This window comes from Pedobacter superstes, assembly GCF_037622515.1.
GTDB lineage: Bacteria > Bacteroidota > Bacteroidia > Sphingobacteriales > Sphingobacteriaceae > Paradesertivirga > Paradesertivirga superstes.
Map to the genome: position 1 here is coordinate 634387 of NZ_JBBJCN010000003.1, position 115343 is coordinate 749729.

The following is a 115343-nucleotide window of genomic DNA, read 5'->3' on the forward strand; positions in this document are numbered from 1 at the left end:
TGAAGAATGGGGAAAAGAGGTTCATGACGATAAAGTGTTATTCGAATTCCTGATTCTTGAATCAGCGCAAGCCGGATTAAGCTGGATAACCATATTGAAGAGAAGGGAAGGATATCGTAAAGCTTTCGCTGATTTTGATGTCGAAAAGGTTGCAAAATTTGATGAAAAAGATGTTGAACGATTGATGCAGGATTCCGGCATTATTCGCAACAAACTAAAGGTGCTTGCTGCCATAAGCAATGCAAAGCATTTCATTGAAATTCAGAAAGAATTCGGATCCTTCGACAAATACATGTATTCGTTTCTTCCAGAGGGGAAATCAATAAAAAACAACCTTGCCAGTATTAAAAACATTCTGCCAAAAACTGAAATTTCGGACGCGATTTCAAAAGATATGAAAAAACGCGGATTTAAATTTTTTGGCACAACAATTTGCTACGCGCACATGCAGGCGACCGGCATGGTGAATGACCATGTAATGGATTGTTCTTTTCGTTAGGGAAACAATATCTTACTACCTTTGAAACTGAGGATTCCATAGGGATATCACATTAATCAGTGCAATCACAACAATTAAAATGCAAAAAAAACTCTTCCTTCTTGATGGAATGGCTCTGATGTACCGGGCACATTTCGCATTAAGTAAAAATCCCCGGTTTACATCAAATGGTATAAACACCTCTGCAGTGATGGGTTTTACCAATACATTACTGGAAGTTTTAAAAAAAGAGAAGCCCACCCATATGGCGGTGGTTTTTGATACAGACGCTCCTACAGAACGACATACAGATTTTGCAGAATATAAAGCGCACAGACAAGCGATGCCCGAAGATTTATCAGCGGCTATGCCTTACGTTGTGAAACTGATTGAAGGATTTAACATCCCGGTGATTACTTCTGACGGTTACGAAGCAGATGATATTATAGGCACTCTCGCAAAAAAAGCAGAACAGGCCGGCTTTACAGTTTATTGCATGACCCCGGATAAGGATTTTGCACAGCTTGTATCGGAAAACATTTTCATATACAAGCCCTCCCGAATGGGGAATGACATGGAAATCCTTGGCGTACCAGAAGTACTGGCTAAATGGGAAATTGAAAGGGTAGAACAGGTAATTGATATTTTAGGTTTATGGGGTGATGCGGTAGATAATATCCCGGGAATTCCGGGAATAGGAGAAAAAACATCCAAACTTCTTATTAAGCAATATGGCTCGATTGAAAACATCATAGCTAATAGCCATGAGCTGAAAGGCAAGATGAAAGAAAATGTGGAGGCTTTTGCTGAGCAGGGTTTAATCTCAAAGAAACTAGCTACCATAATGCTAAATGCGCCTGTTGAGCTGGATGTGGAATCATTGCAAATAAATTCGCCGAGTCGTGAAAAGCTTGAACCACTATTTGTAGAGCTCGAATTTCGTACTATTGGAAAAAGAGTTTTTGGAGAAGAGTTTACAGTAACAGAATTTCGCCAGGTTAGCCAGGGTCAACAATTTGATTTGTTTGGAGCATCCCAGCCAGAAAAAATTGTTATAAAAACTGAAACAGTAATAGAGCCCGCACCTGCATCTAAAAATATTCATAACACACCCCACGAATATCATTTGGCCGACACTGTTGAAAAACGTGCGGAACTTATTTCTCTATTACAAGGGCAGAAATCCTTTTGTTTTGATACAGAAACTACATGTCTCGACGCTAACAATTGCGAATTGGTTGGATTATCGTTTTCTGTTAAACCCGGTTCAGGCTGGTATGTCCCAATTTGTGAGGATCAGTCAGAGGCCTGCGGAATTGTGTCAGAGTTCAAGGAATTGTTTGAAAATCCTTCGATTAAAAAGGTAGGACAAAATCTGAAGTACGATATCCTGGTTCTGAATTGGTATAATATAAATGTGCAGGGCGAATTATTTGATACGATGCTTGCTCATTATTTAATTGATCCGGATACACGCCACAATATGGATATCCTGTCAGAAAATTACCTGGGATATGTGCCCGTTTCCATTACCTCCTTAATTGGAACTAAAGGTAAAAATCAAGGGACCATGCGGGATGTGGACATTGAAAAGGTCAAAGAATACGCTGCAGAAGATGCTGACATCACGCTTCAGTTGGCAGAGGTTTTTGAACCGCTTTTAGAAAAAGTTAGCGCCGAAAAACTAGCTGGAGATATTGAAAACCCACTGGTGTATGTACTGGCAGCAATGGAACGCGAAGGGGTGAAAATTGATCAGCAGGCTTTAGGCGAATATTCTGTGCAGATTGAAGCCGATGTTAAAGTTCTGGAAAAAACCATTTATGAAAAAGCCGGTGTTCGGTTTAACATCGCCTCCCCTAAACAACTGGGCGAGGTTCTGTTTGAAAAATTACAGCTTGACCCTAAAGCGAAAAAAACAAAGACAGGTCAGTATCAGACCGGTGAAGACATTCTTACAGCTCTCGCCAATAAAAGCGACATAGTAAAAGACATCCTTGATTTTCGTCAGTTGCAAAAACTTAAATCGACTTATGTTGATGCATTACCCTTACTGATTAATCCCAAGACACAACGCGTCCATACATCCTACAATCAGGCTGTAGCTGCAACCGGCCGCTTAAGCTCAAACAATCCTAATCTTCAGAATATCCCCATCAAAACCGAACGTGGACGCGAGGTTAGAAGGGCGTTTATTCCGAGGAATGATGAGTTTTTAATAATGTCTGCAGATTATTCGCAGATAGAACTTCGTTTAATCGCCGAAATAAGCAAAGATGAAAACATGATGGATGCATTTATGAATGGCCTGGATATTCATACAGCAACCGCTTCAAAAGTTTATGGTGTTGCCCTGGAAGATGTTGACTCTACCCAGCGGAGGAACGCGAAGGCTGTTAATTTTGGCATTATTTACGGGCAATCCGCTTTTGGTCTCTCCCAAAGTTTGGGAATTCCAAGAAAGGAAGCCGCTGATATTATTGAGGAATATTTCCGTCAATATTCGGGTATTAAACAATACATGAGCGACACGATGAATTTCGCCCGGGAAAATGGCTATGTTCAAACACTAATGGGCCGAAGACGTTATATGCGCGATATCAATTCTGCCAATGCAACTGTTAGAGGTTTCGCAGAAAGAAACGCCATAAATGCCCCTATTCAGGGATCTGCGGCAGACATGATAAAAATTGCGATGATTAATATTTACCGCGATATGCAAGAACAAAAAATGATTTCAAGAATGACAATGCAGGTACATGATGAACTTGTTTTTGATGTTCATAATTCCGAAGTAGAAAAAATAAGAGCTATTATTCAGGACAGGATGAAAAATGCTTTTAGAACTACAGTACCAATTTTGGTTGAAATTGGACAAGGAAGCAACTGGCTCGAGGCACATTAATTAAAAAAACAAAAAACCCGTCAAAATTTGACGGGTTTTTTGTTTTACAGAAAAAAAATTCCTTAAATTTCAAAATCCTTTAACCAACTACTAATATGAACGTAATCCACCTAAGTGCAGAATGCTACCCGGTCGCTAAAGTTGGCGGCTTAGGAGACGTGGTAGGAGCTCTGCCGAAATATCAGCAAGCCGCTGGGGTAACCGCTATGGTAGTTATGCCATATTATGACCGAAAATTTGCACAAGAGAATAATTTCGATATAATTTTTGAATCCCGGATTACTATGGGAACCTTTACAGGCCCATTTCAGGTTTTAAGAGAATCTACGGATAAGCTTGGTTTCCCCTTGCATCTTATTAGAATTCCGGAGCTTTTAGACAGACCTGAAATTTATAGCTATCCGGATGAAACCGAACAATTTGTTGCATTTCAGCTGGCATTTTTAGAATGGTTACTAAATTTTGGTGATTTACCGGATGTCATTCATTCGCATGACCATCATGCAGGGCTGATCCCATTTCTATTATATCATTCTCCGCGATACAAAACCCTTGCAAAAATACGCACGGTATTAACTATTCACAACGCACAATACCAGGGATGGATAGGTTGGGAAAAATTAAATCTGTTGCCTGACTTCGAAATCTGGGAAAGCAACTTATTGGAATGGGGAGATTGTATCAATCCGTTAGCTTCTGCTGTAAAATGTTGTTGGAAATATACAACCGTTTCACCCAGTTATTTAGAAGAATTAAGTGTCAATTCGAATGGATTGGAGACTCTTTTTATAGCGGAAAGGTCTAAAGGAGTTGGAATAATTAATGGCATTGACAGCGATGTCTGGAATCCGGAAACGGACCCAATGATATCAGCGAACTACTCTGCAAAAAATGCATCTGCCGGTAAACTGGAGAATAAAAAACTTGTATGCAAGGAGTTTTTCCTGAATGAAAACAAACCTCTTGTTGCTTTTATAGGAAGATTAGTAGGTGAAAAGGGGGCAGATCTTCTTCCTGAAGCCATTACAAAAATTTTAATTAAACATAAAGGCGAAGTAAGCATACTGGTGCTAGGATCGGGAGAACCCGAAATAGAGGAGGCCCTTGCCAGTTTAACTTCAACATTTAAAGAAGATTATAACGTTTTTATAGGTTACCACGAAGGCCTCTCGCACAGAATTTATGCCGGGGCAGACTTTTTAATTATGCCATCTCGTGTTGAACCATGCGGATTAAATCAATTATATTCCTTACGTTACGGAACAATTCCTGTTGTTAGAAGCACGGGCGGTTTAAAAGACACTGTCATAGATGTTTCGGAGGAAAACGGATATGGAATTCGGTTTGAAGATGCAGATGCAGATAGTATTGCCGATGCTGTCGACAGATGTATAGAAATCTATAAAAACACCTCGCAAATGGAATTGTTACATATTAGAATGATGTCACTGAACTATTCGTGGCATCAATCTGCTACACACTATATAAACCTTTACAAAAGCTTAACTCTTTAATATTATGATGTCAAAAGTCCTTGCAATTATACTTGGGGGAGGTTCCGGAACCCGTTTACAACCTCTAACCGCTACCCGCTCTAAACCAGCAGTTCCGATTGCCGGTAAATATCGATTGGTTGATATCCCAATCTCTAACTGTCTGAATTCTGGAATAGACCGTATTTTTGTTCTCACCCAGTTTAACTCTGCTTCGCTAAATAAGCACATTAAAAACACCTATCACTTTAATGTATTTAGTACAGCTTTTGTTGATATACTGGCTGCAGAGCAAACCCCAAGCAATTCAGGATGGTTTCAGGGAACTGCGGATGCGGTGCGACAGTCTTTACATCATATGTCACCCTTTGAATTTGATTATGTTCTTATCTTATCAGGGGATCAGTTATACCAAATTGATTTTAACGATATGATTAAAAGTCATATTGAACGCAATGCGGAAGTTTCTGTGGCAACCATACCCGTTACTGCCAAAGATGTTCCCGGTTTCGGAATTATGAAAATTGATAAAGAAGGAATTATAACTTCTTTCATTGAAAAACCACAAACAGACTTTGATGAGTGGAAATCGGAAGTGGGTCCTGAAATGGAGGCTCAAGGAAGGGTTTATCAGGCCTCAATGGGTATTTACATCTTTAACAGGGATGTTCTTTACGATACTCTAACAAATGATCCGCATACAGATTTTGGTAAGGAAATTATTCCGGAAGCTTTAAGCCGGCACAAAGTTGTGAGTTATCAATACGACGGCTACTGGACCGACATAGGAACTATTCCGTCATTTTTTGAAGCCAACATCGGTTTAACAGATGATATTCCTGAATTCAATTTATTCGACAAAAAGACCATTTTTTCTCGTCCAAGAATGCTTCCACCTTCAAAAGTGCAGGGAACGACTCTCGAAAGATCAGTTATTGCCGACGGATGTATCATTCAGGCCAGTCGTATTGAACGTTCAGTTATTGGCATCCGTACCCGCATAGGGCGGGGAACTACAATTGAATATTGTTATATAATGGGTAGCGATTACTATCAAAGCCTGGATCAATTAGAAGAATCAAAAAAATCACAGACACCAATAATTGGTGTGGGAGAACGGTGCTATATTAAGAATGCCATTCTTGACAAAAATTGCCGCGTTGGTAATGATGTGAGGATAAACGGCGGGCCTCATTTAAAAGATGGAGATTACGGGAAATACACTGTTACTGAAGGGATTGTGGTGGTAAAAAAAGGTGCCTGCATTGAAAATGGCACTGTAATTTAGTATCTAATCTTATTACTTTTAGAAAAAGTTCACCTCCACAGGGTGAACTTTTTTTTAAGCTGTTTTTTTTATTTCAAATTCTCCAACACACTCATTTCTTACATCCAAAATAAAAAGCACGTTCTCGTAGAGCGCTATGTATCCAGGTAATGCGAAGGCCATTAAAGAAAAAAATTAATAAATCGGAGTTCATTATCCCAAAACGCTGAATTGAAACGTTAAAACAAGTGTATTTCATAAAGCAGATATAAAAATGAAACCATCATGAGCATACCAACACCAACAGCAATGAATATACCCGCCTGTTTTCCGGGCAGGCTCATGATCGCTTCATAGCCATTAAAAAGATAATATTCTCTAATGAAAAATATTTTTTTTAACACTCCGGTTAAAGGAAAGGTTATAATAGCTTTTATCATTGCTATAATTGCAATTTTTCTTGCCTGGAATATAAGCAAACTCACTTTCAGAGAATTGATCAATACAGTAGAAAGTATTTCTGCGCCTAATGATAAATTAACACTTGTGAATCATCTCTCAAGAAAAATTATTCACCTGGATCAGCTTCAGAGAACCATGGCGCTGGACAAAAAAACCTACAATGAAATATTCATTAAAGAGTTCGGAGAGTTACGTTTGACCCTCGATACGCTGGAATTTCTATATGAAGATAATGAACAGCAGGTCAAACACATAAACATAATGAAGCGGCTTTTGCTGGAACGCAACAGATTATTTATTGACTATTTAAACAGCAGAGAAAAAATGATCGACAACAAGGTTTTATCTGATCAGATAAGATCACTTGATGGGATGATCAGTAGCCGGTCGGAAAAGGCCGATAGCTCTCAGGTTCTTAAAACAGAAGAAAGGGTTTCTACAACCACAATATTTCCTATAGAAAAAGATTCCAAAGGGTTTTTGGGTAGACTCTTTGGCAGAAAAAAAGAACTCCAGGGTACTGAACAAAAAAAAGTAGTTAACGAAGAATTAAATATTACAATCGATACAATTCGTCTAACTCCAAAGGACAAAACTTTAATGGACGTTAAGCAAGCTATGCTTAACATGAAAAAAAAGCAGCTTCAGCAAAGTAAGAGTTTCATAAGCCATGAAGCCGGGCTTACGCTTACAGCCAATAACTTAACACGCCAAATGCTTGCACTACTCCAATTGGTAGAAGAAGACGTGATGCAACAATCGGCAGCCAATAACCAGAAGGCGAGAAACACCGTTAATGATAGTGTGTACTATATTAATATAATCCTCATATCCTTCCTCTTCTTTACAGCGATTCTTCTCTACTTTATTTTAATCGATATTTCCAGGAGCAACGCCTACCGCAATCAGCTTGAGCTTGCCAAATCTGAAGCTGAGTATCATGGTGCAGCAAAACAACGTTTTTTAGCTAATATGAGTCATGAGATCCGTACACCCCTTCAGGCTATTATTGGCTATAGCGACCTTATGAAAAATGGTCAAACCGAGCCCTATACGGTCGATGCCATCTATCATTCTTCAAGGCATTTATTACAAATTGTAAATGAAGTTCTTGATTATAGCAGAATTACCTCAGGAAAATTTACGCTGAATGTTTCTACGTTTAATTTAACCGAATTGCTTAAGGAAGTGGTTTCGGTAATGGGCCTGTCCATTAAGGAAAAATCACTTGAGTTTGTAACGAACCTGGACTTATCTGATGAAGAATATGTAAGCGGAGATTCTTTCCGACTTAAGCAAATCCTTTATAATCTGCTGGGTAATGCTATAAAATTTACAGATCAGGGCACTATTACGCTAAATGCATCGTGTAAACATTATAATGGCAATGTACATATCATGTTAAGCATACAAGATACTGGTGCAGGCATTGCGGAACTGGATTTAAAACGTGTATTCAACGAGTTTGAGCAGGGAAGTACGACTAAGAATGATAAAATCCCCTCCGGATCCGGGCTGGGATTGAGCATTGTTAAGGAAATTGTTGAGGCGCAGGGCGGGAGGATTCATGTTAAAAGCGAAGTTGGAAAAGGGACCTGTTTTACATTAAACATGAGATTCGCAGTCGCTAAGCAACCTGATATTACAAATCTAGACAGGGAAGAAAAACCATCTGACTTTAGAGGAAAGGTATGGGTGGTTGATGACGATGCTTTTATTTTGCAGCTCTGTTCGACGATTTTAGAAAATCACTCCATAAAGCATGTTTGTTTCAATAACCCTCAAAATGCATTAAACACACCCTTGGACACAGATGTTACCTGCATTTTACTTGACATTTGCATGCCTGGAATGAAGGGAACCGAACTTTGTAAATTGCTAAGAAAGACAATCCCTGCAGATGTTAAAATCTTTGCCCTAACGGCCCAGGCGCTTCCCGAGGAAAGGAGCACCCTGTTGAGCCAGGGGTTTGATGGTTTATTAATGAAGCCATTTGATCAGGAAGAGATAATTAGGTTAATACGCCAGGAAAATTCTCAACCAGAAATATTGAGAGACCTTCCCGATTTTAATTTATTAAGAAAAATGACATTTGGTGATGAGGGGCAACTTCAAAAAATAATGGAGCGCTTTGTTGAAGATTCCGAAAGCGATATTAACCTGCTTGAGGCAGCATTAAAGAGGAATAACAGGGATGAAATAACCTTGTTACTTCATCGAATTGCCGGGAGAACAGCGCAAATCGGAACAAAAAACCTCGCTTTAAATTTCAGACGATTAGAATTGAATTGGGGGTCGACCAATGATATACTCAAGGACCAAATGAAAGAAGACATAAAAAACCTTCAGCTAATGCTTGTCAATATTATGGAAGAGTATCAGCTACCCCAGTCAATCTACTAGACCAGAATTATTATTCGATATTATACTTTTCGATTTTGCTGTAAAGTGTCTTCCGATCAATATTAAGCAGCTTGGCAGCCATAGATTTATTATACTTCACCTTTTTTAGTGTATCGGAAATGAGCGCCTTTTCATTGGCTTCGTTTATCGCTTTTAGATCTGCTCCATGAGCCTTTGGCATCTCACTAATGGAAAATATCATCTCATCAGGCAAAGTTTCTATGCCTGCTTCACCAGTTTTACTTAACAGAACCATTCGCTTAATAACATTCTTAAGCTCTCTCAGATTGCCGGGCCAGTCATAACGCTTAAAAATGGTATAAACTTCTGCTGACAAATTATTTACATTGCGGCCAAGATCACGATTGGCCATAGTGATAAAATGCTGAACAAATATGTCAAAATCGTTTCCACGTTCTCTCAAAGGAGGAAGCTGTATTTTAAACTCATTCAGCCGATGATAAAGATCTTCCCGGAATTTGCCCTGACTAACACTTTTTAATAAATCGTCATTCGTTGCCGCAATAATACGTACATCTACAGTGACTAACTTATTGCTTCCCAAAGGCTGTATGACCCTTTCCTGCAAGGCCCTAAGGAGATTTACCTGAACTTCATAATCCAGATTCCCAATTTCATCAAGAAAAATAGTTCCGCCATCAGCGGCCTCAAACTTGCCTTTTTTATCTGCTAAAGCACCTGTGTATGCACCTTTAAGATGACCAAACAACTCACTTACTGCAAGTTCTTTGGATAATACACCACAATCGAGGGCTATAAAAGGATTGTTACTTCTTTTACTTTTAAGATGGATTGCCCGGGCAAAATATTCTTTACCTGTACCGCTTTCTCCCTGTATGATTACAGACATATCTGTAGGTGCCACAAGGTCAATATATTCACCAAGCTTTTCAGCACTTTCGCTACTGCCACTTATAAAATTCAAAGAATCCGCCTGTTCGTTAGCACCTATATCCTTTGTATTAAGAGCCTGACCTATAGCCATTAATAATTCGTCGGGATTAACAGGTTTTGTAATATAGTCGAAGGCTCCGCAACGAATCGCGTTGACTGCGGTTCGAACATCGTTAAAACTGGTCATGATAATGACCGGAATCTCGCTGTCTTTTTGCCTGCTGTAGGCCATCACATCCAAACCATTCCCATCAGGTAAGCGGTAATCCAGCAACAAAAGATCGTATTGAGATTGATTGAGGGCTTTTATCCCGCTTTTCACATCGGACCGAACATCTACAGAAAAGCCGCTCTTTATCAGAAAACCTTCTAACAGCTGCGAAAAAGTAAGGTCGTCTTCAATAACCAGGATTTTTGCCATAATTAATAGGTTTCCCTGGGGGCAAAAATACAAAAGCCGGAACAAATCCGGCTTTTATAAGGGTCATTTTAATTGTAATGAAGGGTGCTACTGTATTATCTTTCCATCCTTGCCTATTCTGAGGAAGGCTTTTTCCTCTCCTTTTTTAACATTTATTTGGTAATATTCTGCCCCCGCAGCGCTTTTAACCAAATAAGCGTCTGATGGTATCCATTCTTTAACCTGTTCTGATTTTAAAGTAATTTTTACCGAATCGGGTAATTCTTCCAATTTTATAGGGGTTTTAGTAAGGCTGTCCTGGGATGCAATGGTAAGAGTTAAGGGTTCGCTTAATGTAATTGCTTTTACCGAAGTTGTTGCAGCAAGAGCGATTATTGCTACTGCTGATAAAAATAATTTTTTCATACTACTTAGATCTTTGTTTTTAACTATACTGGAATATAGTAAACAATGGTGCCAGAAATGAGAACAGGCATATACGCCTCAAAATCAACCATTAAAAGCAAAAATCAAAATTTCATCTGTGGAACTTCTCTACAACATGTAGGATTACCGGTCAATCCCATCCTGGAAATCTATGGCTTCACCTTGTGCCTGAAAAACCAACCACGAATAAATCCATAACCAAAGCCTCCGATATGAGCCCAGTACCCAACTCCCGAGCTTTCGGCTTTCTGGAGCTCCAGGGAATCGTATCCTGCCATTATCTGTTGAGCAATATAAAATATCAGGAATACAAAAGCGGATACCCTGAACGAGAAAAAAATGAACAGAACTGTTATTCTTGATGAAGGGAACATCACCAGATATGCTCCTAAAGTCGCTGAAATGGCCCCCGAAGCTCCTATACATGGAATAGCGCTTCCCTGCAACACAAAACAATGAACAAGTGCTGCAATAACTCCTCCGGCAAGGTAAAATAAAAGGAACCGGAAACTCCCAACTGTAACTTCAATATTGTCCCCAAATATCCATAAGAAGACCATATTGCCGATTAAGTGCATCCAGCCACCATGAAGAAACATACTCGATATTAAGGTATGAAGGTTAATTCCTTTCCAGATAAGTGAGGGAACAGCTCCATAGGCATAAAAGAAATTCTCCATCTGCCCGGGGCTTAACTGAAGCTGCTGCCAGAAAATATAGCAGTTGAAAATAATAAGAAGATATGTAATAACAGGCTTTGAACGACCTCTTACATTATCATCACCAATAGGAAAAAACATAATTATAAAACTTGAAATAATGCCGCCATGAATTTATCAAAAATTTGGATATGCGGGATATGACCCACTCCATCAAATTCAATAAGCCTTCCAACCGGAATTTTCTTTACAATATCTTTTCCTAACAATTTGTATTGTCCATGTTTACCTTGCTGCTCCGCTGAGAGCAAGCCTTTACCCACAATAGTCTTATCTTCTGTACCAATCAATAAAACCGTTGGAACCCTAAGATTAACAAATTCGTGAACTACCGGCTGCTCATAAACCATTGTAAAAGTCATGGCCGAGACCTTTGCATAGCGGGGAAAGTCGGAGCTTTTCGTGGGACCGGCAGCGATTCGCACTAAATAATCGTATTCGGATTTCCATTGGGGAAAGTAAGAAGACTGATAATATTTTTTTATGCTTTCGGCTGATGCTTTTAATTCTGTTTTATATTGTTCTTCTGTTGATACATAGGGAACAAATGAGCGGTAATCTTCGAGCCCGATAGGGTTTTCTAAAAGTAATTTTTCCATCCTTTCGGGATACATTAAGGCAAATCGGGTGGCAAGCATTCCACCCATAGAATGTCCAAGCACCGAAAGTTTTTGTACGCCGAGACTGTCTAATAGCTGCTTGTTAAATCGTGACAGAAGATGGAAACTATAATGAATAAAGGGTTTAGAAGATTTTCCAAAACCTATCTGGTCAGGCGCAATAACCCGGTAACCCGCTGCTGATAATCTTTTAATAACATCAGTCCAGTAATATCCTGCAAAGTTTTTTCCGTGAAAAAGCATAATCACTTTACCATTGGGCTTAGAGGGTTTTACATCCATAAAGGCCATTCTTAAATCCTGACCTTCGGCAGAAAGGTTAATAAACTTAATTGGGTGAGGATAGGTCACATTTTCGAGAGTTATGGAAAGTGTATCAACTTGAGCTAACACCGCATTCATTTGAAGTATAAAGCAAAGGAGAGCAACAGGCATATTTATTCTCATAATAACTATACAGACTATGAGAACAAAAGTTTATACGATAATAGCATACAGTACTAAAGCCCAAACGTTCCGACAAACGATAATCGGTAGAAATTCCTCTTTATATATTTATAATACAACAACAACCTTATTAATTTATCTACGTATAAAACCCTGATCATTATTCATCAGCCAATGATCACACTTTTGCTACTTTAACAAAGCGTTACCATTTCACCAGAAAAAAGTTAGGTTTCATCCCGCTGAAAAAACTTCGCTAATTTCAACTTAAAACATTTCTTATCAGGCGAATAGCCTCTTAATTTAACTGTATGACAAAACCTTTTTGCCCTTCTGGTGACTGTGCTTTTTACTCTCTGCAAACTCAATTCAGTTGGTGATACCTTTTAATTTATTTAACAGCCCATTATGAACATATCAAAAACTGAACAATCATTGATCAACATAGCAGGAAGAATTTTCCTGCTGATTATCATATGCTGCGGCACACTAGCAAAAGCCCAACTAAATCCGCTTTCCGGGATATATTTTCAAAATCAATATCTGGCTAATCCAGCTATGGCTGGTTTTGAAAAGGGGCTGAACCTTAATTTGGGTTATCGTCAACAATGGTCAACCATGCCCGGCGCTCCAAAAACACAATCCTTTACTGCTGATTATGGAACCGGTAAAAAAGTGGGCCTGGGATTCACCGTACACAAAGATGAAGCCGGCCTAATAAAACGTACCCGGGTAATGGGAACTTATTCCTATCATCTTCCTTTTGCTGACGAATCTCAAAAATTACGCTTTGGTATTTCCCTGGGTTTTCTAAACGAACGGGGTATGAGTGAAAATATCATTGGGGAGCAGAATGATGTATCAGTAGGAAAATTCAATCAAAAAGAGACTTATATTGATGGCGATTTCGGCGCGGCGTACACCAGCAAAAGACTAACCATTCAAGCAGCAATTCCTAATCTGAAAGGGTTCCTGCAAAAGGAGGATTTGAATGCTGTAGCAAACCGTTCCAGTTTTTATTCAGCAGTACGCTATAAATTCTTCTTCCCGAATGCGCTCGATGGCTTCGGTGCAGAACCGATACTTGCCATAAGAGGGATTGATGGCTTTAAAAACATCATTGATGCGGGAGCAAATTTTACAGTTGCTAACGGCATTGCAAGTGTTATGTCTGTTTATCACAGCTCTCAAAGCGCCACCATTGGCATTGGAGCAATCATTAAATCTTTGGGATCAATTAATGCAAATTATACTACTTCTACTTCTGCGTTAAGAGAGTATTCAAGCGGTAATTTTGAACTGGGTCTTCGGCTAACTTTCGCGAAAAAAAACATAGAGTATATTGATTAACTGCTCAGCTATGTTCTAATGATCTCAATTTATATTACGTACAGCGAATAAAAGCAAAGTTTTGCCCCTATTAAACTTACTTTTTTTAAGTCAAAACTGTATGATTCTATTTTCTTCAACACGAAATACAAAAGAACAAATAGCTTTGATTTTTACCTGTTCCAAGATGCAGCCAGGTATGAGTTACAACGCTGACAGGGATTTAGAATCCTGTCAGCGTTTTTTATTATTTTAAATCCATCTCCCGTTTTCTAAACATCCCCGCCTTAAACTACAATACCCACACTGCCACCTGAAAATTATCTATACTTTTCTACTAACACTCCCCTTTCTTTTCCAAAGGTGGCTTCCGATTCACTTCCCGAAGATTTTCAGATAATCTGTTATGGTTTATTTTAAATGGTGCTAATATAAAGGGGCCAAACGCTCCTTTTTAGACACACAGGCAGTTGCGCTTTTTTTACTCTCTTCAGTAAGTTCATATGGTCTGGCTGAGTCCACCTATACCACACGTTAAGTCCACCTCTTCTCCCTATCATTTGGGACTCAGTTTCTACTGTAACATTTCAAATCTTAAGTCGTCTCATCAACAAATTTTTAAGAATAATAAAATGAATCAGTTTAATAAGCTTATACTATTTGTCCTGATATTCTTTTCCTATACAGAATATGGACTTGCCCAAGGTAATTTAACTATTACAGGTGTTGCCAAGGATGCCCAATCAGGCGAGACTTTAATTGGTGCTACCATAAAACTTTCAGGAGAAACTGAACATGGTACCACTACCAATGCTTACGGATTTTACTCTCTTAGCCTGCCAAATGGCGAATATAAACTTACCGCGAGTTATGTCGGGTTTCAAACACTAAGTCAAACGGTTAGTCTTAATAAAAATCTTCGTATCGACCTTTTATTAAATGCCGAGAATGCACTTGGGGAAGTAGTGATTACTTCCGAAAAGCGTGACAATAATGTGGTTAATGCGCAAATGGGATTAGCAAAAGTTAATATCAGCCAGGTAAAGAATGTACCGGTTTTGTTCGGTGAGCGCGATATCATTAAAACCCTTCAACTCCTTCCGGGCATAAAATCTGCCGGCGAGGGTAACAGCGGCTTTTACGTACGGGGTGGTTCAATTGATCATAATCTTATCCTTTTAGATGAAGCACCGGTTTATAATGCTTCCCATCTTTTGGGTTTCTTTTCAACCTTCAATTCTGATGCAATAAAAGATGTAACCGTATATAAAGGCGGTATGCCATCGCAATATGGCGGGAGGCTGGCATCAGTACTGGATATCAGGATGAATGATGGAAATCAAAAAGACTTTAGTGTAGAGGGTGGCCTGGGTTTAATTTCATCCAGATTAAAGGTAGAAGGACCGCTGGTAAAAGATAAAAGTTCATTTATCATTAGTGGAAGAAGAACTTATGCTGATGCATTTTTAAAGCTGGCTTCCGATACTTCCATTCGAAATAATGTACTTTATTTCTATGATTTAAATGCCAAAGCAAATTACCGGTTCAACCAGAATAATACACTTTACCTTTCGGGATATTTTGGTAGAGATGAACTGGGCCTGAATGAGACATTTGGCTTCGATTGGGGAAATTCAACAGCTACATTACGTTGGAACCATCTATTTAATAATCGCTTATTCTCTAATACCTCTCTTATTTATAGCAATTACAATTATGTAATTCAAAGCTTTGAAGAACAAAATGATTTTAAAGTAAAATCAACTATCAGAGACTGGGATCTGAAACAAGATTTCCAGTATTCTTTAAACAATCACAATTTACGCTTTGGAGTTGACGTAATTCATCATACTATTGAACCTGGCGAAATTTCTGCAAGTGTAGGATCTTCTGTGAACGACGATCAGATAGAAAACCGGACTGGCCTCGAACTGGCAATTTATATATCTGATGAATGGAAGGTAAATGACAGGCTGAATGTTACATACGGTCTGCGTGGAAGTTCTTACTCAGCTTTTGGTCCGGGCAATTTTAAAGCGTATGATGCTGATGGAAATACTATTGGTACAACAAACTATAAAAAGGGTGAACTGGTTAAAAACTATATTAATCCCGAACCTCGTATTTCCGCAAGCTATAAGTTAAGAAATGCGGGTTCTGTAAAGGCATCCTATACCAGGAACACACAAAACCTGCATTTAATGTCTAACTCAACAGCCACTTCTCCAACCGACTTGTACGTAATGAACAGTAACAATATAAAACCTGAAATAGCAGATCAGGTTGCAATTGGTTATTTCAGAAATTTCAAGGAAGATAAATATGAGTTTTCTGCCGAGATCTATTATAAAAGCATGAATAACCAGATAGAATACAGAAGCGGAACAGACCTTCGGGGCAATAGCAATGTGGAAGCCGATTTGCTTTATGGTGATGGAAGAGCATATGGTTTAGAACTTTTCCTTAAAAAGCGCTTTGGCAAATTTAATGGGTGGCTAGGTTATACTTTATCACGCACCGAACGTCAGTTTAGCGATATTAATGGTGGAATTTGGTTCCCATCCAAGCAGGACCGCATTCATGATATATCCATAGTAGGAATTTATAAAGCCAGTACGAGGTGGACATTCTCCTCAACATTTGTATATAATACGGGTAATGCAGTTACTTTTCCTAACGGGAAATATGAGATGAATGGCAAAACGGTATTCTACTACTCTGAAAGAAATGCCGACCGCCTTCCCGATTATCATCGCCTTGACCTTGCCGCCACACTCGAAGCGAAGCCCGGCAAAAAGCTTCAGTCGAGCTGGTCGTTTGGAATCTATAACGTGTATAACAGGCAAAATACTTTTTCGATGGACTTCCAGGACAATCCGGATGATCCATCAAAAACCCAGGCTGTAAGAAAAACCTTGTTTGGAATTATCCCGTCAGTAACCTGGAACTTTAAGTTTTAAATTATGCATGCACTATTTTCAATTTCGAAATCATTTATAGCAATGAAACACACTACTCAAATACTCCTTTTGGTATTTCTTACCGTTATATTCTTTTCAAGCTGCGAAAAGGTAGTAGATGTCGATCTTAAGGACGCTGAACCAAAGTTGGTGATAGAGGCTTACCTAAGCGATCAAAACATCAATCATATTGTAAGGATCTCTAAAACTATTTCATTTAACAACTCGAATCAATTTAATGGCCTTTCGGGTGCTCAGGTAGTTCTTAGAATTCCCGGAGGTCAACAAATAACCTTTACCGAAACGCAGGCAGGCATTTATCATAGTCCTAAGTTTGCAGGGATACCCGGCAGTAAGTATGACATAGATGTAACGGTAGAAGGGAAAGTTTATACTGCAACTTCAGTTATGCCCCTTCCCGTAATACTCGATTCACTGTCGTTTAAAAAGATTTCGTTCTTTGGAGAAGAAGAAATTTTTCCCGTGGCACATTACAAAGATCCAAAAGATGTTCAAAATCAATACCTGTTTATGGTTAAAGCCCGTAATGAAGAACCAGAAGACATTTTAATAGAAGACAGGTTTACCAATGGCAATGATGTTACCGAATCACTATTTACTGGTATAGAAGATTTGGCAGAAGGTAATTCGATTCAAGTTGAAATGCGGGTTCTCGATCGAAATGTTTACAAATATTTCTTTGCTATTGCTCAAATATCAGGAGAAGGTGGTCCGCCTGTATCCCCGGCAAACCCCTTATCTAATTTTAATAATGGTGCAATAGGCGTTTTCAGTGCCTATACAACAACAACGTTAACAAAAGTTGTTAAGCTGAATTAAAACTTATGATAGCTTCATCTCCGTTAAAAAACAATTATATTCTAATGAAAAAAGCATCAAAAAAAACCTAGATCACAACGATGTTCAGCCACCCTTCTGTTAGGGCTACCGCTCGCGCTTTGGTTGCTGTCTACTTTTAATTTTTAAGGATTTTCTCTTTGGGGAAATGTAGTATCCGGTCCAGCCCAGGAAGGATAGCCATAGGACTAAGCGCCCAGCAGCCCTGCAATTTAGCAGTAACCTAACCTACGGAGCCTGTGCCTTCCCGCAGTGACAGACAAATTTTGATGACAGCAAGCCCTGAGGGAAGTGCATTGGCTGGCTTGCTGAGCGTCCGACGGTGAAATGGGGAGAAGCAGGCATAGAACTGAGCGCTGACATCAAAATGCGCAGAGGGCATGTGCAAAAGGCCCCCCGGGAAGGCACAACAGTTTTGGTCCTTTTGCGATTCAAAAGGGCGGGATTTCGGCCGCCAATGAGGCCGGATACAGCCTCCCACCATACTAGACTAACCTATAGCGCCTATGTGCCAGTAAGAAAGCACTTCATCTTTTGGAAGCTAATTATCGTGGTTAGACATTTGCCCGCAAAGTATTCTAAGCAAACATGTATCCTTTTTCATTTGCGCACTTGTGATTTTAATTTATTTGCCAGAAATCAAAAGGTTTAAGATGAAATAAGAAAAAAGCGCGAACTATTAAGTTTTTGCTTCGTAAAAGCTATCGTAGGCATCAGCTCATTTAATAATTAAACTTTCATCTATTTTCCAATTCAAAACTGTATGATTCTATTTTCTTCCACACGAAATACAAAAGAACAAATAGCTCTGATTTTTACCTGTTCCAAAGTGCAGCCAGGTATGTGGAGTGTACGATATACTTTTATTAATTAATAAACAGAGCCTGTTTAAATCAGGCTCTGTTTATTTTATTTTACAAGATTAAGCGGCACAAGTAAACCGAAAGCAATATTCCTCCCCTGATTTAATATCCCTTCGTATTTTAACCTGTTAAGGTGATTTACATAATTTTTATCCAATATATTATTTGCAGAAACATACAATTTAAAACTTTGGCTGTTCAAATTCAGAGTTGTTCCTACAGATGCATTGATAAGTGAATATGCTCCAGTTGGGGTTTCAAACTCTTCATCTATGTAATCTTGTTTAAAAACATTCTCCAACTCTATAGAGAAGTAAGAATTTTTCACATTCGAGGATTTAATATTGGGTTCAATCCTAAGCTCATTTCTCAAAGATGGGGCAGGCATAAAGGGAAGGTTTTTCTTTGTAGCGGTGTTCTTTCCCCGTGTCAGTGAAAAATTATTTTCAAAATGAATTAACGATATAGGATGAAGGGTTAAGCCTGCTTCAAAACCGTATAAGTTCGCGTCATCCTGCACATAATTAAAGAGCGGGTAATCTTTCCCCTCTATACCAATAGTTTGATTATTCAACTGTCTTGAATAAATATAGTTATTGATAAAATTATTATAGATATTCAGGTGAAAATCAACCTTTGTATTGTGAAACTCCAGAGCTGCATCAGAATATAAGCTCCGTTCCGGCTTTAAAGCTGTATTACCAATTTCATAGCGAAATGTCCCTTCATGTACACCGTTTGAACTTAATTCAGAAATATTAGGAGCTCTGAAAGCACTACCTAAGTTCGCTTTAAGGTTCCAGGATTCACTAAGATCATGAGTAAAGCCAAGGGCACCGCTCAGGTTGGAAAACTTATTGGAAAAGTCAGAAAATTTAACAGATCCATCTTCCTGCATTTCAACACCGCTAATTTTGCGGTTGTCAAACCTCAGGCCTGCGTTTAAAGTAGTTCTATTCCACTCTTTTTTAACATACCCGAAAGCACCAAAATCCCTGTTATCATAATCAGGGACCAATAACTCTTCAGCTTTATTTTTGCTTTTCTGAAAAGCTCCCGCCATTCCTATTACCCGTTGCCAACCGTTATTCTCTTCAAAGTAATATTTAAAATCGTAACTGTAGGTTTTAAGATCGAAGAACAGTGATGGATCTGAAACGCTTTCCTCCAGTTCCCGGCGCTGGTTATTCTGGAAGCCCACTGTCGATCGTAATCGCCCTTTGTTAAATAGTATGTGGTTGTTTAATGCAATTTTATAGTGTCGCACATCCTGGAAAGGAAGAAGCAAATCTCTGCTTTTAATTTGATCCGGACCCAGAATTACTCCATTTCCGTCCTCATAATTTCCTTCGGGATTCTTCTCAAAATCGGGCAAACCCAGTTTTTGTTGATAGCTTGAAAGATTTAAATGAGTATACCCTTTTGAGTTATTAAACCCGAGCATGGCACCAAAATCAGTTTCCTTAAATCCTGTATTTGGAATACGCCCATCAGGAGTATTATATCCAAAAGCATTTTTATAAGTTCCCCGTCCCTGCCAAACGAAGCCGTTACCGTTTCCCTGAAGCATGGCAGAAGTACTGGTTAGTCCATTATTTGTAGAATAATTGGATAGAACTTCACCTCTTATCTGGCCATCGGAGGGTGGCAATGCGTCTATAATATTAATAACTCCTCCTAAGGCATCAGAACCATATAAAAGACTGGCTGCACCTCTTAACACTTCAACCCTGTCGGCACTGTATTGATCAACCTCAATCCCATGCTCATCGCCCCACTGCTGTCCCTCCTGCTTTACACCATTTGACAAGGTCACAACTCGATTTGCACTTAGACCACGTATAACAGGTTTAGAAATAGCAGCGCCGGTACTGATTTGTGAAACTCCTGGAACATGCGCGATGGCATCAATAATATTATTTGAGGCCCTGCCGGTTAATTCATTCTTACCAATTGTCGATACAGATGTGCTATTAGTCCGGTTATTGGAACTTGAAGCAGTACCTGTAATTACTACTTCATGCACTTCGATTACACTGGGTTCTAAAGAAAAGTTAAACTCTCCTGACGAACCAAAATCGATAAATTGAGTAATTGTTTTGTAACCGATGTAACGTATTTCTATAATAAAACGGCCTTTGAGGGGAATTCTTGTCAATGTGTATTCGCCGTTTTGATTTGTACTTATTGAGATCCGGAGCTCGGGAATGGATATCATTGCTCCTGCTAGGGGCTCATTGGTAGTAGCATCAGTAACTTTCCCGCTGATTGCAGCCGCCGTGTTAGCGTGCGATACCTGGAATGCATATAGTAAGAAAAGCAATAAAATCGTGGAGACTTTCATCTTTAAATTTTTAAATAGATAATAACATTCATGTCCCTAAGAGGACATGAACAAGAATTAAGAGATATTAAAAATTATAGAGATGGGGGACCCCTTAAAAAGGATATTAGTGACTCTGTGGTAAATTCGGTAACACAATAAGTAGTTATTAAGCAGATGAAAGATTGCCCGGCAAAAAATTGTGTTGATTGATTTAATGTTACATTCTTATCAAAGTGAATTGTGCAGACAAAACAATAAGAAGCTTTTTTAGAAATGTGAAATTTATGCTGACAGGTGGTCTGTTTCGGGTTGCAGCTTTTACGTTCTTCCGAGTGATTATGTAAGAAATCAAGAGGTATAGCTGCCGCTGAAAAACACAGCAGCAGAAATGCAGAAAGTGCAACTCTTATAGATTTTTTAATTACCATTGTACAGGCTACAATAGTAGATAATAAAAGTTTCGTTTAACGAGTTGAGACGGAATTTTTACGAAACAAGGACTAATTGACAATCAGTTTGTACCCTTTGCCATGAACATTCACAATTTCAACTTTCGAATCGTCCCTTAAGTATTTTCTAAGTTTACTTAAGAAAACATCCATACTGCGACCGTTAAAGTAGTTATCATCGTGCCAAATACTGAGTAATGCTTCTTCACGGGTAAGCACATTATTTTTCTTCAGGCACAATAACCTTAACAGCTCGGCTTCTTTTGTTGAAACCTTTTGCTGAAGGTCATCTTTCTTTATTATCTGCGCATTATAGTCGAACAGATAATCTCCGATTTCAAATTTATCCGTTTGATCAGGAAGCGCGTTTTTCTCCTGATTAGAGGCCCGCTTTAAAAGTGCATTGATCCTTAAAAGAAGTTCCTCTATCCGGAAGGGTTTTGTTATATAATCGTCTCCGCCCAAAGTAAAAGCCTCCGACTTGTCCTCTATCATTGTTTTTGCAGTAGCAAAAATGATAGGAACATCGGTGTTAATTTTTCGGATTTCCCTTGCAAGAGTAAAACCATCTTTTTTGGGCATCATTACATCGAGTATGCAAATATCGAATCGGTCATTGCTGAAAAGTTTAAATCCTTCGTCTCCATCTTTAGCCAATACTACATCATATTTTCCTTTAAGCTGAAGGTAGTCCTGTAAAAGCATACCGAGATTCGGGTCATCTTCGACCAAAAGTACTTTCTGTTTTCTATTGTTAACTGGAGCAATTCCGTTGTCAGCCATGGCTAAAATGATTCTGTTTGCTATAATGGAAAAACAATCTCAAATTCAGATCCCTTATCCCGTTCACTTTTAACTCTTATACTTCCGTGATGGCGCTTTACAATATTGTTAACATAACTCAACCCTAGTCCAAAACCTTTTACATCATGTAAATTGCCGGTCGGAATTCTGTAAAACTGGCCAAATATTTTTGATAATTGGTCCTTGCTCATTCCAATACCTTTATCAGCAACCCTTATTACCAGATTTTTTCCGCTCATGAGGGTTGATATTGTAATGTCAGGTTTTTCCGGGCTATACTTCAAGGCGTTATCTATCAGGTTATAAATCACATTGCTTAAATGCAACTCGTCACCCTGAACCGTTGATTTACTGGCCTTTAAAAAAAGATTTACTGATGCTTCTTTTTTCTGGAACTGTAGCTCCATACTATCAGCAACTGCCGAAATGAGATCGTTCATATCAACAGGTTTAAACTCTAATCTTAAATCGCCTTTATCGATCTTTGCGATGTTCAAAACCCGCTCTATATGATCCCCAAGCCGAATATTTTCATCGTAAATAATTCCTGCCAGGCGAGATATCCGTTGTTGGTCTGAAGTAATCTCAGGGTCCTTTAAGGCTTCACTTGCAATCATAATTGTAGCCACAGGAGTTTTGAATTCATGAGTCATATTATTAATGAAGTCTGTCTTCATTTCAGAAATCTTCTTTTGCCTGATAATAGAATGAATCGTGTATCCAAAACAAAAAAGCAGAATTAAAAGCAAGGCACCTGAAGAACCCATCATTGCACCCATATTAGATAAAATAACAGAGTTCTTTTCCGGGAAGGTTACCATAAGCATGCCTGCATCACGAATCATATCGTTAGGAAACAGCACCGTTTTATACGTGTTATCAGGCAGAAAACTTGTTTCGATGGAGGCTTTTCTAAAAATCAACAAATCATCATTTCTTGCCGAGGCCACCTGGTAAGCATAATCAATATTAATCCCTGTATTTTGAAACTCAGCCCTAAGCATAGAATCCAGGTAAATTGGATTGATACGTTTACGAAGAGGAACATTGAGCTCTGTAAGTTCAATTTCCAGGTCACTTTGAACAGAGTCCAGAAACTTTATTGTTTTTTTCTGCTGAAGCCGTCTTTTCTCTTTATTTAATTCCGCTAGCGAAGAATAGCTAAGCTCTTTAATATTTGGCTTAGAAAGAACTTTAACCTGCGGGCCCCTGGCAGGATCAACATAAATATACCTTTTAATGGAGTCTGTTCGCTCGCCGTTAAAAGCTCTGATCCTGGGGCTCACACTGGTGACAGCCTGTTGATGTACACCACCGTAACCATCCTGAAATTCGGAAACATCAATTTTAACATCGAATACTTCTGGCTCCTGGTTGTAGGCCGACATTTCATTTACGGCTACAACTTCATGTCTCGATTTGAAAACACTGTCACGGAGATTAAAAATACTGTCGGCCTGACGTTGATCCCTTTTTAATAATAAATCTCTCTTTTTGTTTAGCTGAGCCCTGATTTCAAGAGCACTCATCTTATCCGGGGAAGATGTCTTTTGAGTTATGAAGCCGGGGGCCGCTGATTTTTGTTGTTCCTCAAGCTGGTCTCTTAACCTTCTTCGCTTTAATATGTCATACGCTTCATATTTAGCGACCTTAGAGGAGACCTTTGTTAATGCTTCGTTTACAGAATGATCGAACAATTGCGATTTTAAAGCAAACGATTGTTTGAGAAAGTATAATTGCATTGCCATCACTCCCAGGAGGGCCGCACTCATCAATCCAATAATAAGGCTGATACTTCTCTTTTTCATTTGAGAATAATTGTTTTTTATCGGCTATGAAGCTTGCATGAGCCTGCCCGAAAAACAGGCGGGCTTTCTTATTGTATTTTTTTGAGTCGTAAGCTCATGCAGGTTTCATTTACACAAAAATACGTAAGGTCTTGCAAGCCAGCCGGCTTTTAACATTATTTAACACTGCCGTACAAATTACCCTGCAACTTATAACCTCAACGATTTTCCGGATTGCAGATTGTAGTTATAAAGAGTTTAAGAATTTCCGTAGTATGAAAAAAGCCCTTCAAACTGAAGAGCTTTTGTTGGGTTTCTATTTACACGAATCCGTGTAAACAATAAATCTGGGTAATCCTTTTCAATTAGAAAGGTAAATCATCATCTTCAGCCGCCGAACTGATATCCACCGGAGCAGCATATTCTGGAGCAGAGCCTTCTGCAGAAGCACCTAATACATTTACTCTCCAAACTACTAATGTATTGAAATAAGCAGTTTTACCACTTTTATCAGTCCATGGACGACCGCGAAGATTAAAGAAAACTTCTACCTGATCGCCAACTTTCAACGGATCGAACAAATTTACCTTATCTTGTAATGCTTCAAACTTTATGAACTCAGGGTATTGAGGATTTTCAGCAAATTCTATGATCAATTCACGCTTTTTAAAAGTTTCGGTTACATTAGTAACCGGTAACACTTCATGTACTTTTCCCTTAATATCCATTTTTGTATTGTTGTTATTTTAATTTCTTATTTATTTGTTATACCCTATAATAGGGGGGCTTTAGGTGTCAAATTAATCAGATTCAAATCTGCCAAAATTTATTGATTAACTTCGCACAAAATTATGCAAGTTTTCAACACTAACAGCCGCATTATAGTAACGTGCAATAATCGTTTATCGCCTTACCTGGTAACAGAGATAGAACAATTAGGATTCACAATCGTACGCAGTTTTAACACGGGCGTAGAATTAGAGGGTACGGTGAACGATTGTATCGCCTTAAATCTTAATTTGAGATGCGCTAGCCAGGTTTTATACTCTCTGGCAAGCTTCGAAGCGCCAACGCCTACTCATCTGTATAATGAACTGGTTCAGATTGCCTGGGAAGATTATATAGATATTACAGGTTATTTCTCTGTAACCTCTGTGGTTAATAACGAACATATCACCACTCCGCTTTTCGCGAATGTTAAGGTAAAGGATGCCATTGTCGACAGAATAAAGGAAAAAAAAGGCCTACGTCCTAATTCAGGACCGGAGCATAACAAAACTGTAGTTAATCTCTACTGGCAGGAGGACAAGGCCGAAATTTTTCTGGATACTTCAGGAGAAACATTATCTAAACATGGTTACCGGAAAATTCCGGGTAAGGCCCCAATGTTAGAGGCTCTTGCGACCTCAACAATTATGGCAACGAAATGGGACAGAAAAAGTCCTTTTGTAAACCCCATGTGCGGTTCCGGAACACTTGCAATTGAAGCTGCTTTACTTGCTACCGATAAACACCCCGGACTTTTCCGAATGAATTATGGCTTTATGCACATAACCGGTTATGATGAGCAGGTGTTTTTTGTTGAACGCAGAAAACTGAAAGATAAAGCTAAAAAAGAACTGACATTCAAAATTATAGCATCCGATTTATCTGCCGATGCCGTTGATGTTTCACAGCGTAACGCCAAAACAGCCGGCGTAGATCATTTGATAGAATTTCACGTGTGCGACTTTGCGGAAACCCCTGTTCCTGAAGGGGAAGCTGGAGTGGTATTTTTCAATCCGGAGTATGGCGAACGCCTGGGAATACATACTAAACTGGAAGCCACTTACAAACTTATTGGCGATTTCATGAAGCAGAAATGCAAAGGATACTCAGGTTATATCTTTACTGGAAACCCTGATCTTGCTAAAAAAATAGGATTAAAAGCTTCACGCAAATTAGAATTTTATAATGGTAAGCTTGATTGCAGACTGCTGGAATATGAATTGTATGATGGAAGTAAAAGAGAAGATTTACGCGAAAAAGAGTAGACTCCGGGGGGCTTAAAAGCAATTTCTTCAAATCACTATTTAAACTCAACAGTCACTCGGGCTTCATGGTGCTTACTGCTTTTCCACCCGGGCCCGTCCTTTATTAAACGAATGGCTTCCTGGTTATTTTTATCATCCAGGCCCCGTTTAATCTGGAAATTACTTAACTTATTATCATCACCAACGGTAAAACTAACTACCACTAAGCCAGAGGAAAATTCTCCCTTAAGTGCCGCAACGCTTTTTTGGATGTAGTCATTGTACTTATTCCATCCGATAAGGGGTTCAGGAGATTCATTCAATTTTTTTGCAGTTCCATAGCCCCTGACAACCACCTCATTCATAGCCTGACTATTTTCTTCAAGTGCAACTGTTAATGGGATGCCAGGCGTTGCTTTAACTTCTTTTGAATTAAAGCCGATAAAAGCAATTTTTAAGTCCCCACCTACAGAATCTCTTAAACTAAATTCACCATTTACATTGGTCGCAGTTCCTATCCCCGTGTTTCTAAGCTGGACAGAAACTCCCGGCAACGGCGCACCATTGTTCGAAATAATTTTTCCGGAAATAATTTTTTCAGAGGAAATTCCAGCGATCCTGCCTTGGAGAGACACATTTGAGGTGTTTTCGGCAAGCAATTGTTTTTCCTGTGCACTGTTTCCATCAATTGCACTTTCACTAATGGCATCAGAAGTATTTCCAAGTTTTATATCTCCTTGCTGTAATCGTTTTTGTTTTAACGCAGCAATTTGCACCTTTTCTATCCCTTCTTGTTTACTCTTTCCAGCCAACGACTGAACGACAGGTGGTGCAAGCTCTGCTTGTTCTTTAATTAAACCTGCAGTATCTAAACTATCAATCGGGCTTAATATCACCTCTACCTGTTTAGGATTAGAGGCAAGCTGCTCCTCGCTGTTTTGTCCCTTTATCCAGAACAGAATGCTTGCGGTTACAAATAACAATCCCGCTGCAGCGGCAACACTTAAACGTTGCCAGCTAAAATTAAATACATTTTTATTTTCCTGTTGCCTGGCAATCCGCTCCTCAAGCTGAGTTTGTAATAAGCTTAGTTGTTTCGCAGCAGGTTTATTAATATGGGCATAGCCATCCAGCGCATCAGCCAAAAAAGGATCATCCAATGCCTGCTTTTCAAGCTCATGCATAGCTTCTTTATCCAGCAGACCGTCAAGATACTGCTGAATGGTGATATAATTTATTCTATTCGTTTCCACCGTTCTTCTCCATACAAATTTTCAAATTCCGCTTACCGTTTTGAATATAGCTTTTTACCTTATTTAAATCAAAACCTGTAGCATCAGAAACTTCTTTATAACACTTCTGCTGCAAGTAAAATAAATCTATAGTTAACCGTTGCTCATCCGGAAGCTTTTGCAAACAGTTCTCCATGCTACTGAGCTCATTTTCTTTTATTTGCTCAGTATCCTGATGCAAAAATGCCAAGCTTTCCACACCATAATCATCAATATTTACAAATTCATGTTTATTGGAAGACCGCAAATTCATTAAGCAATGATTGCGAGCCAGCGTGTATAGCCAGCTTTTAAAGTTAGATACCTCATGAATTTTCAGCTTGGTAATTAGCTCTTCAAAAATTTGCATTACAGCATCTTTACTCAGCTCTTCATCTTTCAGATATTTTAAACATAGACCAAAGATCAGAGGCATATACCTTTCATATAATCTCCCTAAAGTTTCCAAATTGCCGTTACGACGGTACTCGGCAAGCAGTTCAGCCTCCCCTGAAGAGTGATCGGTAGATTTATTTTTTATGAATTTCAAGTCCTAAAAAGATAGCATTAAACCTTTGGCTTAAGCAATATATTTATTGATGCAGTTTTGACCAAAATAGCACAAATAATTTTTAATCGATGCCTGTTATGGAAAATGAGACGGATGAGCATCCAAATTAAAACTCCATATCATGAAAAGAATCCTATTTTCAATCATCTTGCTATTCGTTGTTTTTACCCTTCAGGCTCAAAAAATTACAGGTATTGTTACAGATGCGAAAGATAAACAACCCTTAATCGGCGCAACTGTGAATGTTAAAAATTCCACCATATCAACTGCAACAAATTCAAATGGGAAATATTCCATCAAGCTCACAGTAGACAACGCGGTGCTGGTTTTCAGCTACATCGGATATAAAAGCAAAGAAGTTAAGATAGGAAAAGATACGATCATTAACGTTTCTCTTAATCCGTCTAATTCAACTCTGGAAGAAGCTGTTGTTATTGGATATGGCACAGAAAAAAAAGATTTAACCGGCAGCGTAGCCGGGGTTATGAATCAAAGCAGCGCCAAATTATATATCAGGGGAGGTGCGGCCGATTTTAATACAGAATCTTATAATGGCATAAACGAAAACCGTTTTTTCCAGGCCAGACAAACTCCTTTGTCAACATTTGGTATAGACGTCGATGCGGCATCGTACAGCAATGTTCGTCGGTATATTAATAACGGCAACCTCCCACCTGTAGACGCTGTAAGAATTGAGGAAATGATCAATTACTTTAGTTATGAATATCCACAGCCACAAAACAACGACCCATTTTCGGTAAATACAGAAATTTCATCGGCACCATGGAACCACCAACACCGTCTGGTTCGAATTGGATTACAAGGCAAAAAAATACCCCTTACTAATCTTCCCGCCTCAAACCTTGTTTTTTTAATTGATGTGTCTGGCTCAATGAATCAGGCAAATAAGCTTCCGCTGGTTAAATCATCTATTAAATTATTGGTGGATCAGCTTAGAGAAAAAGATAAAGTATCTATAGTTGTGTATGCAGGTGCCGCCGGACTTGTATTACCTGCTACTTCCGGAGAAAGAAAGCAAACTATCAAAAACGCTCTCGATGCATTACAGGCAGGAGGGTCTACAGCAGGAGGGGCAGGCATTAAACTGGCTTATAAAATTGCGATGGAAAATATTGTTAAGGGAGGCAATAACAGGGTGATCCTTGCAAGCGACGGAGATTTTAACATAGGTGTGTCCAGCGATGGAGAAATGCAACGGTTAATTGAAGACAAAAAGAAAAGCGGGATATTTTTAACAGTATTGGGTTACGGAATGGGCAATTATAAAGACAGCAAAATGGAAACCCTTGCTGATAAAGGGAACGGCAATTACGCTTACATTGATAATATTACAGAAGCCCGAAAAGTATTGGTGAATGAATTTGGAGGCACGCTCTTTACCATAGCAAAGGATGTAAAACTACAGATAGAATTCAACCCTAAAAAAGTTCAGTATTATCGCTTGATAGGATATGAAAACCGTTTGCTGAACAAAGAAGATTTTAACAATGATAAAAAGGATGCCGGAGATCTGGGCTCAGGACATTCAGTTACGGCTCTTTATGAAATTATCCCGGTTGGCGTAAAAAGCAAATTCAAGGAAAGTGTGGATGATTTAAAGTATCAGAATAATTCAACCGATATCAAAACCCCTTACGGAAACGAGTTATTTACGGTTAAACTTCGTTACAAAACCCCGACTGGTAATACCAGTAAATTAATCGAAAAGTCAGTGCTTGACAAGAACATCGACTGGGATAAAACTTCTAAAGATTTTAAATTTTCGGCCGCTGTTGCCGGCTATGGCATGCTTTTACGGGATTCAGAATTTCTTCAGGAAACCAATTATCCGAAAGTTATTTCCTGGGCAAAATCAGGCCTCGGAGATGACGAAGAAGGCTACAGAAATGAATTTGTGCAATTAGTAAAATCTTCAGCCCTGTTGCCAAAAGAAAAATCCTCATCTGCAATGAAACCTTTAGACAGCAATTAAACCTTAACGTTCTATTTAATTCTACACTTTAAAGCAAATTGGTTAATTTACCGTTATAGAGAAAAGAATTAAATATGAAAAGAATTAGTATAATAGTCGCATTGGTTGCCTGTATATCACTCAGCAGTTGCGATACACTTAATCAAACTGCGCAAATATTGGGGCAAAATTTAGGCAACCCTACCTCTGCAGAAATAGCGCTCGGTTTAAAACAGGCGTTGGAGTTTGGAACAACATATAGTTCTGAACGTTTATCAGAACAAAACGGATTCTTTGGTAATGCTGCAATTAAATTACTGTTTCCACCGGAAGCGCAAAAAGCGGAACGTACATTAAGAAGCCTTGGCTTAAACAGACTTGCTGATAATGTTATTCTAAGCATCAACCGTGCTGCTGAAGATGCAGCCAGAGAGGCGAAACCAATATTTATTAATGCAATAAAGCAAATGACTATTGCAGATGCTACAAATATTCTCTTAACCCGTCAGAATGATGCAGCAACGCAATATTTTCAGCGGGTTACAACAGATCAGCTAATGATGTCGTTTAAGCCGGTAATTCAAAGCAGCCTGGGAAAGGTGGGCGCAACCAAATATTGGAGCGACGCTATTACTGCTTATAATCAAATCCCATTAACCGCTGATATTAATCCTGATCTCTCATCTTATGTAGCTCAAAAAGCAATAGAAGGATTATTTTATGAAATTGCCCAGGAGGAATTAAAGATCAGACAAAACATTTCAGCCAGAAACACTACACTGCTTCAGAAAGTATTTGGATATGCCGACAGAAACAAGGGTTAAGATCTATAATTGAATTTCTTGTAAATGATTTAGAAAGCAGGTTCCTTAATGGGAAACCTGCTTTTTCGTTAAGAATTCATGCAACTCACTTACCTTTTTTCGAGGCAGCCCAATCATTCATTTTCCTTTCAGCAACATTCAATGGCATTACGCCATCTTTCAAAAGCTCATCATGAAAATCAGCTAAGTTAAAATTTCTCATTTCCTTCTGGTATTTATTGCGAAGCTCCCAGATTTTTAAGGCCCCTATCTTATAAGAAAGAGCCTGACCGGGAATGGCCATGTACCGCTCAATTTCTGCAGTCGCCGCGTCTTTGCCTATAGCTTGGTTATCCATCATATATTTAATGGCCTCTTCGCGGGTCATACCTTTTGTGTGAATAGCAACATCTACCACTAAACGGATGGCCCGGTGCATCTCATCACCCAAAGCTCCCATATATTGGTAGGGATCGGTGTACAAACCGAGTTCTTTACCCAAAGATTCTGTATACAATCCCCAACCTTCTCCAAAAGCTCCGTACCAGGCAAATCTGCGAAACTTAGGCAAATCCTTGTTTTCCTGTTGCAAAGAAATCTGATAATGATGCCCTGGAATAGCTTCATGCAAGAACAATGATTCCATACCCGAAGTAATATTAAACTTTGTGGCATCCAGGATTGGCACATAAAATATTCCGGGCCTTGAGCCATCCGGAGATCCCTGATTGTATTCTGCACTTGCGGAAGCTGCCCTGAAAGCCTCTGTTTGCCTTATTTCAAATGGAGTCTTTGGCACCTTGCCAAACATCGATCGAAGCTGTGGCTCCATTTTCTTGTGGATCCCGTTAAACGCATTTAAAACATCCTGAGGGGTTTTGAAAGGCATAAACCGGGGGGAAGTTTTCATGAATTCGAAGAACTCTTTTAAATCGCCATAAAATCCAACCTGCTGTTTAATCGTATCCATTTCCGCTCTGATCCGTGTCACCTCTGATAAACCTGTCTGGTATATTTCTTCAGGCGTTTTATTGGTTGTGGTCCAGTATTTAACCAAATAAGGATATAGTTTTTTACCCCCCGGAACAGCACTTATTCCCGACGATGTCCTCGTTTTCGGCAGGTATTCATTTTTTAGAAAAATAGCCAGTTTCTTATACGATGGACTGACTTTTTCCCGAATGGCCACTTTGAATGAATCTATAATTGCGGGTTTATCTCCCTCAGAAAACTTGTCCGGGAATCGTACTACCGGAGTGTAGAACAGGCTTTTGGTAGGCTCGTCAACAATCATCGCTTCCATTTGCGGAATCATTTTCTGAACCAAAGGCCTCGGGAGAACGACCCCCGCTTTCATCCCTTTTCGGAAATTAACAATGGCAGAATCGACCCAAACCGAAAATCCATCAATACGCGCCAGCCAGTTTTTGTAATCCTCAGGCGTTTTAAAAGGTTGGTAACTTTCTCCAGAACCTAATTGGCCCATTGTTAAAGGTAATCCCCAAAATTGTTGAAATGGGATCATCCACTGGTTAGTTTTTAAACCCTCCAGCTGGATGTTCATTTCATATTGAAAAATATCATAACTGATTTTATCATTATCGTTTAACTCTTCACGATTAACTTCTGATAACTCCTTCAGGTAAGTTTGATAAAAAACAGCTAATGAATCCCGGAATCCCTTAGTCTGGTCATTTCTCAGAACAGCATTATACCGGTTATCTCCCTGTTGGGTAGCTTCTAACGGAAAAAATTGCGAACGTTCTTCCCAATACTTTTCAAATAGCTTAGTGATTTCTTTCATTTCAGCCTTCTCTTCTTCTTTAACCTGCTGTTTACAACCAAAAGAAGCAAGCAAGAAGCTGAGAATGATTACTTTTAACTTCATTTGTAATTTATAAAAAGTAGATTTAATAGATTAAACTTGCTTGTCTCCGCCTTCATCTTGTTTTTGTTTTGGCAAAACCTTAACATCCTTTTCCTGCTCGGTTTGAACAACGAGAACTGCATAAGATGCAGGTTCTATTTTTCGCCCATGTTTTTCTGTATATACCTGGGTAAATTCAGCACCAAAATATAAAATTGCTGCAGCGTAATAAACCCAGACCAATATTACAATCAAGGAGCCTGCAGCTCCGTAAGTTGAACCCGGGCCAACTTTATCAATGTATAAGCCTATCGCATAACGCCCCAGCATAAACAAAATCGCTGTAAAAATGGCCCCCGCCCGTACGTCCTTCCATTTGATTTTCACATCAGGTAAAAATTTAAATATGATAGCTAACAGCACGGTGATAATAAGAAAAGTTAAAGTCAAATTAAATATCTCTACCAGCAGGACCGTAATATCTTCAAAATACACCTTTAATCTGTCACTAAGCGCGGTAACCAATCCATTGATAACAAGCGATACAATTAAAAGGAAACCTATTGTAGCGATCATAGAAAAGGAAAGAAGCCTGTTGGTGATCATTTTTAACCAGCCCTTTTCTGGTTTGGCTTTTACTCTCCAGATTAGGTTTATTGAATCCTGAATTTCAAGAAAAACTCCTGTGGCTCCAATAAAAAGAGTTATTATGCCGACTATAATTGCCCAGGTAGATTTTCCTGAGATTGCAGTATTTTTAATAATATCCTGAACCTGCAAAGCGGCTTCAGCACCGATGAAGCCTTTAATTCCTCTGAAAACTTCCCCTTGAAAAGCATCATGTTTAAAAACATCAACTGCTATAAAGATTAGCATCAACAATAGTGGAGCAAGAGAAAATAGTGTATAATATGACAATGCGGCACTGAGTTTTAAGCACCGATCGTTAAAAAAACCATTAAAACTCCCCACTAATATTTTCCAGAGATCCTTAAAAAAATCTTTATTAAGTTTCATTCAATCAATTGTTTTTCACTAAAAAGAAAGAATTGATTAAAAGTGTTTTAATTAAGTTTTAAAGCTATCGGTTTGAGACGATTAGTAATTCTAAATCCTTTGGGGGAATATTAAACCGTTCTGCAAGATCTTTATTGGTAAGATGTCCCTGATATAAATAAATAGCATTACGTACTCCCGATTTTTCCCAGATCACATTCATAATCCCACCCATTTCGCCAATATCCATTAAAATCGGAGAAAATATATTTGTTAAGGCATAAGTGGCTGTTCTGGCAACTCGTGAAGCTATATTTGGTACGCAATAATGAATCACATCGTATTTTCTGAAAACCGGATGTGTGTGGTTGGTTATTCTTGAAGTTTCAAAACAACCGCCCTGATCGATACTCACATCAATTACCACAGAATTTGGTTTCATATGACTTACCGTTTCTTCACTTACAACACAAGGACTCAAACCCTTATGCGCACGTATCGCTCCGATAACTACATCGCACGTGGTAATTGCCTTATTTAGCACAATAGGCTGAATTACAGACGTAAATACCCGTGCACCGATATTATTTTGTAATCGTCTGAGCCTATAAATAGAGCTGTCAAAAACTTTAACTTCCGCTCCAAGAGCGATAGCCGTTCTTGCTGCATATTCACCCACAGTACCAGCGCCAAGTATAACCATCTCGGTGGGTGGCACCCCGGTTATCCCACCAAGCATCAGCCCCTTGCCATCAAAAACATTGCTTAAATATTCCGCCGCAATAAGTACGGACGTCGCGCCAACAATTTCACTCATGGAGCGAATCACGCTTAGGGATCCACCTTCATCCCGGAGATATTCATATGAAAGTGCTGTGATTTTTTTCTTCATCATGGCTTCAAGCGATTCCGCTTTAAGCGAACCCATCTGAAGGGTTGAAAATAAAACCTGAAAAGGTTTCATCATTCCGATCTCTTCCTGGGTAGGCGGACCAATTTTTATGATAATATCTGCTTTAAAAACTTCCTTCTTGTCATATTGAATTTTAGCGCCATGTTCACTGTAATCATTATCCGAGAAGTTTGCCCCCATTCCTGCACCCGATTCTATTACCACTTCATGCCCATTATTAACAAGCAAAGCCACAGAGAGAGGGGTTAATGCGATCCTGTTTTCCTGGAAAGATGTTTCTTTAGGAATGCCGATGTACAGACTGTTCTTCTTTTTCTTGGTCTCGAGCATTGCCTCCTGGGGCTGCATCATAGCTTGCTTTGCAATGTCAGACAGTTCACTCATCATACCATGTTTTTAAAAAAGTGTGCTGAAAATACGAAATCCGATTTACTTAGAGGTAATATAATGTCAATTAAACATTTGCATCTTAATTACACGTTCATTCTCTGAAGTTTCCAGCAATTTTAACTCCATAAATTTATCGGGAAGAAGATTAGAAATTTTTTCAGGCCATTCTATAAAACAGTAATTACCCGAAAACAAATAGTCCTCATATCCCAAATCAAAAGCTTCATTCTCATTTTTTATTCTGTAGAAATCAAAATGATAAATAATTTCATTGTTCCCCGAATATTCATTTACAATGGAAAACGTCGGGCTCGATACCGCGTCATCAACGTTCAAGGCATCACAGAGAGCTTTAATCAAGGTGGTTTTACCCGCACCCATTTCGCCATAAAAAAGAAATATGCGGTTATCTCCCGCAATCTCTAAAATCTTTTCCGCAGCTATGGGCAGCTCATTAAGGTTTGAAACTTTTAATTCCATTGTACAAAGATAAAAAAGTACTTTCTATCTGGGGCTGTATGTAGCATACGGAACGATCATCTCTTCCAGAGAGATCCCGCCATGCTGAAACGTTTCATTATAATAATTTACAAAATGATTGTAATTGTTCGGGTAAACAAAATAAGTATCCTCCTTAGTAAAAATAAAACTTGAACTTACATGAAGTTTTGGCAAATGTGCTTCATGGGGGTTCTTTACGAGAAAGACATCCTTTCCCACAAAATTTAGATTTTTACCTTGTTTATACCGCAAATTAGTGTTCGTATTCCTGTCGCCAATAACCTTGCTGGGATGTTTCACACGAATTGTTCCATGATCTGTGGTTATTACCAGCCGAACATTTTTGGTTGCCAGCTTTCGGATAGTTTCCAGTAATGGTGAATGCTCAAACCAGGACAGGGTTAAAGAACGATAGGCAGCCTCATCATTGGCCAACTCACGTATCATCGCCATATCGGTACGTGCATGCGAAAGCATATCCACAAAATTGTATACAATTACATTTAATTCGTTTGTTAACAAATTATTAATATTCTCTACCACAGCCTTTCCCTGTTCAAAAGTTAAGACTTTAGTATACGAATGCTTTAAATCTCGACGAATATTCCTGTTTATATTGTCTGCCAGAAATTGCTCCTCAAATAAATTTTTCCCCCCTTCGTCTTCATCATTTTGCCACATAGAGGGATATCGTTTTTCCATTTCAAGTGGCATTAGCCCCGAGAAAATTGCGTTTCGTGCGTATTGGGTAGCCGTTGGCAGAATACTGTAATAACTGTCTTCTTCTTCAAGTCTGAAATGCTCTGTAATCAAAGAATTGATCATCTTCCACTGATCATACCTTAAATTATCTATCAGAATGAAGAAAGTAGTTTTAGTATCCAATAACGGAAATAGCTTCTTTTTCAATAATTGATCTGATGTCACCGGACCAGACTCCTGGTCTTTACACCAGGAGAGGTAGTTCTTTTCAATGAACTTACAGAACTGCATATTTGCTTCCGATTTTTGCATCGTCAGGATCTCGTGCATGCCAGAATCCTCCAGTTGTTCAAGAGATAGTTCCCAATACACAAGTTTCTTATATACATCCACCCACTCTGTAAAACTCAGATTATCGTTCAATGTCATTCCCAGCGTTCGAAAATCCTGCTGATATGCCATTGAAGTTTTCTGGTTTACCAGCTTTTTGTTCTCTGTCAACTTTTTTATTGTTAACAGAACCTGGCGCGGATTTACCGGCTTAATTAAATAGTCATCTATTTTAGACCCTATCGCATCCTCCATTAAATATTCCTCTTCATTTTTTGTTATTAAAACAATCGGAACATCAGGATTTATATTTTTTATCTCGGCAAGTGTTTCCAGACCAGTAAGGCCCGGCATATTTTCATCAAGAAATACCAAATCATAAAAACCCGCTTTAAACGCATCTAAAGCATCGTTGCCGTTAGTAACAGTTTTTACATTATAGCCCTTCTCATTCAAAAGCATGATATGAGGCTTAAGTAAATCTATTTCGTCATCGGCCCAAAGAATTGTAGTTTCTTGCATATTTTCTGCTAAATTATTTATATCTCAGCCAAGGTATAACACTAAAACTAATTTTTTGTATCAGATAAATTAACAATTTTTGCAAACAACACTTTATTTTGAATAAGAAAAAAATTATTAACGACCCGGTTTACGGTTTCATTACTGTTCCTTCCGAACTGATATTCGACTTAATTGCTCATCCTTATTTCCAACGACTTCGAAACATTAAGCAGCTGGGTATGACCCATCTTGTTTATCCGGGAGCTATACATACAAGATTCCATCATGCATTAGGGGCTATGCACCTTATGGGGATGGCAATTGAAACGCTAAAAACTAAGGGACACGACATAACACCCGCAGAAGAAGAAGCTGTCACAATTGCTATCTTATTGCATGATATCGGACATGGACCTTATTCGCACGCCCTGGAACATACTATTGTTGAAGGAATATCGCATGAGCACATTTCATCTTTATTGATGGACAATTTAAACCGGCAGTTCGACAATAAATTAGAGCTGGCCCTGGAAATCTTCAATAATAAATACCATAAAACATTCCTCCATCAATTGGTTTCGGGCCAGATGGATATCGACAGACTTGATTATCTTAATCGGGACAGTTTTTTTACCGGAGTATCAGAAGGGATAATTGGATTTGACCGAATAATAAAAATGCTTGATATAGCCAACGGTCAGTTAGCCATAGAAGTAAAAGGAATTTATTCGGTTGAAAAATTTCTTATAGCCCGCCGGTTAATGTACTGGCAGGTATATCTGCATAAAACGGTAGTGTCTGCCGAACAAATGCTTGTAAAAATACTGGATAGGGCAAAGCACCTTGCGGGAAAAGGTAAAAACCTTTTTGCCACTCCTAATTTCTCCTATTTTCTCAATAATTCCATCAGCAAAATCGATTTTAAAAACGACCCTCAAAATTTGGAATGCTTCACACTTTTAGATGATTATGATATATTTACATCTATTAAGGTTTGGGCTGCAGATAATGACTTTATTCTTTCTACTTTATGTAAGAACTTGTTAAGCAGAAATTTATATCAGGTCGAAATAACTAATGACGCCCCCGATAAAGAAATTATTGATATATTGGGAAATAACGCTTTAGGTAAATATCCTATCGATGAAGACGATGTTTCTTATTTTGTTTTCACTGATACAATAAAAAATAACGCTTACCGGGCCGGAGCTGAAAATATAAATATCCTGATGAAAGATGGTTCTGTTAAAGATATCACTCAGGCATCGGATAACTCAAGCCTTGAAGCACTTTCAAAAACCGTGGAAAAACACATTCTTTGCTATATTAAGGACTTAAAACTCACAGAACAGTAAAAGTCTGCGTCTTTTTTGAAGTAATTCCTTCAAAATTTGTTCATATACTAATAACACCTAAATTTGCGGCGATGCAATTTACTGCCCAACAGATCGGAATTTTACTTAATGGTACAGTGGATGGAAATCCGGACGTTACAGTAGATCAACTAGCTAAAATTGAAGAAGCAACTGAAGGCTGTCTTTCTTTTCTGGCAAACAGAAAATATGAGCCCTACCTATATCAAACCAAAGCTTCAATTGTTATTGTAAGTTCTGACTTCATCCCTTCAGCTCATTATACGAGCACTTTAATTCGGGTGAAAGATGCCTATAGCGCATTTTCGATACTGTTAGAACAGTACAATACTTTAAAACTCGACAAAACCGGCATCGAACAACCTTCATTTATTCACCCAACAGCTACAATTGGCAAGGATGTTTATATCGGAGCATTTGCATACATAGGAGCGAATGCGGTTATAGGAAATAACAGCAAAATCTACCCACAGGTCTACGTTGGCGACAATGTTATTGTCGGGAATAATTCCACGTTTTTCCCTGGTGTTAAAATTTATTACGATTGTAAAATCGGGAATAATGTTATTATTCATTCAAGTACGGTGATTGGCAGCGACGGATTTGGTTTTGCACCGCAACCTGACGGCACTTATTCAAAAGTAAGCCAGATCGGAAACGTGATTATTGAAGACTCCGTTGAAATTGGATCGAATACATCGATCGACCGGGCAACTATGGGTTCCACAGTAATTCGCAAAGGTGTTAAACTCGATAATTTAATACAACTTGCACATAATGTAGATATTGGTGCAAATACGGTGATCGCATCTCAGACCGGCGTTTCGGGAAGTACTAAAATAGCAGAAAACTGTGTAATAGGCGGGCAGGTTGGCATTGTTGGACATATTGCCCTTGCTAAAGGCACCCAAATACAAGCAAAATCCGGTATTAGCCGCTCGATAGAGGACGAAGGAAAAAAATGGGCGGGCGCGCCTGCAACTACTTATAATCAACACATGAGAGCACAAGTTGTACTAAATCGATTGCCTGATTTAGAACGCAGAATCGAAGAGTTAGAGCGCAAGCTTCAGGAAAAAAATAAAATATAATCGCTATTATCTAAAAAATGACGATCAAGCAAAGAACGATCAAAACTGAAATCACTATTTCCGGAACCGGATTGCACACAGGGCAAGCGGTAAATATGACTTTTAAGCCTGCCCCGGAGAATCATGGTTATAAATTTAAACGAATTGATATTGAAGGTCAGCCCATTGTTGAGGCTGATGTTGACAACGTTACTGATACATCGAGAGGAACTAATTTATCTCAAAACGGTGCCAGTGTTAATACCGTTGAGCATGTATTAGCTGCATTAGTAGGACTAGAAGTCGACAACGTCCTTATTGAATTAGATGGTCCGGAAACTCCAATTATGGATGGCAGTTCTTTAAAATTTATCGAAGCTTTAGAGGCTGCGGATTTCGAAGAGCAAGATGCAGAAAGAGAGTATTACCATATTCCTCACAACATCCATTATTCGGAGCCTGACCGAAAAGTAGAGATGGTAGCCATGCCCTTAGATGATTATCGCTTCACTTGTATGATCGATTATAATTCGCCGGTTTTGGGGAGCCAGCATGCAGCCATCACAACTATTTCTGAATTTAAAAGAGAAATCTCCTCAAGCAGAACATTTTGTTTTCTTCATGAACTCGAAATGCTTTTGGAGAACGATCTGATAAAAGGTGGTGATTTAAATAATGCTATAGTAGTTGTAGATAAAGAAGTAAGCAAAGAAGAGCTGCAAAAACTGGGTATCTTATTTAAGAAAAAGGATATCGATGTAGCAAAGGAAGGCATCTTAAATAATATTGAACTTCGTCATCAAAACGAACCCGCCCGTCATAAACTATTAGATATGATTGGCGATTTGGCGCTTGTAGGAGTGCCGCTAAAGGGGCATATCATGGCTGCCAGACCAGGCCATGCAGCCAACGTTGCCTTTGCAAAAAAAATAAAAGCACAAATAAAAAAGGAACGCAGCAAAAAGAAAGTAAAGCTATACGATCCAAATGCTACACCTGTTTATGATACCGTTCAGATCATGAATATTCTCCCTCACAGGCCGCCATTTCTGATGATCGATAAAATTCTCGAACTAACTAAAAGTCATGTAGTTGGTTTAAAGAACATTACCATGAACGAAGAGTTCTTTAAAGGCCATTTTCCCGGCTCTCCATTATTTCCAGGAGTTCTTCAAATTGAAGCAATGGCACAAACAGGCGGAATACTGGTCTTAAATACAGTACCCGATCCTGAAAATTGGATAACTTTATTCCTTAAGATAGAAAACGCCAGGTTTAAGGACAAAGTTGTTCCTGGTGACACTCTGATATTTCAATGTGATTTACTTGCACCGATAAGACGGGGTATTGCGCAAATGAAGGGGATAGGATTAGTAGGGGACAGAATAGTTGTGGAAGCGGAATTAATGGCCCAAATTGTAAGAAGACCAACTGAAGAAATCTAAAATGATCCAACCTCTCGCATATATTCACCCACAGGCAAAAATTGCTGACAATGTTGTTATTGAACCGTTTGTTACTATCCATAAGAACGTTGAGATTGGTGAAGGAACATGGATTGGTCCCAATGTTACTATTATGGATGGGGCCAGAATCGGAAAAAACTGTCGTATTTTCCCTGGCGCTGTAATCTCTGGAGCACCCCAGGATTTAAAATATAGCGGCGAAGATACAACAGTAGAAATCGGCGATAATACCACTATCCGCGAATGTGTAACCATAAACAGAGGCACAAAAGACCGCTGGAAAACTAAAATTGGAAACAATTGCCTGATTATGGCTTACTGCCATATTGCACACGATTGTGAAGTAGGCAATTATTGTATTTTCTCCAACAACACCACGCTGGCAGGTCATATCACCGTTGGAGATTATGTTGTTTTAGCCGGAATGGTTGCTATCCATCAGTTTTGCAATGTAGGCTCCCACGCATTCGTAACCGGCGGATCTTTAGTACGTAAAGATGTGCCTCCCTATGTTAAAGCCGCCAGAGAGCCACTATCTTATGTTGGAATAAACTCTGTTGGACTTCGTCGAAGAGGTTATAGCTCCGACGATATCAATGAGATACAAGATATTTATCGTACGCTATTTGTAAAAAATTATAATGTAAGCGCAGCCTTAGATATCATTGAAGCAGAAAAACAACCTACAGAAATTCGAGATGAAATACTTGATTTCATCAGAAATTCTAACCGAGGAATTATGAGAGGATTTACCGGCGCCTGATAGACCTTGGAAACAGGAAACTTGCATAAAGCTTGTCATTTCAACCCACTTACAAGCTTATGCAAGCTTTATCGCCCCTATAAAATAAATCGCCTCTAATGAAAATTACATTAACAAATATCGGACGCCGGTTTAACCGGGATTGGATATTCAGAGATGTAAATTATTCTTTTGAACAGGGAAATACTTATGCCATATTGGGCCGTAATGGTTCCGGTAAATCTACATTGCTTCAGCTTATTGCAGGTAACCTTACTCCATCAAAAGGATCAATAGATATTGCTTCAAATGGTAAATCAATGGATCCTGACGAAGTATATCAGTCTTTAAGCATCGCAGCGCCTTATCTTGAGCTGATTGAGGAATTTACATTATCCGAAATGATAAATTTCCACTTTAAATTTAAATCTTATAGTAAAGACCTGAATAAAAACAGGCTTTTAGAAATACTGGATTTAAAAGGCTCTAAAAACAAAGCACTCAAGTATTTTTCATCAGGCATGAAGCAGCGTACAAAACTTGCCCTGTCCATTTGCTCTGATACTCCCATGTTGCTGCTTGATGAACCAGCTTCGAATCTGGATGCGGAAGCAATATCCTGGTACCTGAATTTAATTCAACAATACAGCACCAATAGAATTGTGATTGTATGCTCCAACCAGGAGCATGAATATTCCTTCTGCAAAAACCATCTAAGGATCTCAGATTATAAATAACAAGAGACCCCAGAACCTTCAAATCTTAAATTTACTTTTCCTGTCAGCACCGAAATCAATATCTTTGTAACCCAAAATCAAGATTTTTATGGCAAAAGCTTCAGATGTAAAAAGCGGAAATGTTCTAAGATTTAATGGAGAACTGGTAACAGTAGAAGAATTTTTACACCGTACCCCGGGCAACCTTCGTGCTTTTTACCAGGCCAAAATGCGAAATGTAAAAACAGGTAAACTTGTCGAATATCGCTTTCGAACAGACGAAGAGGTTGAAATTTGCCGGGTAGAAACTAATGACTATCAATATTTATATGATGAGGGTGATTTTTTTGTGGTAATGGACAATTCCACCTACGAGCAGTTCAATATTCCAAAATTTTTATTCGGAGACTCTGCACGTTTTCTAAAAGACGGAATGAATGTTATTATCGCCTTTGAAAGTGATGAGCCGATAATAGCACAAGCCCCGACAAGTGTTGAACTTGAGGTAACTTATACAGAGCCTGCGGTGAAAGGTGATACTTCTACCAATGCCCTTAAAAGCGCCACAGTAGAAACAGGAGTGGAAATCAAGGTTCCGATGTTTATTAACCTTGGAGACAAAATAAAAGTTGACACCCGCACCGGTGATTACATAGAAAGAGTAAAGTAACTTAAGACGGTTTAACTTGATTAGGCGATTCCATAGAAGTTTGAGATCGCCTTTTTTATTACATACGATACAAACCAATCGATTTACATTCGTTTGATTTATTTTAACTTAGCTCAGTGACTAAAAAAGAACTTCGATCGGTGTATTTACAAAAGCGGAAAGATTTGCTGCCTGATGAGCTGGAAAGCCTAAGTTCAGCCATTGTAGCCCGTTTTGACACGCTGAAACTCGACGCTATAAGATTTGTCCACATCTATTATCCGATTACCGGGAAACATGAGTTTAACAGCCTGTTACTTAAAGAGCATCTTTCGACTAAATTCCCTCAGCTTAAATTTATACTTCCCAAAAGCAATACTGAAGATCATAGCCTAACTAATATTCTTTGGGAGAAAGACACGCCTTTATCAATGAACCAATGGGGAATTACGGAGCCTGAATATGGCGAAGAAATTGATTCAAAACTAATTGATGCGGTAATTGTACCCCTACTGGCATTTGACCGCCTGGGGCACAGGCTGGGGTATGGTAGGGGATTTTATGACAGGTTTTTATCTGATTGCCGGCCGGATGTAATTAAAGCGGGAACTTCTTACTTTGAACCGGAAGAAAAATTTGAAGATGTTAATGAATATGATATTCCCTTAGATCTCTGTATTACTCCAAATGAGATCTGGAGGTTCACCTCACTCATTTAACCATAAAAAAAGCGGCTATATTAACATAAGCCGCCTTCTAAATTTTTTTATTTTTTGTCTATACCGTTTCTTCTATTTTATCTCCGGCTAAAGCTTCATCAACTAAGATACGCCCGCAATGCTCGCAAACGATAACCTTTTTGTGCTGACGGATATCAAGCTGACGCTGAGGAGGTATTTGATTGTAACATCCGGAACAAGAATCACGCTGAATGGTAACCACAGCCAATCCGTTTTTAGAATTATTACGTAAACGGTTGTAAGCTGTTAATAAACGCTCGTCAATAAATTGCTCTGCTTCTTTAGCTTTTTGAGATAGCTCATCTTCTTCTTTTTGAGTTTCAGCAGTAATGTTTTCAAGCTCTGCTTTTTTTATCTCCAAATCTTTACGACGAACTTCAAGATCTGCAACTGCACTTTCGTAAACCTGCGTTTTGTTAGCAATATCAAAACCAAGTTCTTTGATTTTCTTTTCGCAAACCTGTATCTCAAGACCCTGAATTTCTATTTCTTTTGAAATAGCATCATATTCACGATTGTTTTTAACATCATTGAGTTGGGTCTCGTATTTTTTCACAGCCGCCTGAGCGTCTCTGATCATATTTTTGCGGGTTACAATTGAATCTTCGTAATCATCCAATTCCGCCTTTATCTTTTGAATACGGGTTTCAAGACCAGCAACTTCATCTTCTAAATCCGATACTTCCATAGGAAGATCACCACGTACCTGCTTGATTTTGTCAACCTTTGTATGTATGTTTTGCAGTGCGTATAAAGCCTTAAGCTTCTGTTCTACTGTTTGTTCCATTAAATTAGATAATTTATGGGGTTTGTGTTATATTCTGTTAAATGGAGGGCAAAGTTAGCAAAATTTTTCCGAATAATTTCATACAACAATTGTTGTGTAAACTGCTCACTTTCAAAATGTCCGACATCTGCTATCACAAGTTTATATTCTGCATCAAAAAACTCATGATATTTAAAATCTGCTGTTATAAAAACGTCAGCTTGTGCAGAAATTGCGTGCTTTAAAAGAAAGCTTCCAGAACCTCCGCAAACCGCTACGTTCCTAACAGGTCTTCCTGTCAAAGTTGTATGCCTGATTACCCTTGCGTTTAGCTCAAGTTTAACGAAATTAAGAAAATCGATTTCGGTCATTTCCTTTTCAAGTGCCCCAATCATCCCTGCTCCCACCTGATCATGGGAATTAGTTAATTGATAAATATCATAAGCAACTTCTTCATAAGGATGAGCACTCTTTAAAGCCGATATAATTGCCCTCTCCTGATAATTAGAAAAAACTACTTCAATTTTAACTTCGTTCTCCCTATGCAATTCCCCTTTTTCTCCCACATAAGGGTTGGCATTTTCGGAAGCTTTAAAAGTTCCATAGCCTTCTGAATTAAAGCTGCATTCAGAGTAATTACCAATATTTCCGGCACCTGCATTAAATAGTGCAGTTCTGATATTCGACACATTATCTACGGGAGCATAGGTACTTAACTTTTTCAGGAATCCTTCTTTAGGCGAAAGGATACGTGGATTTTTCAATCCAAGCTTCTCGCATATTTTCCCATTCACTCCAGTTTGAATATGATCAAGATTTGTATGGATAGCATAAAGCGCAATATCATTCTTTAACGCTTTTATGACAACCCGTTCAACGTATGTCTTGCCAGTAAATTTTTTAAGGCCCTTAAAAACTATCGGGTGATGTGAAATTACCAGATTGCACCCTTTTTTAATGGCTTCATCTAATATCTCTTCTGTACAGTCTAAAGAAATAAGTGCTGCCCGGATTTCCTGGTCGGGATTACCTGTAATTAATCCGGAGTTATCATAATCTTCCTGATAAGACAATGGAGCCAGACTTTCCAGGAATGTGGTCAGTTGGTGAAGCTTCATATTATTCTTCTTCCTGATTAATGATTTCGGCTTCGTCGTTTTGGAGGACCTTTTTATACCAGATTACTTTCATCCAGTACTGAACAAAGGTAACGATCACTAAAAGCCCTAAAATATTGAATCCAACGGCAAGATCTGATTCAGATTTCTGGGGATTAAAGAGAATAACTAAAGATAATACCAAATAGATGAACCCTATAATTGCATAACTTAGTCCTGATATTAAAGTAGGCCTGCCTTCCACTTCAAAATCTCTGCTGTCTAGCTCGTTCTTTATAGACTGAGACAATTTAAACGCGACGAAAAAATTCCAAAACGTACTAAAGCCAGGTATCAAAAGAAGCCATATAAGCCCCGGCGCCAAACGCCTGTTAGCTTCTTTGACTAATAATAAGGTATTGATTAATGCCAGGCAAAAGAAAATATTAATTGCCAGGCCTATGGCTAAAAATAAATAATATAAAATTGGTGATATTCCAGGCATAATTTTAATTAAACCACTTATAAACTCTTATCAGAAGATTTATCAGCAGGCTGATAAGGATCATTGTGGTAAGCGGAAAATAAAATCGAAAGTTTTCTTTTTCAATTCTAATATCTCCCGGTAAATTACCAACCCAATGAAGCTTGTCGTGAAAAAAATAAATTATTATTCCAACAAACAGTATTGCCGATCCCGCAATGATAACCCATTTTCCGGTATCACCAGTCATTTTTCTCTACATTCCAACCTTAACCAGATTAGCGCATTCTAATGCCATGTTTTGATTATGTTCATTAGCAAGTCTTTTATGATTTATGGCGTCAACAATAGTACCAATAAAACATAAGCCAAAAGTAAAGAAATACAAAATGCCCATACCAATTTGGCCGATAACAAAGCGCTGCACGCCAGCAACAACGATTAAACCCAGTAAAGTGTATAGCAATAAATCGCTTGCACTTTGTCGCTTGCCCGAATAATACATTACGAACTGTTTAGCTTGTTCCTCGTTCATTCCCGACATAATTTGCTGCAAATATTGAAATTCTTCAGGGGTTAAGCCTTTAAGGTTATATAATAATTCTTTATACATTTTCTAAAATTATGTTTAGAAAGATAAGAAGTATTTTTTACTTAGAACGAAAATTCGATGGAGCAGAATTAGTAGCGCCGGGATACCAAACCAATGATACTCAAATGAGGATTTCAAATCACCATGAAAAACACTTGTGATGGACCTTCCCAAGCCACAACCAGGACACCAGGGAAACCCTAAATTTGATAATGGGCAGAGACTGAAATGCAACACACCCGGATTAGATAATGCTAAGGTTGTTAAAGCACTTATCCAGAAAATCAGTTCAAAATACCTATGCAAACTCAATTATAAATTATGCTGTTTATTCATTAGGAGTAAAGAAACCACAATATTAAAAAGAATTCCCACAATACCCGCACCGCCAATTCTCTGATAATAATCCATTGTAAGCAGAGTTGAACCGGAATATTGCATGTAAAGGGCGCTAACAGCCATATATAAAACAAAGCCTATCAGCAAAATTTTAAAACCCTCCATTAAGCCCTCAATGAATTCAAGTTTTCCGCCATTAATATTATTCCTGTAATTCTTTATCCCCAGATAAAGCCCTGTAAATGGAATAAATACAGACAAATATTCCATCCAATGAATATTAAAAGGACCACTTTTTGCCTGATCATAAACCCCTAATAAATGCATAAACATGATCCACACGCCGGTTAGCGCGCCAATTAATAAGCCGTACTTAAGTCCGTTTTTCATATTTCGATTTCAAAAGAATTAATTAAATAATTAACGTTCATATTCTTGAATTGTTCCTGAATTTGCTCAAAAATTAATTAATCACAGAATAGTATAAGTTTAATTTAATTTAATTTAAATTATTGGCATAAAAAATAATTTCTCCTGGACAGAAAGTACATAATTATTTTACACAACTCGGGGAGAGTTATTCAAGGGCTCTACTGCCTATTCACAACGACGCTTTATTATCTGCACTCGTAGCTTTAATTATTTTACAATGCTAACTTTTACCGGTACTATTTCTGCGCCATTGCAGGAATTTATAACAGAAGCACCCATTAAAATAAAAGTAAACATGCAAAATAATCTGATCTGAAAAGTCCGTGTTCGCTTCATAATACTTAAATTTAATTTCCAAAAGTTTTAATTCAAATTACGAACCAAAGTATGTTCTGGTTAAAAACATCTCTTTAGGCTATCTCTATTCAATTTAAAAAAATAATCTTACATAAAATGTCCATTTTAGGATACAATATTGCCTACTATTCGTGTAACTAATTCACATTTATTGAAGCTTCTCCGCAACCTAAATGAAGTGAATAAAAACAAATTTTAATCGGTTTTTGATATTAACTGAGTGTAGCAGGTATATTTGCATTTGAGATTTTGAAGTGAACATAAAAGAAATAATAAATTATTATAAAACTGATGCAAGGATTGAATCTTTAGCTAAAGGCATAAATTCTACAAGACATCCGCGGATTCACTTAAAAGGCCTTATTGGATCGAGTGATGCCGTGGCAGCTGCGGCTTTATACTTTTTGAATCATTCAAATTTGCTTTTTATATTTCCGGATCGGGAAGAGGCGGCGTATTTTCAAAGCGATCTCGAGAATTTGCTGGATAAGGAGGTTCTCATATTTCCTTCCTCATATAGAAAACCGTTTGAATTTACCCAGCCCGATCCAGGCAATGTTCTTCAACGGGCAGAGGTATTAAATGAATTAATTCACTCTACTGAATTCGGAAAATTAATTGTCACTTATCCGGAGGCTCTTGCCGAGCGTGTTATAAACCGTGACTCTCTTGAAAAGAACACATTAGAAATCTCCCAGGGGAATAAGCTAAATATCGATTTTATTAATGAATTTCTAATTGAGTATGATTTTGAACGGGTGGATTTTGTTTATGCCCCTGGTCAATTTTCTATACGAGGTGGCATCGTGGATATATTTTCATTTTCTAACGATTTACCTTATCGCTTTGAGTTTTTCGGTGATTTTATTGAGAGTATCCGAACCTTTCAAATTGAAGATCAACTATCAGCAGAACATGTTAAAAGCGTAACTATTGTACCCAATGTTCAGTCGAAATTTCTAACAGAACACAATATTACCTTACTTGAATATATTGATTCGGGAACCAGTGTCTGGTTTAAGGATGTTCAGTTTACACTGGATGTTTTAAAAGACGGGTACAAAAAAGCTATCGAATTGTGGAAAGCCCTTCCGGCTGATACTAAAACCCAGAACCCCGACTGGATAGATCCTAAATTTAGCTTCACAGAGGAAAAATTGTTGGCAGATCAATTAAAAGATTTTCCGGTGATTGAGTTTGGCAAACAGTTCTTCTATCAGCCCTCAGAAATCATTGAATTTGATTTAAAACCTCAGCCCTCATTTAATAAAGATTTTAACCTGCTTATTCACAACATCAAAAAGAATGAGAGCGAAAAGCTTACCAACATCATTTTTACCGATTCGGTAAGGCAGGCAGAACGTTTATATGCCATATTTGAGGATATAGATAAAACTGTAAAATTTAATTCGATCAACTTATCCTTACGGGAAGGATTTATTGATTATGAGCAAAAGCTTGCCTGCTATACTGACCACCAGATTTTCGACAGATATTATAAATACAAGTTAAAAAAAGGATATACCCGTTCTCAGGCCATCACCCTTAAAGAGCTCAAAGAACTTAAACCAGGCGACTACATTACACATATTGATCATGGTATAGGCAAATATGCGGGATTGGAAAAAGTTGAAGTAAACGGCAAAACCCAGGAAATGATCCGTCTGATTTATGCGGATAATGACTTACTGTATGTTAATATAAACTCCCTGAATCGTATTTCTAAATATTCGGGTAAAGAAGGCACCGTTCCAAAAATGAATAAACTGGGAACAGACAGCTGGGAGAAATTAAAGAAAACGACAAAAAAAAAAGTTAAAGACATTGCCCGCGATTTAATAAAGCTTTATGCTGTGCGTAAGGCCCAAACCGGCAATGCTTTTCTTCCCGATACTTATCTTCAAACTGAACTTGAAGCATCTTTTATTTACGAGGATACTCCCGACCAGGAAAAAGCTACGGCCGATGTAAAGAAAGATATGGAGTCGCCACATCCTATGGATAGACTGGTTTGCGGCGATGTGGGATTTGGCAAAACAGAAATCGCTGTGCGGGCAGCGTTTAAAGCCGTTACAGATAGCAAACAGGTTGCCATTTTAGTACCCACAACAATTCTTGCTTTACAACATTATAAAACATTCAGCGCGCGTTTAGCGGATTTTCCCTGCAATATTGATTATATAAACCGTTTCAAATCTCCAAAACAAATAAAAGAGACCCTCAATAAACTTGCAAATGGCAAAGTAGATATCATAATCGGAACTCACCGGATAGTTAGCAAGGATGTTAAGTTCAAGGATCTGGGTTTACTGATAATTGATGAAGAGCAAAAATTTGGCGTGGGAGTTAAAGAAAAATTAAAGCAGCTTCGGGCCAATGTAGATACGCTTACGCTAACAGCAACTCCAATTCCCAGAACATTACATTTCTCTTTAATGGGAGCTCGTGACCTTTCTATAATATCAACCCCACCACCTAACCGGCAGCCGGTAGTTACCGAGCTGCATGTATTTAACGAACAGCTTATAAAAGATGCTGTTGAATTCGAGATTAACCGTAACGGACAAGTATTTTTTATACATAACCGCGTACAGGATTTAGCACAACTTGGAGGGCTGATCCAAAAGCTGGTCCCTAAGGCAAGAATTGGTATTGCTCACGGACAGCTTGATGGTGACGCTCTTGAAGATGTAATGCTTAAATTTGTGGATAATGAATACGATGTACTGGTAGCAACAACCATTATTGAAGCTGGCCTCGATATCCCTAATGCCAACACAATACTTATTAACCACGCTCACATGTTTGGCTTAAGTGATTTGCATCAGATGAGAGGAAGGGTTGGCAGATCGAATAAGAAGGCTTTTTGCTATTTGTTAAGTCCGCCATTATCGACATTAACATCTGAAGCCAGAAAACGATTGAGCGCCATTGAAGAGTTCTCAGATCTTGGAAGCGGGTTCAATGTTGCCATGCGGGATTTGGACATTCGTGGCAGCGGAAATTTATTAGGCGCAGAACAAAGTGGTTTTATTGCCGAAATTGGTTTCGAAATGTACCATAAGATTTTGGATGAAGCCATACAGGAGTTAAAAGACGATGAATTCAAAGATCTGTTTAAAGATGAAAAGCCTAAGCCATTTATTTCATTCACTCAAGTAGATACCGACTTAGAGGTTCTCATTCCTGATAGCTATGTCACCAACATAACCGAAAGGTATAACCTGTATACGGAGATTTCTAAACTTGAAATCCAGGAAGAACTCGATGCGTTTGCCTTAAAGCTTCAAGATCGCTTCGGGCCGGTTCCGAGACAGGTCCGCGAATTGTTAAAAACGCTGAAGCTTCAATGGCTTGGCAAATCCATTGGATTTGAAAAAATATCGTTTAAGAAAAACTCTCTAAAAGGATACTTTATTTCCGACCAGCAATCCAGGTATTTTGAAACTGAACAATTTACAAGGCTTCTTCAATATGTTCAGCAAAATCCGTTCGACTGCAATATGAAAGAGGTGAAAAATTCTTTAAGGATTTCTTTTGATAATATAAGCAGTCTGGATGATGCTATAGCCAGATTATCTGAGATTGCTGATCCGGTAAATGCGGAATAACATGGCTTTAAATTGAATATTGAAATCCAAGATTCGGAACATTTTACATAAGAAACTCTTTTAGGAAGTGGAGGCATTTTTGAAAGATCATCATAAGGTCTTTTTAGAAAGATCCATCAATTGCCAACCATAAAAACCGCATTGCTAAATAAGATCTTCCCGATTTCCCAAAAGCCTCTAAACAGCGGATCCTCTGCCAGATATACTACAGAGCCATTGCCTATCTCCTCTACACCAAACAACATTCCGTCTATCAATGCTTTTTTTGTCTGATTGCCGACAAAACCACTTATATAATTATCCTTTTTCAAAACACCAACATTCCATCCCGTATCCAGATAATTGTAGATCCTATTATCCATTTTCAAAGTATAATAATAATCATAAAACCCGAAACCAAGAGGATGTGTATTATCCAGATTAACTTTATAAATGGCCCCCGGTATACTATTTTGGATACTCTCCCTCTCCCTGTTCTCGTACTTTTTTAAATTAGCATAAGGACTTTTATTTTTCTCGTTCTTAGTTCCATCTTTATTAGTCAAAGAAAAGCCTTTTTTACCAGCCAGCTGATCAACAGCACTTTCCAGCGCAATGAGTTTGCCTCCGCTTTGTATCCAATTCTGAATTTTTTCACCAAAAATATCCTCGTATTTCCCATCCGGATATATCAGCACATCAAAATCATTTAAATTGATCGTTTTTATGTCCTGTGCTCTTAACACGGTTAAAGGAAATTTGATCTGTTGCTCAAAAAAGTGCCAAACCTCGCCAAATGCCAAAGAAGAAGTTTGCTCTCCGCCAACCAGCGCCACCGTAGGTCTTTTTATGAACTTTATTTTATCTGAGCCCAAATCAACCCCCTTATCTATTAAGCCTGATGTAATGGGGACTATTGTGACCCCTGCACTTTTCGCTAATTCCGTAATCACTCTTTCGAAATCACCTATACTATCGTTATTTGTGCGTGTAATAATCAATGACCCAACATTAAAATTCTTTCCGGCAATTTCAAGAGGGACCTCCGAGTATCGTACTCTGACGTTTTGTTTTAACAATTCTGATAAAAATTGCACATCCGCAACTGATCCCCAATTTGCCAAAAAGGCTACTGGTTTCTGAACCATGGAACTGACCATCGAATCCTCTGCACGTAGGGCAGATGAAAAACTGATTTTTTCTTTACTTGCGTAAGCGGTAAGTCCAAAAGCATAAGGCAGAGCCCATGCGGTTATATCATAAGTTACAGAATCGGAAACAAACGTTTTAGGCTCGAACAAAACCTTTACTAAAACAGATTTAGGCTGATATGCACTAATAACCATATCAGACTTAGCGACATTAAAATTTTCGGTTTTTCCGTTCAGATAATTAAGCCCGCGAGCGCTCTTTGAAGTACCAAATCCGTATTCAATTCCGTTCCGGGTTAAAAGAAGCTCTAAATTTTTTAACCTCCCGGAGTTATCCGCTTTTACAACATAGGCTTTATAAGGCCCCGAAGGATTTGATTTACTTTTAAAAAAATACTTTTTGAATTCAGAAACGACCTTTTCAGCATGAAAAGATGTAATCTCGATGGTTGATAATCCTGTTGCGGCATGATGATCGATCCGATCTTTTAATGTTAAAATATCCCCGACATCGGTTAACACCGAAAGTCCGGCTCTTCCGGATCCACCCTGCTCGTATGTCATGCCTATAGCCCCATTATAGGTGGGATAAGTATCGCCATAGGAAGGATATAACATGTCAAAACGCTCTTTAGTAAAGTAAAGCCAGCCTTTCTCATCGAAATAACGAGCATTGTTTTTGCCTATGGTTGTTTGAAATTCTCTTTGCCATTTTGTTATATCTTCATGAAATGGCTCAGCTGCCGGTGCGAAATAATAAGGAACATTTATTCCCTGCTCATGAAAATCCACATGAATCTGAGGGAGCCACTGATTATACAAGGTCATTCGCTGCTGTGTTTCCAATTGAGTTTGCCATGCCCAGTCGCGGTTTAAATCAAAATAATAATGGTTTGTGCGGCCGCCGGGCCAGGGTTCCATGTGTTCACGGCTGAAAGGCGTTGGATCTGCAATGGTATTACTTACTGAGGAATAAAAATTAACATATCGTTCTCTTCCGTCAGGATTTACACAAGGATCTATAATAACTACGATATTCTCCAGCCACGGTTTAGTACGACTATTATCAGGATTTACAAGGTCAAAAATAGTTTGCATGGAGGTTTCCGTGGAAACAGCCTCATTTCCATGAACATTATAACTTAACCAGATGATAGCTGGCTGACTGGCAGTGGTTTGTCCGCTCATCATCCCGCTAAGTCGCAGGTTATTTTTTCGTATTTCGTTAAGATTCTTAATGTTCTGATTATTAGACACGAACGCTACAAGCAAAGATCTGCCCTCGTAGGTTTTTCCATAGTCCTGAAGTTTTACATTCTCTGAAACAGAAGAGACATATCTGAAATATTCTATGACCCGATAATGAGGGGTGAACTTCTCCCCGAGCTTATATCCAAGAAAATTTGATGGAGAAAGAATTGGCTGAGCTACTACAAGTTTTATGCAGAAAATTAAGCAAAGCAGTAAGAAGCGTTTCTTCATTTTACTAATCTAATGCTTATAAAGGATTATTAAAAGACGTACTTTGCTTAACAATTCTATACAAATTGATATTATTGCAGAAAGACTTTTTTATGCGCATTGAAGACTTATACAGCATTTACCTACAGCATCCGGAAATATGTACCGATACAAGAAAGATTAGCACAGGCTGCCTGTTTTTTGCTTTAAAAGGTGATAATTTTGATGGAAATCAATTTGCAGAACAAGCCTTGCAAGATGGGGCTGCTTTTGTTGTAATAGATGATCCGGTTTACAATACAAGTGGAAGTACACTTTTGGTAGATGATGCATTAACAGCTCTCCAGCAACTGGCTGCATATCATAGAAAACAGCTTAAAATACCGGTTATCGGCATTACAGGCACCAACGGTAAAACAACAACCAAAGAATTGATTAAATCAGTGCTCTCTGTAAAATATAATACATACGCCACTCCAGGCAATTTGAATAATCATATTGGTGTACCTCTTACGCTTTTAGCAATTGATAATAACATTGAAATTGCTATTATCGAAATGGGAGCCAATCATCAGAAAGAGATTGAAGCACTTTGCAAAATAGCACAACCCGCATTCGGATTAATAACAAATGTAGGTAAAGGCCATTTGGAAGGTTTTGGCGGATTTGAAGGTGTCAAAAAAGGGAAAGGAGAATTATATGATTTTTTAAAAGAAACAGGAGGATTGGTCTTCCTTAACCAAAGCAATTCATATCTGGCTGAAATGGTTACCGAACGGAATGTTAAAAATCTATCATATTATAATACAAAGGAGACTTCCGGGTTAAAAGGAGAACTGGTTGAAAACGACCCGTTTCTGGTAATTGACTGGAGTTATGGTAACCATGTTCTCCGGGTAAAAACCAATTTAACCGGCCCATATAATCTTGAAAATATTCTGGCAGCTATTGCTATTGGCAAACACTTTAATTTAAGCGACAAAGAAATAAATCAGGGGATTGCCTCCTACACTCCGGGAAACAACAGATCGCAAATAACAAAAACTACCCTCAACACTTTAATTTGTGACTATTATAATGCTAATCCGAGCAGTATGATTGCCGCACTTGACAATTTTTCAGATTTAGATGCAGATAATAAAATAGTTATTCTGGGAGACATGTTTGAACTCGGTAAAGAGTCACTGGAGGAACATAAACAAATTGTTGAAAAAGCCAAAGGCATACATTCTCATGAACAAATATTTATTGGAGAAAACTTTTTCGAAAATAAAACTGCAGGCTCCAAATTTTTTAAAACAACAGATGAAGCTGTGGAGTATTTGAAAGCATATCCTATTAAACATGCTACCATATTAATTAAAGGTTCTCGTGGGATGAGAATGGAAAAACTTAGAGAGATTTTCTAGTTGAATATAAACTCTTTCTATTAAGAAGAATTGCTTAATTTAAACACTCAAATAACAGACAAATAAAAGTCATTAATTAATTAAAACAAAATACCCGATTATGGGTATTGCGCAATCGCTTCATTTCAAGTACCTTCATGCAATCTTACAACTTAACTAAATTGCATGAAAAAAATCTTTACTAAATCTTTATTTATCGTAATTCTTGCCACATTATGTTCAAGTGTTAACGCTCAAACCGACAGCGTAAAAGTTAAAGGGATGGGTAAAAATCTATTTAAGGTAAGCCTTACCTCCCTTGCGTTAAATACTTACTCTTTTACCTATGAAAGAAAAATCGCAAACAAAGTCTCGCTGGGACTCGGATTTCGTACTATGCCGGAAGGCGGGCTTCCATTGAAAAGCAATTTTGAAAGTATCATAGATGACCCGGAAACTTTTAAGCATATAGATAATTTAAGAACCGGTAACACAGCATTTACCCCCGAAATAAAATTCTATTTCGGCAAAGGTGTTTTTAGAGGATTTTATATAGCTCCGTTTGCCCGAATAGCGAAGTACACTGCAAGCCTTTCCAGTTTCGAATATGAATTAGAGGATGGCACGACTTCTAATATTCCATTAAACGGCGAATTGAAAACGCTAACAGGCGGACTTCTTTTTGGAGCTCAATGGAAGTTAAGTAAGTTAATCTATTTAGACTGGTCTATCCTCGGCCCTCAATATGGCAAATCGGAAGGGTTTCTAAAAGGAACTAAAACTCTGTCTGAAGATGAGCAAACTGCCCTAAGAGAAGAATTAGAGGACCTGGAGATCCCCTTCGTGGAAAGCACTACTACTGTAAACTCCGAGGGTGCAAGATTAGATTTCGACGGACCATGGGCAGGCGTGAGAGCTTCAATTGGCTTGGGTTTCAGATTTTAAGATTTTCAAACCGTTCACAAATAATGGTCAGCAGGTCTGGCCATTTTTTGTTTAAAGCATTAGTAAGCAATTGGCAGGTGATTTATATCTTCAAACTTTACTCCCAATATAAAGCTGTAAAAAGTAAAGAAATACATAGGTTCAGACAAGGGGCCAAATCAAAGCTTTTCTCATAAAATGGGGTAGAACCACAAGTGAATATTACTAGCTTGACAACCGGGATTTTTCACTTTTAAACCCACTAACCAACACCATTTACTTATACTTGGCGAGGATGTTAAAACACTAGTCCCTCCTGTCCAAATGATAAATATCAGGCAAACTGTTAACCGAAACATATTTAATTCTTTTAAAGAATCGTACCTGAAATCCTAAAATGACAGAAGGAATTACCCTAAAAAAGCAAAAAACTAAAAGAGTGTCAAGTATTTTTTGCCACTCCTTTAGTTGGTTTCATTAGTATAAGAAATAATATAAGTCCAAAGTACCGGGAACGTGCTATTTCTTGCCAAAAGGCATTTTCGGCATCCCTTTCATCATTTTAGCCATTTGAGCAGGATTACTAAATTGTTTCATCACCTTACGCATATCCTCAAATTGCTTAATCAGCTTGTTTACTTCCTGCAATTGATTTCCCGAACCGTTTGCAATACGGGCTCTCCGGCTTTGATTAATTGAATCAGGATTTTCACGTTCAAAAGGGGTCATGGAACGGATAATTGCTTCGATAGGTTTAAAAGCATTATCGTCAATATCCATATCTTTCACAGCTTTCCCCACGCCTGGTATCATTCCTACCAGGTCCTTCATGTTCCCCATTTTCTTAATCTGCTGAATCTGTCCAAGAAAATCATTAAAATCAAACTTGTTCTTTCGGATCTTTTTCTGAAGTTCGGCAGCTTCCTTTTCATCAAACTGTTGCTGAGCACGTTCAACAAGTGAAACCACATCACCCATCCCTAAAATACGGGAAGCCATTCTTTCCGGATAAAACACATCCAGAGCTTCCATTTTTTCACCGGTACCAATAAATTTAATTGGCTTGTTTACAACCGACTTAATAGATAATGCAGCTCCGCCCCGGGTGTCACCGTCTAGCTTGGTTAGAACCACTCCCGAAAAATCAAGACGGTCATTAAATGCTTTTGCAGTATTTACGGCATCCTGACCAGTCATTGAATCGACTACAAAAAGAATTTCATGCGGCTTGGTACTATCTTTAACAGCAGCAATTTCGTTCATCATGGCTTCATCAATTGCCAGACGTCCTGCTGTGTCAATAATCACCACATTATTTCCATTGCGTTTTGCTTCCGCAATACCTTCCTGAGCAATTCCTACAGGATCTTTGGATTCAAGGTTTACATAAACAGGCACTCCGATCTGACCACCTAAAACCTGAAGTTGATCAATAGCAGCCGGACGGTATATATCGCCTGCTACCAAAAGCGGTTTTTTCCCTTTTTTAGTTTTTAGAAAATTGGCAAGTTTCCCGCTAAAGGTGGTTTTACCTGCTCCATTTAATCCGGCGATTAAAATAATGGTTGGGTTAGCACCTGTCTCAAGCTCGGTTACAGAACCGCCCATTAATTCGGCCAGTTCATCATTCATTATTTTAGTAAGCAACTGCCCGGGCGAAACTGCGGTTAGCACATTTTGACCCAATGCCTTTTGTCTTACTTCATCGGTAAATGCTTTTGCGGTTTTATAGTTGACGTCAGCATCCAGAAGGGCTTTTCGAACTTCCTTCATGGTTTCTGCCACGTTAATTTCAGTAATTGTTCCCTGACCCTTTAGAACTTTAAATGCCCTGTCAAGTTTATCCTGTAAGTTTTCAAACATGCTTTCTCTGCTTTAAACAGCCGGCAAATTTAACGATTTTTCATATCACAAGTGATTTATTTTGGAGCATATTACACTTAAATTCAAGGTAATGCTGCAGATGTCTATCCTGATCTATCCTCTGATTAGCAGTCAGGTTTCCCCAATCCAGAAATAAGTTTAAGATGGATATTATCCGACAGAGTTAAGCGTCGTCTTTTAAACTGATTTTAATGTCCCAATTGAACAGCCTGGGGACAAAAAATTTACACTATTTGGTACTCGACGAACTCCAGGTAAATTACCTCGGAAGTTTAACCATAATGCCTAATGACAAGGCCTGACTTGCTTGAATTTTTGTGCTGGCATCATCATCATAAACTGCAATACCAGCTACAGAAACGTTCACTGATTTATTCACTTTAGCCTGAAGCGTTATATCAAGCCTTTGATCAATATTTTTCAGCTTTTCATAATTCGCAAACATTGAATACCGGCTTTTAAGATTGACATTCGTTGCTACTTCTTTTTCAAAATTTGTTACCACCTGAAAAGCCAGCTCGTTTCTGAATGTTTGTCCAGGTGTAACACCAAAGTTTTTAGGATTAGTAAGATAAAGGTCCCTATCCAGCACAAAAGTTTGCCGTGCCGTGCCAGTGCCTATTCGAAGCCAAAAAGATTTAGTAGTTTTAAATTCAAAACCAAGCGATTCTGTTAAATAACCCGGAGACATGAACCGGGAAATTAATGTTTGGATTTCATCACCATTTTTATCCTTTTTAAAAGAGTATCCTCTATCAAACTGAGATTCAAAATTTATTGAACCAAAAAAAGACCAGTGCTTAGAAAGCTTTAAGGCCACTTTGTTATCCCAATAAAGACGATCATTTGTCTTTCTCTGTAACTGTCCTTTATTCTTAAGCTTGCCAAACTGCATAATAACCTCAGTTACAAAGCTTTTGTCATCTTTGGTATAGTCCGCTTTAAAATTAGACTGGGCTCCAAAAGCAATCGAATTTACACCGCCACCCCTCCAGTTATCACTGAAAGTAGCCTGATTCATGTTTATACCAAAAGCCGTCCAGTTTTTCCAATAGTTAATTTTTAATTTTAAATCTGATTCGGGGATTTGAATGGGTAATATTTGCAATACAGGCCTTCTAACCGGCAGAATATTTCTTTTAGGATATTCCTTTAAGTTACTTAACTCACTTGTATCAACCACTGCTTGCTGAGAGAAAGCTGTAACTGAACAAAAAGCAAAATAAGAAAAGATCAGAATACGCAACATTAAAGCAAAGAAACTTAAAAATCTCCTATGATAAAAATTGATTGACACCTCTGCTGTAACATTTTATTACAAAAAATTAATCCAGGCCCAAAATTTTCGTTCAGCCAGGTAATTCTCATTAGCTTCCCTGGAATATGCTTCCTTTTCAAAAACTATATTTAAATATGCTTGATTGTGGTTCAGGAACTTTATCAGGTTATAAAAATAGTGCAGCAGGTAAAAAATATAAAAACCAATTAATAGCAATTCGAGCTGTTGCTGCAAATGGATTTTTTCATGGTTTATAAATTTTTTGTGCTCCTTAAAATTTAACTTTTTGATTATGATAAAGGGAAAAAGAGCCATGCCGGCTACCGGCAGATAAGGAAAATAAATTACCGGAAATTTCATTGTCCCCGTGTCGGATTTAGAGGTGGAAGCCTATAAGCATCTGGCTGCTTTTTATAACGTTGATAAGAAGACTTAATAAAATCAATCAATGCATAATCATTTGCATCTAACGCAAAATTGTATGAGGGCCTGTATTGCTCCATAAAATCGCGTAAATTATCATTCGACAATCCGGTTACACTATTCACCAATCTCGCAGAATAACGGTAATTAATTAACTGATCGCGATAGTCGCGCTCAATGATTTTTTGCAGATACCTCGCATTCTTTCCCTCTTTACTTAAGATGCTCCAAAGTGCATCAATGCCCAAACCAGCACCGCCCGTCCCATTTGCCCCGCCTATCTGAAGAATATCTTTTGTATTACCTTTCCGGTAAGCATCTTTGAATTCTTCCTTAGTCCGGTTTAATTTATCGTTTGGATTTAAGGTCGTGTCTCTTACTGTTACTTCGTTAAGAAGGATGCTATTCCGCTTTAAATAGAAAATTATTGCCGATTGCGACTGAACGCTAATAGTATCTACCACGTAACCAGGAACCGCCGCAATTAAAACGTCACCCACAGAAGCTGTTGTCGTAAACTCCCCTTTGGTATTATTGTAAAAGCCTTTATGGGTATTGGTATTGTAAATATATACTCTTGAGAGCCGTTGTTTAGTATCAACATCAAATACAATACCTTGAACGGGTCTACTCTGAGAGTAAAGCTTAAAGGCCGTGGAAATAACTAAAATACCGAGTAATATTATACGTTTCAAGCCTTAAAGCTAATTTTTTATTAGAATGACATCCTAATTTTAACACATATTAACTTATTTCGAAACAAGTAATAGCTGGCCTAGTTTTACTTCAGTGCTTTGCAGGGAATTTAAAATTTTAACATCTTCAACCGATATCCCAAAACGGCGGCTGATAGAAACTAATGTATCACCTGATTTCACTTCATAAATCTTCATAGCAAGAGCTCCCTTTTCAGCCCCCTCGGCTTGCTTAGTGGGTTCTTCTTTCACTATTTCAGCTAAAACTTTTTCTTCCCGCCGAACCTGTGCAATCATTGTGCTTTCTGCTCTGTCAAACTGATCTAATTCATACCGCTGAATCAAATCAATTAATAGGTCAGCATATTTTGGATTGGTCGCATATCCTGCTCGTTTTAAACCATATGCCCAGCCCTTATAATCATTTCTGTCAAGAAGAAATAACGAAGAATATCTTGTACGTTTCAGAAATTCAGAGTGATCGCGATAAGACTGTTCCGCATTTTCATAAACTCTGAAACATTCGCCTGCAGAATCATCATCCTTTAGAATAGTTGGACCGGTCCAGTTCACATTACACTTGATTCCAAAATGATTATTAGCTTCGGTTGCGAGAATACTGTTTCCACTGGCAGATTCAAGCAAACCCTGCGCCAGAGTTATACTGGCAGGTATTCCGCTTTTAATCATTTCCTCTATGGCAATAGACTTAAATCGCTCAATGTATTCTAAAGAAGTCAGGCTTTTGGAAAGGGTATTGGATTTGAATACTTTAACTGGTGCTTTAACGGGCTTGTGGGTTTCTCTTTTAGCTATTACCGGCTTTGTAGCTGTACAAGCTATCGAAAACACCGCACAAAATGTAAAAATAAATACTTTCATTAATTTTCTATAAATACAACTGTTGTCCAATCGTTAATATGTTTGATTTTAATTCGTTCTTTTCTTTGATCGCTCCAACCGTAGTCTGAAAGCGTTTTGCTATAAGTTGCAGAGTATCACCCTTTTTAACGGAATAAACCATCGGTTGGTTACTCCTATTATCATTTGCTAAAATTGTTCTTTGTGGATTTAAGATCATAGGGCTCACCGGACCATCATACTCATATAGCTTATAGGCTTTTATAATAGCCATTACCTGAGTGGCCCAGGTTCCGCTGGCGGCATACCCGCCTCTGTGTATTCCATAAACCCAGCTTTTATAATCGTCGACTGGATATTTGCTAAAAAGACTCGAGAATCTCTTTTTCAATAAATTAGCAAAGTCTGTATAAGAAGCATCGACATTTTCATAGCCCTTATAAGCCGACTTAATAGGCTTGGGACCACTGCTTCCTTTCATCCCGAAATGATTGTTTAGATATTTAGCTATCTTACTATTTCCACTGGCAGATTCATGGATAGCAACCCCTAGAACGATACTGGCCGGAACCCCGTACTGATTCATTGTACGTATTGCCGCTTCATTGTATAATTCAATATATTTTTTTGCTGCCGACTGTGCCGATACTGTTATGTTAAAACATAAAACCGACAAGAAAATGATTAGTACTTTTTTAATCATAGTTTTACAGTTTACGGATTATAAATAAACCATCCCGTACCGGCAGAATTAATTTCTCTGTACGCTGGTCGTTACTTACTTTTTCATTAAAACTTCGGATAGCTTCAGTGTCTTTATCTGTAGCTCCTGAAATTATTTTACCACTCCATAGCACATTATCTACTATAATAAGGCCCCCTTTTTTTACCTTCTCAAAAACTAAATCGTAATAAGATCCATTGTTCTTTTTATCCGCATCGATAAATACAATATCAAAAATTTCATCCAAGCCGGGAATAACAGTCATGGCATTCCCTATGTGGTACTCAATTTTAGTACTGAAACGTGAAGAATCAAAGTATTGTTGTACGCGTTCCTCAAGTTCTGCATTTATATCTATGGTATGAATGATCCCGTCTTCTGTCAGACCTTCTGCCAGGCAAAGCGTAGCGTAACCGGTATAAGTACCAATTTCAAGAATTCGGGAAGGAGAAATGATTTTACTTAGAAAACTCAGGACACGACCCTGGTAATGCCCTGAAAGCATTCTTGGCATAGGTACCTTTAAATGCGTTTCACGGTTTATATATCTGAGCAATTCCGGTTCGGATTGGCAATGATGCTCAAGATAGATCTGCAGTCCCTCAGTAAGCAGTTCCATGACTGCAAATATAAGGTTTTTGATTTTTTTTCAAGCATTTACTTCCTAAAGCTATGTAGATCAACCATATACTGGCTCCTGAGCGCTTGTAAAGCAATAAATATCCTCAATTACTTTTCTTTTCCAGGTAAGATTGAAGGATTATAGTTGCTGAAATAGTATCGATTCTCTCTTTATTCTGCCTGTCTGTTTTTTTAAAACCACTTTGCGCTACAGTGGCTGATGCCATTTTTGAGGTGAACCTTTCATCAATAGATTCAATTTTGATTTCAGGAAAATTCCTTTTTAAAATTGTAACAAAGCCTTTGACATGTTGTGCCGACTGTGAGGGACTCCCATCCATCTGTTTTGGATCGCCCACCACAAAGCATTCGATTTGTTCGGTTAACAGGTATTTTTTTATAAACTCAATTACATCTTTAGGATGAATAGTGGTAAGGCCAGTTGCAATAATTTGCAGGGGATCAGTAACAGCCACACCAATTCTTTTGTTTCCGTAATCAAAAGCCATTATTCGTGCCATCAGGGAAGAATTTTCGTATTTTATTGTTCTAAATTTTACTAAAGAGGGCTTCGTCGTTTTGACATTTGAGACATTAGATATGAGAACTGAATAATGCCAAAACCTAATTTCTCAAATCTAGTACCTCCTGTCTGTATATTCAAATCTTTTTAACCGATTAATTCTCAATCTCAAATCTCAAATCTTTACTAAAGCACCAAAATCTCAAATCTCAAATCTTAAATCTCACATCTAATTACTATTTTGCACCTTATGCAGTTTTCTGAAATTGTAGGGCAACAGGAAGTAAAGCAACATCTGATTCAATCCGTAATTGAAAACCGGGTGAGCCATGCCCAGTTATTTTTATCGCCGGAAGGCTCTGGCGGTTTAGCTCTTGCCCTGGCCTATGCCCAGTTTTTATCCTGTGAGAACCGATTGCCGGATGATAGCTGCGGAGAATGTTCATCCTGCAGAAAGTATAACAAACTCATTCATCCTGATCTTCATTTTTCTTATCCGTTTTTCGCAAAACATAAAGAAGACACTTCGTTAACATTTATTGAAGAATGGAGGGATGCGTTTCTGACTAATCCGTATTTAAATCTTGACGAATGGCGCAGCCAGCTTGATGCGGAAAATAAACAGGCAAATATTAACATTGCAGAATGTCACCAGATCATCAAAAAGCTGAGCATGAAGCAATTTGAGGCTGAGTATAAAGTGTTAATCATGTGGCTACCCGAGCATCTTGACAAAGCGGGGAACTCATTACTTAAATTAATAGAGGAGCCCCCCCAAAAAACCTTATTCCTGTTGGTAGCTCAGAACCAGGATCAAATATTAAACACCATTTTATCAAGGACACAACTAATAAAAATCCATCGTTTATCCGATAAAGACGTAACTGAATTTCTCATTAATAAGGGATTTACTGATGATCAGGCTATCAGAATTGCGTATCTAAGTGAAGGAAACCTGCAAACTGCTTTAACTTTAAGTAAAGAAGAAAACAATAATAACTTCGGCATTTTTTCTGATTGGCTAAGAACCTGTTTCACAAATAAAGGGCTTCAGGCCATAGAGTTTTCGGAGAACGCTGCACGATTTGGAAGAGAAAACCAAAAGAATCTGCTCAAATATGGCATGAAACTTTTGCGTGAAGTGATGATGATTTTATCAGGAGCAGATAAACTTGTGCATCTTCCTGGCAATGAAAAGGAATTTGTTGTTAACTTTAGCAAAACCTTAAACCTGGCAAAAGCCGAAGCAATAATTAACGAGCTTGAAAAAGCACACTATCATATAGAGAGGAATGCCAATCCTAAAATTTTATTTTTAGATGTATCTTTGCAATTTATAAAAATCTTAAAGTTTAATACGCTCCCTAAGGGGACTCAACATATATATAACTAAATGGGATGTGGTTCATGTTCAACAGGCGGCGGATGTACGCCTGCCGGCTGCAAAAGTAATGGCACCTGCCTTACGAATGGTTGCAGCAAATTAGATGTTTACGACTGGCTGTCTAATATGGATATGCCGGCTAATTATAAAGCTTTCAACATTGTAGAAATAAAATTTAAAGGCTCGCGTAAAGATTTTTATATCAATCACGAGAACTTATATGTTGAAAACGGAGATCTTGTGGTTACTGAAACCGCAACAGGAGGGTATGACGTTGGCCATATTTCCTTAACAGGTGAGCTTGTACGTATGCAGATAAAAAAGAAGCATATGCGCCTTGATGATATCACCAAAAAGATTATTCGCCGTGCTACCCCTGCTGACGTTGATAAATGGAAAGCAGCTAAAGATCTGGAGTGGGAGACCATGCATAAGGCCAGAACTCTGGCAATCGCACTGGGATTATCCATGAAATTAAGCGACGTGGATTACCAGGGTGATAAAACAAAGGCCACTTTTTATTACACTGCCGAAGGGCGGGTAGATTTCAGGGAACTGATTAAAAAGATGGCAGAAACTTTCCGTATCCGGATTGAAATGCGCCAGATCGGAATGCGCCAGGAGGCCAGTCGACTGGGTGGAATAGGTTCCTGCGGTCGCGAATTATGCTGTTCTACCTGGCTTACCGATTTCAAAACAGTATCTACTTCTGCAGCACGTTACCAGAATCTATCGCTTAACACCCTCAAACTTGCGGGTCAATGCGGCAAGTTAAAGTGCTGTCTTAATTACGAACTGGATACTTACATGGATGCTCTAAAAGACATTCCGGATGAAGTAGAACGTTTGGAAACATTGAAAGGAACAGCCAGACTTCAGAAAACTGATATTTTCAAACGGCTGATGTGGTTCAGTTATCCTAAAGAAGAGAACTGGATTCCTATTGAAATAAGCCGTGTAAAAGAAATTCAAAAATTAAATAAAGAGGGTATAAAGCCTGAGGATCTAAGAGATGAAGCTGTAGAATTACAGACAGCATCAGTGGCTAAGGTTCTCGATTATGAGAATGTAGTTGGACAGGATAGCATCACTCGTTTAGACGAAAGAAAGAGTGGCAATAAAAAGAAAAAGAAACGCAACACCAATAAAAGCCGTCCGCAACCAGAAAACGCTGTAGCATCTGCAAAAGTTCCGGATGTCGCTATAAAAGAATTGGCAGTTAAGCCGACAGAAGGGGCACCTGTTCAGCGACAACCTAATCCTCAGAATAAAAATCGAAACCGTAACCGGAGGTTTAATAACAACAAGCCTAAGCCCAATGAATAAAACAATCAATACTTTCAGAATTTTTATCATAATTCTGTTTACCGTTTTTTTTGCTGGATGTGCAGAAAACGCGGTTATTGATACCAACAAGGAAATTAGTAACAGCAACTGGAGTTATATTAAAAAGGTATCTATCCCTGTAAAAATTGATGATGTTAATACAACTTACAATCTTTACATGAACCTGCGCCATACAGCTGATTATAAGTATTCTAACATATTCGTATTAATTCATCAGGTGAATCCGGGAGGGAAGAAAACCACCGAGCGAAAGGAATTTCAATTGGCCTATCCGGATGGTGAATGGCTTGGAAGCGGCTCTGGGAATCTATATTCGCATCAGCTAATATTCAGAGAAAAATATAAATTCCCATTTCCCGGAACATATATTTTCGAGCTTGAACAGAATATGAGGGATAACCCTTTGCGAGAGATCAGAGATGTGGGATTGCGGGTAGAACCAGCGCCTTAAATCTTTAGTTTTTCCAGCTTAGAGACTTAATCATTACATCAATATCCCGGCCTATAAACTCCAATACGGGTTGAATAGAATCCTGCCTTGGTTCTTCATTAAAATAAAGAGCGCCGCGAAGGTAGTTTTTAGAACTATCTGTAAGGAAAAATTGGATTGCTGAGGCCGTATTGCCTTTTATAGCATAGTAAGTTCCGAAAACTTTGCTATCCGGATATGAGATCTGGGCTTCGTTTATTGCTGTTGCTTTCACCGTATGCTTGAAGGCAAAAGCTCTCGAATCTTCAACTAATTCATTAAAGATTTTTCCAGAGGTGACAGGATGATAACTCAAATGCAATCTGGCATTAAATTGAGGGTAAGAAATGTTCAACCAGCAGGGCTGGGCATTCTTTGAACTATCAGGGAACACTAAAGCATACACCGGATAATCAAAGGTATAGTTACAATCAGACTGATAAGTTTGGTAGCTCTTTTCAGGAAACTCTATTTTAAAATATCCTCTGGGTTTTGGAGTATAATCACCTCCGCTGAAACATCCTGAAATAAGGAAAGTCAAAAGTGATATTAAGAGAACCGATCTCATCTAGCTGTTCCAAATCTCCCAGGCTTTTTCGGCCTGCAAATGAAGCATTTCCTCTCCGTTTTTTATAGCGGCGCCTTTCGTTTTCCCACGTTTTAAAAATTCCGTTTCCGAGGGATTATACACAAGGTCGTAAAGTAAGTGCCTGTCGGTAAGGAATTCGTAAGGAATATCAGGACAAGAGCCAATATCCGGAAAAGTTCCCAGCGGAGTAGTATTAACTATAACCGTATAATCCTTCATCAGAGACTGAGTTATCTGGGCATAGCTGATTTGTTTCCGTACGGATCTTCTTGAAACAATTTTAAAATCGATATCCAGCTTATCCAATACGTATGCTACTGCTCTGGATCCACCACCAGTTCCTAATATCAAAGCTTTACTATGGTGTTTCTTCAGCAAAGGTTTTAGAGACGCCTCAAATGCATATGCATCAGTATTGTGACCCTCAAGCCTCACTTTCTTAGTCAGAAATTCACCGGTAAAAAATGATTCAACAGGCTTCTGCTTAATTACTTTTATACAGTTTACCGCATCAATAGCCTTTGCATCAGGCGTGACTTTGTCCAGGTAATACATTATCCCTATTTTATGCGGAATTGTAACATTTAAGCCACATAAATCAGAATTCGATTCTATTAATCCCTCAACATCCCTTATATTTTCCATCGGAAACAACTCATAAGTACAGTCGGTTAAACCTTCACGTTCGAATTTCTCTGTAAAATATTTCTTCGAAAATGAATGTCCCAAGGGATATCCTATCAACCCAAACTTTCTCATATCCTCCTGCTGATAAGATTATTTTATGTTAAGAAAATGATTAAATGTATCACCACGCAAACCTAAACGTATTGTTTCCAATGGTATTACTTCGGCGGGGGCTATGTTTCCAAGGTTAACATTGGCTCCTATTAGCTTAATAAACCATACTTGCTGATCCTTCTGAGGCGCCTCCCAAATTATTTTTTCCTCCGGGATCTGTGTCAAAATTTCATCAACTAATCCTTCCCGAACTTCTCCTGAATCCCGATAAATTCCAACATTACCGCCCTCTCTGGATTCTGCGATAAGTTTCCAGGAGCCTGCTTCAAGTTCAGCATTCATCAGTTTTATCCATTTATAAGGCGCAAAAATCTTTTGGGCATCCTTTGAACCAACTTCAGAAATAACGGTAACCTGCTCGCTTAACTTCCGGATATATTCACACTTAACATCGTGCGGAATATCTATGGATCCGTCAGAAACTTCTGCATATTTCATTCCATATTTATCCAGTGTGCGACGGTAATCATCGAATTGATTACGAATTATGAATGCTTCAAACAATGTTCCGCCAAAATAAACCGGAACATTCGCATCATTATATACTTTTAGTTTATCAACAAGGTTCGGCGTAACGAAGGAAGTTGACCAACCTAATTTTACTATGTCGGCATGTGGACCACCAACTTCTAAAAAATCTTCAACCTCCCTAATGCTCAATCCTTTGTCCATTACCATAGTAATGCCATTATCACGAGGTTTCAGGGTACGTTCAGGAATATCATTTAAATCGTAATTCATATTAATCGCAAAAAAAATCCAATACTGGATTTGCGCCCAAAGGTATTGGATTTCTTTTATACTTTAAAGATCTTATCAGAGCAAATACTTATTAATCACATCTACAATTATTTTGTTGTTCTGCAATTGGGGTAAATACTCAAATAAGATTTCGTGCTTTGAGGGGTCAATCTTCAGGGCCAATTCGAGAAAATTCAATGCTTCATTTGTTTGCCCGTCAGCAAATAAGTAGGCAACCATTCTGTAATAGAGCTCTGCAGCTTCAGGATTATTCTTAATAGCATCCGAAATAGTTTCTATTGCACCGCTAAGCTTATTTTGTTCGTACAATATCGATGAAAAATCCAGCCATGCTTCAACATCCAGGGGGTTAAACTCGATTACTTTTTCATACGCCTTTTCCGATTCTTCAAGTTTACCTAATTTATAATGAGCATCTGCTATGGCGAACCAGTAGTCCGGATTTTTATCATCAATGGCCAGGGCCTTTTTGTAAAAATGTAAAGCTTCAAAATTGCGGTCTTCGAAATCCAGGGTAACTCCAATTCCAAACCAGGCATCAGCAAGTTTTGGATCCAGCTTAACAGCTTTTTTGTAATAGGAGCGGGCTTCTTCCATCTGCTCGAGCTTTTCGTAACATTCACCAATGGCACAATAAGTATCGGCATTAGGCGGTTCATACTCAAATGTTTGTTTATACACCTCAATAGCTTCAACAAACTTATCCAGATGTACAAGGCAATTTCCTTTGTTAAAATAAGCAGAAGAAAAGTTTTCCTTTATCAGGATAGCGTAATCGTAAGCGTCGATGCCTTTCTCATACAGTCCCATTTTATGATAGGCATTTCCTAAATTATACCAGGCTGCATACGAATAGGGTTCTGTATCAATATATTGATTATAGAACTGAATACTTTCTTCCTGTTTGTCCAAAACATCATAACAGAACGCGAGCTCGTACAAGGCATCCTGATTCTCCATGTTCTGCTCCAGGCACTTTTTCAGGTAAGAAATAGCCTTATCATACTCGCCTATATTTTGATGTACCAGTGCAATTTGAAGCAATATATCATCCGTGCTTTCAGCTAACTCAAGAGCTTTCTGGTAGTTCTCCAGAGCTTCTTCATGTCTTTCAAGCGCTTCATAAATATTTCCACGGATAATATAAATATCAGCTTCAGAAGGCTCCAGGGTCTCGGCCTTTCTTAATGCTTCAAAAGCACTATCCAGCTGGTTTGTGACCACAAAAAGCTGAGCTTGTTTAATAAAAAATACTGCTGCAAAAGGATGTTGATTTACCGCGTATTCTACAACTTGAAGCGCTTTTATCGGATCATTTTTTTCTATGTAATAATCGATGATGTTTTCAAAAGCCTGCGCATCAAAAAAATACTGATCCTGATTACGGATCATTTCCTCATATCTCTCTACTGAAAATTTTGGATCTTCAGAGAACTCAAATTCGAAATCGTCTTCCATTCAATAAAAATTAAGAACACTCCCTGCGACCAGGTATAAATAGAACCAAAAAACTTACCGACAGTTTTTTAACCTCTATTAAATTACTTTTAAATATGATTTCTGTATTATATTAATTTTCAACATATCCTCACTTAAATGATAATTATTGAGCCAATACCGCTGTAACGATATTTTTTAAGTGAATAAATTTTCTAATACCCGGTGTGTGTTGTGATTAAACTAAATATACAAAAAGTTAGCCAATAATTATTCTTAAGTATATTTGGACAATATGACACCAGCAGAAATTAATTTCAAATGGAAAGAATTGCAGGAAAAACTTGCGAAAGATTTTGATTCGGATAAACCTGATATCAAAGTAATACTGTTTCTAATTGGTGTGCAGGAGCTTGGGAAGGGGCCCAGAAAATTTTCGAAACGTCAGAAAGAGGAGCTGATGCATATTGCAAACTGCCGATTATTTAGTGATTTAGGCTTCTATGAATTGGAAGGCCTGGATCAGGATGGCTGGCCACATTGGAAATTAGTTAAAGCTATTCCCAGTTATACTCTCTTAGAACAAGAGATGCTATTGAAATCTCTCATTATTAACTATTTTGAAGAAAATACCTGATCCTTTAATTATACGTTAGATAGATTTAATAATGATGAAGCATACCCATAAAATTCTCTTCCTGGTTCTTTTTTTGTCTGCCAGTTTAACATATGCTGCCAAGCCAAAAACGTATTATGTCCGTATTAAATCGACTTATGGAGAATCACTTATACGACTGTACAATGAAACACCAAAGCATAGAGATAATTTTGTAAAACTTGTAAAGAGCGGCTTTTATAACGGCACATTATATCACCGGGTAATTAAAGATTTTATGATTCAGGGTGGTGACCCGGATTCAAAAAAAGCAAAACCGGGAGAAATGCTCGGAAACGGCAGTTTGCCGTACACTATTCCGGCAGAATTTAACTTAGAATTATATCATAAGAAGGGTGCCTTAGCAGCTGCCAGAGATGAGAATCCACAAAAAGCGAGTAGTTCTACCCAGTTTTATCTTGTTCAGGGAAAGGCCTACACTGATGATGAATTAAACAGAATAGAGGAAATGAGATTACAGGGAAAGAAGATTCCTGCCTCACACAGACAAGTTTATAAATCTTTGGGCGGAACACCTCATCTTGATCAAAGCTATACTGTTTTCGGCGAAATTGTTAAAGGCATCGAACAGGTCGATCTTGTTGCCTCTCTAAAAACTGACGCGGTTAGCCGGCCTTTTGAGGATGTGCGTATAAAAATGACCCTCCTAAAAAAGAAAGAAATAAAAAAGCTTGAAAAAGAATTGCTCACAACCTCTTTTAAAAACAAGCTAATCATGAGTTCTAAATAGCAAAACCATCATGAGCCTGCACTCGCGATAAAACTCATGATAGATTTATAGCCATTTAAAGACAAATATATTCTGATGAAAATTGTAACTTATAATGTAAACGGTATTCGTTCTGCATTTACCAAAAACTGGTCGTTATGGCTGCAGGCGGTGAATGCAGATGTTGTATGTCTTCAGGAAATTAAAGCGAATCAGGAACAATTGCCAGAAATATTGGTACTGATTGAGCAATTAGGATATGAGCATTATTGGTACCCCGCCCAGAAAAAGGGCTACAGCGGCACTGCCATTCTTACAAAAAAAACGCCCCTAAAAGTTGAATACGGGTGTGGCCATTGTGATTACGATTTTGAGGGACGAATGGTGCGCGCAGATTTTGACGACTTTTCGGTAATGAGTACTTACTTCCCGTCAGGATCAAGCGGCGAACTCAGACAGGAATTTAAATACCGTTTTCTGGACGATTTTCAACAATATATTGATAAATTAAAAGGGGAGCATCCAAGAATGGTTATCTCTGGCGACTATAATATCTGCCATAAACCCATAGACATCCATAATCCGAGATCCAACGCAAATTCTTCCGGCTTTTTACCAGCAGAAAGAGAGTGGATGGAAAATTTTGTGAATACCGGATTTATTGATTCGTTCAGGCATTTTAATGAGGATCCCCATAATTACACCTGGTGGAGCTACAGAGCCGGCGCCCGAAAGAAAAACCTGGGATGGCGCATTGATTATAATATGGTTTCTAAAGAACTTGAAACTAGCATAAAACGATCTGCTATTTTATGCGACGCCGTTCATTCAGATCATTGCCCGGTTTTATTGGAGTTGGATATTTAACTTACTTGATTAACGCAGACAGCGTTTAGAACGCGGTCTGCATTGCCAGGGATCAAGAAAACATAAATCCTTCAAAACAAATCCATCTGTTTTCCGCCAGTTGGCATAAAATACTTAAATTCCAATGAAGGCATCGATCTCCCTCCTAGAAACCTATTCACAGAAATTTTAAAAAGCTGATGTATACTCTCTGCAATTTTTCCATCTCCCCGCATTCTTCGTCCCCAGTTACTGTCATTTAATTTCCCTCCGTGACATTCAGCAATGGCATGTAAAACCTTCTCTGCTCTATCGGGATAAGCTTTATAAATCCAGTCGGTAAATATCTCGGCAATAGACCCATTTAACCGTATTAAAGTAAACATAGCAGCTAAGGCACCTTCATTTGCTGCAGCATTAATTAAAGAAGGGATTTCGTCGCTATTTAAACCCGGAACAATCGGAGCAATCATTAATCTAACAGGTATTCCTGCTGAAGACAATTTATTGATAACCGTTAAACGACTTTTTGCGGTAACGGTACGCGGTTCCATTTTTTGTCTGAGACTTTCATTCAATGAATTGATTGTAATTGCCACGTGCACAAGATTTAATTTTGCTAAATCCTGTAAAATATCAATATCTCTAACCACCAGATTATTTTTACTAATAATACTCACCGGATGTTTATATTTTAAAAACACCTCGAGGAGTGACCGGGTTATTTTAAGCTTGCGCTCAATAGGCTGATAGCAATCCGTATTGCCCGATAACATTATTGTCTGTGGTTCATAGCCGCTTTTATTAAAGAATTTCTCGAGTAATTCAGCAGCGTTGCGTTTTACGATTATTTTGCGTTCAAAATCCAAACCTGCGCTAAAACCCCAGTACTCATGAGCATTTCGAGCATAGCAATATAAACATCCATGTTCACATCCCTGATAAGGATTTATTGAATGCATAAATGATAAATCCGGGCTGTTAGAGACACTAACAATAGATTTAGGAAACTCTTCAAAGATTTGAGTATTTACATTTTCATGCATTTGCTCATCCAATCCTTCAATATGCTCGGTTATATACCTCTGTTTTTGGAATTTATTATGCGTATTGATTTGCGCCCCGCGTCCTTTAAAATATTCACTGTTCTCTTCAAATGGCATATACAAAAATGCTAATTATTTTAGCATTTTTAAAATTCTAATTATACAATTTAAAGCTTTTAGTGAAAATCTATAGAGATCTGTCAGCAAATCTTAATTGACACCTATTTTGTTAATTCCTGCCGCTTAACTGGCCTGCCCCCGGACGTTATTTTAATATATTTTCAGCTCTAATTAATTTCAGTTTCCTTAAATACACCTAATTCTCTCTTGGCTTTTACTAAAGCCGAACCAATCACCTGGTGCATATCATAATATCTGTACTCGGCCAATCGCCCCCCAAAAATCACATTTAATTCTCCTTTTGCCAAATCCTGATACTTTTTAACGATTGCTGAGTTATTATCATCATTCACAGGATAATACGGCTCCAAGCCCTTTGACCCCTGTAGGGGATATTCTTTAGTTATTACCGTTTTTGGCTGGTTGCCGAATTCAAAATGTTTATGCTCATATACCCGGTTGTAGGGCGTTTCTGCATCCGTATAATTAAAGACAGCATTCCCTTGATAATTTTCCTGATCTAAGGTCTCCACTTCAAATCTCAGGCTTCGGTATTCAAGTTCACCGAACTGGTATCCAAAATATTCATCAATTTTTCCGGTAAACACAATTTTATGAGCCATATTGCTAAAGCTATCCCGGTCAGCAAAAAAGTCGGTATTTAAACGAACTTCTACACCTTTTAATAACCCTTCAACAATTTTGTTATATCCGCCAACCGGGATTCCCTGATATTTATCGTTAAAATAGTTATTATCATAAGTAAATCGAACGGGCAGTCGTTTAATAATAAACGCCGGTAGTTCAGTAGCTTTTCTTCCCCATTGTTTTTCCGTATAATGTTTAATTAACTTTTCATATATATCCGGACCAACAAGTTTTAAAGCCTGCTCCTCCATGTTTTTAGGCTCCGTAATTCCAAGATCCTGAATTTGTTCCGCTATTTTCTGCTTAGCTTCCTCAGGAGTTTTGGTGCCCCACAGGCGGTAAAATGTATTCATATTAAAAGGAAGATTGTACAACTCTCCTTTATAATTTGCCACCGGTGAGTTTGTATACCTGTTGAACTCGGTAAATTGGTTTACATAGTCCCATATTTCTTTGTCGTTTGTATGGAAGATATGGGCTCCATACCAATGGACGTTTATACCTTCCATTTCTTTACAGTAAACATTGCCTCCGGCATGTTCACGTTTATCAATTACCAGGCATTTTTTCCCGGCTTTGGTTGCTTCATGTGCAAAAACGGCCCCGAAAAGTCCGGAGCCTACAATTAGGTAGTCGTATGGGGTGGTCATTCGATTAGATAGCGTTAATTTTAAGATTGATTTAGGTAACCACAGAAAAACGGTAAATTGCGGGGATTGTTTGAGGAGTAATTAAGTACTCATTCATTTCCGTAGTTCACGTAGTTCATAACGACCCTATAAATAATGCGACGCTGAACAGAATGGTTAAAATTGTATAGGAATTTAAAAAGAACTTTATATATGATAAAGAAACTAAAAAGCTATCTAAAAAAAAACCGACATAATACCTCTGTTAAAATAAATATTGACAACTACACCCTAATCGCTCCAGCAACCCACAAAATTGAATTTTACCTAAATAAGTTCAAACACTATTCAAGAAACCTCGGCCGGATCGCGAAATATATCGAAGCAAAATACACTACCTATAGCATATTGGATATCGGTGCTAATATTGGGGATTCCGTAGCATTGTTGCGATCGGCAGGGGTCTTACAAACTGTTCATGCTGTAGAAGGAGAGCCATCGTACTATGAGATTCTTGAGCAGAATATTACACAATTTTCAGATTGTGTAGCTTACAACTGCTTTCTAGGAGAACACACTCAGCAGGAACAACTTAATATTTCTGCCGATGAGGGTACAGCAACACTACGTACAGACAGTAAGAAGTTAATTGATGTAGAAAAGCTGGATGATTTTATTCAGCATCATAGCTTAACTAATGTAAAACTACTGAAAATAGATACTGATGGATTTGATCTAAAAATATTAAGAGGTTCTTTTAGTTACCTTAGGCAATTAAAACCTGTGCTTTTTTTTGAATATGATGCATCTTACATAGAAGAGCAAGGAGATGACGCCATAAAAATATTTGATGATCTCGCTAAATTGGGCTATAAGAAAATATTATACTATGATAATTTTGGCAAATTTTTGCTGTCAATTACCACAAAGGATACATTAACGATCAATCAGTTATATGATTACCTACCAAAAGGAGAAAGCGCCTTTTTTTACTACGATCTCTGTATATTTCATGAAGATGACGATAATCTGGCTGACGAGGTTATTCAGAAAGAGATGACATTTTTCACCGCTGAAAAATAGCCGATCTAATGCATCGCATTACAATATTTTATTACGGAGGACCAAACTTCTTCCACACCCACATTTGATATGCAAGGAAAAGGTTCAGAATCACTAGTTATATAATCACAACTCCAATTACAATTATAGCAGGGCATCTCCGAAAAAATGCATATTGGCTTACTTGCGAAGTACTCAGGGTAAGGTAGAAAACGTTTAAAGTGGCCGCCTCCAACTATCGCTACCACGGGAGTATCAGCGGCTATAGCAATATGCACCGCATTCGTGTCGTTGGTTATTACAAAACATGAGCTTGCTATTAAATCTACAAAGTCCTTGAGAGAGGTAGCACCGGCTTTGTTTTTTATTCTTGGAGATATATTACTTCTAATTATATCCTCCGCTATGGGAACTTCCAATACGCCACCTCCTATTATGATTTGTTCATTGGTATTTAATAAAATACGATTAATGATTTCAATGAATTTATCCTTTTCCCAGTTCTTCTTCGCTGTACTTGATCCAGGAAATATTAATATGCCTTCTCGCTTCTTTTTATTTACAGGCACAGTAGGCTTTGCAAATGATAGCTCTGATCCTAGCAACCTCTCAAAAAAGTAGTGATTGAGTTCTGTTTCATGAACCAGGCTTACTGGTAAATTTATTAGGCTAGAGTAGAACTTATCCGTCTTACGTTTATATTTAGGGTCAAGTTCGCCGAAACTATTGTAAGCTACTGACTCTTTTCCCGCGGCAAATCCACACACCGCATTTCCCATTAAAGTACGTGAATATGTAGATTGGATAACTACCTCATATTTTCTAGTAAACAACCTCCTCGCAAAATTAATTATTGTTAAAGGCTTTTCATAAAGCTTTTCAGGATCTATAAAGAAAAATTTGGATACAAATTGTGAATCATATTCCATTGCTAAATCTTTCCATTTACTATTCCCAACTAGTTCTAGATCGTAAGAACTATACTTTTCCGATCTTTTTAATAGTTCTAAATAATTTCGAAATAAAATGTAATCACCAATTGCATCCAGCTTTACGACTAACAATCGCTTCCGGCTCTTTCTACATTTTGAAAAAAAACTAAAAAGCCAACTGAGTTTAAAAATCAGGAAACGTGTTAATCTGAATTTATTCCTATTCTGAATGTACATTATTTTATTCTATAATTCAACTGAAACGTTTTTTGAATATCTATTTCAAATCTCTCTTCTTCCGCAAATAAAATACTCCTGTATTCATCAAAATCATGGACTGTTTCTTCATACTTATTCAGGCAATCATAAATCTTTTTAGTAATTGCTCCTATTTCTCTTAGATCCTTCTCAAACTTATATTGTTCAGGGATAGGCATATCCTCAGGATATTTTGCAGAACCTTCTTTACCAATAATCAAACAACATTTCATAATACATGCTTCCCTTGGCATTCTCTCTTTTCCAGGATGGTACCCAAAATCAATGTAGACCTTGCTTCTGTTCATCCAATCAGCAATCTCTGATGGAGACATGTCAATTAAAGGAATCCAGGTTAAATCGGGACAATGGGAAATTACCGTTTGTAAGAACTTGTCATTTTTTTTTGGATTATATAAAATCAGGTCCTCCTTTATCGCTGCTTTGTCAGCCATTTTAAAAAATGTCTGATTCATATAATCAGATATTCTTCCATCTGGATTTATCCCGTTTTCGAGTAAATGAACCTGAGAGAAATAGGAATGAGCAATATGATATAATTTCCTCTTCTTTAACTCTTTAAATGTGCCAAACTTAACAGGATTATATAATAACCTGATCCAATAAATTGGCTTTCTTTTTGCCCTCCGGATTTGAGGGATTAAAATTTTATAATAATTAGTAACACTTAGCCACCAGATTGCTTTTCTAACTTCGCTGAATGATATATCAAAGACAGGGTCTAAATAAGTTTCAGGCAAGATTATTAGATTTTCTACCCTGTTTTCAATTTCATTAACGATAACAGTATTGTAGTTCTTATAAAATGGGTGCACGGGATTTGCCGTTTTATTATTATCCGGAAAAAGATAATACATAAAAACATGCTTATGTCCTATTAACTTCAAATGATACGCAAGTTGATGTAAAGCTTCCGGGCCTCCCGTTGCAAAGTTAGCGGTGCAAAAGATATAAATTTTAGAATCAGGATATAAAGGAATCATAGACGAGGCGTTGATATTAAGAATTTCAACTTAGTACTTATCCTTTTTTTAAAATTCCAGATCCGATATTTCATTAAAGTATAAAAGCCCAAATTATCTCTGATTAAACTTTCTTTGTCCTCAATAAAAGCTTTATCCCCAACCTGAGATGAAAATCCGCCGTCGGCGTGATCAGCGATATCCAAATCGTAATAATGAAACTTAAAATCTGGATCCCCCTTACATTGGATGTTTAAATAATAATCTGAACATACCGGATACTTGAGCTTATAACTATATTTTTCGAAAACTCTTTTGGGATAGAATATGCTTTGATGACAGATATTAAACTTCGATAGCGCAATCGAGGTTGCCTTGCTAATTATTTTCTTCCCATTATGAATTACATTCCCATAATAAATTGTATCATGCATCTGCAGATTTGATTTCATAATGGAAAAATCCTCTAACAAATTATCGTCAACCCCTAAAAACAATAACCACTGGCCTCTACTTAATTGGGTCGCCTTGTTCATAGCATCATAAATTCCTTTGTCCGGTTCGCTTATCCAATAATCTATAATCTTTTGATCTGCTTGTAAAAGCTCGCAGGTTTGATCGGTACTACCCCCATCTACTATTACCAACTCTACTTCATCACTAAGAAAACTATCTATATCCTTAAGGAATTTCTCTAAGTAACCTCCTGCATTTTTTATGACTGTTATTATTGACACGGCAGGCTCAGGAGATAACGGCATTAACAGTCTCTTTCCTCCATCTATCATAATTCGAGTATTTTAGTCAACAAAGGTCTGCATATCAATTAATCGACGGTACAGGCCATTTAACTCTATTAACTGTGTATGTGAACCTTGTTCTATCACTTTTCCTGCTTCGAGAACAATTATTTTATCAGCGCCTTGTATGGTGCTTAACCGGTGTGCAATAATAAGTGTCGTACGATTTTTCATTAATTTGTTAAGTGCATCCTGAACCAGTTTTTCAGATTCTGTATCTAACGCCGATGTGGCTTCATCTAACAACAGAATCGACGGATTCTTTAAGACAGCCCTTGCTATATTAATCCGCTGCTTCTGTCCGCCAGAAAGTTTCATACCGCGATCACCGATGTTGGTCTGATAGCCATTTTCTGTTTTAAGAATAAAGTCATGGGCATTAGCAATTTTAGATGCTCTTTCTACTTCTTCAACACTGGCATCAGGCTTGCCAAAACAAATATTATTAAATATAGTATCATTGAACAGGATTGATTCCTGATTTACAAAACCGATTTGATCTCTTAGTGATATCGATTGAATTTCTTTAATATCTATTCCATCAAAACATACAATTCCCGATTGCGGTTCATTAAATCTTGGAATCAGATCCATTAAAGTAGACTTCCCGCCGCCCGAAGGACCAACTAATGCAACTGTTTGTCCTTTTGGAATCTCTATGGAAATTCGATCTAAAATCAATTTGTCTGAATAGGAAAACGAAACATTCTGGAAAGTTATCTTGTCTGTAAAACCATTAATAATGATTGCATCGGGAGAATCCTCTATAGCTGGTTTAGTATCTATAACCTCTAATACCCGTTCACCGGCTGCAATTCCTGAATGAATATTACTAAATGAATCGGTTATTGCCTTTGCAGGACGTAAAACCTGAGAAAAGAGAATGATATATGCGATAAATGCGGGAGCATCCAGGTTCGATTCTCCCGATAAAATCAGGGATCCTCCATAGAGAACTATTCCTGCCACCATGGAAACTCCTAAGAATTCAGACACTGGCGATGCAAGCTGTTGTCGCCTGGCCATAGACTTTGTTAGACGGGTATAATACCTATTTTCATTGTAAAACCTTTTCTTTATATATTCAGTCGCATTAAAAGCTTTTATTATTTTAATCCCGGTTAACGCTTCATCTAAAAACCCAATCATTAATCCCAGAGATCGCTGAGAACTTGCAGCCTGGCTTTTTAATCTTTTAACAATCCTGGAGATCACAAATCCTGACACGGGGAATATTAAGAGGGAATAAAATGTGAGTTCCACAGAAATATTAAATAGAACTGTTAAATAGACAATTAGAGTAACAGGCTCTTTAAACACGACTTGCAATGTGCTGGTTACAGAGAACTGAACAACCTGTACATCCGAAGAAACCTTGGAAATAATATCTCCCTTACGCTCATTGCTAAAATAGCCTAAATGCAGGTCCATAATATTACGAAATATAGCATTACGAAAATTCAGGAGAGTATGAGCCCTTAAATCTTCCATCACCTTTTGGGAAAAGTAACGGAAAATATTGGTTAGAAAATTAGCGAAAATCAGAATAGCACAAACAGCCTTTAACGCATTCGACCTGCCATACTCTGATGTAACAATATTTAAGTAGTACTTAAAATTAGCCATCAAATCCCATTGATCAGGCTTTGTCAATATCAAATCCTTCGAATTTTCAGGGGCTAATAAGGCCTGTAAAAGTGGCGCTAGTAATGCGAAATTCAATGTATTAAAAAGAACAAATAAGAGGGTAGTAATTATATAAGGAATCGCGAATTTCTCTATAGGTTTCGCGAAGGATAATAGCCTGAAGTATGTTTTCATTAAATCGTAAAGTTAAATCTATTGCACCGATTATTATAATTTTATCGATGTCCAATAATTAATGGCAAAAAAATTAGTAAAGTAGCTATTTCTTTAGATGATAGCCTTTTTTAGGTTTAAAAATCTTATAATATTGACGGGCAAGGAATAGAAGAAGAGCTGTATTATAAGCACTGGAACTTAATGAATTTCCTGAAATATAAAAACGGGTTATGGTGGTGGACATAAATCTGCTCTTAAAGGCGCTCCGATATTTTTTCTTTAAAGCGGTTCGCATTTTATAAAAGCCTTTATCTGGATTTCCATCGCTTTTATGAAGTACGTTGAAGTCTATTATGTAGGAGTTAAACCCTAAAATATCTGCGATGAGACAGATGTCTGTTCCATATAAATGAAATCCTTGTAAGTCTGAGGATAAGGCCAGATTCGCCTCATTTTTGACCAGGATGAAATTCTCATCAGAACTAATCGACTTTAAGGGTAACTTTGTCTCAATAAGTCTGTGCCCCGTTTTTTGTGTAACATGCATGGCTACATGTTTCAAATTTATCCCTCCGGCATTCGCTAAAATCCCCCAATGAGGATCCAAAGCGTCCATTTCCTCGATCCTCTTCTCTAAAACAGAAATATTATCATCATGAAGTAAAATATCTTGGTGACAGAGAATAATATATCTTCCTTCTGCCTCCTGTAAAAAGCGGTTTATCCCACCAAAGGCATCGAACACATTTTCCTTCGAATTATCAGCATACAAAAACTCACAAAATTCTTCCGTAAATCCAGCATCGATAAATGAGGTAACCATTTCATTATACTCTAACATGTTTGTCACAAGAGTGCAAATGGAATATTTATACCTGTAGTGCGGCCGTGTTTTTATACTTCTTGGTGGCATTAGTGCGATTAATTAAGTCGAATGACCTCTTTCCCTTTTAATGAATCATTAATGATCTTAACAATATTTAGCAATGTTATTTCTTTTCCTCTCGACATCATTTGAGTCCTTAATTCCCTTTTACTTTTTTTAATCTCTTTAATATTCGAAAGCAAGTCGTTGTAGCTGTTCCACATCCATAAATTACCCGCTAACAACCTAGGAAACAGGTCGATAAAAGTTATTTGAAGAATCCAAAATACTAAAGAAACGCCACTTAAATGAATTGCATGTACAAAAAACCGGTTACGGTAATAAATTCGTTTAACCCATTGAGGCGTTTTATAATTATTTGTACTGGCCGAGGCTTTATGTCTGCATACCGACTGGTGCTCATAATAGCATTTCCAACCTAAGCGCCACGCCCTTAAACTCAGCTCAAGATCTTCGCCATAAAAAGGAGAGAACAATTCATTAAAGCCTCCAATCTGCTTAAGTTTTTTCGCATCAATCAGAGCATTGGCACCAGACAAATAAAATGAATAGTTCTTATTTTCAGGATCGAGGGTGTAATAAAACTCTGTTTTTATTTTAAAGCCGTGAAATTTGGGAATTCTTGCAGCATCCTGAATTCTATCACCTTCCATATCAATAATCCTCCCCATCACACCGAAAGTATCCGACTCTGCAAAGTATTTCCACTGCGGTTCAAAATAGTCCGGACTAAGTTTCACATCTGAATTTAACAGAAGTATAAGCTCATTTTCAGAAATAGTTATTCCTTGATTACAAGAGTAAGAAAATCCTCTATTTGCTTCGTTAATCAGCAATTTAACTTCCGGATAGGCTGACTTTATAAATGCTACTGAATCATCTGTGGAACAATCGTCAACAATGATAAGCTCAAACTTTACCCCAGCTTTGCTAATAGCCTCAAAAGTATATGGAAGATACTCCTCTAATAAATTCCTTCCGTTATAATTAGGAATTATTATAGAAATACTTTTCTTATAAATCATCTTATTTTGTTATTCGGTAATTCCGGTATTCGCCTACCCGCCAGCCGGTTAGGCCTTCAACAAACTGGAGCATTTTACGCCTTAAAGGCATTTTTCTTTCCAACTTTTTCAGGTCAATATTCAAAGTCCAGTTAACCGCATCAATCCGGTTTTGCATCACTTTTGGGTGAGAAGAAGTAAAGCGTACTAACCTGTCCGCATTTTTATAATCAAAATCTACAGCTTCTGGAACATGCTTTTCAATCCATTGATCGTCGTGATAAAACTTATTAAAGTTTCGCACTTTGTTTTTTAAGCCTGAAGGGGGCTTGACCCAGCCATAATGATAAATGTAGGCATCAATAAGTTTTACATTGATTTTTCTATTATTCAATCTGAAGCCCTGGGCATCACGGTAAGAATGAATGGATTTATTATTTCTAAGTATTCTTATTTCACGTCTGTACCAACGTCTTGAACTCCCATAATAATCGTATGAGCCATAGAAGTGCAAATATTTAAATAATAAGCCTTCTATTTGACTTTCACTTAAATTCTCTTTCATTTCCCTTCTGATGAGGTCATGATATTTTTCATGCACACATTCATCACCCTGAATATAAAAGGCCCAATCGGCATCGGCAGATATTGCCTGAAATGCCTTATCCGTTTCAGCGGCGAAAACCGCCCCGCCTTCCCGGATAGCGTCATCCCATACGGAATGAATTATTCTAATTTTTGGCGAATCTATATCCCTTATTAACTTTTCTGTTTCATCTTCAGAATTTCCCAGAGCAACGACAAATTCGTCACAGATCGGTAGGATTGACAAAATTGCTTCTACAATCGGATAATCATTTTTTACAGCATTTCTAATAAAAGTAAAACCTGCTACTTTCATATATCATAATCTTGCTAATCGGCAAAGATAAATTTTATCAATGGTTTTGCATTTATTTAATACCCCGCCTGGCTTTGCTGAAAAATTTTCTACTAAAACGGGCATAATTCCTACTTTGTTACAAGCTTATATAAACAACGGTATTAAGAGGTCACTTAATTGTTAACTTCGGCTAGTCGGATAAATCTAAAACATGTCTAAAAAAATAGAAAAGCCCAATTTCAAAAACTTTCGGGAAGTTTCTCGTGAACTTACTATTGTGGAAAATGGATTAGAAGGTGCTGATGATCTTCTCAAAAACTTACAAATCTCTCCTGCCACTCATATAATAGGTATTACGGGTCCGCCCGGAGCCGGAAAAAGCACCTTAATAGCTAAATTAATTGATGAGTTGTTAAAGGACGTCTCTCGTATTGCTGTTTTAGCAGTAGATCCAAGCTCTCCATTCAGCTTTGGATCATTACTGGGAGATAGAGTCCGGATGCAAAATCTTTCCACTAACTCTAATGTGTTCATCCGTTCTATTGCAACAAGAGGTTCTCTTGGAGGCTTATCGGGTAAAATAATTGAAATGACTGATGTATTAAGAGCGTCCGGTTTCGATTATATTATATTGGAAACAGTAGGAGTGGGTCAATCGGAAGTTGAGATTGCAGGACTTGCTGACATTACCTTTGTGGTTTTGGTTCCCGAATCTGGAGATGAAGTTCAATCGATAAAAGCTGGTATTATGGAAATTGGGAATGCCTTTATAGTAAACAAGTCCGACCGGGAGGGAGCGGAACAGTTTGCGAACAATCTCCAGAAGCTTACCAGGAATAGCCAGATTCCCGTTTTCAAAACTATCGCTACAAGTGGAGATGGGATTTCGCAAATTACCGCATTTATTAAAGAGTATAATCATACCTCTGCCGACAATTCATATTTGTTAGCTCAAAAAGCATGGAAACTTATTCAGGAAAAAAGGATGGCCGATCTAGATAAAAAAATGCTTCAGCAGGAAATTACTGAAGCATCAAAAAAGGCGGGTTTCAATCTATATAAATTCGTTAATACAAAAGTTAAGAATTCATGATATCTTCTATTTCTTCAGGCTCAATTGGGATATCTGCCATTAAATCAATGTTTCCATTTTCGGTGATCAAAATATCATTTTCGAGGCGTATCCCTAAGCCTTCTTCCTTAATATAAATACCAGGTTCGCAGGTTAATATGTTTCCTGGTTCGAAAGGTTTATACCTGCTGGCAAAATCATGTACATCCAATCCCAGGTGATGAGAAGTTCCATGCATAAAGTACTTTTTATATAGAGGAATTGAAGAATCCTGCCTATCAAGCTCAAATTTATTTATCAAACCCAACTGAACAAGCTGATCTGTCATTATTTTCCCTACTTCTTCATGATATTCATTCCATATTGTTCCGGCTAAAAGCATCGTTTTAGCCTCTCGCATAACATGCAGGACTGCCTTATACACATCTCGCTGTCGTTTCGTAAACTTTCCATTAACCGGTATCGAACGGCTCAAATCGGCATTATAATTGGCATACTCGGCTCCAAAATCAAAAAGGATCACATCCCCGTCCTTACAAACCCGATTATTGTCAGTATAATGAAGAATGTTCGCATTTTTCCCGGAAGCAATAATGGGCGAATATGCATGACCTGTGGCTCCCTGACGGATAAATTCATGTATTATCTCAGCCTCAATTTCGTACTCTTTAACGCCTGGCTTTACAAATTTTAATATTCTTCTAAACGCATCACCTGTAATACTGCATGCTTTTTCTGTTAAAGAAACCTCCGTCTTCGATTTCACAGCACGCAATTGACGCAAAATCGGGGCAGCTCTTTTATACTCATGAAGAGGATACCTATCCTTTAGCTGGCTTATGAACCGAAGATCGCGGGATGATCCTTCAGGAATTGATCTGTCATTTTCGTTAGTATTCAGATAAATTGTATCTGCGTAATGAATTATTGTTGGTAAAATACTCCAAAATTCATCGAGCCAAAAAACGCTCTCAATCCCGGAAATCTCTTTTGCCTGCTGTTGAGTATGTTTATGACCTTCCCAAACAGCGATGTGCTCATTTGTCTGTCTTAAAAAAAGGACTTCTCTGTATAATTTATTAGGACAATCGGGAAATAACAGTAAAATTGACTGCTCCTGATCAATGCCCGACAAATAAAAAAAATCTGCGTTCTGTTTAAAAGGAAAAGTTTGATCCCCGCTGCGTAAATATTCATCATTAGAATTGAAGATAGCTATAGCATTGATTTTCAGATTACTTATAAAATTATCGCGATTCGTCTTAAACAAGTTTTGATCAATAGGGTTATACTTCATAATTAAAAACAAATTTAAATAAAAGATAAACCTTTTTATATTTGTTGTGTTTAGCAGAATAATAGGAATGGTATTTGACAAATATTTGGTGATATCAAACTTATAATTAATTTTGTGAAAAATTACGCAATTAAAATTGTTTAACCTTAAAAAAAACAAAGCATGAATTATTCTACAATTAAAAAAGTTGTTGCTTGCACAATGGTGACGCTGGTAGGTCTAGCTGCCACGGCTCAGGAGACAACTACAACAACGAGCTCGACTGCTACAGTGTTTGGCGGAAGAGGACAGTACAGAACATGGTCTATTGGTGTTAATGCGGGTGTATTATCTCCAATTATCCCTTTTGGTACAAATGATTATGGCGATTGGAACGCAGAATTAGGTTATGGCGCTTTCTTGAAAAAGCAACTTGCACCTTCTTTCGCATTAAAATTAGATTTCCACAGAGGAAATATCTCAGGTGACTACGCAACAAACGAAGGAAGATCTCCACGTCCAGCTAATGTACCTGCAAGCTTCAATACTGAACTTCATTATGCTCTTGCATTAAAAGGAGTTGTAAATGTTGGAACTATTGATTTCTTAAGAAGAGAGAACGCAGTTAACTTCTTCGTACAAGGTGGTGCAGGATTAGCAAAATACAAAGCATATCCTAACGCTGCTAACGAAGATGATCAAAACGTTCGCGAGTTATACATTCCTATCGGAGCTGGTGTTAACTTTAAATTAGGAAACAGAGTAGCCTTAAACTTAGGTTATGATGCAAACTTCCTTGATGCTGACAACCTAGACGGTCAATGGAGAAATGGTGCCTCAAACAAAGACAAATGGTCTTACGGATATGCTGGTCTTGAGTTTTCTCTTGGAAGCTCTGCAAAACCTAGCTTAGAGTGGACTAACCCTGTTGCTTTAATGTATGATGAATTAAAAGATCCTACTTTACGTCAGGAAGTTGAAGCTTTAAAAACTCGTGTAAGCACTTTAGAAAACACAGTAAACCAATTATCAGCTGATGCTGATGGCGATGGCGTTGCTGACAGATTCGACAAATGCCCAGGAACTCCTGCAGGTACTGTAGTTGATGGATCTGGTTGTCCTCTAGTTCACCCGGAAACTTCTTTAACAACTCCAGGTGCTGTTGGTTCAGTTATCCAGTTCGAATTCGACAGTTCAGTTCTTAAGACTTCATCTTACCCAGTTTTAGATGCAGTTTCTGCTGAGTTGAGAGCTAATTCTAGTTCTACTGCAGCTTTAGAAGGTCACGCTTCTGCAGAAGGTACTGATTCTTACAACATGAATCTTTCAAGAGACAGAGCTAATTCAGTAAAAACTTACTTAGTTAACTCTGGTGTTGATGCAAACCGTCTTACTGTTAAAGCTTTCGGTGAAAGCCGTCCAGTAGCTTCTAACGAAACTGAAGAAGGTCGTATCCAAAACCGTCGTGTTGAAATTAAAAAATAAGATAATATAGTTTTAAGCATATTATCATGAGAGGGCTTCTATACAGAAGCCCTCTTTTTTTATAACCATTTTTTTATAGGCGGCTGGAACATGTGTAAGGAGAATTATTTAAATTTGTAATATGTATTTCTTTAGAAACAAGAATCCGAACCGGCCCGTAAACTTCAACCTCAGGGTAATGCATTTCATTAATGCAACCGCGATTCTTGTATTCTTGGCAGGAATTATTTACAAATTAATTGAATGGTTAACATCATAAACGATGGAACCTGTGACATACGCCTTCCGAAAGCAATGACCCTGGCACAATCAGCTAGTGCCCACTAAAAGACAAATATATCTGATGAAAAAAATAATAAACACAACAAAGGCCCCAGCACCAATCGGGCCATATAATCAAGCGGTTTTAGTAAATAATGTATTATATATATCTGGGCAAATAGCCATCAATCCCCAAACGAATGAGCTGGTTATGACATCTGTTGAAGAAGAAAGTCATCAGGTAATGAGTAACCTTAAAGAAGTACTTTCCGAAGCTGATTATTCTTTCAATGACATTGTTAAAACAACCATATTTCTATCAGACATGTCACTCTTTCCAAGGGTAAATGAAATTTATGGCTCCTATTTTACAAGCGATTTCCCTGCCCGCGAAACCGTTGCTGTTGCCGGATTGCCTAAAGGCGTTAACGTTGAGATATCTGCGATAGCCTGTAAAGAGTAGCTTTTCAAAGATGGTTATCTGCGATTAATTTATTAGGGTTTTCCTTGAAGATTTTCCTGGTGAAAAGATTCAAGTTTTTGCAGCAGAAGAATTAATTGATTTTTTTCCTGATCATTTAAATTCCCAACCACCGTCTTGCTGGCAGTTCTAATTTTATCTATTTTAGCATTTAAAGCAGTTTTTCCCGCTTCGGTTATTGAAATTTTCTTACTTCTTCGATCCTTTTCATTTTGTGTTTCATAAATAAATCCTAAAGCTAAGAGTCTGTTTATAATTTGAATCCCGGTCGACTTTTCATGAATATTCATTTCAATCAATTGAGTCTTTGTCATTCCGCCAGAATGAAGCAGATTGATGAGAAATATCACATCATCTATGGTTGAGAAAGGCGAGTCTGCTATTGCAATCTTGCTGTAAATTTTCGCATAACGGTACAAGTGCACTAAGGACGTATTGATTATACTTTCAGCGGAACGGCCTTTTTCTTTTCCTTCCCAGTTAACCGCAATAGTTTTTAATTGATCAGAGCAGCTAAATTTTTCAGAAAGCCATTGGGAAAAATTAGATAAATTACGGCTCTCCCCTTGAAACTCATGCTCAAAGTCTTCTGATAAGGCTATTAATTCCCGATAGAGTGAATACATATAACGAAATTAAATTTACAACTATTATATTCATTTTTAGTATTTTTTTGTTCTAATTTGCAAAGAGAGAAACTAAATTGAGTTATCTTAGTTTTATCTAACAGTTCTGACTTATGAATACAGTAGCACAATTTGATTTTTTCTCATCAGCATGTAGTAAGTCGGTTACGCAATTGTACAGCACATCGTTTTATTCAGCGATTCAATTACTCAGTTCAGACATACGCAAACCAATTTGTTCGATCTACGGGATGGTACGTCTGGCTGATGAAATCGTTGATACATTTCACGCCTTTGATAAACAGCAATTATTGGAGAATTTCAAAAAAGACACTTTTGATTCCATTAAAAGCGGCATCAGCCTAAATCCAATACTTCAAAGCTTTCAACAAACGGTGAATCGATACAATATAGAAAATGAACTTATAGAAGCTTTCTTTGAAAGCATGGAAAAAGATCTAAATAAATCTGTCTATACAAACCAATCGGAGTTTATGGAATATATATACGGATCTGCAGAAGTGGTGGGATTAATGTGCCTGTATGTATTTTGTGATGGAAACAAAGTTCTTTTTGATTCTCTGAAAGTGTATGCTAAAGCTCTGGGATCAGCATTTCAAAAAATTAACTTCTTACGTGATTTGCAGTCAGATGTTGAAGATCTGAAACGGACTTATTTTCCAGGATTTAAATCTTCCACATTTAATAATAATTTAAAGCAATCCATTGAAAAAGATATAGAAACAGACTTTAGATTGGCTCACACAGGGATTAAACGATTACCTCTAAATTCTCGCTTTGGAGTATACGTGGCATACAGATATTATTTGGCGCTGTTTAAAAAAGTAAAAAAAACCAGTTCCAAAACTATTCTAAAGGAAAGAGTACGCATTCCGAATCACATGAAAATGGTTATTGTTTTAAAAGCAGGTTTACGCAATCAGCTTAATTTAATTTAATATGGCGCGATCCTATGTAATTCTTGTTGACGAGAATGATCAGCAGACTGGTGTGATGGAAAAAATATTGGCTCATCAAAAAGGCTTATTACACAGAGCCTTTTCTATATTTATCATAAACAATAATCAAGAGATGCTCTTGCAAAAACGTGCATCTTCAAAATATCATTCGCCGGGATTATGGACAAACGCCTGCTGTAGTCACCCAGCCCCTGATGAAAGCACTATAGAAGCCGCCAACAGGCGTTTGCCAGAAGAAATGGGGTTTAATTGCCCTTTAACAGAAATAGGTGCATTTACATACCGCGCAGAATTTGAAAATGGCCTCACCGAATTCGAATTCGATCATGTTTTTGTAGGTACTCATAACGCAGCCGTTATTCCCAACCCCGAAGAAGTTGACGAATATAAATGGCTATCATTGTCTGAAATAGACAAGCTCATTGAAAACGATGAAAATCAGTTTACGGTCTGGTTTAAACTTGCTTATCCATTAACAAAATCATGGATCGAAAATAAATCTGCAACAACTTTTTTGATTTAAACTAACCCAAATTCTTAATTTGTCTGTTAAACTTTAAACATCTGGTCATATGGCTACGTTTAATGACTTTAACAATCCTCAGGTTGCTGCACTCCCAAGTCATTTAAAGCAATTTATAGTAGATCAGCAATACGAGCATTATACACCTATAGATCAGGCTGTGTGGCGATACGTCATGCGACAAAATTATAGTTATCTTAAAGATGTAGCCTACTATCCCTATATACCAGGACTCCAAAAAGCAGGGCTTTCTATCGAATACATTCCGCATTTGCAAGAAATGAATGATGCGCTTTCGAAAATAGGCTGGGGAGCAGTTACAGTTGATGGGTTTATTCCTCCATCCGCATTTATGGAATATCAGGCATACCGCGTTTTGGTTATCGCAGCCGATATACGTCAGCTAAAGCATATTGAATATACCCCGGCGCCTGATATTATCCATGAATCTGCTGGTCATGCTCCGATAATCGCAGACAAAAAATATCATGAATATTTAAGTTATTTCGGTTCGATTGGGGCAAAAGCTATGTTTTCTGCTCAGGATTTCGAATTGTATGAAGCTATACGGGCATTATCAATTTTAAAGGAAATGCCTGATGTTGATATCACTGAAATTAGGCAAGCGGAAGAATTGGTGGCTCATTGCCAGGAAAATATAGGGGAACCATCTGAAATGGCTTTGCTTAGCCGCCTTCATTGGTGGACCGTGGAATATGGTCTTATCGGAACATTGGAGGATCCTAAAATTTATGGGGCCGGATTATTATCCTCGATCGGAGAAAGTGCATCCTGCATGAACCCCGAAGTAAAAAAAATCTGGTATACTCTCGATGCTGTGAATTATCCTTATGATATAACGCAACCACAACCACAGCTATTTGTAACTTCAGAATTTCAGAATCTCATTAATGTCCTTGAAGCGTATGCTGATACCATGTCATTTAGAATAGGCGGGACACATGGCATAAAAAAAGCCATCGAGTCAGGAAATACATGCACTGCAGTTTATAGCTCGGGTATTCAGGTATCAGGTAGATTTTCAAATGTTTTAAGCTATGGTGACAATAACCCTTTTTTTATTAAAACAACCGGCCCAACAGCTTTAGCTTTAAATAACAAACAGCTGGCAGAGCATGGAAAGGATTATTATCGTCAGGGATTCAGTTCACCGATTGGAAAGTTAAAAAACTATTCCAAGCCAATCGAGGATTTTGATCAAGCCGATCTAATAAAAGCAGGAATTGAAATAGGTGCTCGTACCGTGCTTAAATTTGAAAGTGGCCTGACTGTTTCGGGGATAATTAATAAGATCGAATCAGCTGATAGTAAAATCCTGTTGATACAATTTAGTGACTGCATGGTAACAGGCCCGTCAAGTGAAACCCTTTTCGCCCCTAAATCGGGATTATTTAACATGGCTGCTGGCGCTAAAATTACTTCAGTTTATTGCGGAGCTGCTGATAAGGATGCGTTTGAAGAAATCGTTTACAAATCAAACCGGGTAACATACCATCCTCATTATGATGATAAAACAATCCGATTACATCAAATTTATCAGCAGGTCAGAGATATCAGGCAGTGCAGGAAAGACTTTAATTTACTAGTAGGTTTATTTGATAAAATATCAACTCAGCATAAAGATGACTGGTTATGCGCATTAGAAATACTGGAAATTTTAGAACATGAAAATTCTGAACACGAGGCTGCTATGAAAATCAGAAAATTTTTGAAACAAAAGACAGTCGAAAAGCCTGAATTAAAAAAATTAATTTCGGATGGGTTTTATCTTATTGAACATCCAATTCAGCAAAATCTCGTTAACCAGGGATTGAGATCCTGAACTTTGCACCACTTAAAGATTTCCTCTCATCTCCTGCTCACGTTCTATAGCTTCAAATAAGGCTTTAAAATTCCCAGCTCCAAAAGAACGGGCGCCTTTGCGTTGTATAATTTCAAAAAACACTGTTGGACGATCTTCCAAAGGTTTTGTAAATATTTGTAATAAATATCCTTCATCATCCCTGTCTACCAATATTCCCAGGGATTTTAAAGGTCCCAAATCTTCATCAATATGACCTACCCTCTCAAGCAGATCATTGTAATACGTATTTGGGATGGGTAAAAACTCAACGCCCCGCTTCTTCAACTCAGTAACCGTTGCTACGATATCATCTGTCGCCAAAGCCATATGCTGAACACCCTCACCTTCATAAAACTCTAAGTATTCCTCTATCTGGGATTTTTTTTTGCCTTCAGCAGGCTCGTTGATCGGAAACTTCACAAAGCCATTACCGTTACTCATCACCTTACTCATTAGAGCAGAATATTCGGTAGAAATCATTTTATCATCAAAAGTCAGAATATTTTTAAAGCCCAATACATTTTCATAAAAGTTGACCCAATTATTCATCCGGTTCCAGCCCACATTCCCCACACAATGATCGATAAACAAAAGGCCGGTAGGCGTTGGATTATAGCTGGAATTCCATACTTTATAACCAGGCAAAAAGGGACCACTATAGTTTTTCCGTTCAACAAACACATGGACCGTTTCCCCATACAATTTTATACCACTCGTTCTAACTTCTCCCCATTCATCACTTAACGTTTGAGGTGCCTGGTATGAAATTGCACCCCGTTTTACCGTTTGATCAAAAGCATCAAAAGCATCTTCTACCGATAAGGCTAAAACTTTCACCCCGTCACCATGCTTTTTAATATGATCGGATACGTAACTGTCGGAGTGAAGAGGAGATGTTAATACAAGCCTTATTTTGCCCTGTTGCAAAACATAGGAAGCTCTGTCTCGCACGCCAGTTTCTGGCCCGGCATAGGCAAGACTTTGAAACCCGAAGGCTGTTTTATAAAAATAGGCTGCTTGTTTGGCGTTTCCTACATAGAACTCAGCATAGTCAGTGCCCTTTAAAGGCAGAAAATCCTGAGCATTGTTTTGATCTGTTTTCTTTTCCATCGATTTACCCTTCCCCCCAACTCTTATAATAATTCGCATCCTCGATTTTCAAAGCCTCATCAGTAAGCATTAGCGGCCTGAAAGGATCTATCATTACTGCAAGTTCGTCTGTAGATTCTTTACCGATAGACTGTTCAACAGTCCCGGGATGCGGGCCATGAGGAATACCGCCGGGATGAAGAGTGATCTGCCCTTTGACTACAGACTTACGGCTCATAAAGTCGCCGTCAACATAATACAAAAGCTCGTCACTATCCACATTACTATGATTATAAGGAACAGGGATTGACAGCGGGTGGTAATCGAACTTCCTTGGCACAAATGAACAAATAACAAAATTATTCCCCTCAAAAGTTTGATGAACAGGAGGAGGCTGATGGATGCGTCCGGTTATTGGTTCAAAATCATGTATTGAAAGTGACCATGGATAATGAAATCCATCCCATCCAACAAAATCAAAAGGGTGGGTTCCATAAGTGTAAGGGTAGATCATTCCCTGCTTTTTAATCAATATTCTAAAATTCCCTTTTTCATCATGGGTTTCCAAATCTGCCGGCCGCCTGATATCCCTTTCGCAATAAGGCGATTGTTCCATCATCTGACCAAATTTATTAAGGTAACGCTGCGGTGATCTGACGGGGCTAAAACTTTCAACGATAAATAATCTGTTTTCCGGCGAATCGAATTCTATCTGGTAAATGGTTCCGCGAGGAATAATAAGATAATCGCCGTAACCAAACCTGATTTTTCCAAAGCCCGTTTGCAGGGTCCCCGATCCGATATGTATAAATAAGATTTCGTCCGCCTGACTATTTTTATAAAAATAATCAGTCATAGACCGGCGAGGCGCAGCTAAGGAAATATGTAAGTCATTATTAACCAAGACGGCCTTCCGGCTTTTCAGGAAATCATCTTCAGCCTCTACCTTAAATCCCAGTAAACTGGTATGTTTTAAATGCTTTTCGCGGGCAATTTTCGGTTCCACAGAATAAGCCTCTCCCAATGACTTTACAAGAGTTGGAGGATAAACGTGATACACCAGCGAATACAAGCTGGAAAACCCTTCGGTGGAAACCAGCTCTTCAGCATATAATGAACCATCAGGTTTACGGAATATTGTATGCCGTTTTGATGGAATTTTTCCCAAAGAATGATAGACTGGCATAATGATTAATTAGGTATGATTTAATAACAGTAAGAAGTAGAAAAAGTGTTTATGCATAACCTTTCCCGGATTTAGATTTTATGTGCATCAGAATGGACCATAACCAGACCCAATAACATACATTATCTTCTTGAACAGATTATCTTATCTCAGGGTAGATGACAAGACCCGTTCATAGTTACAATCAGAACTAATTTAAGATTAATAGGTTATATAGACAATGCGTACAACGTAAATCACAAAATTGTGTACATAATTGAACTGGCCTGATAGCTTATGAAACTAGTCTCCTATAAAACCGAAAACAAGGAACAACTCGGGGTTTTTGTAAACGGGCATATCTACAATTTAAATTCATGCGATAAATTAATCCCCGAAAACATGAAGAAATTTTTATGGGAAGGTGAAGAGATTATGCTTCGTGCAAAACAAGTGGACAGAGATATTCGTTCGGGAAGCTTCCAGGCGAAAGAAGAGGTTTTTTATGAACTATTAGCGCCCGTACCACACCCAACTTCGTGCCGAGATGCATATGCTTTCAGGCAGCATGTTGCTGCAGCCCGGCGTAACAGAAGGGTAGAAATGATTCCTGAATTTGATCAGTATCCAATTTTTTATTTCACTAATCATAATTCAATTAAAGGACCCGGAGAAATTGAATGTATGCCGGATCATTTTAAAAAACTGGATTTTGAGTTAGAAGTGGCAATTGTCCTCAATAAAAAAGGTCGCAATATTAAAGCTTCGGAAGCGGATGAATATATAGCTGGATATATGATAATGAATGATCTGAGCGCACGAACCCTGCAAATGGAAGAAATGCTTTTAAACCTTGGACCTGCTAAAGGGAAAGACTTTGCAACAGTTATCGGACCCTGGCTTGTCACACCCGATGAACTCGAACCTTTTAAAGTCTCAGCGAAAAAGGATCACACAGGAAATGCGTTCGACCTGAAAATGAAATGCCTGGTTAACGGAATAGAAGTATCAAGCGGAACTATGGCAGATATGGACTGGACATTCGCAGAGATTATAGAACGTTGCTCATATGGCTGCGACGTCTATCCCGGAGATTTAATAGGCTCTGGAACCGTTGGCACTGGATGCTTCCTTGAACTCAATGGCACAGGATTATTAAACGACCCAGACTATAATTCCCAATGGCTGCAAAAAGGAGACGTAGTAGAAATGGAAATCACAGGCCTTGGCCGCTTAAGCACCATTATATCTGAAGAAGACAGCGATTGGTCAATTCTGGAAAACAAGAAATTAAATTCCAGTTTAAATGTTCACCCTTAAACTTTCAGACCTTAGTCCAGCCGAGTTGCAGGAATATTTGCAATACGCTATTGCCCCAAGGCCAATATGTTTGGCATCTACAATCGATAAAGATGGCAATGTAAATCTTAGTCCCTTCAGTTTTTTTAATCTGTTTAGCATTAGCCCTCCAATATGCGTGTTTTCCCCATCAAGAAGGGTAAGGGATAATACAACCAAACATACCCTGGAAAATATTAAAGAGGTCCCGGAATGTGTGATCAACCTGGTGAATTTTGATATTGTGCAACAGACTTCTTTATCCAGTACTGAATATCCAAGAGGGATGAACGAATTTGTTAAATCAGGCTTAACACCAATCATATCTGAATTGGTAAAACCTCCGAGAGTTGCTGAATCACCGGTTCAACTGGAATGTTTTGTAAACCAAATTATAAGTCTGGGCAATACGGCGGGCTCTGGAAATCTGATTCTTGCCGAAATTAAAATAATGCATATCAATCCGTCAATTCTTGATGCGGAAAAAAAAATTGATCAGGAGAAAATTGATTTGGTTGCCCGCCTCGGTGGCGATTGGTATTGCCGGGTAACAAAAGAAAATTTGTTTAAAATATCCAAGCCAAATAAAAAGATCGGAATAGGAGTGGATTCCCTACCTCGATCAATTCGCGAGTCCTCAATTTTTACAGGTAATGACCTTGGCCAGTTGGGCAATATAGACGCATTACCAAATGAGACCAGTATTAATCAGTACGCCCAGCAAAATGCAGACTTGCAAAATCTTATAATCGCCACCAGGAGTGACAGCAAACTCAGAAGAGATTCCCTGCACCTCCTGGCTAAATCACTATTAAAGCTGGGCAAAGTCTCTGAAGCCTGGATGACTCTGCTTGCAGATGACGAAACTACTTAAAAACAAAAGCTCCCCGAAGGAAGCTAAATATTTTAAAGCACGAAGAAAAAACAGATTAATTAGACTCTATCTTCTCTATTCCTTTTTTAATCCGCCCTATGGTTTCCTCTTTCCCAAGTAAAGATGCAATTTCGAATACAGCGGGTCCAAACTTTCCACCAACCAGCATAATTCTGAACGGGAGCATGACATCACCCACCTTTAACCCCTTTTCCTCTGCTAGAGCCTTAAACGAAACTTCAAGATTTGTGGGAGAATGATCGTTTATAGCGTTTAAAATTTCATTATAGGCTACAAAAAAAGAAGCCTTATCCGTATTCCATTTAGGTAAAACCGAACCCAGGTCATACTCCTTCGGAACGGAGAAAAAATAACCTGCTTGAGTGATAAAATCTGTCAACAAAATGCAACGGTCTTTTACCAGATCAATAACTACGGATAATTTATTTTCATCTGCAACTGAAATCCCGTCGGATCTAAATACTTCCAGTACTTTTCCTTTCAAGCTTTGGGAATCCAGCTTTTTTATCCATTCGGCATTGTACCATTTCGCTTTTTCAAAATCGAATTTAGCTCCTGATTTATTTACCCGATCGATAGAAAACTTTTTTATCAATTCGTCCATTGAAAAAAGCTCCTGGTCAGTCCCGTCATTCCACCCAAGCATCGCCAAAAGATTGATGAATGCTTCCGGTAAAAATCCAATCTCTCTAAACCCTTCCGTTAATTCATTAGATTTAGCATCTGTCCAGTTCATTGCGTAAACCGGGAAGCCTAAACGCGCGCCATCCCGTTTACTTAACTTTCCATGGCCGTCTGGCTTTAAGATCAACGGTAAATGAGCCCATTGAGGCATTGAATCTTCCCAGCCCAAGTACTTCCAAAGAAGTAAATGTACCGGAGCCGAGGGTAACCACTCTTCGCCCCTGAACGCGTGTGTAATCTTCATTAGGTAATCATCAACCACCACAGCGAGATGATACGTCGGCATTCCATCAGCTTTGAGCAAAACCTTATCATCAACTAAAGAAGTTTCAAAACTCACCTCTTCGCGAATCATATCATCAAAAGAAATTGTTTCATTCTGCGGTACTTTTATCCGGATAACGTGAGGTGTTTCTTTCTCCAAAAGCTCCCGGACTTCCGTTTGATTTAGTGAGATTGAATTTCGCATTTCATTGCGATGGGCATGCCCATACTGAAAATTGGGTAATTCAGCACGTTTTTTTTCAAGTTCTTCCGGTGTATCAAAAGCGTAATAGGCATAGCCATCAGCTACCAGTTTTTCTGCGTATTCCCGATAAAGTGCTTTTCTTTCGCTCTGGCGGTAGGGCCCGTATTCGCCTCCAAAACCAGGACCTTCATCAGGTACAATACCACACCACTTTAAACACTCAATTATATATTCTTCAGCACCGGAGACATACCGGCTTTGATCTGTATCCTCAATTCTTAAAATAAAATCACCGCCCTGGTTCCTTGCGAACAGGTAATTGAATAATACTGTTCTAACACCTCCTAAATGTAAGCCGCCAGTTGGACTGGGAGCAAAACGAACACGCACCTTACTTGACATAACTATTTATTTGGGGGCAAAGATAGATTTCCTGATAGATTTAGATCCTTAAAAATTGAACATCAATGTAAAAAAATTACCGGAAGCTGATCCAAATTTCAATTTAATGATAAAAAAAATTCCAAATCTGCTTATCTTTGCCTACTTTTTCTATAGACTATACAATTTGATTATAGGGAATTAAAAGATGATGGAAACCCTGAAAGATAAAATTTCTGACTTATCAGGCAGAATACAAAATTTGCCTCCACAAGAAGCCCTTGCACTACTTGCCCGGGAATTCTCCGGCAAAATTATTTTTTCAACCAGCTTTAGTTGGGAAGATCAGGCGATTTCACATATCATTTTTTCTAATAACATTCCTGTAAAGGCATTCACTCTTGATACGGGTCGCTTGTTTACCGAAACTTACTATGTGTGGAGCAGAACGGTAGAGATGTACAATGCTAAAATTGAAGCTTATTATCCGAATCAGCAGCTCTTACAGGAATTCGTAACCGAAAAAGGACCAAATTCTTTTTACGAATCTGTTGAAAACCGTAAAGGCTGTTGCTATATACGTAAAGTAGAACCTTTACAACGAGCACTAGCCGGCAATGGGCTGTGGGTAACCGGCCTAAGAGCAGAACATTCGCCTGAAAGACATGATCTGCCGATGCTGGAATATGATGAGACAAACAATATTATAAAATTTCATCCCTTACTGCATTGGACAACCGATGAAGTACGGGCGTTTATAAATACAAATGGAATACCTTATAATACTTTACATGACAAAGGGTTTGTAAGTATAGGTTGCCAGCCCTGCACACGGGCAATTATGCCTGGCGATGATTTCAGGGCCGGTCGTTGGTGGTGGGAAGATAAAGCAAGTAAAGAATGTGGCTTACATGCACATTCATAAATAGAAATTAATTTTATGTCGCAATATAAATTAGATTACCTGGATCTTCTGGAAGCAGAATCAATTCACATTATGCGTGAAGTAGCCGGACAGTTTGATCGTCCTGCTCTTTTGTTCTCTGGAGGAAAAGACTCGATAACCCTTGTTCAGTTAGCCTTAAAAGCTTTTAAACCGGGTAAAATACCTTTCCCTCTGGTTCATATTGATACAGGACATAACTTTCCTGAAGCAATTAAGTATCGGGATGAGGTGGTTGAAAGAACCGGAGCTAAACTTATTGTAAGAAATGTTGCGGATACCATTAAGAAAAAAGGGTTAAAGGAGCAGACCGGTAAATTTGCCTCTAGAAATGCTTTACAATCATACACCCTATTAGATACCATAGAAGAATTTGGTTTTGACGCTTGCATTGGCGGAGCCAGACGTGATGAAGAAAAAGCAAGAGCAAAAGAACGGATATTTTCGGTAAGGGATGAATTCGGTGCATGGGACCCTAAAAGACAGCGCCCGGAATTGTGGAACCTGTACAATGGAAAGATAGCTAAAGGGGAAAACGTTCGTGTGTTTCCGATAAGTAACTGGGTTGAACTTGACGTTTGGAATTATATAAAACGTGAAGGCATTGAATTACCTTCAATATATTTCACTCACCAGAGAGAAGTGTTGGTTCATGGCGAATATCTGGTAGCAGTTTCACCTTTTATACGAATTGATGAAGGAGATGTTATTGAAACCAGAAATGTACGCTATCGTACAGTCGGAGACATGACATGTACCGCAGCTGTAGAATCAACTGCGTCCAGCATTGATGATATTATCGCAGAAATTCATAAAACCAATATCAGCGAACGCGGCGAAACCCGTATCGATGACCAGGTGTCTGAAGCTGCCATGGAAGACAGAAAAAAGAGCGGATACTTTTAAAGAGAGAGGTGGGTGGTTAGATTTGACATATGAGACAAAACATGGCTCATATTATGAATGCTAACCTGCATATTGTTCTTGAAAATTAAATATAAAATATTAAAAGAGAGAGGTTAAGATAAACGCCCGCGTTCTCATATCTAAAATCTCATATCTCATATCTTAAAGAAAAAATGGATTTACTTCGATTTATAACTGCTGGTAGTGTTGATGATGGAAAAAGCACTTTAATTGGCCGCCTTTTATATGATACTGATTCTATAAAAGTTGATCAGCTTGAAACCATATTAAAACAAAGTAAAAATAAATCTGAAGGTGAAATAGATCTTGCTCTTTTTACCGACGGCTTACGTGCAGAACGCGAACAGGGAATTACAATCGATGTAGCCTATAAATATTTCAATACTGCAAAACGCAAGTTTATCATTGCCGATGCTCCTGGCCATATTCAATATACCAGAAATATGGTTACCGGCGCATCAAACTCTGATTTGATAATCATTTTAGTAGATGCCCGTCAGGGTGTAATAGAACAAACACGTCGCCACAGTATTCTTGCTTCCTTATTAGCAATTCCTCATGTCGTTGTTACTATAAACAAAATGGATATGGTTCATTATTCAGAAGCGGTTTATAACGATATCGTTCTGGATTATAAGAGAATGGCCGAGCAGCTCAATATTAAGAATGTAACCTTTATCCCAATTAGTGCCTTAAACGGTGATAATATTGTAAAACCGTCCGTTAACACTTCATGGTATACCGGCGAAACTTTATTAAACCTTCTGGAAACTATTAATATTTCTAATGATATCAACCATACTGACCCCCGCTTTGCGGTTCAGTATGTTATCAGACCTCAATCTGAAGATCTGCATGATTATCGTGGATACGCTGGAAAAGTGGTAAGCGGAGTTTACAAAAAGGGCGACATCGTTACTATTCTCCCGGAAGGAATTGATTCTGAAATTGAAGCCGTTGAAATAAATGGAGAAGAAGTTGATGAAATCTTTGCGCCACAAAGCGCGGTTATCCGTTTAAAAGATGATATCGATGTTAACAGGGGAAATGTTATTGTGAACAAATTAAGCATGCCTAAAGTATCACAAGAGCTTGAAGCAGTAATTTGCTGGATGGACACGAAACCATTAACTCCGGGTAATAAGTATATTTTACAGGTGCATGGCAAAACCGTGCGCTGTGTTGTAAAAGATATTAATTACAAGCTTGATGTGAATACTCTTGTAAAGGAGGAAAATATTACTCATGCAGGATTAAATGATATTGTTAATATTACTATAAAAACCGCATCACCTATCGTATTTGACACGTATGAAAGCCTGAGGGCTAACGGAGGAGCCATTCTTATTGATGAAACAGCCTTTACGACAGTGGCGGGCTGCATGCTTCAATAATAATACAATTACAATTTCGCTTAAAATATTTTTTGTCATGGAATTTCGTTAAATTCATATTATATAAGCGGATGTTATTATGCTCTCTACCAATAACTATTCTTATCTCATTCAAAAGATAGATGAGTTCATAAGGAAATACTATTTAAATAAGGTAGTCAGGGGCCTTATATATCTTGCCGCATCGTTTTTTGCCAGTTATATAGTGGTCACTGTTGCCGAGTATTATGGTAATTTTTCTCCTCTTATACGTACGTTTCTTTTTTATAGCTTTCTGCTCCTAAATGGGACCATACTCATTAACTGGATCATTCTCCCGCTTCTTTCCTTTTATAATCTGGGAAAGCACATTTCACACGAAAAAGCTTCTGAAATCATAGGCCAGCATTTTAGCCACATTAAGGACAAGTTACTGAACACCCTGCAACTTAAAAAACTGGCAGATGAAAACCATCATCAAAAATCTCTTATTGAAGCAAGTATTAATCAGAAGATCGATGATCTAAAGCCAATTCCCTTTACTTCTGCCATTCGCATTAATGATAACAGGAAGTATTTAAAATTTGCCTTGCCACCTCTGGCAATCATTTTATTTATCGGCGCCACAGCACCCTCAATTTTTTCGGAAAGCACTGAACGGTTATTAAAACACGATAAGAAATTCATTAAAAAAGCTCCTTTTGAATTCGTAATCCTTAATAAAAATCTTTCCTCAGTACAAGGTGACGACTTTGAATTGAAGATTAAAATGAACGGGAACGAAATCCCCCAGGATATCTATTTGGAAGATGGCGCCAACACATTTAAACTTGAAAAAGAAAATATAATCCGATTCAATTATACATTCAGGAACATTCAAAACACAAAGAAAATACGCCTTGTAGCTGGAGAATTTTCGTCTGACACCTATACCATTGCCGTGAAACGCAGACCAACCTTACTGAACTTTGATGTAATGCTGGATTACCCAGCTTATATTGGCAAGAAGAATGAAACGGTTAGCAATTCGGGAGATTTGATCGTCCCTGTAGGCACGCAGGTGAACTGGAGATTTAAGACTGGTAACACCAGTACCATTCAAATGACGCTTGGGACCAGAAACTTTACTATTAATCCATCAAAAGAAAACGAATTCAATTTTTCTTACCGTGCTCTCCAAAATACCGGGTTTACAGCCCGGCCGTTAAACGGAGAAGTAAGCACAAGTGATTTAGCTTCCTATACTATCAAAGTTATTCCGGATTTAAGCCCGGCAATACAATTAAATGAGCGTCCTGATTCTGTAAATACCAAAATGTTATATTTTGTGGGACAGGTGAGCGATGATTATGGCTTTTCATCCTTAAAATTCAATTATAAAATTTTGGATGGAGAAAAGGTTTCCAGGTCATATTCGAAGGTTATCCCATTCGACAGAAATACATTACAAAGCAATTTCTTTCATGTATGGGATATTAAAGAGATAAACGCTGCTCCCGGACAGCAAATTGAATACTATTTTGAAATTGCAGATAATGATGGCATCAATGGGCCAAAAGTTACCCGGTCTGTTGTTAAAACCGTTAAACTCCCCACTCAGGCAGAATCAGAAAGAAATATTGAGCAATCATCAAAAGCTGTGCAGCAAAAAATGGAGCAAGCCATTCGTCAGGCTGGCCAGATTGAGCGTGATGCCAAGCGTTTAACCCAGGATCTGATTAATAAAAAGAACCTGTCGTTTGAAGAACGGAAGCAGGTTGAAAAGTTACTGGAGAAACAAAAAGCGCTTGATAATTTAATCAATGAAGTAAAAAAAGAGAATAAACAGAAGCAACTCGAACAGCAGGATCTTCAAAACCCGTCTCAGGAGATTATTGAAAAACAAAAGCAAATTGAAGATTTATTCAATAATGTACTGGATGAAAAAACGAGAGAGCTTTTAAAAAATATTGAGCGCCTTCTTGAACAAAACAATAAAAACCAGACACAGCAGGAGCTGTCTAAAATGCAGGTTGACAATAAAACCCTTCAAAAAGAATTAGACCGCATTTTAGAATTATACAAACAATTAGAATTTGATCAAAAGCTTGAAAATGCTATAGATAAGCTTAAAGAACAGGCACAAAAGCAAGAAAAGCTTAGTGAGCAAAGTGAAAAAAAGAATGCTGATCCTGAAGCTTTAAAATCGCAGCAGTCTCAACTTCAGAAAGATTTTGATAACCTTCAAAAGGATTTAAAAGACATCGAACAAAAAAACGAAGAACTTGAGGAAAAAAACACTTTCGAGAATACTGAAAAGGAACAGCAGCAAATAGAAGAACAACAGCAGGAAAGCAGCGATAATCTCGAGAAAAACAATACAAAAAAGGCTGCCGAAAATCAAAAAAATGCTTCCGAACAAATGCAGCAGCTGGCTAAGAAAATGGAACAAATGCAACAGGAGAATGAAATGCAGGAAATGCAAATAAATATGCAGAATTTGCGTGAAGTATTATCTAACCTGTTGACCTCTTCATTTGATCAGGAAAAAGTAATGCAGAGTTTAAAGACAACATCTTTAAACGACCCTAATTATGTAAAACTTACACAAAAACAAAAGGACATAAAGGATAATCTAAAAATGGTTCAGGATAGCCTTTACTCTTTAAGCAGGCAGGTTCCACAAATCGAATCTGTAATTAACAAAGAAATTCAAACAATCAATACCAATATTGACTTTGCTTTACAACAACTATCCGAAAGGAGAACTGCCGAAGCAAACCGGAATCAGCAATACGCGATGACTTCAATAAATAATCTTGCTTTAATGCTTAGCGAAGTTGAAGAACAGATGCAACAGGCAATAAAAAATGCCAAGCAAGGCAAAGGCAAGGGCAAAGGAAAGAATCCGAGTTTATCTGAATTGAGCAAAATGCAGGAAAAGCTCAATCAGAACATGCAAAAAGCCAGAGAGCAAATGCAAAAGCAAGGTCAGCAACAAGGTCAAAAACCCGGAGAAGGAAAGGATGGGCAGCAGGGCCAGGGTAAAGGTCAAATGAGCGAGCAAATGGCCAGGATGGCACGTGAGCAACAATTAATTCGTCAGGCGCTGCAGGAAATTAATCGTGAAATGAATAAAGACGGTAAGGGTGGGATAGGCAATCTCGATAAAGTGACAAAAGAAATGGAACAAACCGAAACTGATCTCGTAAACAAGAAAATCCAACAGGAAACGTTAACCAGACAACAAGAAATCTTAACGAAACTCTTGGATGCCGATAAGGCTGAGCGTGAGCGCGAACTAGACACACAACGAGAAAGCAAGCAGGGAAAGGATCAAGCTCCTAATTATAAAATTGTACTCGAAGAGTTTAATAAAATTAAACAGCGCGAGCTTGAATTATTAAAAACTGTACCACCTTCACTTAATTCATTTTATAAATTGAAAGTAGGTGACTATTTTAGACTTTTAAATACTAAATAATCTATGATTACGAACCGCGTAGATATGTCAGATGATACCGTGTTATATACACTACAATTACCTTCAAAGGTTGAAAGTATTACCTCTGTAGAGAATTTTGTAGATTCCTTAAAAGACGAATATAACATTGGTGATGACACCTATGCCAATATGTTGACTTGCTTAAGCGAGGCGACAATAAATGCAATTGTACACGGCAACAAGCAAGACGAAGATAAAAAAGTTTATATCAATCTTGAAGTACAAGCGGGCAAGCGCTTGCAATTTACCATAGCGGATGAGGGGGAAGGATTTGATTATAATAGTCTTCCTGATCCAACCGCGCCAGAAAATCTTGAAAACCTAACCGGAAGAGGTGTATTTATAATCAAACATCTTGCAGATCAGTGCATATTCAATTTGAAAGGTAACGAGATCGAATTACACTTTAAAGTTTAAATGAGCCGTTTACCCATTTATTTTTTCTCTGAAGATATCTCCTTTACACTAAAAGACAAAACCCTCATTCGTAACTGGATAAAAAATACAATCACGTCTGAAGGTAAAAAATTAAAGGAGCTTAATATCATCTTCTGCAGTGACAACTATCTTCTTGAAATAAACAAACAATATTTAAATCACAATACATTCACAGATATTGTAACTTTTGACAATAGCGAAAGTTCGGGCTCTATATCCGGTGACGTTTTCATAAGTATTGAACGCATCCGGGAAAATGCCTCAAAATTCAAAGTCCCTGAGAGAGATGAACTTCACAGGGTTCTGATCCATGGAACGCTGCATCTTTTAGGATATAAAGACAAAACCAAAGTGCATAAAACCCTTATGACTAAAAAAGAAGATCAGTATCTTGAGTTAAGAGGCTTCTGATGCCCCTTAATTAATTATTGCATCGGAACATCAATAACGAGCAATTTAACCTTGCTATCCGCTTTAAATTCAAAACTTTCGGTATCGAATACTCCGATTGCATCTCTGCGTTTCAACATCCGACCGGCAACTTGCACTTCTCCGTCGATTACGAAAACATATGCCCCATTACCAGCATGCTTTATAGAGTATTTCGCTTCCTTTCCGGCCTCAAACTCTCCTATAGAAAAATAAGCGTCCTGATTGATCCACATAGACTCAGCGTCCTTTTGAGGAGAAACTAATACTTGAAACGCATTATGTTCTTTTGCAGGATCAAATCTTTTCTGCTCGTAGCGTGGGGTAATATTGCGAGTTTTCGGGAATACCCAAATTTGAAGAAGATTAACCTCCTCTGACGAAGATCCGTTATATTCGGAATGTTGTATCCCGCTACCAGCCGACATAATCTGAACCTCCCCATAGTCAATTGTTCCTTCGGACCCTAAACTATCTTTATGAGCCAAAACTCCTTTTAATGGAATAGTTACGATCTCCATATTATCATGGCCATGGGTACCAAAACCCATTCCAGGCGATATTGTATCATCATTTAACACCCTAAGTAATCCAAAATGTGACCGGGCAGGGTTATAAAAACTTCCAAAACTAAATGAATGTGCTGCCTTGAGCCAACCGTGATCAGCAAAGCCTCTTTCCTCCGCTTTATGAACTATAGTCTTCATATATATAATTTAATGATTATCCTTAACGTAATAGCTATCTCATATAAATACATGTTTAAACATGCAATAGTTATACCATGCTAATAAATCCTTATTTTTGTGCGCTTTAATCATTAGTAAATTTGAAAAGAGTTATTATAGCAGGCGCAAGCGGACTAATTGGCAGTAACCTTCTTAAACTCCTCTTAAATAAAAAAGAGTTTGGAGAAGTTGTTGTGTTGGTTAGAAAACCATTGCCATTAAGTAATGTAAAATTAGTACAAATTATCACAAACTTTGATTCATTAGAAAAAGTAAGAAATGAGATTTTTGGAGATGCTCTTTATTGTTGTCTTGGTTCAACAAAAAGCAAAACTCCAGACGTCCTTGATTATCGAAAAGTAGATCATGACTATCCGGTAACATTAGCTAGAATAGCCTCAGAAAACAAGGTGGCACAATTTCATTTAATTTCCTCATTAGGAGCGGATACAAATTCAAAAATTTTTTATTCCAAATTAAAAGGAGAGACAGAGAAAGATATAATAGAATTTTCTTTTAAAAGCATTCATATCTATCAGCCCTCTCTGTTAACGGGGGACAGAAAAGAGAACCGATGGCTGGAAAGATTGGCAATTACCATAATGTCAATTCTCAACCCTTTTTTAATGGGAAGCCTAAAGAAATATAAAAGTATAAAAGCTATCACAGTAGCACAAGCAATGATTAATCAAACACTTAAAAACGTGGAGGGAGTACACATTTATCCTTCTCCTATAATTAAACAATTATCATGAGCATATTATCAGTAGAACAAATAGGACATGCTTTTAATGATAACTGGCTGTTTAAGGATTTAACCCTTGGAATAGCCAAAGGCCAGCGCATGGCTTTGGTAGGAATAAACGGCTCTGGAAAAACTACTTTACTACGCATACTTGCAGAAAGACTTAAGCCCAATGAAGGGAAAGTGGTTAAGGAAAAGGGCCTTCATATTGGTTATCTTGAACAGGATCCCGATTTCTCGGGGCATAAAACTATCGTTGACTATATTTATAGCCTCGACAATCAGCAGCAACAATTGATTAGAAAATATGAAGAGTTGATTGAAAATCCAGACGCTGACAGTAAGGCACTGGAAGATATCACCCATGAACTTAGTGAAGCAAACGCATGGGAATATGAATACCAGATAAAAACAATTCTGCAGCGTTTATCCATTACCCACCTTGAACAGGAGATCACCAGTTTATCAGGGGGTCAACGAAAAAGACTTGCTCTTGCGAAGCTTCTAATAGATGATCCGGAAGTTTTTATTCTAGACGAGCCTACCAATCATTTAGATATAGAAATGATTGAATGGCTTGAAAGCTTTCTTACGACAGGACAGAAAACCATAATTATGGTTACTCACGACAGATACTTTCTTGATAATGTATGCAATCACATTATTGAATTGGAAGACAGAAAGATCTTCCATTACCAGGGAAATTACGGATATTTCCTGGAAAGAAAAGCCGAACGTGAAGCGGATGATGCAGCATCTCTACAAAAAAACCGGAACCTGTTAAGAAAGGAACTGGAATGGATGCGAAGAATGCCTAAAGCCAGAACTACAAAGTCCAAATCAAGAATTGATTCTTTTTATGATCTTGAGAACAAAACTAAAGGAGGGAAGGATAACCAAAAAATCGAACTAAGCACAAAAGTTGCGCGCCAGGGAAATAAGATCCTGGAAATTGAAAAGGTATTTAAGAGCTTTAACGACAAACCCATTATTAAAAGCTTTACTTATACTTTTAAAAAGGGCGATAAAATTGGAGTTGCAGGACGAAATGGAAGCGGTAAATCAACCTTTTTAAATTTAATCACCAGTAATATAAAACCAGATTCTGGCGCGGTAGTACCAGGCGAGACCACACAATTTGGATATTACAAACAATCGGGACTGGAATTTAATGAAAATGAAAGAGTAATCGATATTGTTAAAAACGTTGCCGAATACATAACAATGGCGGATGGTAAAACACTTACCGCCTCCCAGCTTTTGACTCATTTCTTATTCCCTCCTGCGAAACAGCATAATGTAGTATCCAAACTGAGCGGGGGTGAAAAAAAACGGCTTCATTTAATGCGGGTTTTAATGAAAAACCCTAATTTTTTAATATTAGATGAGCCTACCAACGATCTCGACATTGATACATTAAATGTACTAGAAGAGTTCCTTGAGAAATACAATGGGGTTTTGCTATTGGTATCTCACGACAGGTATTTAATGGACCGGTTAACAGACCAGCTTTTCATCCTGGAAGGGGAAGGGTTTGTCGATATCTATTCAGGGAATTATACTGATTACAGATTAGAAAAAGAAGAGGATTCCAAAAAACCGGCCACTTCGAAATCCGAAATAAATCAAAAGCCCAAAGAAGTCAAGAACAAATTAAGCTTTAAAGAACAGAAGGAACTAGAATCCCTTGAGACTGAGATATCAGAACTAGAATATAGGGTCAAAGAATTAACTTCTAAGCTAAACAATACAACAAACCATGTCGAGTTAATTGATCTTTCTAAAGAGATTGAACAACAAAAAAATAAGATCGACAGCAGCACGTTACGTTGGTTAGAATTAATTGATCTTAAAGAGCAACAATAATGTTCCACGTGGAACATTCATAACTTGTTCCACGTGGAACATCGAAAATTATGTTTAAAAAATACGATATTATAGTAGTAGGCGCCGGACATGCAGGTTGTGAAGCAGCATCAGCAGCAGGAAATCTCGGTTCTTCTGTGCTGTTGATAACCATGAATATGGGTACTATAGCACAAATGAGCTGCAATCCCGCAATGGGCGGAGTGGCAAAGGGGCAAATCGTTCGCGAAATTGATGCAATGGGAGGTATGTCGGGTATCATAACTGACAAGTCTATGCTTCAATTTAGAATGCTGAATCTATCAAAAGGCCCTGCGATGTGGAGTCCAAGAGCCCAAACAGATAGAATGCGCTTTGCCGAAGAATGGCGCCTTGCTTTAGAGAATATACCAAACGTGGATTTCTGGCAGGATACCGTAAAAGAGGTGACTATAAAAGGTGGCAAGGTTACTGGCGTGATCACATCACTAGGAATCCCAATAGAAGCTGATGCTGTAGTCTTAACCAACGGAACATTTCTAAATGGACTGATTCATATTGGAGAAAAGAAATTTGGTGGGGGGCGAACGGCTGAAAAGTCCTCAACCGGATTGACTGAGCAATTGGTAGAGATCGGCTTTGAATCGGGAAGAATGAAGACCGGAACACCACCAAGAGTGGATGGCAGAAGTCTGGACTATTCCAAAATGGAAGAACAATGGGGCGACCCAGAAGGTGGAAGATTTTCATATACCAATGTAGACATCCCAAAAAAAGAAAGATGTTGCTGGATAACATATACGAACTCTGAAGTACACGAAACTCTTAAAGAAGGCTTTGAAAAGTCGCCGATGTTTACTGGCAGGATTAAGGGTTTGGGTCCTCGTTATTGTCCATCTATTGAAGATAAAATTAACAGATTCGCAGAAAGAGAAAGACATCAGATTTTTGTAGAGCCGGAAGGATGGAACACAGTAGAAATTTATGTTAATGGTTTTTCTACTTCTCTACCTGAAGATGTTCAATACAAAGCGCTTAAATTAATCCCGGGTTTTGAGAATGCAAAAATGTTCAGACCAGGGTATGCAATAGAATACGACTTTTTCCCACCCACACAACTCGGCCTGACGCTGGAAACAAAATTAATTCAAAACCTGTTCTTCGCCGGTCAGATAAATGGAACAACCGGATACGAAGAAGCGGCAAGTCAGGGATTCATTGCCGGAATTAATGCTCATCAAAAAGTTCATGATAAGCATGAATTAATAATGAAACGCTCAGAATCTTATATAGGAGTTTTAATAGATGACCTTGTAACTAAGGGTACGGAAGAACCATATCGTATGTTTACCTCAAGAGCAGAGCATCGCTTATTACTGAGGCAGGATAATGCAGATATAAGACTCAGCCCCATAGCTCATGAACTTGGGTTAATAAATGATGAACGTCTGGAAAAAGTTAAAAGCAAAGTAGCTAATTCTGATAAAATAGTTAAACACTTAAAGATTACGTCTATTGAGCCGGCTGAGATTAATGCTATTCTAGAGGATCTAGGATCAAGCCCCATCAATCAAAACGTGAAGATGTTTCAAATTCTATCGCGGCCACAAGTTTCAGTTAAGGATTTAAGAAAAGCGAATAAATCGTTCGATGAGTTACTAAATGAATTTGATAAAGAAACCATAGAACAATCCGAAATAAAAGTAAAATATGAAAGTTACTTTGAAAAGGAAATGGAGATTGTGAACAAGATGAAAAGGATGGAAGATCAGGAAATCAATCCTTCTTTTAATTATCAAACCCTGGTTTCACTATCAAAAGAAGCAAGAGAAAAACTACTTAAAATAAAACCACGAACTTTAGGTCAGGCCTCCCGAATTTCTGGCGTTTCACCATCGGATATATCGGTTTTAATGGTTCATTTAGGTAAATAAAAAATAACATCCTGATAATCAATATATTAAACAAATAAATGTGCGACTTAAATAAATCGCGTATAAGCGAATATTTTTATAATTTAATAGTAAGGCTCCAAAATTCAGTAAAATCGTTTAAATAGCGTTTAAATGCGAAATAGAATAAAGAACTTCCTTTACACCGTATACATTAGCTTGTTTTTACTCTCAGCTCAATTTTTTGGATGTGCTAGTATACAACACCCTACCGGAGGGCCCAGAGACAGTGTAGCACCTAAGATTTTAAAGGAAAGTCCAAAAAACTTTACGACATCATTTAAAGAAAATGAAATAAATATAGAATTTAACGAATACTATAAATTGGTGAACGAATTCAAGGAAATTAGTATTTCACCTGCTATGGAAAAATCTCCGATTTTCAAAGTCAAAAAGAAAATCCTGAATATCCAATTCCAGGAACCTTTGCAGGACAGTACAACTTATACTGTTAATTTTGGAAATGCACTAGCAGATTATAATGAAGGGAATGTTTTGAAGAATTACATGTATGTGTTTGCAACTGGAAACAAAATAGATTCACTTTCCATTAGCGGATCAGTAAAAAATACTTTAACAAAGGAGGCTGTGCTTGACGCCACTGTTTTTATACTACCCGTATCCCAGGATTCATTATTCGGAAAAAAAAGAGCCAGTATTTATACGACTACTGATTCATCAGGTAATTTTAGCTTAAAATATCTCCGTCAAGGAACGTACAATATATATGCATTAAATGAAAAAGGAGGGGATCGCATATACAACTCAACAAACGAACAGATCGGCTTCTTAAATAATCCTATTAAACTTAACAAGGATACCTCAGGTATAAATCTTGAACTCTTCAATGAACAGGCTAAAGATTTTAGAGTCACTGACCGTAAAATTGAAAAAGATGGTAGAATAAGCTATGTATTTAATAAGCAGCTGGAGAAACCTGTTTTACAAATAATTCAGCCTTCCGACTTGAACAACGCTAAGATTGTAGAGTTTAGTCCGACAAAAGATTCAGCCTATGTGTGGACAAAGTCAATGGAGTTTGATTCAATTACAGTTGCCTTTCAGGACGGAAAAATAAACCTCGATACACTAATAATAAGGCGTAATAAACGGGATACGTATACTAAAACCTTAACGATAACAGATAATATTTCCTCGGGGGGACTTAAACCGGGAACGGATATAACATTAACAATCTCCGCTCCGGTTTCAATAATAGATCCTAAAAAAATTACCTTGTTACAAGATTCAATACCAGTAACCGGCCTGCGGGTTTCGAGAGATAGTTTATCGACCCGAAAAATCCATTTTAAATACCCCTGGAAGGATGAAAAACAATATACCTTATCTATTAATGAAAATGGGCTAACGGGCACCTACGGGGGTACAAATAAAGCCTATACAAAACCATTCTCTAAAGATACACAAGACAGCTACGGAGTTTTAAGTGCAGTAATAACAGTTCCGGATTCTTCAAAATCTTATATAATAGAATTATTAAATTCTGAAGAAAAGCCTATTAAAACAAATCCGATAAAAAGGAATTCAACACTTACTTATCCGATGCTGGCTATCGGGAAATACTTCATTAGAGTAACCTATGACAAGAATAATAATGGAAAATGGGACACAGGAAGTGTTTTGGATAAAAGACAACCTGAAAAGGTTTGGAATCATCCAAAAGAAATTTCATTAAGGGCCAACTTTGATATAGAAGAGAAGATAACTATTCCGAAGGATCAGTAAACCACTTGGAATACATAATATAATTATTTGGTAACCTCTTCAAAAGTTCGCGTTGTTCTTCGGAAATAGCTTTGATCTTTTTTGCAGGACTACCTGCGTAAATGAAACCCGATTCACAGATCGTATTTTCAAGTACAACAGATCCCGCGGCTATGATAGAAAACTCTTCTACAACTGTATGATCCATCACAATAGCACCCATTCCGATAAGCACATTATCCCTCAGTGTACAGCCATGAACCAGGGCATTATGTCCGATCGAAACATTATTACCAATAGTGGTAGATGCCTTTAAATAGGTGCAGTGGATAACCACACCATCCTGAATATTAACATTATTTCCAATTTTAACAGAATTAACATCACCTCTGATTACGGCGTTAAACCAAACAGAACAATTGTCTCCCATCTCTACATCCCCAACCAAAGTTGAATTTTCTGCAATGAAACACTCAGTTCCCCACTGGGGCAATTTTCCTTTAACTGGTAAAATAAGAGGCATAATAAAATATCAAAATCTAAAATTCAATAATAAAAATAAATCAGCTTGTTAAAATATAGTATCGGCTGGATTCTCCATATGCTCCGGATAATCAGTTGTATAATGTAATCCCCTGCTTTCTTTTCGAACCATTGCAGATTTTATGACTATATACGCGGTCTGAATGACATTACGCAACTCACATAATTTAACTGATAATTTAGTTTTCTTGTAGAAATCTTCAGTCTCTTCATATAACAGTCCTAAACGCCTCATTGCTCTTTCCAGCCTAAAATCTGAGCGGACGATGCCAACATAATCACTCATTATTTTCTGTGTCTCGCGAAGATTATGAGTTACTAATATATCTTCATTAGAAAGCCGGGTATTCGTTTCATCCCATTCGGGTATATTCCCGGGAATACTAATATTACTAATAACCTCAAGTGCATTTAAATAAATACGATGAGCAAATACAGTAGCTTCTAAGAGAGAATTTGAAGCTAAACGATTAGCACCATGTAAGCCTGTAGATGAACATTCTCCGCATGCATACAAACGATTTATAGAAGTTCTGCCGTAATCATCAACTAAGATACCGCCACACATGTAATGACAGGCAGGAGTTACAGGTATGAAATCTTTGGTCATGTCTATACCTATACTTAAGCATTTCGCATAAATATTTGGAAAATGGGTCAATATATCCTCTTTAGACCGATGCGTAATATCTAAATAAACAAAATCGTCACCAGACTTCTTCATTTCAGAATCAATTGCCCTCGCAACAATATCCCTGGGCGCCAATGACTTTCTCGGATCATAAGCATCCATAAACTCATTGCCGTTTCTATCCCTTAATATACCCCCAAATCCACGTACAGCTTCTGAAATCAGAAAAGAAGGATATTCACCTGGTTTATATAAAGCCGTAGGGTGAAACTGGATAAATTCCATATTTCTAACCTTTCCTTTTGCTCTGTATACCATAGCAATTCCATCGCCGGTTGCAATCACCGGATTGGTAGTGTTGGAATAAATATGACCGGCACCTCCGGTAGCCATAACAGTAACCTTAGAAAGAAACTTTTCCACAGAATTTGTATGAGTATTCAACGCGTAAATACCATAGCAATTAATGTTATCCGATCGCTTACCAACAAATTGACCTATATGATGCTGTGTAATTAATTCAACGGCAAAATAATGTGTTAATATCTCAATATTAGGATTGCTGTGTATCTTTTCTAATAAAGCACGCTCAATTTCAAATCCGGTAATATCTTTATAATGAAGTATACGGCTCTCAGAATGACCACCTTCTTTAGCTAAATCATACTCGCCTTGCTTGTCGGTATCGAAGTTTGTGCCATAATCAATTATTTCCTGAATACGTTCAGGACCTTCTTTTACGACTAAATCAACAACCTCTTTATCACATAAACCATCCCCCGCAATCAATGTATCTTCAATATGTTTATCAAAAGAATCCTCTTTATCCACAACTACAGCCACACCACCCTGAGCGTACTTAGTGTTAGATTCATCTTCATTAGCTTTTGTAAGTATCAGAACCTTACCATGATTAGCTGCCTTAAGTGCGAAACTTAATCCAGCAATACCAGAACCGACAACCAGGAAATCAACATCCTTCATTTAATAAATATTTAATTGAATGTAATCTTATAATAACGAATGTGGAGAAAACACCGTAAAGATGTTAATTTTGTATATAAAGTGTTAACGTTTTCTAATAACTAATTCAATTTTCCATTTTATTGTGAAAAAGTGCTAGTTCTAAGAAAGTTTTAAGCATAATTATTGAAGGTTGTTAACGTTTTGCTGATACAAAGTAATACACGGTATAAAATAAAGAGAAAAATACGGCAAAATTTAATCCCCTATTTTTCAATTATTTAAATCCCTTACTCTGTGGATAAGTTGTGGATAAAAGCTTTAAAACACAAAAAATATTATAAAGTTTCGAATCTTGTTCACATAACTAACATCCTAATAAACAATAAGAATCTTTATATATATAATAATTATATTTTATTGAAGTGTTAGAAATGGATATGTTTGATGAAATAAATGTGAAGGGTTTTATAGACGAACCTATTGATCCCACACTGGATCTATTTGACGAAATAGAGAAGTTAAAAAAAGAAAAAAATGCAGTTATTCTTGCGCACTATTATCAGGAGCCGGATATACAGGATATTGCCGATTATATTGGAGATAGCCTCGGATTATCACAACAAGCAGCGAAAACTGATGCCGATATTATCGTGTTTGCAGGAGTACACTTCATGGCTGAAACAGCCAAAATTTTATCGCCTGAAAAAAAGGTTTTATTACCAGATTTAAAGGCAGGATGCTCTCTGTCAGATAGTTGTCCGCCGCATTTATTTGCGAAATTTAAAGAGAAATACCCGGATCACCTGGTAATAACTTATGTGAATTGCTCTGCTGAATTAA

General features: G+C 37.9%; 100 protein-coding genes (2 of these 100 only partly in view). 49 read left to right on the top strand and 51 right to left on the bottom strand.

Going from position 1 to position 115343, the window contains the following annotated elements; translation table 11 throughout:
- The 5 genes from WG906_RS11605 to WG906_RS11625 form a co-directional block, all read left to right on the top strand.
- A protein-coding gene (locus WG906_RS11605) for a DNA-3-methyladenine glycosylase I (protein ID WP_339992785.1) crosses the window boundary here: on the top strand, nt 1–499 show its 3' portion. The gene continues 71 nt to the left of window position 1, outside the view; 499 of the gene's 570 nt are visible here — the last part of the coding sequence; its start codon lies beyond the left edge, outside the window; the stop codon is at nt 497–499.
- 79 nt (nt 500–578) lie between these two features.
- The gene (gene polA, locus WG906_RS11610; protein ID WP_339992786.1) at nt 579–3383 is read left to right on the top strand and encodes a DNA polymerase I; all 2805 of its coding nucleotides are present in this window, start codon (nt 579–581) and stop codon (nt 3381–3383) included.
- A 95-nt stretch (nt 3384–3478) separates the two neighbouring features.
- Complete coding sequence (locus WG906_RS11615; RefSeq protein ID WP_339992787.1) at nt 3479–4897, top strand: glycogen synthase; 1419 nt, start codon at nt 3479–3481, stop codon at nt 4895–4897.
- 4 nt (nt 4898–4901) lie between these two features.
- The gene (locus WG906_RS11620) at nt 4902–6164 is read left to right on the top strand and encodes a glucose-1-phosphate adenylyltransferase (RefSeq protein ID WP_339992788.1); all 1263 of its coding nucleotides are present in this window, start codon (nt 4902–4904) and stop codon (nt 6162–6164) included.
- A gap of 360 nt (nt 6165–6524) precedes the next feature.
- Complete coding sequence (locus WG906_RS11625; protein WP_339992789.1) at nt 6525–9008, top strand: hybrid sensor histidine kinase/response regulator; 2484 nt, start codon at nt 6525–6527, stop codon at nt 9006–9008.
- Between the two features lie 10 nt (nt 9009–9018).
- On the opposite strand, the gene WG906_RS11630 is transcribed toward WG906_RS11625, so the two are convergent.
- The 4 genes from WG906_RS11630 to WG906_RS11645 all read right to left on the bottom strand — a co-directional run bounded on the left by WG906_RS11630 (nt 9019) and on the right by WG906_RS11645 (nt 12544).
- Entirely contained in the window at nt 9019–10344 is a 1326-nt protein-coding gene (locus tag WG906_RS11630; RefSeq protein WP_339992790.1) for a sigma-54-dependent transcriptional regulator, read from the bottom strand.
- Between the two features lie 87 nt (nt 10345–10431).
- A complete protein-coding gene (locus WG906_RS11635) occupies nt 10432–10749 on the bottom strand; it encodes a hypothetical protein (RefSeq protein WP_339992791.1) in 318 nt (105 codons plus the stop codon).
- A 170-nt stretch (nt 10750–10919) separates the two neighbouring features.
- Complete coding sequence (locus tag WG906_RS11640; RefSeq protein WP_339992792.1) at nt 10920–11570, bottom strand: rhomboid family intramembrane serine protease; 651 nt, start codon at nt 11568–11570, stop codon at nt 10920–10922.
- A gap of 2 nt (nt 11571–11572) precedes the next feature.
- Nucleotides 11573–12544 carry an alpha/beta fold hydrolase gene (locus tag WG906_RS11645; protein ID WP_339992793.1) on the bottom strand — a complete coding sequence of 324 codons (972 nt, stop codon included), beginning with the start codon at nt 12542–12544 and terminating at the stop codon, nt 11573–11575.
- A gap of 420 nt (nt 12545–12964) precedes the next feature.
- Here WG906_RS11645 and WG906_RS11650 point away from each other — a divergent pair, with 420 nt between their 5' ends.
- The 3 genes from WG906_RS11650 (at nt 12965) to WG906_RS11660 (ending at nt 17685) form a co-directional block, all read left to right on the top strand.
- Nucleotides 12965–13906, top strand: coding sequence for a PorP/SprF family type IX secretion system membrane protein (locus WG906_RS11650; RefSeq protein WP_339992794.1), 942 nt, complete (start codon nt 12965–12967; stop codon nt 13904–13906).
- A gap of 611 nt (nt 13907–14517) precedes the next feature.
- Nucleotides 14518–16845 carry a TonB-dependent receptor gene (locus WG906_RS11655; protein ID WP_339992795.1) on the top strand — a complete coding sequence of 776 codons (2328 nt, stop codon included), beginning with the start codon at nt 14518–14520 and terminating at the stop codon, nt 16843–16845.
- Nucleotides 16846–16887: 42 nt separating this feature from the next.
- On the top strand, nt 16888–17685 hold the full coding sequence (locus tag WG906_RS11660) for a DUF4249 domain-containing protein (RefSeq protein ID WP_339992796.1): 798 nt from the start codon (nt 16888–16890) through the stop codon (nt 17683–17685).
- A 927-nt stretch (nt 17686–18612) separates the two neighbouring features.
- Here the strand turns inward: WG906_RS11660 and WG906_RS11665 are convergent.
- The 4 genes from WG906_RS11665 to WG906_RS11680 form a co-directional block, all read right to left on the bottom strand.
- Nucleotides 18613–20910, bottom strand: a complete 2298-nt coding sequence (locus WG906_RS11665) for a TonB-dependent receptor (RefSeq protein ID WP_339992797.1) — start codon at nt 20908–20910, stop codon at nt 18613–18615.
- A 482-nt stretch (nt 20911–21392) separates the two neighbouring features.
- Nucleotides 21393–22124 carry a response regulator transcription factor gene (locus WG906_RS11670; protein ID WP_339992798.1) on the bottom strand — a complete coding sequence of 244 codons (732 nt, stop codon included), beginning with the start codon at nt 22122–22124 and terminating at the stop codon, nt 21393–21395.
- Nucleotides 22125–22144: 20 nt separating this feature from the next.
- Nucleotides 22145–23953, bottom strand: a complete 1809-nt coding sequence (locus tag WG906_RS11675) for a sensor histidine kinase (protein ID WP_339992800.1) — start codon at nt 23951–23953, stop codon at nt 22145–22147.
- 344 nt (nt 23954–24297) lie between these two features.
- On the bottom strand, nt 24298–24660 hold the full coding sequence (locus WG906_RS11680; RefSeq protein WP_339992801.1) for a DUF3127 domain-containing protein: 363 nt from the start codon (nt 24658–24660) through the stop codon (nt 24298–24300).
- A 123-nt stretch (nt 24661–24783) separates the two neighbouring features.
- On the opposite strand from WG906_RS11680, the gene WG906_RS11685 reads away from it, so the two are divergent.
- Nucleotides 24784–25965, top strand: coding sequence for a THUMP domain-containing class I SAM-dependent RNA methyltransferase (locus tag WG906_RS11685; protein ID WP_339992802.1), 1182 nt, complete (start codon nt 24784–24786; stop codon nt 25963–25965).
- A 35-nt stretch (nt 25966–26000) separates the two neighbouring features.
- On the opposite strand, the gene WG906_RS11690 is transcribed toward WG906_RS11685, so the two are convergent.
- Together WG906_RS11690 and WG906_RS11695 are read right to left on the bottom strand one after the other, a co-directional pair.
- Nucleotides 26001–27197, bottom strand: coding sequence for a carboxypeptidase-like regulatory domain-containing protein (locus WG906_RS11690; RefSeq protein ID WP_339992803.1), 1197 nt, complete (start codon nt 27195–27197; stop codon nt 26001–26003).
- On the bottom strand, nt 27184–27765 hold the full coding sequence (locus WG906_RS11695; protein WP_339992804.1) for an RNA polymerase sigma factor: 582 nt from the start codon (nt 27763–27765) through the stop codon (nt 27184–27186). Before WG906_RS11695 ends, WG906_RS11690 begins: the two co-directional genes overlap by 14 nt.
- 142 nt (nt 27766–27907) lie before the next feature.
- Here WG906_RS11695 and WG906_RS11700 point away from each other — a divergent pair, with 142 nt between their 5' ends.
- Together WG906_RS11700 and WG906_RS11705 are read left to right on the top strand one after the other, a co-directional pair.
- Nucleotides 27908–29779 carry a vWA domain-containing protein gene (locus tag WG906_RS11700; RefSeq protein ID WP_339992805.1) on the top strand — a complete coding sequence of 624 codons (1872 nt, stop codon included), beginning with the start codon at nt 27908–27910 and terminating at the stop codon, nt 29777–29779.
- Between the two features lie 74 nt (nt 29780–29853).
- Entirely contained in the window at nt 29854–30582 is a 729-nt protein-coding gene (locus WG906_RS11705) for a DUF4197 domain-containing protein (RefSeq protein ID WP_339992806.1), read from the top strand.
- A gap of 85 nt (nt 30583–30667) precedes the next feature.
- Here the strand turns inward: WG906_RS11705 and WG906_RS11710 are convergent, their stop codons facing one another.
- From WG906_RS11710 to porX, 5 genes are all read right to left on the bottom strand, one after another.
- Nucleotides 30668–32449 carry a DUF885 domain-containing protein gene (locus WG906_RS11710; protein ID WP_339992807.1) on the bottom strand — a complete coding sequence of 594 codons (1782 nt, stop codon included), beginning with the start codon at nt 32447–32449 and terminating at the stop codon, nt 30668–30670.
- 30 nt (nt 32450–32479) lie between these two features.
- Nucleotides 32480–33445, bottom strand: a complete 966-nt coding sequence (locus tag WG906_RS11715; RefSeq protein ID WP_339992808.1) for a YihY/virulence factor BrkB family protein — start codon at nt 33443–33445, stop codon at nt 32480–32482.
- A gap of 64 nt (nt 33446–33509) precedes the next feature.
- The gene (locus tag WG906_RS11720) at nt 33510–34721 is read right to left on the bottom strand and encodes an alanine dehydrogenase (protein ID WP_339992925.1); all 1212 of its coding nucleotides are present in this window, start codon (nt 34719–34721) and stop codon (nt 33510–33512) included.
- A 66-nt stretch (nt 34722–34787) separates the two neighbouring features.
- Nucleotides 34788–35207, bottom strand: a complete 420-nt coding sequence (tsaE, locus tag WG906_RS11725; protein ID WP_339992809.1) for a tRNA (adenosine(37)-N6)-threonylcarbamoyltransferase complex ATPase subunit type 1 TsaE — start codon at nt 35205–35207, stop codon at nt 34788–34790.
- Between the two features lie 24 nt (nt 35208–35231).
- A complete protein-coding gene (porX, locus tag WG906_RS11730) occupies nt 35232–36782 on the bottom strand; it encodes a T9SS response regulator signal transducer PorX (RefSeq protein WP_339992810.1) in 1551 nt (516 codons plus the stop codon).
- 98 nt (nt 36783–36880) lie between these two features.
- On the opposite strand from porX, the gene WG906_RS11735 reads away from it, so the two are divergent.
- The 7 genes from WG906_RS11735 to WG906_RS11765 all read left to right on the top strand — a co-directional run bounded on the left by WG906_RS11735 (nt 36881) and on the right by WG906_RS11765 (nt 43499).
- A complete protein-coding gene (locus tag WG906_RS11735; RefSeq protein WP_339992811.1) occupies nt 36881–38119 on the top strand; it encodes an HD domain-containing protein in 1239 nt (412 codons plus the stop codon).
- A gap of 71 nt (nt 38120–38190) precedes the next feature.
- A complete protein-coding gene (gene lpxD, locus WG906_RS11740) occupies nt 38191–39228 on the top strand; it encodes a UDP-3-O-(3-hydroxymyristoyl)glucosamine N-acyltransferase (RefSeq protein WP_339992812.1) in 1038 nt (345 codons plus the stop codon).
- Nucleotides 39229–39245: 17 nt separating this feature from the next.
- The gene (locus WG906_RS11745; RefSeq protein WP_339992813.1) at nt 39246–40652 is read left to right on the top strand and encodes a bifunctional UDP-3-O-[3-hydroxymyristoyl] N-acetylglucosamine deacetylase/3-hydroxyacyl-ACP dehydratase; all 1407 of its coding nucleotides are present in this window, start codon (nt 39246–39248) and stop codon (nt 40650–40652) included.
- Between the two features lies 1 nt (nt 40653).
- Nucleotides 40654–41436: an acyl-ACP--UDP-N-acetylglucosamine O-acyltransferase gene (gene lpxA / locus WG906_RS11750; RefSeq protein ID WP_339992815.1), complete on the top strand. Its 783-nt coding sequence runs from the start codon at nt 40654–40656 to the stop codon at nt 41434–41436.
- A gap of 98 nt (nt 41437–41534) precedes the next feature.
- Complete coding sequence (locus WG906_RS11755) at nt 41535–42152, top strand: ABC transporter ATP-binding protein (protein ID WP_339992816.1); 618 nt, start codon at nt 41535–41537, stop codon at nt 42150–42152.
- An 88-nt stretch (nt 42153–42240) separates the two neighbouring features.
- Entirely contained in the window at nt 42241–42801 is a 561-nt protein-coding gene (gene efp / locus WG906_RS11760) for an elongation factor P (RefSeq protein ID WP_339992817.1), read from the top strand.
- Between the two features lie 116 nt (nt 42802–42917).
- Nucleotides 42918–43499, top strand: coding sequence for a 5-formyltetrahydrofolate cyclo-ligase (locus WG906_RS11765; RefSeq protein WP_339992818.1), 582 nt, complete (start codon nt 42918–42920; stop codon nt 43497–43499).
- A 58-nt stretch (nt 43500–43557) separates the two neighbouring features.
- Here the strand turns inward: WG906_RS11765 and WG906_RS11770 are convergent, their stop codons facing one another.
- From WG906_RS11770 to WG906_RS11800, 7 genes are all read right to left on the bottom strand, one after another.
- Complete coding sequence (locus WG906_RS11770; protein ID WP_339992819.1) at nt 43558–44307, bottom strand: zinc ribbon domain-containing protein; 750 nt, start codon at nt 44305–44307, stop codon at nt 43558–43560.
- Nucleotides 44307–45404 (bottom strand): Nif3-like dinuclear metal center hexameric protein, encoded by a 1098-nt coding sequence (locus WG906_RS11775; RefSeq protein WP_339992820.1) that lies wholly within the window; start codon nt 45402–45404, stop codon nt 44307–44309. The genes WG906_RS11770 and WG906_RS11775 overlap by 1 nt, the downstream gene beginning before the upstream one ends.
- Before the next feature lies 1 nt (nt 45405).
- On the bottom strand, nt 45406–45888 hold the full coding sequence (locus tag WG906_RS11780) for a hypothetical protein (protein WP_339992821.1): 483 nt from the start codon (nt 45886–45888) through the stop codon (nt 45406–45408).
- A gap of 4 nt (nt 45889–45892) precedes the next feature.
- Nucleotides 45893–46117, bottom strand: a complete 225-nt coding sequence (locus WG906_RS11785; protein ID WP_339992822.1) for a DUF2905 domain-containing protein — start codon at nt 46115–46117, stop codon at nt 45893–45895.
- A gap of 6 nt (nt 46118–46123) precedes the next feature.
- Complete coding sequence (locus tag WG906_RS11790) at nt 46124–46480, bottom strand: TM2 domain-containing protein (RefSeq protein WP_339992823.1); 357 nt, start codon at nt 46478–46480, stop codon at nt 46124–46126.
- Nucleotides 46481–46495: 15 nt separating this feature from the next.
- On the bottom strand, nt 46496–46696 hold the full coding sequence (locus tag WG906_RS11795; RefSeq protein ID WP_339992926.1) for a DUF2752 domain-containing protein: 201 nt from the start codon (nt 46694–46696) through the stop codon (nt 46496–46498).
- Nucleotides 46697–46771: 75 nt separating this feature from the next.
- Nucleotides 46772–47188, bottom strand: a complete 417-nt coding sequence (locus tag WG906_RS11800) for a DUF4199 domain-containing protein (protein ID WP_339992824.1) — start codon at nt 47186–47188, stop codon at nt 46772–46774.
- A 653-nt stretch (nt 47189–47841) separates the two neighbouring features.
- On the opposite strand from WG906_RS11800, the gene mfd reads away from it, so the two are divergent.
- The gene (mfd, locus tag WG906_RS11805; RefSeq protein ID WP_339992825.1) at nt 47842–51198 is read left to right on the top strand and encodes a transcription-repair coupling factor; all 3357 of its coding nucleotides are present in this window, start codon (nt 47842–47844) and stop codon (nt 51196–51198) included.
- A 116-nt stretch (nt 51199–51314) separates the two neighbouring features.
- Here the strand turns inward: mfd and WG906_RS11810 are convergent, their stop codons facing one another.
- Complete coding sequence (locus WG906_RS11810; RefSeq protein ID WP_339992826.1) at nt 51315–53810, bottom strand: M14 metallopeptidase family protein; 2496 nt, start codon at nt 53808–53810, stop codon at nt 51315–51317.
- Nucleotides 53811–53902: 92 nt separating this feature from the next.
- On the opposite strand from WG906_RS11810, the gene WG906_RS11815 reads away from it, so the two are divergent.
- Nucleotides 53903–55198 carry a UDP-N-acetylmuramoyl-tripeptide--D-alanyl-D-alanine ligase gene (locus WG906_RS11815; protein ID WP_339992827.1) on the top strand — a complete coding sequence of 432 codons (1296 nt, stop codon included), beginning with the start codon at nt 53903–53905 and terminating at the stop codon, nt 55196–55198.
- A gap of 165 nt (nt 55199–55363) precedes the next feature.
- Nucleotides 55364–56122 (top strand): DUF3575 domain-containing protein, encoded by a 759-nt coding sequence (locus WG906_RS11820; RefSeq protein ID WP_339992828.1) that lies wholly within the window; start codon nt 55364–55366, stop codon nt 56120–56122.
- Nucleotides 56123–56620: 498 nt separating this feature from the next.
- Here WG906_RS11820 and ffh read toward each other — a convergent pair whose 3' ends face one another.
- Together ffh and WG906_RS11830 are read right to left on the bottom strand one after the other, a co-directional pair.
- A complete protein-coding gene (ffh, locus tag WG906_RS11825) occupies nt 56621–57964 on the bottom strand; it encodes a signal recognition particle protein (protein ID WP_339992829.1) in 1344 nt (447 codons plus the stop codon).
- Nucleotides 57965–58244: 280 nt separating this feature from the next.
- Nucleotides 58245–59234 (bottom strand): DUF3078 domain-containing protein, encoded by a 990-nt coding sequence (locus tag WG906_RS11830; RefSeq protein WP_339992831.1) that lies wholly within the window; start codon nt 59232–59234, stop codon nt 58245–58247.
- Nucleotides 59235–59398: 164 nt separating this feature from the next.
- On the opposite strand from WG906_RS11830, the gene WG906_RS11835 reads away from it, so the two are divergent.
- A complete protein-coding gene (locus tag WG906_RS11835; RefSeq protein WP_339992832.1) occupies nt 59399–59521 on the top strand; it encodes a hypothetical protein in 123 nt (40 codons plus the stop codon).
- A 99-nt stretch (nt 59522–59620) separates the two neighbouring features.
- Here WG906_RS11835 and WG906_RS11840 read toward each other — a convergent pair whose 3' ends face one another.
- The 5 genes from WG906_RS11840 to ruvX form a co-directional block, all read right to left on the bottom strand.
- Nucleotides 59621–60382 carry a peptidase associated/transthyretin-like domain-containing protein gene (locus WG906_RS11840; RefSeq protein WP_339992833.1) on the bottom strand — a complete coding sequence of 254 codons (762 nt, stop codon included), beginning with the start codon at nt 60380–60382 and terminating at the stop codon, nt 59621–59623.
- Between the two features lie 54 nt (nt 60383–60436).
- Complete coding sequence (locus WG906_RS11845) at nt 60437–61264, bottom strand: glucosaminidase domain-containing protein (RefSeq protein WP_339992835.1); 828 nt, start codon at nt 61262–61264, stop codon at nt 60437–60439.
- 7 nt (nt 61265–61271) lie between these two features.
- Nucleotides 61272–61946, bottom strand: a complete 675-nt coding sequence (locus tag WG906_RS11850; RefSeq protein ID WP_339992837.1) for a glucosaminidase domain and LysM peptidoglycan-binding domain-containing protein — start codon at nt 61944–61946, stop codon at nt 61272–61274.
- A gap of 4 nt (nt 61947–61950) precedes the next feature.
- Nucleotides 61951–62586 carry an O-methyltransferase gene (locus WG906_RS11855; protein ID WP_339992838.1) on the bottom strand — a complete coding sequence of 212 codons (636 nt, stop codon included), beginning with the start codon at nt 62584–62586 and terminating at the stop codon, nt 61951–61953.
- Between the two features lie 106 nt (nt 62587–62692).
- A complete protein-coding gene (ruvX, locus tag WG906_RS11860; RefSeq protein ID WP_339992839.1) occupies nt 62693–63109 on the bottom strand; it encodes a Holliday junction resolvase RuvX in 417 nt (138 codons plus the stop codon).
- A 252-nt stretch (nt 63110–63361) separates the two neighbouring features.
- On the opposite strand from ruvX, the gene WG906_RS11865 reads away from it, so the two are divergent.
- Genes WG906_RS11865 through WG906_RS11875 form a run of 3 tightly spaced genes read left to right on the top strand, consistent with a single transcriptional unit; the run spans nt 63362 to nt 66293 of the window.
- Nucleotides 63362–64504 (top strand): DNA polymerase III subunit, encoded by a 1143-nt coding sequence (locus WG906_RS11865; protein ID WP_339992840.1) that lies wholly within the window; start codon nt 63362–63364, stop codon nt 64502–64504.
- The gene (locus tag WG906_RS11870; RefSeq protein WP_339992841.1) at nt 64505–65821 is read left to right on the top strand and encodes a PSP1 domain-containing protein; all 1317 of its coding nucleotides are present in this window, start codon (nt 64505–64507) and stop codon (nt 65819–65821) included. It abuts the gene before it with no gap.
- On the top strand, nt 65814–66293 hold the full coding sequence (locus tag WG906_RS11875; RefSeq protein ID WP_339992842.1) for a gliding motility lipoprotein GldH: 480 nt from the start codon (nt 65814–65816) through the stop codon (nt 66291–66293). Before WG906_RS11870 ends, WG906_RS11875 begins: the two co-directional genes overlap by 8 nt.
- A 4-nt stretch (nt 66294–66297) precedes the next feature.
- On the opposite strand, the gene gldD is transcribed toward WG906_RS11875, so the two are convergent.
- From gldD to WG906_RS11895, 4 genes are all read right to left on the bottom strand, one after another.
- Nucleotides 66298–66879, bottom strand: coding sequence for a gliding motility lipoprotein GldD (gene gldD / locus WG906_RS11880; RefSeq protein WP_489737895.1), 582 nt, complete (start codon nt 66877–66879; stop codon nt 66298–66300).
- The gene (locus WG906_RS11885) at nt 66880–67659 is read right to left on the bottom strand and encodes a shikimate dehydrogenase family protein (protein WP_339992844.1); all 780 of its coding nucleotides are present in this window, start codon (nt 67657–67659) and stop codon (nt 66880–66882) included.
- Between the two features lie 18 nt (nt 67660–67677).
- Nucleotides 67678–68442, bottom strand: a complete 765-nt coding sequence (locus WG906_RS11890) for a phosphosulfolactate synthase (protein ID WP_339992845.1) — start codon at nt 68440–68442, stop codon at nt 67678–67680.
- A gap of 75 nt (nt 68443–68517) precedes the next feature.
- Nucleotides 68518–69921: a tetratricopeptide repeat protein gene (locus WG906_RS11895; RefSeq protein ID WP_339992846.1), complete on the bottom strand. Its 1404-nt coding sequence runs from the start codon at nt 69919–69921 to the stop codon at nt 68518–68520.
- A gap of 274 nt (nt 69922–70195) precedes the next feature.
- Between WG906_RS11895 and WG906_RS11900 the strand changes: the two genes are divergently transcribed.
- From WG906_RS11900 to WG906_RS11910, 3 genes are all read left to right on the top strand, one after another.
- A complete protein-coding gene (locus WG906_RS11900; protein ID WP_339992847.1) occupies nt 70196–70537 on the top strand; it encodes a hypothetical protein in 342 nt (113 codons plus the stop codon).
- Nucleotides 70538–70568: 31 nt separating this feature from the next.
- The gene (locus WG906_RS11905; protein WP_339992848.1) at nt 70569–71306 is read left to right on the top strand and encodes a peptidylprolyl isomerase; all 738 of its coding nucleotides are present in this window, start codon (nt 70569–70571) and stop codon (nt 71304–71306) included.
- Between the two features lie 75 nt (nt 71307–71381).
- Nucleotides 71382–72152: an exodeoxyribonuclease III gene (locus WG906_RS11910; protein ID WP_339992850.1), complete on the top strand. Its 771-nt coding sequence runs from the start codon at nt 71382–71384 to the stop codon at nt 72150–72152.
- Nucleotides 72153–72223: 71 nt separating this feature from the next.
- On the opposite strand, the gene WG906_RS11915 is transcribed toward WG906_RS11910, so the two are convergent.
- Nucleotides 72224–73294: a PA0069 family radical SAM protein gene (locus WG906_RS11915; RefSeq protein WP_339992851.1), complete on the bottom strand. Its 1071-nt coding sequence runs from the start codon at nt 73292–73294 to the stop codon at nt 72224–72226.
- 170 nt (nt 73295–73464) lie between these two features.
- Nucleotides 73465–74595 carry a UDP-galactopyranose mutase gene (gene glf / locus WG906_RS11920; RefSeq protein ID WP_339992852.1) on the bottom strand — a complete coding sequence of 377 codons (1131 nt, stop codon included), beginning with the start codon at nt 74593–74595 and terminating at the stop codon, nt 73465–73467.
- 192 nt (nt 74596–74787) lie between these two features.
- On the opposite strand from glf, the gene WG906_RS11925 reads away from it, so the two are divergent.
- Nucleotides 74788–75657 (top strand): FkbM family methyltransferase, encoded by an 870-nt coding sequence (locus tag WG906_RS11925; RefSeq protein ID WP_339992853.1) that lies wholly within the window; start codon nt 74788–74790, stop codon nt 75655–75657.
- A 5-nt stretch (nt 75658–75662) separates the two neighbouring features.
- On the opposite strand, the gene WG906_RS11930 is transcribed toward WG906_RS11925, so the two are convergent.
- The 7 genes from WG906_RS11930 to WG906_RS11960 all read right to left on the bottom strand — a co-directional run bounded on the left by WG906_RS11930 (nt 75663) and on the right by WG906_RS11960 (nt 83203).
- Complete coding sequence (locus WG906_RS11930; protein ID WP_339992854.1) at nt 75663–76700, bottom strand: glycosyltransferase family 9 protein; 1038 nt, start codon at nt 76698–76700, stop codon at nt 75663–75665.
- Nucleotides 76701–76804: 104 nt separating this feature from the next.
- Entirely contained in the window at nt 76805–77830 is a 1026-nt protein-coding gene (locus WG906_RS11935) for a hypothetical protein (RefSeq protein ID WP_339992855.1), read from the bottom strand.
- Entirely contained in the window at nt 77827–78597 is a 771-nt protein-coding gene (locus WG906_RS11940) for a glycosyltransferase (RefSeq protein WP_339992856.1), read from the bottom strand. The genes WG906_RS11935 and WG906_RS11940 overlap by 4 nt, the downstream gene beginning before the upstream one ends.
- 12 nt (nt 78598–78609) lie before the next feature.
- Nucleotides 78610–80430: an ABC transporter ATP-binding protein gene (locus tag WG906_RS11945; protein WP_339992858.1), complete on the bottom strand. Its 1821-nt coding sequence runs from the start codon at nt 80428–80430 to the stop codon at nt 78610–78612.
- An 85-nt stretch (nt 80431–80515) separates the two neighbouring features.
- On the bottom strand, nt 80516–81253 hold the full coding sequence (locus WG906_RS11950) for a hypothetical protein (RefSeq protein ID WP_339992859.1): 738 nt from the start codon (nt 81251–81253) through the stop codon (nt 80516–80518).
- Between the two features lie 80 nt (nt 81254–81333).
- Nucleotides 81334–82323 carry a glycosyltransferase family 2 protein gene (locus WG906_RS11955; RefSeq protein WP_339992860.1) on the bottom strand — a complete coding sequence of 330 codons (990 nt, stop codon included), beginning with the start codon at nt 82321–82323 and terminating at the stop codon, nt 81334–81336.
- Between the two features lies 1 nt (nt 82324).
- Nucleotides 82325–83203 (bottom strand): glycosyltransferase family protein, encoded by an 879-nt coding sequence (locus WG906_RS11960; protein ID WP_339992861.1) that lies wholly within the window; start codon nt 83201–83203, stop codon nt 82325–82327.
- A 193-nt stretch (nt 83204–83396) separates the two neighbouring features.
- On the opposite strand from WG906_RS11960, the gene meaB reads away from it, so the two are divergent.
- Nucleotides 83397–84278: a methylmalonyl Co-A mutase-associated GTPase MeaB gene (meaB, locus tag WG906_RS11965; RefSeq protein WP_339992862.1), complete on the top strand. Its 882-nt coding sequence runs from the start codon at nt 83397–83399 to the stop codon at nt 84276–84278.
- Here the strand turns inward: meaB and WG906_RS11970 are convergent.
- The gene (locus WG906_RS11970; RefSeq protein ID WP_339992863.1) at nt 84265–85554 is read right to left on the bottom strand and encodes an aminopeptidase P N-terminal domain-containing protein; all 1290 of its coding nucleotides are present in this window, start codon (nt 85552–85554) and stop codon (nt 84265–84267) included. The genes meaB and WG906_RS11970 overlap by 14 nt on opposite strands.
- Before the next feature lie 162 nt (nt 85555–85716).
- On the opposite strand from WG906_RS11970, the gene WG906_RS11975 reads away from it, so the two are divergent.
- From WG906_RS11975 to WG906_RS11985, 3 genes are all read left to right on the top strand, one after another.
- Entirely contained in the window at nt 85717–87018 is a 1302-nt protein-coding gene (locus WG906_RS11975; RefSeq protein WP_339992864.1) for an OmpA family protein, read from the top strand.
- A 121-nt stretch (nt 87019–87139) separates the two neighbouring features.
- On the top strand, nt 87140–87277 hold the full coding sequence (locus tag WG906_RS11980; RefSeq protein ID WP_339992865.1) for a DUF6728 family protein: 138 nt from the start codon (nt 87140–87142) through the stop codon (nt 87275–87277).
- Nucleotides 87278–87361: 84 nt separating this feature from the next.
- On the top strand, nt 87362–87742 hold the full coding sequence (locus tag WG906_RS11985) for a RidA family protein (protein ID WP_339992867.1): 381 nt from the start codon (nt 87362–87364) through the stop codon (nt 87740–87742).
- A gap of 32 nt (nt 87743–87774) precedes the next feature.
- Here the strand turns inward: WG906_RS11985 and WG906_RS11990 are convergent, their stop codons facing one another.
- Nucleotides 87775–88386: a MarR family winged helix-turn-helix transcriptional regulator gene (locus WG906_RS11990; protein WP_339992868.1), complete on the bottom strand. Its 612-nt coding sequence runs from the start codon at nt 88384–88386 to the stop codon at nt 87775–87777.
- Between the two features lie 113 nt (nt 88387–88499).
- Between WG906_RS11990 and WG906_RS11995 the strand changes: the two genes are divergently transcribed.
- From WG906_RS11995 to WG906_RS12005, 3 genes are read left to right on the top strand one after another with little or no spacing between them, the layout of a single operon-like run.
- On the top strand, nt 88500–89345 hold the full coding sequence (locus WG906_RS11995) for a phytoene/squalene synthase family protein (protein WP_339992869.1): 846 nt from the start codon (nt 88500–88502) through the stop codon (nt 89343–89345).
- A 1-nt stretch (nt 89346) separates the two neighbouring features.
- The gene (gene idi, locus WG906_RS12000; protein WP_339992871.1) at nt 89347–89889 is read left to right on the top strand and encodes an isopentenyl-diphosphate Delta-isomerase; all 543 of its coding nucleotides are present in this window, start codon (nt 89347–89349) and stop codon (nt 89887–89889) included.
- Nucleotides 89890–89938: 49 nt separating this feature from the next.
- Nucleotides 89939–91732, top strand: a complete 1794-nt coding sequence (locus tag WG906_RS12005; RefSeq protein ID WP_339992873.1) for an aromatic amino acid hydroxylase — start codon at nt 89939–89941, stop codon at nt 91730–91732.
- Between the two features lie 12 nt (nt 91733–91744).
- On the opposite strand, the gene hppD is transcribed toward WG906_RS12005, so the two are convergent.
- Both hppD and WG906_RS12015 read right to left on the bottom strand, forming a co-directional pair.
- Nucleotides 91745–92863 carry a 4-hydroxyphenylpyruvate dioxygenase gene (gene hppD, locus WG906_RS12010; protein WP_339992874.1) on the bottom strand — a complete coding sequence of 373 codons (1119 nt, stop codon included), beginning with the start codon at nt 92861–92863 and terminating at the stop codon, nt 91745–91747.
- Nucleotides 92864–92867: 4 nt separating this feature from the next.
- On the bottom strand, nt 92868–94028 hold the full coding sequence (locus WG906_RS12015; protein ID WP_339992875.1) for a homogentisate 1,2-dioxygenase: 1161 nt from the start codon (nt 94026–94028) through the stop codon (nt 92868–92870).
- 276 nt (nt 94029–94304) lie between these two features.
- Here WG906_RS12015 and WG906_RS12020 point away from each other — a divergent pair, with 276 nt between their 5' ends.
- Both WG906_RS12020 and WG906_RS12025 read left to right on the top strand, forming a co-directional pair.
- On the top strand, nt 94305–95327 hold the full coding sequence (locus WG906_RS12020; protein WP_339992876.1) for a fumarylacetoacetate hydrolase family protein: 1023 nt from the start codon (nt 94305–94307) through the stop codon (nt 95325–95327).
- Nucleotides 95314–96219, top strand: coding sequence for a flavin reductase family protein (locus WG906_RS12025; protein WP_339992877.1), 906 nt, complete (start codon nt 95314–95316; stop codon nt 96217–96219). Before WG906_RS12020 ends, WG906_RS12025 begins: the two co-directional genes overlap by 14 nt.
- 55 nt (nt 96220–96274) lie before the next feature.
- Here WG906_RS12025 and gltX read toward each other — a convergent pair whose 3' ends face one another.
- Nucleotides 96275–97795 carry a glutamate--tRNA ligase gene (gltX, locus tag WG906_RS12030; protein ID WP_339992878.1) on the bottom strand — a complete coding sequence of 507 codons (1521 nt, stop codon included), beginning with the start codon at nt 97793–97795 and terminating at the stop codon, nt 96275–96277.
- Between the two features lie 187 nt (nt 97796–97982).
- On the opposite strand from gltX, the gene WG906_RS12035 reads away from it, so the two are divergent.
- The 6 genes from WG906_RS12035 (at nt 97983) to ybeY (ending at nt 105350) form a co-directional block, all read left to right on the top strand.
- Nucleotides 97983–98699 (top strand): phosphoadenylyl-sulfate reductase, encoded by a 717-nt coding sequence (locus WG906_RS12035; protein WP_339992880.1) that lies wholly within the window; start codon nt 97983–97985, stop codon nt 98697–98699.
- A gap of 15 nt (nt 98700–98714) precedes the next feature.
- Nucleotides 98715–99623 carry a sulfate adenylyltransferase subunit CysD gene (cysD, locus tag WG906_RS12040; RefSeq protein WP_339992882.1) on the top strand — a complete coding sequence of 303 codons (909 nt, stop codon included), beginning with the start codon at nt 98715–98717 and terminating at the stop codon, nt 99621–99623.
- Nucleotides 99624–99796: 173 nt separating this feature from the next.
- On the top strand, nt 99797–101038 hold the full coding sequence (locus WG906_RS12045; RefSeq protein ID WP_339992883.1) for a sulfate adenylyltransferase subunit 1: 1242 nt from the start codon (nt 99797–99799) through the stop codon (nt 101036–101038).
- Between the two features lie 79 nt (nt 101039–101117).
- The gene (locus WG906_RS12050) at nt 101118–104480 is read left to right on the top strand and encodes a DUF4175 family protein (protein WP_339992884.1); all 3363 of its coding nucleotides are present in this window, start codon (nt 101118–101120) and stop codon (nt 104478–104480) included.
- A 3-nt stretch (nt 104481–104483) separates the two neighbouring features.
- Nucleotides 104484–104918 carry an ATP-binding protein gene (locus WG906_RS12055; RefSeq protein ID WP_339992885.1) on the top strand — a complete coding sequence of 145 codons (435 nt, stop codon included), beginning with the start codon at nt 104484–104486 and terminating at the stop codon, nt 104916–104918.
- The gene (gene ybeY / locus WG906_RS12060; RefSeq protein ID WP_339992887.1) at nt 104919–105350 is read left to right on the top strand and encodes an rRNA maturation RNase YbeY; all 432 of its coding nucleotides are present in this window, start codon (nt 104919–104921) and stop codon (nt 105348–105350) included.
- 14 nt (nt 105351–105364) lie between these two features.
- Here ybeY and WG906_RS12065 read toward each other — a convergent pair whose 3' ends face one another.
- Complete coding sequence (locus tag WG906_RS12065; RefSeq protein WP_339992888.1) at nt 105365–106075, bottom strand: pirin family protein; 711 nt, start codon at nt 106073–106075, stop codon at nt 105365–105367.
- A gap of 122 nt (nt 106076–106197) precedes the next feature.
- Between WG906_RS12065 and WG906_RS12070 the strand changes: the two genes are divergently transcribed.
- The 4 genes from WG906_RS12070 (at nt 106198) to WG906_RS12085 (ending at nt 112384) form a co-directional block, all read left to right on the top strand.
- Complete coding sequence (locus WG906_RS12070; protein WP_339992889.1) at nt 106198–106851, top strand: NAD(P)H-binding protein; 654 nt, start codon at nt 106198–106200, stop codon at nt 106849–106851.
- Nucleotides 106848–108707 carry an ABC-F family ATP-binding cassette domain-containing protein gene (locus WG906_RS12075; RefSeq protein WP_339992891.1) on the top strand — a complete coding sequence of 620 codons (1860 nt, stop codon included), beginning with the start codon at nt 106848–106850 and terminating at the stop codon, nt 108705–108707. The genes WG906_RS12070 and WG906_RS12075 overlap by 4 nt, the downstream gene beginning before the upstream one ends.
- A gap of 50 nt (nt 108708–108757) precedes the next feature.
- The gene (gene mnmG / locus WG906_RS12080; RefSeq protein WP_339992892.1) at nt 108758–110620 is read left to right on the top strand and encodes a tRNA uridine-5-carboxymethylaminomethyl(34) synthesis enzyme MnmG; all 1863 of its coding nucleotides are present in this window, start codon (nt 108758–108760) and stop codon (nt 110618–110620) included.
- Between the two features lie 132 nt (nt 110621–110752).
- Entirely contained in the window at nt 110753–112384 is a 1632-nt protein-coding gene (locus WG906_RS12085) for an Ig-like domain-containing protein (protein WP_339992893.1), read from the top strand.
- Here the strand turns inward: WG906_RS12085 and WG906_RS12090 are convergent.
- Together WG906_RS12090 and nadB are read right to left on the bottom strand one after the other, a co-directional pair.
- Complete coding sequence (locus tag WG906_RS12090; RefSeq protein WP_339992894.1) at nt 112365–112886, bottom strand: gamma carbonic anhydrase family protein; 522 nt, start codon at nt 112884–112886, stop codon at nt 112365–112367. The two genes, WG906_RS12085 and WG906_RS12090, sit on opposite strands and share 20 nt — an antisense overlap.
- Nucleotides 112887–112934: 48 nt before the next feature.
- Entirely contained in the window at nt 112935–114521 is a 1587-nt protein-coding gene (gene nadB / locus WG906_RS12095) for an L-aspartate oxidase (protein WP_339992895.1), read from the bottom strand.
- Between the two features lie 413 nt (nt 114522–114934).
- Between nadB and nadA the strand changes: the two genes are divergently transcribed.
- Nucleotides 114935–115343, top strand: partial view of a quinolinate synthase NadA gene (nadA, locus tag WG906_RS12100; RefSeq protein ID WP_339992897.1) — the start only. The gene runs 584 nt beyond the window's last position; the window shows 409 of its 993 coding nt (coding positions 1–409); it begins with the start codon at nt 114935–114937; its stop codon lies off the right edge, out of view.

Bases quoted from the DNA above. Each gene is read 5' to 3' on its own strand.
- WG906_RS11705 (WP_339992806.1), top strand. From the start codon at position 29,854: ATGAAAAGAATTAGTATAATAGTCGCATTGGTTGCCTGTATATCACTC.
- WG906_RS11815 (WP_339992827.1), top strand. From the start codon at position 53,903: ATGCGCATTGAAGACTTATACAGCATTTACCTACAGCATCCGGAAATA.
- WG906_RS11685 (WP_339992802.1), top strand. From the start codon at position 24,784: ATGCAAGTTTTCAACACTAACAGCCGCATTATAGTAACGTGCAATAAT.
- WG906_RS12015 (WP_339992875.1), bottom strand. From the start codon at position 94,028: ATGCCAGTCTATCATTCTTTGGGAAAAATTCCATCAAAACGGCATACA.
- WG906_RS12075 (WP_339992891.1), top strand. From the start codon at position 106,848: ATGAGCATATTATCAGTAGAACAAATAGGACATGCTTTTAATGATAAC.
- gltX (WP_339992878.1), bottom strand. From the start codon at position 97,795: ATGTCAAGTAAGGTGCGTGTTCGTTTTGCTCCCAGTCCAACTGGCGGC.
- WG906_RS11845 (WP_339992835.1), bottom strand. From the start codon at position 61,264: ATGAAAGTATTTATTTTTACATTTTGTGCGGTGTTTTCGATAGCTTGT.
- WG906_RS11885 (WP_339992844.1), bottom strand. From the start codon at position 67,659: ATGAGAAAGTTTGGGTTGATAGGATATCCCTTGGGACATTCATTTTCG.
- WG906_RS11630 (WP_339992790.1), bottom strand. From the start codon at position 10,344: ATGGCAAAAATCCTGGTTATTGAAGACGACCTTACTTTTTCGCAGCTG.
- WG906_RS11940 (WP_339992856.1), bottom strand. From the start codon at position 78,597: ATGATAGATGGAGGAAAGAGACTGTTAATGCCGTTATCTCCTGAGCCT.
- nadB (WP_339992895.1), bottom strand. From the start codon at position 114,521: ATGAAGGATGTTGATTTCCTGGTTGTCGGTTCTGGTATTGCTGGATTA.
- WG906_RS12025 (WP_339992877.1), top strand. From the start codon at position 95,314: ATGTTCACCCTTAAACTTTCAGACCTTAGTCCAGCCGAGTTGCAGGAA.
- WG906_RS12050 (WP_339992884.1), top strand. From the start codon at position 101,118: ATGCTCTCTACCAATAACTATTCTTATCTCATTCAAAAGATAGATGAG.
- WG906_RS11785 (WP_339992822.1), bottom strand. From the start codon at position 46,117: ATGACTGGTGATACCGGAAAATGGGTTATCATTGCGGGATCGGCAATA.
- polA (WP_339992786.1), top strand. From the start codon at position 579: ATGCAAAAAAAACTCTTCCTTCTTGATGGAATGGCTCTGATGTACCGG.
- WG906_RS11625 (WP_339992789.1), top strand. From the start codon at position 6,525: ATGAAAAATATTTTTTTTAACACTCCGGTTAAAGGAAAGGTTATAATA.
- WG906_RS11655 (WP_339992795.1), top strand. From the start codon at position 14,518: ATGAATCAGTTTAATAAGCTTATACTATTTGTCCTGATATTCTTTTCC.
- WG906_RS11720 (WP_339992925.1), bottom strand. From the start codon at position 34,721: ATGAGTGAACTGTCTGACATTGCAAAGCAAGCTATGATGCAGCCCCAG.
- WG906_RS11770 (WP_339992819.1), bottom strand. From the start codon at position 44,307: ATGGAACAAACAGTAGAACAGAAGCTTAAGGCTTTATACGCACTGCAA.
- WG906_RS11680 (WP_339992801.1), bottom strand. From the start codon at position 24,660: ATGGATATTAAGGGAAAAGTACATGAAGTGTTACCGGTTACTAATGTA.
- WG906_RS11645 (WP_339992793.1), bottom strand. From the start codon at position 12,544: ATGCCTGTTGCTCTCCTTTGCTTTATACTTCAAATGAATGCGGTGTTA.
- WG906_RS11850 (WP_339992837.1), bottom strand. From the start codon at position 61,946: ATGATTAAAAAAGTACTAATCATTTTCTTGTCGGTTTTATGTTTTAAC.
- WG906_RS11620 (WP_339992788.1), top strand. From the start codon at position 4,902: ATGATGTCAAAAGTCCTTGCAATTATACTTGGGGGAGGTTCCGGAACC.
- ybeY (WP_339992887.1), top strand. From the start codon at position 104,919: ATGAGCCGTTTACCCATTTATTTTTTCTCTGAAGATATCTCCTTTACA.
- WG906_RS11665 (WP_339992797.1), bottom strand. From the start codon at position 20,910: ATGAAAGTCTCCACGATTTTATTGCTTTTCTTACTATATGCATTCCAG.
- hppD (WP_339992874.1), bottom strand. From the start codon at position 92,863: ATGGAAAAGAAAACAGATCAAAACAATGCTCAGGATTTTCTGCCTTTA.
- WG906_RS12065 (WP_339992888.1), bottom strand. From the start codon at position 106,075: ATGAAGACTATAGTTCATAAAGCGGAGGAAAGAGGCTTTGCTGATCAC.
- idi (WP_339992871.1), top strand. From the start codon at position 89,347: ATGGCGCGATCCTATGTAATTCTTGTTGACGAGAATGATCAGCAGACT.
- porX (WP_339992810.1), bottom strand. From the start codon at position 36,782: ATGCAAGAAACTACAATTCTTTGGGCCGATGACGAAATAGATTTACTT.
- WG906_RS11970 (WP_339992863.1), bottom strand. From the start codon at position 85,554: ATGAAGTATAACCCTATTGATCAAAACTTGTTTAAGACGAATCGCGAT.
- WG906_RS12055 (WP_339992885.1), top strand. From the start codon at position 104,484: ATGATTACGAACCGCGTAGATATGTCAGATGATACCGTGTTATATACA.
- glf (WP_339992852.1), bottom strand. From the start codon at position 74,595: ATGACCACCCCATACGACTACCTAATTGTAGGCTCCGGACTTTTCGGG.
- WG906_RS11960 (WP_339992861.1), bottom strand. From the start codon at position 83,203: ATGAAAGTAGCAGGTTTTACTTTTATTAGAAATGCTGTAAAAAATGAT.
- WG906_RS11650 (WP_339992794.1), top strand. From the start codon at position 12,965: ATGAACATATCAAAAACTGAACAATCATTGATCAACATAGCAGGAAGA.
- WG906_RS11780 (WP_339992821.1), bottom strand. From the start codon at position 45,888: ATGCCTGGAATATCACCAATTTTATATTATTTATTTTTAGCCATAGGC.
- WG906_RS11910 (WP_339992850.1), top strand. From the start codon at position 71,382: ATGAAAATTGTAACTTATAATGTAAACGGTATTCGTTCTGCATTTACC.
- WG906_RS11995 (WP_339992869.1), top strand. From the start codon at position 88,500: ATGAATACAGTAGCACAATTTGATTTTTTCTCATCAGCATGTAGTAAG.
- WG906_RS11775 (WP_339992820.1), bottom strand. From the start codon at position 45,404: ATGAAGCTTCACCAACTGACCACATTCCTGGAAAGTCTGGCTCCATTG.
- WG906_RS11745 (WP_339992813.1), top strand. From the start codon at position 39,246: ATGACGATCAAGCAAAGAACGATCAAAACTGAAATCACTATTTCCGGA.
- WG906_RS11855 (WP_339992838.1), bottom strand. From the start codon at position 62,586: ATGGAACTGCTTACTGAGGGACTGCAGATCTATCTTGAGCATCATTGC.
- tsaE (WP_339992809.1), bottom strand. From the start codon at position 35,207: ATGGAATTAAAAGTTTCAAACCTTAATGAGCTGCCCATAGCTGCGGAA.
- WG906_RS12090 (WP_339992894.1), bottom strand. From the start codon at position 112,886: ATGCCTCTTATTTTACCAGTTAAAGGAAAATTGCCCCAGTGGGGAACT.
- meaB (WP_339992862.1), top strand. From the start codon at position 83,397: ATGTCTAAAAAAATAGAAAAGCCCAATTTCAAAAACTTTCGGGAAGTT.
- WG906_RS11890 (WP_339992845.1), bottom strand. From the start codon at position 68,442: ATGAATTACGATTTAAATGATATTCCTGAACGTACCCTGAAACCTCGT.
- cysD (WP_339992882.1), top strand. From the start codon at position 98,715: ATGTCGCAATATAAATTAGATTACCTGGATCTTCTGGAAGCAGAATCA.
- WG906_RS12020 (WP_339992876.1), top strand. From the start codon at position 94,305: ATGAAACTAGTCTCCTATAAAACCGAAAACAAGGAACAACTCGGGGTT.
- ruvX (WP_339992839.1), bottom strand. From the start codon at position 63,109: ATGGCACGAATAATGGCTTTTGATTACGGAAACAAAAGAATTGGTGTG.
- WG906_RS11660 (WP_339992796.1), top strand. From the start codon at position 16,888: ATGAAACACACTACTCAAATACTCCTTTTGGTATTTCTTACCGTTATA.
- WG906_RS11895 (WP_339992846.1), bottom strand. From the start codon at position 69,921: ATGGAAGACGATTTCGAATTTGAGTTCTCTGAAGATCCAAAATTTTCA.
- WG906_RS11835 (WP_339992832.1), top strand. From the start codon at position 59,399: ATGCTTGATTGTGGTTCAGGAACTTTATCAGGTTATAAAAATAGTGCA.
- WG906_RS11810 (WP_339992826.1), bottom strand. From the start codon at position 53,810: ATGAAGAAACGCTTCTTACTGCTTTGCTTAATTTTCTGCATAAAACTT.
- WG906_RS11820 (WP_339992828.1), top strand. From the start codon at position 55,364: ATGAAAAAAATCTTTACTAAATCTTTATTTATCGTAATTCTTGCCACA.
- WG906_RS11980 (WP_339992865.1), top strand. From the start codon at position 87,140: ATGTATTTCTTTAGAAACAAGAATCCGAACCGGCCCGTAAACTTCAAC.
- WG906_RS12085 (WP_339992893.1), top strand. From the start codon at position 110,753: ATGCGAAATAGAATAAAGAACTTCCTTTACACCGTATACATTAGCTTG.
- WG906_RS11875 (WP_339992842.1), top strand. From the start codon at position 65,814: ATGAATAAAACAATCAATACTTTCAGAATTTTTATCATAATTCTGTTT.
- WG906_RS11955 (WP_339992860.1), bottom strand. From the start codon at position 82,323: ATGATTTATAAGAAAAGTATTTCTATAATAATTCCTAATTATAACGGA.
- WG906_RS11900 (WP_339992847.1), top strand. From the start codon at position 70,196: ATGACACCAGCAGAAATTAATTTCAAATGGAAAGAATTGCAGGAAAAA.
- WG906_RS11915 (WP_339992851.1), bottom strand. From the start codon at position 73,294: ATGCCATTTGAAGAGAACAGTGAATATTTTAAAGGACGCGGGGCGCAA.
- WG906_RS11800 (WP_339992824.1), bottom strand. From the start codon at position 47,188: ATGAAAAACGGACTTAAGTACGGCTTATTAATTGGCGCGCTAACCGGC.
- WG906_RS11640 (WP_339992792.1), bottom strand. From the start codon at position 11,570: ATGTTTTTTCCTATTGGTGATGATAATGTAAGAGGTCGTTCAAAGCCT.
- WG906_RS11755 (WP_339992816.1), top strand. From the start codon at position 41,535: ATGAAAATTACATTAACAAATATCGGACGCCGGTTTAACCGGGATTGG.
- WG906_RS11985 (WP_339992867.1), top strand. From the start codon at position 87,362: ATGAAAAAAATAATAAACACAACAAAGGCCCCAGCACCAATCGGGCCA.
- WG906_RS11990 (WP_339992868.1), bottom strand. From the start codon at position 88,386: ATGTATTCACTCTATCGGGAATTAATAGCCTTATCAGAAGACTTTGAG.
- WG906_RS11870 (WP_339992841.1), top strand. From the start codon at position 64,505: ATGGGATGTGGTTCATGTTCAACAGGCGGCGGATGTACGCCTGCCGGC.
- WG906_RS11830 (WP_339992831.1), bottom strand. From the start codon at position 59,234: ATGTTGCGTATTCTGATCTTTTCTTATTTTGCTTTTTGTTCAGTTACA.
- WG906_RS11615 (WP_339992787.1), top strand. From the start codon at position 3,479: ATGAACGTAATCCACCTAAGTGCAGAATGCTACCCGGTCGCTAAAGTT.
- lpxA (WP_339992815.1), top strand. From the start codon at position 40,654: ATGATCCAACCTCTCGCATATATTCACCCACAGGCAAAAATTGCTGAC.
- WG906_RS11935 (WP_339992855.1), bottom strand. From the start codon at position 77,830: ATGATTCCTTTATATCCTGATTCTAAAATTTATATCTTTTGCACCGCT.
- WG906_RS11635 (WP_339992791.1), bottom strand. From the start codon at position 10,749: ATGAAAAAATTATTTTTATCAGCAGTAGCAATAATCGCTCTTGCTGCA.
- WG906_RS11865 (WP_339992840.1), top strand. From the start codon at position 63,362: ATGCAGTTTTCTGAAATTGTAGGGCAACAGGAAGTAAAGCAACATCTG.
- WG906_RS12045 (WP_339992883.1), top strand. From the start codon at position 99,797: ATGGATTTACTTCGATTTATAACTGCTGGTAGTGTTGATGATGGAAAA.
- ffh (WP_339992829.1), bottom strand. From the start codon at position 57,964: ATGTTTGAAAACTTACAGGATAAACTTGACAGGGCATTTAAAGTTCTA.
- WG906_RS12005 (WP_339992873.1), top strand. From the start codon at position 89,939: ATGGCTACGTTTAATGACTTTAACAATCCTCAGGTTGCTGCACTCCCA.
- WG906_RS11975 (WP_339992864.1), top strand. From the start codon at position 85,717: ATGAATTATTCTACAATTAAAAAAGTTGTTGCTTGCACAATGGTGACG.
- WG906_RS11675 (WP_339992800.1), bottom strand. From the start codon at position 23,953: ATGAAAAAGAGAAGTATCAGCCTTATTATTGGATTGATGAGTGCGGCC.
- WG906_RS11790 (WP_339992823.1), bottom strand. From the start codon at position 46,480: ATGTATAAAGAATTATTATATAACCTTAAAGGCTTAACCCCTGAAGAA.
- WG906_RS11905 (WP_339992848.1), top strand. From the start codon at position 70,569: ATGATGAAGCATACCCATAAAATTCTCTTCCTGGTTCTTTTTTTGTCT.
- WG906_RS11950 (WP_339992859.1), bottom strand. From the start codon at position 81,253: ATGTTAGAGTATAATGAAATGGTTACCTCATTTATCGATGCTGGATTT.
- WG906_RS11925 (WP_339992853.1), top strand. From the start codon at position 74,788: ATGATAAAGAAACTAAAAAGCTATCTAAAAAAAAACCGACATAATACC.
- WG906_RS11945 (WP_339992858.1), bottom strand. From the start codon at position 80,430: ATGAAAACATACTTCAGGCTATTATCCTTCGCGAAACCTATAGAGAAA.
- WG906_RS11710 (WP_339992807.1), bottom strand. From the start codon at position 32,449: ATGAAGTTAAAAGTAATCATTCTCAGCTTCTTGCTTGCTTCTTTTGGT.
- WG906_RS11715 (WP_339992808.1), bottom strand. From the start codon at position 33,445: ATGAAACTTAATAAAGATTTTTTTAAGGATCTCTGGAAAATATTAGTG.
- WG906_RS11700 (WP_339992805.1), top strand. From the start codon at position 27,908: ATGAAAAGAATCCTATTTTCAATCATCTTGCTATTCGTTGTTTTTACC.
- WG906_RS11670 (WP_339992798.1), bottom strand. From the start codon at position 22,124: ATGGCTGACAACGGAATTGCTCCAGTTAACAATAGAAAACAGAAAGTA.
- gldD (WP_489737895.1), bottom strand. From the start codon at position 66,879: ATGAGATCGGTTCTCTTAATATCACTTTTGACTTTCCTTATTTCAGGA.
- efp (WP_339992817.1), top strand. From the start codon at position 42,241: ATGGCAAAAGCTTCAGATGTAAAAAGCGGAAATGTTCTAAGATTTAAT.
- mnmG (WP_339992892.1), top strand. From the start codon at position 108,758: ATGTTTAAAAAATACGATATTATAGTAGTAGGCGCCGGACATGCAGGT.
- lpxD (WP_339992812.1), top strand. From the start codon at position 38,191: ATGCAATTTACTGCCCAACAGATCGGAATTTTACTTAATGGTACAGTG.
- WG906_RS12035 (WP_339992880.1), top strand. From the start codon at position 97,983: ATGATGGAAACCCTGAAAGATAAAATTTCTGACTTATCAGGCAGAATA.